Below are 111989 nucleotides of genomic sequence, written 5' to 3' on the forward strand. Positions count from 1 at the left end.
GATCAAGTGGAAAAAAGGGTCGCTGAAGACGCGAGAATGGCAGATGGCGGAGCGTTGCGGGCGTTGGTCCAGGTGTGTCGAGCACGAAGACTTTTGCGGATGGCCAGACCATTTGGTAATTCATCGGGTTTTTGACAACCACAAACTTGGTGTGGGTGGTGTCAATTCCCAGTGAGGCAAGTTGCTCACCACACCATTCATAAGTCGGATGAGTGGCAATGCCGATTTCAAGGTAGTCGCTGCGGAGAACCGCAGACGGTCCCATGGCTCCGAAGCGACCGTCCCAGATGCCACCCTGATATTGGAACTGGCCGTCGGTGAGTTTTACGATATGCCCTTTCACTTCGATGGGATCTCCCCATCGTGGGTCAATTTGATGACCAAGGTTGAGTTGGACCTCCGCTCCCCTGCCCGCTTGGTGACAAAGTTTTGCCGCGGACGGATCGACAATCGTTGCAACGCTCGAATAATTCCGGCCAAAGCTTTGTAGCGCTCGGATGGACGCGATGCTGTCGCCAGCCGCGCCACCCCCGCAGCAGTCGGCCGTTTCCACAAGTAATACTTGGCCATCGACTCGGAGTCCTGCCTGGATCGCAGCTTGCGGAGTGAGCAGGTCAGGTTCGAGTTCGAATCGCCGTTCCCAATATTCGGTAGCCAGCTGTGTGGCTAGACGAACGGCTCGATCCATGTCGCCATGGGTGATCACAATACCGCCGCCGCCCATTTCCGGAAGATCGAGATAGGGATGAACGAGAATCGCGCCTGCAGAGTACACATCGCCGTTACGCTCCCATGTTTTCGCACGATGCATGATGGATGCGAAAGGTCCTGGTTGTTCTGTGCCACCGTGAATCGCACTCACCATCACCGGGGCTTTGGCCATCGCCATGGTTGGAACGAGTTTTCCGTCAAGCATGTCGATCAGTGTCTGGGCGCCCCGTTGTCCGGTTTCAAAGGCGTCGCGGTGCGGGTAGGTCTCCCATGCGAGCAACGCATCTGCATAGGTCATCATCGTTTGAGTGATGTGAGCGTGCAGATCCAGTGTCGCGACAACAGGCGTTTCGGATCCAACGAGTTGCCGCACAGCGACCAACAGATCGCCTTCCAGATCACCAGCGTTTTCAGCGGATGCTGCGCCGTGCAACCCCAACAGCACACCCTCCACCGGAAGAGAGATTTTCAGCCGGGCAAGTAGTTGCGTCTTCAGTTCCGTATAGCAGTCAGCCGTAACCGGTCCGCTGGGACATCCACTGGCAACAAGCAGAGGCACAGTACTTCGTTCGGCCTTCTGCAAAACATTGAACATACCACCGATGACTCCATCGGTGACGTTCGTCACCTCATCGTCGAAGAGCAACTCGGAACGTCGAAAGGTGTCGAGGTCTGCCGCAGCTCCACCAAAGTGATTGCACTCAATGAAGATCGAACCCACTGCAATTGGACGTGACATGTTGATTCCGCCAACTCGTTTGTAAGAGGATTGTTTAACGGTTGGGTCCGGATTTCGTGTGCGCTTCGTGGCTTACGTTCAGGCCATGATATCGTGAGCGGCCTTGTCGTACACGTCGGTCAGTCGAAAGTCAGAATAAGGATGGAATAAGAGTCGGAGTGTCATCGAGGCACGGGGCATGATCAAGATGACATCCTGCTCGAAATCAATCACTTCAGCAGAAAACAGCTTGACATCCGCTCGAAATAGGCTTACTTTGCAATGCAAAGTGAAATGCCGGTGGGGCCCTTTGGCTGATGACGAAGATTCAATTTTGACGGATCCGAGGCACTGAAGGTCGAGATGCAATGGAAGGTCGACCTGTTTTGAAATCAATTACCAAAGTCCAATTTCCCAACGTTGAGGAGTTGAAAAAATTAGATTCATCGCTTCCACGATCACTGCACCGATTCTGTTTACCTTCGTTATTCTCACATCATTAGATGCGGTTGCTCAACCAAACTCGCCCAAAAAAGACAAACCGTTAACTTGGCAGGATTTGGGATACGGCAAAACACCCGAGGGTTTTTCGTCTGACGAGATTCCCCTCTTCAATGGGCTCAATGAATCCCGAGGCACTTGGGCTTTTAGCGGGCAAAGCAGAAATGGTGAAGCTTCAATACGGTTGGAAGGCAAGCTGCAGATCATGGGCAATCCCAAAGCCGGAATGCTTCCATTTTGGAAATTGGCCATGCGCTGGACCGCTGATGGTCAGGAGTTCATCAGCAACTACAACATCATGGCATCGCCGCAAAAAACCAAGTTTGACCTGTTACTGGTTCAAAATGGACCTGTAAAAGTTTCCGAGGTGGTGAAAACCCAACTCAAAATGAAGCCCAGGATGTTTCGGGGGACGTGGAATTTGAAAACGAGAACGATTACTTGGACGAAATCAGACTTGCCCGCAAGATTTGGCGGCCAGCCGGTGGAGAAGGACTCTTCAAAACCAAGACAAACATTCGAAATGGTTGTTGCCGCCGATGGGCAGATCGCGATTCGGAACATCAAACCCGCGTCTCAAGGGCAATGGGTAAGCGGCAAGGCAAACGACCGCATAGGCGAGGCGCCTGCGGAAGCAGACATCCTGATCGGCAAGCACAGTTTCAAGACGGTGGCAGAAATAACGGATCGTCGGATCAAGCCCTTCCTACCACCCCAAGCGACCGAAATCTCGTTGCTGAGCGGGCGAGGTGGTCATTTTGCACGCTACAAGGTATCGGAAGCAGACTTTAAAAAGTTTCTGGATCAGCAGTGGGAAGCCAAGAAAGAGAGTTCGGCTCACCAACGCGATCAGATGGCTGGCGAAGGCGAGTCGGCCAATCGGCAGCAAATGGTCAGACGATTCAAGGCAGCGGGATGGGAACCTCTCGATAACGCCATTACGTATTACAGTCCCTCCAAGCCAAGTGGTGCCATGACCACCTACTACTATGATCGGAAGGCTGGCATTGCCTATCACGACAGGGGCTACTGGTAATTTCGCCGACTCGGTTCACCAATCGGGTCGTGGCGCATCACGGTGCGACAGCCACAGCAAGAGTTACCAACCCGCTGGCCAATTCAGGAAGCACGAGGCGATGAGAAAACCTAGTGTGAATCTGTCGTGCAAGAAATGTGGGAAGACCGACATCCATGATGATGCATTCAATGTGCCTCAGGGTGGTTTCCTATGTAAGTCATGTTATCGTGCATTTCAAATCAAGTCAGCCGGCATTGGCATTCTGATTGCAGTCGTCGGGTTATTCCTGAGCATGTTGATCATTGCTGCTGTGACCCTTTGGTGGATGCTTGCCTAACCACACCAAATGACAACTCAAAGCGACCCCACGAAACGGTGTTCTTGAACGCAAACATGAACGGTGGAGAATTTGGTCTGGAGCGACTGCAGACGAGAAAACCGTGCTGGAAGCTGGGAGGAGTGGGACCGATATGCATGATCTCCCGAACTGTTCCGTGCCAACCATCCTCGACGTCGGCTGCCCGGTCCAGGCGAACTTTCCTGTTGAATTGAGGGCGAGTAACCGCTTCCAGGTCGGCGGGCTCCACAGACTATCCATGGAAGCGGGTGGTCCATGCTTGGTGGGGTTGTGTATCGCAGGATTTACAAGCTTTCGTGCAATTCGTGACGACTCAGATTGCGGGATGCAATCTGAGTGAGTGACACGATGAAAATGATGTAAAATCGGAAAGCGTTCGAAAACCGACTTTTCTCCAGTTCGATGCCGTTGGCCCCTGCAGGTGCGTATTGCGAAAAACCGCTGATAAATCTTCAGGAGCGTTCCGAAAGGAGGCTTCCTCAGATATTCAAGCTACTCGGTGGCGCCAACGGTATGGCAAGGTTCGATCTGATCGAGCAGAGCGAATGATGAGGTGGAGTCGGGCGATGGTTTGCTACCTGTTGGTATCGTTGTCTCCGCTATTCGCTTTTGGGGCTTCGCCGATTGCGGCAGGCACGGATGGTTACGATGCTCGTGTGAGGCCGTTTCTTACAGTGCACTGCATCAAGTGTCACGGCCCGGACCAGAGCAAGGGTGAGCTGACACTCCACACATTAGATGGCGATCTAATGTCGGGGCGGGGGCTTGAGCGGTGGGAGGATGTGTTGGATGCGTTGAAGTTGGGGGAAATGCCGCCGGAGGGCGAACCTCAGCTGGGGCAGGCTGAACGTCAGGCACTGATTGACTGGATTGACAATGGCCTTCGCACTTACGTCGAAAAAGCAAGCATGGAGGCGCCGGTCACGACGGCGCGACGGCTCACCAATTTTGAGTACGAGAACACCATGCGGGATCTTCTGGGCATTGACCTTCATCTCATCGGAGATCTCCCTCAAGATCCGGTTAAACCTTACCACTTCAACAACACGGCCGAGTTCATGCTGCTCGGGCCTGAACAGATCGATCGATATCTTGAGGTGGCCCGCCGCGCGATGTCGAGCGCGATCGTCGATCCGGAGAAACCTGAAACCTACAAGTCTCGACAGGAGTGGGATTCCGGTGAATTCAAAAACGGCTTCGCCAAAAATCTTCCACGCAATGAGATCGCCATCCAGAACTCGCGTCGTGGCAGTCCGGGCGCTGGCATGGTCATCAAGGAATTTCCCCGGACGGGTGAATTCCTGATCCGTTTTCAAGCTTCGGCTGTCTTTCCCAATGGATCCAGGGAGCTCCCACTCCGCTTTGTGATGGGCTACAACCTCAACATCAATAGCTCAACCCAGCAGGTCAGCCCAGTCGGTGTCGTGCACCTGCGTAACGCACCCACGAACCCGCAAATCTACGAACTGCGCGGGCGGATTGAAAATTATCCTATCCAGTTAGGGAAGGTGCACAAAGGCAAACTTCGACCGGACACGTTGACGATTACCCCCCAGAACCTTTACGACGACGGCACGCTCAACGACGACAACCGATTTCTCTACTGGCCACGTCAGCCAGAGATGCCACGTGCCGTGATCGACTGGATTGAATTTGAAGCTCCGATTACTCACGTCTGGCCTCCCGAGCATCATCAGCGCATTCTTTTCGAATCACCCTTGCGTCAAAGTGATCCCAGCAAATACGTCCGGGCAGTCCTCTCGCGTTTCATGTCGCGCGCCTACCGGCGTCCGGCTACCACCGAGGAAGTGAATCGATTCTTGAAGGTTTACGAGTTGTTGAAACCGGAGTTGGGTACCATCGAAGCCACCCTGCGCGAGACGCTCGCTATGGTGTTAGTGACACCCCAATTTCTGCTTCACACGAAAGCTGATGGCGAAGTCATCGCTCCTGAGTTCGAACGAGTCTCCGCACTCTCCTACTTTCTTTGGGGCAGCATGCCGGATCCGGAGCTATTGGAACTCGCTTCGACGGGCGAGCTCAAGGATCCCGAGTTACTCGCCAAGCAGGTGCGTCGCATGCTGGCTGATCCACGCTCGAATGATTTCGTTTCAAACTTTACGAACCAATGGCTTAGTTTGCCGAAAATGAAAACCGTCCCGATCAACCGGGACCTCTTTCCTCGATTCCTTTATTACGTGGAAGCTGGAGAACGCGCCGGCACCGAAAAACCGTATATTCCGACAATCCGCGACCACATGATTGATGAAACCGTCGGTTTCATGGCCGAGCTCATACGCCGCAATGCGAGCGTGACCAATCTCGTGGATTCCGATTTTGCCATGCTCAATCAGCCACTCGCGGCTCACTACGGCGTCGAGGGCGTGGAGGGTCATCGTATCCGACCCGTTTCGATCCAACCCGATCAGCACCTCGGCGGCCTGTTGACTCAGGGGTCCGTGCTCATTGGTAATGGCACCGGGTCCGCGCCCCATCCGATCTACCGCGCCGTTTGGTTGCGCGAAGCGATCCTTGGCGAGAAGGTAAAAGCACCGCCTGCGGAAGTTCCCGCACTCACGGACTCGGCGGGTGACTCCGCCGGCCAGGCTCTGACCATGCAGAAATTGTTGGCCAAACATCGCACTAACGAAAGTTGTAATGACTGCCACGTCCGTCTTGACCCCTGGGGCATCCCCTTCGAGCGTTACAACGCCATCGGCAAGTATCAGCCCTTTGTACCCCCAGAAGGGAGTCGTGTTCGTGGATTTGATAAAAAGCAGGACAGCGACCTGGCTGGCTATGCCCAGTACCTTGAGAGTGTCAACACGCAGGAAGTGCAAGCAGCGACTCGGGTCCCGCACGGCCCTCATGTCGATGGCCTGCCAGAGCTCAAAGCTCATCTGCTCAAGGCCCGCAAGCAGGACATCGCTGAGAATGTCATTCGTCGCTTGCTGACCTATGCCATCGGCCGCGAACTTAACTACCGAGACCGCTACGATGTCGAAAGAATTATCTCCCGATCCAAAGAAAACGATTTTCTTTTCCAGGACATGATTGTGGACATCTGCCAAAGCTCCACCTTTCGAGGCGTAACCAGCAACATCAAGAAACGCAAAAAGTAAAAATAATGAAATGCAAATCCTGGCATCTCGATCGGCGCGAACTTCTCAAGGGTGGAGGTGTCGCACTCGCTCTCCCGCTACTCAACAGCATGGGCAAGACCCGAGGTGACACGGCGGATGCAACCGGAGAGGGTGCGATGCCCAAACGGATGTTGGTGAGTTACTTTGCTTACGGTGCCTATATGCCAGACGGACCGTCGGGTGTTCCCGTCCCGCAAAAGAAAGATCCGAAACAGGAGCACCACGAGTGGAGCTGGTGGCCCTGCAAGGATGCGGGTCCACTGAGCTTTAACAAATCCTCCGTTCCTTTTGCGGCTCTCAAAAACGACATCTCTTATCTGCGTGGACTTGACCACGCCGGCGGTTGGAAGCTTGGTGGCCACAGTTCTGGCGACGTCTTTGCGACCGGCGCCGACATGACAGGGGCGGAAAAAACCAACAACATCTCGATCGACCAAGTTGCTGCCCAACAACATGGCCATAAAACTCGCTACTCATCACTCGTGCTCGGTACAGAAGGCGGCACCGGATCATATGGCGCCTGCAAAACGCTCTCACATCGAGGCCCGGGACGGCCTATTCCATCTCTGCACAAGCCCCAGGAAATCTTTAACCGACTGTTCAATCCTTACGCTGGCAAGGGGGTTGATCAAGTGCGTGCTGGACTAGCACGCGACGCCAGTATTCTCGACCTCGTACTTGAACACAGCCGCAGCTTTAAAAACCAACTCGGCAGAGAAGACCAGAGCAAGGTGGATGAATATCTGGAGTCAATCCGTGCCTTGGAACAACGTGTTGAACGCACCAGCGAGTGGACCCATCAACCTCTTCCCAACATAGACACCAAAGGGTTGAACCTGGAAGTCTCCCACAAAGAGCCAGAGGAATACATTCGCTGCATGTATGACTTGATCTACCTCGCCTTCCGGACCGACTCGACTCGCTTCGCCACGCTAATGCTCGAAAGCGAACAATCATCCAATAGCGAAATGTGGAACTATGCCACTTATGTCCTCGGCTACAAAGGTGCCACCCATGACATTGCCCACAAACGTCCGGCTGACTACTCCGGCCAGTGGGACCAATGGCGCGCGCAACAACATGCGTACTTTCTCCATCGGCTGCGAGACACGCCGGAAGGCGATGGCAACATGTTAGATTGCACCCTTGTCCTGTGGGGATCGGCTCACCCGCACGCGTCCCACAGCACCAAGAACTACCCAATTCAACTGGCCGGAGGTAACCACCTCGGATTCAAGCATGGCTATCTGCACGAGTTTGTCGGTGCGAAGAAGGTCCCGCTGACCAACCTGTTTGTCTCGATGCTGAATGCCGTAGATGTTCCCGTCAGAAAATTTGCGGATAGTACGCGATCAATGACCGAGGTGCGGGGGTGACGATTCTGAATTTGGTTTGATCAACAACGGTAAGCCAGCGGAATCAAGGAGATGTTGTAGCTGAAAGATGCGGAAAAATTGATTTCTGGCGAATTACCGAACGGGGACTTCGACGAGAAAGCGATCAAAAGGATCGATGCGACTGACGCGCCGTAATGTGGTGGCATGGTTGACTACGAACTAATCGATCTGCTTCGACGCTACCCGTCGAACTGCCGAATCATCTGATCCACCCAATGCCGCTGCTGCTTGTGTAGTGATGGCAGTGGATGGCGGTATTTCTTCGTCGTATCGGGCTCGAGCAGGCCCATGACTTTTTTCTCCCGGGGTAGCCTTGATACGCAGCGTTCAATCAACGGAGACAGCTTGTCGCTGATGCCCCAGGCCAAAACCAATGGCGTTTTTCTGCTGTTGGAAAGTTTCAGCGACAATTCATCTGCTCTGGCATCTGAGAAGATCGAGTGCGCCTCGAATTTTTCTTCCTGCTCCAAACGCTCAAATGTCTTGATGAATTCCGCACTTTTCGGGCTGCGGATATCAGAAAGGTTTAGCACTCGAACATGCTGCCATTTCCGAAAGTGCATCAATCGCATCACCTGGTACTGCGTGGTGTCAGGTCGGGTCGGGACTAGCGAAATCTGTAAATTGCGAATCCTTTTCGCACGAACTCGATGATTGACTTCGACCAGCGGTTTTGACGAACCAGGGTTCATCATGATGAAGATGGCGTCGGGTTGGAACGCCAACAATTCGGTGTGATCTACGGGTGTATGGTCGTGGCTGGCGATCTCCAAAACGCTTCGGCACTCGACGAGCTCTTTGGAAGGGAGTTCGACGGTGTAGAAGTGACCAAAGATCCCGAATTTCTGCTTCAAGTCTTTAGCAGGAATGAATGGTTGCATGGCTGATTTCTTTGCTGGCTTTTTGACGGTCTTCGTCTTCGTTGTTTTCTTTTTCGCGTTTGTAGCCGATTTCCGTCCGCTTTGGCGTCCGTTCTTGGTCATGGCGATCCTCCCGCGTCAATTCTACCGGTCACGGCCCAAGGCCGGTAGAATGAGAGCATGAGCCTCGAACAAGACTTCCAAGCCCAACGCTTCGCCAACGGCTACGAGTTGGTCGATGGCGTTGCCATGCACGCCAAAAACCCTGACAACTTCCAGATTCCGCACTCGGTTTTAAAGAAACACGTCGGTGTTGGGCATTTCGTCGAAATCCGGATCGACTCACCCAGGTTTTCAGTCCACGATGATGCCGTGGAGAAATGCTTTTGCCCGACTTGCAACGGCGAGGCTACCAAGCCGATCCTGAGCCACGATCATCCGGCTTCACTGCTGCCGTTGCCAAACCAGGACGTACCGTCTCGAGGCTGGGGCGAGGACTTTTGGGTGCAGATCACTGATCGCGACGGCGACTGGTTCAACGGTGTCGTGGATAACCCTTTGTACGAAGCCCGCCTTCACGAGCTTGCCTTGGGCGATTCGATCTGCTTCCATCAAGACCACATTCTGGCAGTCCACGGCAGTCATCGGCAAGAGATCGTGCTGGGGATGGATGCCGATGACTTAAAGACGTTGGCGCAGTGGCTCGGTGATCAGCGAAGGTGAAACCTGGGAAATCAGGGTATCACCGTCACCCCTGGAACTCCTGCCGATATTGTCGGCGAATGGTTGAATCATTGGAGGTCTCGCTGACTGTCCACATAGGGCGGTCGGTCGAAAGTGTCGGTAAGACGCGGATCGGCAGTCTCCTGAAGGACCGACATCAGACGTTTTGACAACGCCGCTTTGGTCTTTGTGTAGGAATTGTCATTTGCCACATTCTTTAGCTGTGCGCGATCGCGACGCAGGTCGTAAAGCTCTTCACTTGGTCGGAGGTTCAATGTCAGATCGAACAGTGGGCGCACCTCCAACTCGTCGCGATGCGTGATCAGCCAAGCCTTCGTGAGGCTCGCATCGAGATCGGACATTGTGATCGTCGTATGCTGCTGAAGCTGTTCGTAGGTCGGTGCGCTGTCAATATCCAGGCCTCTTGGGTCGCCCATCGGCCAACGCTGTGGCTTAAAGTTGCGGATATACAAGAAATCGGTCGTTCGTATCGCACGCATCGGGTACGGCAGATCGCCCTCTCGGGCGGAGTGGACATGCAATTCTCGACCCACAATTACGTGGTCTCGTTGCGGATCGACCCAGCCGTTGACATCGCTGGTTAACTGCTTTTTGAAGCTTCGTCCGTCCATGTTGGCAGGGACGTCGACATTTGTCAGTTCCAATAGCGTTGGCCCAATGTCCATCACGCTGACGAAGTCTTCGACATGACGACCTTTCATGATTAGTTTCGGATAACGCACCATCAAAGGCGCTCGAATTGCTAGGTCATAACAATTCGTTTTTCCGCGCGGGACACCCGGGATACCGTGATCACCGGAGACGATGATAATGGTGTTGTTGAGTTGCCCACTCGATTCGAGTTCATCGAGCATCACTCCGAGCATGGCGTCCAGTGCCTGGATTTCACCGAGGTAGTCGGAGAAATCACGACGGATGTCTGCGACATCGGGCAGAAACTTTGGAATCAATCCTTTGAGGCGATCCGGGTCGAGGTTCCAAAGATGCTTGCCTGAGTCTGGCGTGTAGGGGCGATGAGCGTTAATCGATCCATAAACAAAGAAAAATGGCTTTCCGTTCGGGCATCCTGCTAACACACGTTGCATCTCGCTGCGAGGGTGATCCAGTACCAGTTCCCGCCGTTTCAACTTTTCCGTGTCGTTGTCTGCAGTGCCGACGAAGAGACCGTATCGTTGATATTCGACTTTTGGCAGCTTGCGCGCTTTGGCGCCTAGCGGGCTCGGATCAAACGCGAACGTTTTCAAGCTTTTGCGAACGTAGTATCCGTCCTCGCGCAGCAGATTGACGAATTTGGGAAGCGTATGAAACGGGTTTTGGTATCCTTTCCAATTGCTCGCTTTGCCATTCAGGAATGCGCCGCTTCCGCAATTCCAGAAGTAACGTCCCGTCGCTAGCGATGCCCGGCATGGTCCGCATGAGGCAACCGGCACAAACGCATTTCGAAACAGAACGCCCTCGTTTGCAATCCGATCGATGTTGGGTGTCTCGAGTAAATCGTTCAAGGAAGCAATTTCGGGATCGGAGTAGACGCTCGCATAACGTCCCCAATCGTCTGCGAAAAAAAACAGGATATTGGGTCGTTCTGCAGCGCTGGTTGTTGGGGAGCCAAATAAGCGGCCAATTAATAGCGCTAAAAATATGAATTTGAAGTTTGTCATTTTGGCTTCAAAGCGTGAGGAACGTTGAGGGAATCCGTTTCCAGATCGCATAAGCTTAATTTGTCGCGTCCGTTCAAGTTTTGAAAATGATTGCGGGTTGGCAGTGCATCAGCAGCGGGCCAAGCCGTTACTTTGTTCGAAACGCTTCACTTTGAACGAGCGAGTGAACGAACTCGCTAACGGCAAATTGTTTGCTCCGCGCTGAATTGGCAATTTCGTTAGCCAAGTCCGCATCGGTGAATCCAAAGGGACGACCTAAAGCGTACTCGATCAGGTGCTGGGTGAATCCTCGTGCGAAATCTTCTTCGCGCTCTGCGATGAGTTCTCGCAATTCGTGGTAGTCGCCAAAGACGGGGCCCTGGTGGAAAGCTCCTGAGACGTCAATCTCCCAACTCTTTCCTTTTTTGGCTCTCTGCTTTTTCGCGACGGCGGGTTGGTAACTGTCGGTTGTGCGCCATTTTCCAGCAGCGTTGAAGTTTTCCAAGCCGAAACCAATCGGATCGATTTTTCGGTGGCAACTTGCGCATTGAGCTTCTGCCTGGTGGGTAAGAAGTCGCTCGCGTGTGGTGAGGAGCTGATCTTTGAGGCGTGAGAGCTGCGGGACGTTCGGCGGCGCGGGGGGGGGTGGATCGTTCAGCAGATAACGCAGCACCCAGGCTCCGCGTTCTACCGGGCTACTTACAACGCCGTCGCTGCCCATGGCATGAATGGCAGCCATGCCCAGTAAGCCACCACGAACTGAATCGGCAGGTAGCTTGATTTTTCGAAATGCGTCGCCGGTGACGCCGTCGATGCCATAGTAGTTAGCGAGCAGTCCGTTGATGAAGACGTAGTCGCTCTTCAGAAGCTTGTCGAGCCGGTTATCTTCCCCGCCGCGAAGCAGGTGGGCGAACGATTGATAAACCTCTTCCCGCGCAGCGGCGCGAACGTTTTCATCGAAATCGCGATGCAGATTTGCGTCGAACTGAAAAAAGTCCAGCCGCTCCATGTTGAGCCACTGATGCACGAAGCCGGAGACGAATTCATCCGAGCTTGAATCAGCGATCAGCCGATTCACCTGTTCGCGGAGAACTCTCGGCCGATGTAACTCATTTCGTTCCGCGAGATCCAGTAGTTGCCGATCTGGCGGAGCGCTCCAGAGGAAGTAGGCCAGACGCACGGCGAGTTCGTGGTCGTTGAGTTCGCGCCGCTCGGTTTCGTTGCCGGGTTCGTTGAGATAGAGAAAACCCGGCGAGGCGAGAATCACGCTGAGTGGCGTGCGGATGGCGACGTCGAAGGGATCGCCCGCTTTTCGCCGCACTTCAAAGATCGCCAGGAGTTTGTCGATGAAGGTTTCTTCAGGTTTTTCACCGCGAAAGGCGGCGTTGGTGAATTCGGTAAAGATAGCGCGAGCGCGTTCCGCTTCCGAACCGTCACGTGATGGATGTCTGCTGAGAATCGTCCGAAGCGGCGAAGGTGTTCCGTCTTCGGGCTGCGGACCCTCCAGTTCAATCCAGTCAATCCAGATGGCCGGGTCAGTGCCATAGCCGTTGTTTCGCTTGTCGCGATTATAAGCATTCCGAAGACTCTTTGTATTTGTCGGTTGCCGTTCCTGAATGCCAAATTCACGCTGGGTATGAGCGCTGATCTCCAGTTGAGTCTCCACGATTTCTGGTTGTCTGATCGTCCCGGTGATCTGGTGGCTGCTGAGAGGAAAACCCGCAAATCCAGCCCGCACGCCGTTGCGGCGTTGGGGGTGTCCGATCTCGATGAAGTGACGGGATGACGGGGAGCCTTCCACCACTCCGGCGCGCACCCGCATGATATAGGTTCCGGACGGAAGCTTCTTTGGCGGTGGTGAAATGTCGAAGCGGCAGACTCCCCAGGCGAGTTTCAAGTACGCGCCTCGATCGTTGTGAGGGAGTGCGGCGTAATGCTTGAAGTAGGGGTATTTTCGAAGATATCCACCCTGATGGCTGAATGCGGCTCGTTGTGCATCCCTGAAACCGAAATCCTTCGGATCGGGAGTCCCCTCCAGTAAATTTGCGTAGTAATAAAATCGAGTCGGGTTGTTGATTCGAGGGGTTGTTTTGCTTAGCTCCGCGATCTTTGCCAGATTCTCGGGAGTTGCTGCAGCCTTATCCACGCCCGCTTTCCAGCGCATAAAACGCTCGTGCTCCTCCTCCATGTTTTTTATTTGTCGTTCGTTTCCGACGTTGACGGTCTCTTCCGGCTCGAATCGAAATAGCATCGGCTTTCGTCCAGCAGTCGTTCGTCGCTCGAACACTTCATCAATCGCGATGCGTCCCAGCTTTAGGTATTTTTCGAACTGGTCGCTGGAGAGAAAGAGTGACGCACCGGTCGTATCGAACGTCCCGGAGCCACCGTCGGCGGGAAGAGATTCGACATTGACATACACGCCCAGCAGATGTCGTATCGTGTTGCGGTACTCACGCCGGTTGAGCCGTCGCATCGTGATCTTGCCGCCTGAATCTGCCAGGACCTGACGCGCGATGACCATGGTTCGAGCCAGATCATCAAGGAAATCCGTCTTCTCTGTATTGCCAGGCTGCTCGGAATCCTCCGGCGGCATTTCACCGGCATTCAGCGCGTTGAGCACCTTCTGCCAGAGTTCCGCTTGCTCGATGGTGGCGATGCGGAATGGCAGTTTTTCCAAATCGACGTTTCCTTCTCGCGTCTCGGAGTCGTGACAGTCGAGGCAGTGTGATTTGAAGAAGGCCCGGTGTTTTTCCGGAAGACGTGCTTCGGGCGGAGTAGCTCGCGCGAAGGCACAAAGGTACAAAGTTGCAATGCAAGTTGTGTAGGTAATTCGCGCCATACTGTTATTCCGTAGTTATCGTTGTAGCTGCGCCCGCCAGAGCGTGGACCGTCGTCTGGAGACGGCAGCTACATTCAACTTCTTATTCGCAGTGCTACGCCTTCAGTTCCTTCACAATGCCAGTGCTGTCGCCATGTCGTTCGGCGTTCATGCCAATTCCCTGCAGCATCGTTAGCCATACATTGCTCAGTGGCGTATCCTTTGGCAGGACCAGGTGCTGCCCCAGCTTCAGATTCGCTCCACCGCCTGTGAGGACCGTTGGGCAGTTGTCGAGGAAGTGAATCGAACGAATATTGGAGCCGTAAGCCAACGCCACATGATCGAACAGACTTGAACCGTCGACCTCTTTTGTTGCTTTGAGCCTGTCGATCAAACCGGCGACCAATTCGCTCTGAACTTCGTCGCGTTTCTTTGACGCCTCCATCCGCTGACCGGGTGAGTAGTGGCTCATATTGTGAGGAGCCACGTCGAGATCTAAACTTGTCAGCAGATTTTTGACAGGCTGGCGATAGGTCATTACCCGAGTGCTGTCAGTCTGCAGAGCGGCGACGATCAGGTCATACATGACTTTGATCTCTTCTCGCCCTTTCAATCCTGGCTCGGGTTCGTCGATCGGCGGTTTTGCCTTGGGAACTTCCAGCCATTCTTTGTCCTTACTCAGTCGCGTCTCGATATCGCGAATGCCTTGGAAATACTCGCCGAGTTTGTCCTTGTCCGTTTTCGTCAAACCACGCTGCACACGCCGAGCTTCCGTGAGAACTGCATCCAGCACACTGCGTTGTTCGGCCATCGCCGCCTGGCGTTGTTCCAGTGGCAGATTATCGGCAGAGAACAATTTATGAAACACCTCGACAGGCGTGTTGAAACCAGCCACTGGTTTTCCGTACTGATCCCAAGCCAGTGACAGCCCCGGTCCATGACCGGATGCACTCGCATCAGTGCTGCCAAGCTGCACCGACGCATAACGTGTGTGTTGGCCAAGTTGCCGAGCCGCGACCTGATCGGCGGAGATGCTGTTGGACATACTTTGCCCCGGAGCGGCAAAGCGATTTGCCCCTGTTAACCAGAACGTACTGCCCCAATGCGCTTCGTTGCTGAATTGGTTCGAGCAACCCTGCACGACGGTGATGTCTTCTTTGTGTCGTGAAAGTGGCTTGAGGCCCTCAGGCAGGTCGTAGTCGGCCCCGGTTTGTTCGAGAGCGGGAAACCAGGTTTCCTGCGTCACGCCAAACCCGAAGCCGAGAAAGACCAAGCGTTTGGGCGGTGTCGCAGTTGCAGTCTGCGCTGCCCCAGCGGAGCGACGGAATCCGATCGACTCGAGCGTTGGTAACGCAACCAGCGCTCCCGCTCCGCGAAGAAAATGACGACGATGAAGACCCTTGAATTGTGTGTTCATGGCAAAAGATCTGGAGATCATGGCTTGGCGTCTAAGCAGCCTGATTTCGTACCTTCCGGTTTACTCTGCGTAAATTAAAAATGAATCCAGTCCCTTTTTCTTTCCGATGATTGACTTGCCGTTTGAGCTCCGCAGTAGCGCCTGGGCTCGCTCAAAGTTGGTCAGAAGAGGATGGCCGTATGAGCTTTTTCACGCGCGTCGCTACTACTTGGATTGTACCTCGAAATGATGCAGCACGTTCTTGAGCAGTTTGCTCATGGATTCGTCATGATAAACGCCCCAAGAAGTCGCGATCGATCCTGTATGGAACAGGCGACCGCCTTCAGGACGTTCCCAGTAGATGATTTCAGCGATTGTTTGGTCGTTGCCAGTGCGCGGTTTATGGCCTTCCGCGTTGTAGTCAATGACCCGCCGCTCGTCGTTGCTACTAGCGACGGTGACAATTCCCTTAGGTTCGATTAGTCCTTTGATGACGGAATCTGCCGTCGCCCGTTGCAGCGTTGATAACCGAACGTCGAACTCGTGTCCCACCGCGCCCACTCCCTCCTCAATAAATCCAAATACATCACCCTTCTCGAGTCCGACCTGATGAGGCTGGTTGAAAAGGAAATGGTCTGGTTGGTCAACGTGATAAGGCTTGAACGCGCCGCCCCAACCGATGCATGTGAGTCCGATCACCTTCCAGGCAGGATAGCCGCAGAAACGCATTAAACTGCCGCGTTGGAAATCGTGACTGTGATAGAGTTCACCCACTTGGGCGAGCCGCCGCCCGCCGATTCCCGTTCCGTACTTGCGGCACTCCATGAATTCGCCCGTTTCGTCAAATGTCACCCGCCAGAACATCGTGTTGCCCGACAAGACAACCGCATCGCCACCCGCTTTGAGGTAACGGTCGAGTCCGTGATAGGCGCGGGCCGACCAGTACTCGCTGTGTCCATTGATGACAACGGCTTGATAGTCGCGCAGTACCTCGGGGTTCCGGTCCAGGTCGCGGTCGGTGATTACGTCGTAATCGTACCCGTGTTGGTCAAGCCAGAGATGCAAAAAACGCTCGCCACGCATGAGATGGCTGTAGGACTGGTTGATGTAGGTTTTGTTCGGACCAGCCGCAGGCCAAGGTAGCTTCAACCCGATCTTATAAGTGGGTTGGCCATGGCGATGATCTCGGTAGCAGCTGTAGGCGGGAGCGCCGGGATGACTGGTAGCCAGTCCTTGCGTGTCCATTTGGGTGAGGCCTGGTTGCTGATTGATCGGGAAAGGCGCCGAGTTGTAAGCGAGCCACGTGTTGGAAGAAACGAGTACCAGTAATGGCGCTTTGGGGCGAGAGACGGGGCGCCGCACGATGAAAGTTGTGAAGTAACGCATTGGTTTGCCATCGACCTCGAGATCGAAACGACCCGCATAGATTCCGGATTTGGCGTCCGTGTCGATGCCGAATTTGTGGCTGATGTCCCAACGTGCATTGTACAGTTCGTCTGATGCGAGTCGTAGTCCGTGGCCCCGTTTCGGATCTTTCGTCGGATCGTACTCGGTATCGTGTCGTCCAATGGCGGCCGCGTCAAAGCTTGGCCCACCGATCATCCATGTGCCTCGGTTGATGATCTGACCATGCCTTCCGTCGACACCCGAATCGGCGACGCGGGTGCCGCGTTCTTCGCTGAACGGCCAGCACGCAAGCACGGCATTACCTTTTGGGATGGTCGTCCCGCGATCGGCAAATCGATTTTTGATTTGATTTAGGTCAATCGCTTGGTCATAGAGGGCTACCATGGCAATATCGCCATTATAAAAATTTTCTGCAGCGCCCTTGCTGCCGTAGGCGCCGATCCTGAGCGCCGTCTTTCCAGGCCGAACGACACCATTAAATGGGAATTCGCCCGCCAGTTTTCCATCGATGAAAATACGTTTCACCTTTCCGTCCCAGGTTCCCACAACGTGATGCCAACGTTGAGGCTTGATCAGGTCTGGTTTAGTTTGATGAAGAGACGAATTATTGAGCTCACCCCCATCGTCCGTGATAAACGCGATCCGACCCTCGCTGATGAACAGTCCAATCCCGCTATGTTCAGGATAATCATGTTGAGTGATCAAGCCTTGCCAACCGCTGATCGCGAAGGGACGGATCCAACATTCCAGGGTCAGTTGGGTCAGCCGTCTATCATTGGGCAAGCCGCCTGCGACATGCACGTACGACCCAGGATGGATCGGCTGTGTCTTAGGCTCTTCGACGCGAAATGTTTTGAGCACCGGATCTTTGTCGCGGTTCTTAGGTTCGGATCCAAGTTTCACAATGCTTAACTTGTAGGGGACGCTACTGCTGACCCGGAATTCGATGTCTTCGCCCGCGGCAATGCTCTTCTGGGCATAGGCATGCAGGCCTGGCAGAGTGATCGCGTGATGGGGTGGGATGTTGTTTTTGATTGAATCCGCTTCGATTGAAGCAGGCTCCGTCGCGGGCTTCGACTCCTTGAGATAAGCCACGAGGTCGACGATTTCTTCGGGTTTCAACAGTTGGTCAATCCCGTCGGGCATCAATGAGACGCTCGAGTATCTCGCCTCTTCGATTTTCCGAAACGCGATCGGTTGCACAACTCCTGCTGCCGACGAAAGGAATATCTTGTCAACCGTTTCCTTCACGGGTAGTCCGGATAGTGTCCTTCCATCCTTCGTCAGGATGTTCACCACTTCGTGGTAACGAGCAATGGATGCGCTGGGAAAAACAATCGCTTCCAGCAGATCCATCTCATTGCGAATGGCGCCGATTCTTGTCAAGTCCGGACCCAAGCGAGTGCCCTGTTCGCCTTTGATGTGACAGATGGTGCATTTTGATTTCTCTTGATTGTTGAACAATCTTGCGCCTCGCTGTGCGTCACCTTTTGGCAAAAATGCTGCAAGCTCCTCGAGGCGTTCTTTTTGTCGTGCGACCTGATCGGGTTCAGGTTTCGGGGATTCGGCGAGTTGGATTTCAGGGAAGGCATCTGCTGTAACAGTTCGTCGATCAGTTTTCTGCATGAGCCGAACCTGTTTTCCGACGGGATGGGCTGCAGGCAGGAGTTTCGTCTGCCCAATCTCATAGATCGCATAGATCAGGGCATGTCGCAAGAATGGATCCAGCTCATTCGAATAGGAATTCAACAGTGGCTCGACGGCTTCGTTGTTACCAATCCTGCCGAGGGCCATGGCTGTCAATCGGCGAAGTTGCGGATTATCGTCCGAGAGCAACTCGATGAGTGGCTTAAACGCATCGCGATCTCGCCACAGGCCCACACTTTGGATCGCTGTTGCGCGCACGTCAGAGTTTTCATGACTCAAGAATCGTCTAACCGCTCTGCGCGCTCGCTGACTTGGGATTCGATGCAGCGACCAAATCGCCGGAATCTGAGCACTGGCTGTCGAGAGGGCATCGATATTTTTTGGTTCAGCCAGAACATCAATGGCGCGTTGAACAACGGTGGGTCGCTGATCCGAAAGCCAACTGACTTGAGGGTGATTCCAATCGAGTTCAAGACCGCGAGGGTCTGCGGACTGATGCGAACCGCTCTTCTGAATTCGATAGATTGCACCCAGAATATCGGGCTTGGCAATTTTAGAAGTTGGACAACAGATCATGTACCAACTGCCCGTGTCGGCAACCAGGAGGCTACCATCAGCATCTTCGATCACATCGGTTGGATGGAAATCGCTTTGATTGCTTTCAAGAAAGGTGCTCGATTCGGCATCGTAGGATGATCCCGACCGAGCAAGTCGGTGCCTCGATACGCGTCGCGTGTTGAATTCCGTACAGACGAGATCTCCTTTTAAACCTAATGCGTGATCTCGTGGCATCACCATGCCCGAAGGTGCCGCAGGTCCTAACTGGGTCAGTATTGGCAGCAAGTCTCCTGTGTTGGGATGCGGAGCGAGCACGCGGTCATGGTTCCTACCGTACGTTCCGCCGTACACGGCATGCAGAATGCCATCGCGTCTTCCCGGTTGGGAAAGGTCAAAGAACGTGCCGCTGAGAAATCGTTCACCCGTGTCACTGAATGCCAAGCCAACGGGGTTATTCATCCCGCCGGTAATAACCATCTCCAGTTGATTACCGTCTGGACGAGCTCGATAGATATGAGCGGCCCGTGTGCTGATCGTTTTGCCATTGCTCAGTTCGTGCTCCTGGGGTGCGAATGCTCCCTTGCACCAGTAGAAAAAACCATCGGGTCCGCGATAAGGACCGTGCATGTCATTGCCGCACCTTTCGATCGAACCGCCATCGAACCATACGGTGCGTTCATCTGCCACATGGTCGCCGTCTGAATCACGGAATTTCCAGATGTGTGGCGGTGCTCCGATGTAGACCGCACCGTCGTGAACGAGAATGCCCTCGGGGAAAGGTAACTTCTCGGCGAACACCGTTGACTCATCAAAGATCCCGTCTCCGTCGCGATCGACTAATCTTAATATCCGATGTTGCGGATCCTTGAGTTGAGCCGGTGCGCTCTCCGTGTTGCCAGAACTGTCGGTCACATAGAGAACTCCATCCACGTCGCTAAACATGTGAATGGGCCGTTGTACGAGCGGCGGTGCGGCGACACGCTGCAGTTCATATCCCTCTGGAATCGTGAACGTGTGAGGGGCGAGCGAAACGGTATCTGCACCCTCTGTAGTCCGTCCGTTACAAAAAATGGCAAGGACGACGCAAACGTAAAATCGATTGTTTCTTGGCATGTGACGCAGTCAGGTTTTGGGTGAAGGACACGAGAAGCAAACCGCTTCTTGCGGGTACTCGTCGCAATGGACGCTGGTATGTCAGGTGACTCCTCGTTATACACTGTTTACTGTAAGGACACTCATGTTTGAATCGATCGCTTATCAGATAGCTGATCAAGTCGAATATTTTGTCTTGAGTGAAGCAATTGGGCGAACCGTTTGACATCCCGTTTGACATCCCGTTTGGCATCCCGTTTGGCAGGGGTGAAGTCTTGGAAACAAGCCGTTGCTCGATCGAGTTGCAAAAGCTCGTCACTTGTTGGCTGGTGGTCCGTCAGCGAGAACGGGCGTTTTTACGGTTCTTCCGCGAAGCACGGGCGAATTCTGGAATGTCCGTGATCTTTCTCTTCATTCCTGCTCTCAGACTCGCCTTGAATTGGCTGCGACCTTGGCTGATGATTTAAGTTGCGCCAGGCCTGGATTCCGTTGCCGTGTTGAAACGTCGGCTGAATAACTTGAGCTCAGGCGTGAAACTCACATCGGTCGCGGGTCGACTTATAGGTCAATCTGATTGTGGGCAGCGAGCTGAAGAATCGATGTTCCGCACTCGGCGGGTCGATGCTTCGTGCGATAAGCGGTCGGGGCCATTTCGGTGTGGCGTTGGAAGATCGAATGCATGCTGATCTTGGTGCTGAATCCGATCTTCGCGCTAATTAATTTTTATGAGTTCGTTGCTTTTTACGACCGATCAACTTTGACCCGCGAAACGATTCGGCCTCGTCTCCAGCGTTGGCTGCCGACGTTGAAAATCGCAAAGGGCTGATTGTTAATTGTGAAGTATTGATGAAGGTCAGCAAATTGGGTTCGTGACGTTCAAGGAATGCGTTAGTAGGGTTGAAATGCCGGTTGACGATTTTGACGGCCCGACCTAAAATCATATTGACCTTGGCCGCGTTTTTTTTTGCATCAGTTCTCCTGGTTGGAACGCTGGAATGCCCTTACATCGGAATCCTGTCGGCCTTCTTGTACTCTGGGCTTTTGCCAGTGTCTCGGTACTTGGTCACGGATTGCACTTTCTTCCGACCGCCAACCATCTCGCGGCACCCTCGCACGGGTGTGATCATTGTCACGATCACGGTTCAGCGCCTGGAACGAAAGCTGATACGACGTCGGGTCACGATTGTCCAATTTGTTCCTTCCTGGCTCAGGCTCAATTTCAAACGGAATTTTTCTTTGAGCAGCCTCTCGCCTACAGCTGCGAGCTGTTCGACGATCGCCAGCCTCTGTGTTTGGCGCATCCACTCGTCGCGTTGCATCTCGCTCGCGCACCGCCCATCGCAGCCTGATGCTGCCGTGTGGTAAGTATACGGATCGTCGGCTCGTGGATTGAATTCACTTGAGCGAGTGTTCTGTCGATTGCTTCGCGTGTAGCAACCTCATTCGTATGCATACTCGATTCTAGGTGCGCTTCGCTCGTTGCGCCTCGTGCTGCGTGGCCGACCATCCACTTGGTACTCCTGCGGCGAGCTGAAGCGCGCCTGATATCGAATGCTCACCGCGGTGGAAATGTATTACGATTCTCAAGTTGAAAGACCATGAAAACTAAATTCAAAAGCCGCTGTTCTCGGGCGTTTACGCTTGTGGAGTTGCTGGTTGTTATCGCTATCATTAGCATTCTGACATTGCTGTTGCTGCCAGCTGTCAATGCAGCTCGGGAAGCGGCACGAAATACTCAATGTAAGAACAATATCCGTCAGTTGGCGCTGGCTGTTGTGAACTACGAAGGTGCGCATCGGCGTTTTCCAGTGTCGCAAACGGCCAGCGGTAAGCCAAATCCTGACGGCGAATGTCAAGGAGGCTTTTATAGTTGGCACGCCAGGATTCTCCCTTTCATTGAAGCACAGAGTGTGTTTGAGCAAATTGACTTCAGTACCGACTTGGCAGACGAGTGTAACGATGGAGATCATGGACTAATTAGTGCCTCCCATCCACACGCTCGCATTGCCACGACCAAGATTGATACGTTTCTTTGCCCGTCCGACGGCTTTAATCTGAGCCACTTCGAAATCATGGGAATCGACACGGCTCCCGACAACTACGCAGGGAATGCTGGGTGGCCTTCGCTTGCCACCGGCTACCGAGGAGAGCGAAAGACGCCGGCAAAATACAATGGCTTGATCAATATTGTGAATCCGCGTCAGAAGAGCGAATTTCAGCCGAAACGAGCTGTACGTGTCCAGCAAGTCGTTGATGGCTTGTCGAAGACTGCGTGCGTGGCCGAGCGTCTGATACAACGAGGCACGACTCAGCAAAGCGTTTTGAACGGTTCAGAAAAGACGCTGTCGTATCATTTGACCGAACGTCCTCGAAGTCTGGCCGAAATGGCCAGGCGATGTGGCCCCGAACATACGCATGCTGATCTTTCCAACTCGGCGTACCTTGGCCGAAGTTGGCTTTCCGGTTGGGCTCCGACCGGCCCGACGTACATGCACGTCAAACAGCCGAATACCAATTCTTGCCATTTTAGTCATAGTTTTAGTACTGGCGATTTTATCGTGACTCCCACGAGTAACCATTCGGGCGGTGTGAATGTTGCCTTTGCGGATGGACACGTCCGTTTCGTCGCGGACGATGTGAAGTCAAATATCTGGTGGGCGATGGGAAGTCGAAACGGAAAAGAATCGATCAATGAAGAATTTTAGAGCAGAAACACTTTGTCTATGCTATTGGCTACGACTCCTAGCAGTGACCACAGCGTTGGTTGGGGCTCTAGTGGTGACTGAGCAGGCCAACGCCCAATTCGGCCATTCCGATGTCGATTTTGGATTGGATGGTAACCGCCTAATTACAAACCAACGAGTTTACGAGTCGTTTTTTCCAACGTTCGGTATTTCCAAACATTATTCGTCAAACCCTGGTTTTGCAGCCGAGTCGGATGGGCTGGGTACGATCGGATCGCGCCAGGAAGTTGTTTATGACGTTTTGGATCGATTGTTTTTTTGGGACGGACTTCAGTTTGATTCCCCGGATGAAGAAGTTCGGATTCGTGTTGAAAACAATCCCCCGGGATCCAGTTCAACGTTCATTGATGGCGCGAGCGATGTGCAGCTTGGGTCGATTGATCCACCCATCAATCGAATTGGTGCTGCTTCGAACGGGGGTGAAGTTCATTCGCATGTAAGCTTTTTTCTCGAAGCTGGTGAGGATGATCCACCCGTTGGCGCTTATGGCTTACAAGTCGCGATTTCGACTGATAGCGAAGAGATCGTCGATTCCGAACCGATCTTCATTGTGTTTAATCTAGGTCTTGATTCTTCCGCGTTCGAAGAAAGTCTTTCCGTCTATGAGGGTATTCTTGACACACCGGGTATCGTCGGTGACTTCGATTCGAGCGGGATTCTCGATGCGGTCGATATTGATCTCCTGACTGATGCCATTCTCGGGAATTCAACCGATCTAAAATTTGACGTTAATTTCGACGGTGGTGTCGACTACGGCGACCGGCGCGAATGGGTCGAAGTCCTGCGGGGGACTTACTTCGGCGACACCAATCTTGACGGGGAATTCTCCAGTACTGACCTCGTAGCGGTATTCCAGCTGGGTGAATACGAAGATGGAATTGCCGCCAATTCGACGTGGTCCGCAGGCGACTGGAATGGAGATCGTGATGTTGACTCGGCTGATCTTGTAATCGCATTTCAGGCCGGCGGTTACGAACAGGGGCCGCGCCCTAGCCTCGCGGTACCGGAACCTACCGGGCTGCATTCGCTGCTTTTGATTGCAATGGCGATCCTCACGAATGTGCGTCACCGTCGAATTAAACGAAGCCTCTGACATTATCTCTACATCAAGCTCAGACACCGCTTTTTTGATCTGTTGACTCTTCCTCGGGCCAATGCACGATCGGAACGTGTCATGCCCGGTGTGAAGTTGGTATCCTACGCCCTTGGTTTTTTACCGTTACCAAGTGTTTTCGGGTGAGGATTCGAGCGCTATGAAGTTAATCATTGAAGCTGAGGTGACGCTGTTACAGGTCCAGATGCAGGAAAGCGAAATCGTGCTATCGTACGAAGGTGATGTGGGTAAGTACGGTCACGTGTTCTTTACTCATCACCTGATTCCATCAAATGCAGAAGAAACGAAGGGCCGTTTAACCGGATTTGCGCGAACAATTCTTGCAGACGGTGGCTCGGTTCGAGGCACCTTGTCAGGAATCTGGCGCCGCGAGGGATCGAAGTTTCGCGTGCACAGTCTGGATGATGTGATCGGCTTGCCTGATCAGAACTATGTTGATATCAGTTTTGACATCCTGACGAAGCGTGGCTCGGTGCGTTTGTTCTCTGTCCTCGATGATTGATTGACATCGATCACGGGTTCAACGTCTCAAGAAGATTCGCGACTGCCAAATGCGATCCAAGTGGAAACACGATTCGTCGTGAACGAATTGTCTTGAGTCGAAAGCGATACCTACTTGGGAACTTCCCCTCTTCATTCACGCCAAAGTGCACCTCCGACTCAAAACAAACAAGGTGCGTGAGGATAGACTGACGTTCTTCGCTTGTTTCTTACACACGCAGATCGGTTTTGTTGCTCGATACCGTGATGGAACTCGTTTGAAATCGGCGGATGCGAATACAGTGTTTTCCAGTTTAGTGTGCGCTGCCGAAGGACGTTTGCCAGCCAGCCACACCTGTAAGGCTGATGGATATTTGCCAAAGAAAAAACTGTTTCGGAGGGCAACTGTTAAAGCAGAGACTGTTAGAAGAACAGTCATCGGATTTCCTCGCCGGGCTCTTTTGGGATAGAGAGAGCAGTTTGCTATATTTTTACGATTTGAAATTGCTACGATGGCGTTGCTTTTGCTTATCCTTGCAACTTTTTACTGAACGAGTTCGGACCCAATCCATGTCACGCTTATTGCTGATGCGACTGCTCACGGTCACGGCGTTATCACCGCCAATTCTCTTCGCGGCTGAAAAAGAACCGGCGATTCAGCATGTGGTTATTGAACCGGCTACGAACGAGACACCGCGTAGTGACACCGCTTCGGTCGCCCAACTACCAGACGATCAACTCCTGGTGGTTTACCACAAGTACGAGAATGGCAAACGCAGCGGCCACGATCATGGGATCTGTCGGATCTGGTCCAAAGTGAGTGACGATGATGGCAAGACGTGGCAACAGCCCCGCATGCTTGTAGACGTGGGCAAGGGTGATATGAACGTCCAGGCGCCAGCCCTGTTGCGCACCAAGTCAGGTGGCCTGCTGTTGATCAGCTTACGAGCTCATCCAGATGGTAACAGTAGCACCATGTGTTTGTTCGAGTCCGTGAATGGTGGAAAGAGCTTTAAGCCTCGAGATCCATTGTGGACTCGATCAAACGGTCAGTTGCTCCAAGGTGGAACCAGCTGCCTTCTCGAACTTAAATCAGGCCGATTACTTTTGCCCTACCATGGCGGAGTCGGTAGCCAGTGGAAGCAAAAGAATAGCGCGTGGTGCCTTTTCAGTGACGACGGTGGTCAGACTTGGAAACGGTCGGAGCCGATTGACCTTCCCAAACGGGGCGCGATGGAAGCTTCGGTTGCCCAATTCGACGACGAGACTTTGCTGATGTCGCTGCGGACGCAGCTTGGGGGTCCTTTTCTATCGCGTTCTGCTGACGAAGGAAAAACCTGGACCCAACCCGTATTCAGTGGTCTAGAGGGAGGTGAGTCGGGTACCTGCTTGCGACGTTTACCAGGTAGTAATGACGTTGTCTTGTTTTTCAACAACAGCAAATATAACCCAGATCACCACCATTTCGGTGAACGCACACCACTTACGTGTGCGCGGTCGTCAGATCAAGGAATGACTTGGAAGATTATCGGCAACATTGCTGCAGACCCGGCCGCCGAATATACGAATCTGGATTGTTTCTTCACAGTACGCGGCGACGCCATTCTCACCTATATGTACGCCAAGCCGGCGTGGAATCGTGATAAGATTCAATTGAACGCTGCGCTGATTCCCCGACGCTGGTTCGATGGCTCTTAACGCAAGTGCTAGGATCAACGGTGACTGAAAAACAGGATCCCGTGCAGCACGCCTGACGATTCTTGAAACAGAGTCGGGCGATTGGAGTGTTGGTTGGATTGATTGTCGATCTGCGAAGTGAGTACAAAGAGAGACGTTGGGGATGGACGCCCACATTAGACGTCATCTATCTGGTTTAGATATGACTCAAGATTTGAGTACTCAGCATCGATGTGATGTCCGTTGCGGTCAGCCGGGTCCATGGGGTTCAGGCCGTGCTGTTGCTCCCAGTTGTCGGGCATTCCATCATGATCTGTATCGGTGGGGGCCGGGGCGGATTGTAAGAGTGGCCAGCCTCCCGCTTCGGTCTGTCGATCAATAATTCCTTGTTCTCCACAAGATGCCGTTCCAGCGACCACCTCTTGCAACACTCGAGTATCAATCGCATCCCGCACGGGTCGCTGGGCACCGACGTTGGCCAAAACGATTTTGTAGGCATCTGTTGCGCTGTGTGTGGTGACTGGCGCGAACGGAAACGCTTCTTGTTGCCGGTTTTTCGCTTCGTTGGTGTTGCCCTGGAAGATCACGCCACCCTTCCAGTTATTGCCAGTCAGTTCGGGATAGCTCTCGACGACATTGCCTTCAATGTGCCATCGCGGCTCGAAATTTTTGTAGCGAGCCATGTTGTCGTCGATTCTGGCAATTCGGTGTCGGACGTGCGGCCGAGTGGCGGGGCCGGGTTTGTAGTAGTTGTTGACCAAGTTAATGCTCATCGGTTTTCCATCGCAGCTACGTTTCCCCCAGTTGTAGATCACGTTGTTGCGGAAATCCATCTGCACCGTATGATCGTGATCACCGCCAGCAATGCTCGGGTTGCGCCCGGAACAATGAGCGAAGAGGTTGTGATGATAGGAGGTGCGCTGGCCGCCTAGCGACGCCCCATAGCCGTGCGGGGAGCGGTTGACGCTGCGATGAAGAGGCTCTGAAATCAGCGTCCACTGCACGGTCAAGTTTTTCGTTCCATGCCAGGTATTGATGGCCTCGTCGCTCGACCAGCTCACGCTGCAATGATCGATGATGATGTTCTCAGCATCGCGTACTTCGAGTCCGTCCATCGCTTTTCCGGCCTCATCGCCGACGCGGATGCGTAGATAGCGAACGATGATGTTGTTTGCCCCTCGAATCTCCAGCGGAAACCGGCGCAAGCAAATTCCGTCACCCGGAGCTGTTTGTCCGGCGATAGTGATGTTCGACTGTTTCACAAACAGCACAGACTTCAGCTCAATTGTGCCCGAAACTCGGAAGATCACTGTGCGATGGCCGACGCTCACTGCGTCTCGCAGCGAGCCCGGACCGTTGTCGTTGAGATTTGTGACGGCATACACCTCGCCCCCGCGACCTCCTGTGGCAAACCGTCCCCATCCCTGGGCCTCCGGAAAAGCAAGCGGCTGGGCGACAGCGCTCAGTGTCGTACAAAGCAGACCCGTCAGCAGCAACGAAACCCGCGTCGATTTCTGTAGGACGAACTGTCCCCTGGACGACAATACAGAGCGCATCACGGTCGCGGTAATTTTCAATCGAAGTTTAGCGACCTGCGCGAGTAGCTGTTTCATAATTGGTGTCCGGTCCAAGTCGAGCAGTAGCCATTGTGATTGTCGGGATCTTGGCGCCGACAGCGGAACGGTGTCCACTGCGGACGAAATCTCAGACCTGCCAGCCATCTCGGTACTCTCGACGCAGAAACTGATTGGCCGATTCATGGTTGGTGAATTCCATCTTGTCCGAATCCCAAAGCAGCTTTTTCTGCGTAAGGTCGTCTCGTAATTGAGAACGAAGAGCCACGTTGCCCAGCAACACGGTTTCGGTGAGAGGTCCTGCAAAGTCGAAGTTGGCACCCGCTTTCGGACCGCCTTTGCAAGCCTGAATCCATTCTTCGTGATGGCCTGGTGAACGAGCCAAAACTTTGGGTGGCGTTCCATATTCTTTGGCGCGATTTTCGGGGAACATTCGCCAATCGTCCCAGTCGCTTAGGATGACACCATCATCGCCAACGAGCATCACACCATTGGCACCTAATTCATCACCGTCTTTCAAAGCGTCTGGTCTTGGTGGTCGTAAACCACCGTCGTACCACACAACCTTCACCGGTGGCATCTCTCCGCGAGCCGGAAAATGATAAGTCACTACCGAACCCAGCGGGTAAGATTCCTCATTCACTCGCGTGGAGACAGCTTCCACGCTGGTCGGCGCTTTCAGCTTTAAGGCGCGAACGACTGGATCGAAGTAGTGGCAGCCCATGTCACCCAAGGCACCGGTTCCAAAGTCCCACCGACCTCGCCACTTGAACGGTGCGTAAGTCGGATGGTAGGGCCGCATGGGAGCTGGTCCGATCCACAGATCCCAACTCATCGTTTCAGGAATTGCGGGTGTATCGGTTGGACGCGAAACTCCCTGTGGCCAGTATTCGGAAAATAGACCTCGCGAAGGTCGATCGGTCCAAATATGGGATTCGCGAATCGGGCCGACTGCGTTGTCGATGACGAATTCCTGCACGATTCGTGTCTCTTTGTCCGCTTGTGCTTGATTCCCCATTTGCGTTGCTACACCCGCTTCGCGTGCCGCCTTCGTCAATTCGCGCGCTTCCCAAATCGAATGCGTCAAGGGCTTCTCGCAGTAGACATGCTTGCCAAGCTGAATCGCGGCCATGGAGGCGTGGAAGTGATGGTGGTCTGGTGTCGATACGGTGACTGCATCGATTTTCGAATCCATTTCCGACAACATGACTCGATAATCTTTATATCGTTTCGCGTTTGGTAGCTTCTTGAACGACTCGGCTGCACGTTTCCAGTCAACGTCACACAGAACAATGATATTCTGCGAGCCAGTATCCCTGACATTGAGTGCTCCTCTGCCACCAGCACCGATACAAGCAATGTTCAGCTTCTCGTTAGCGGCGTAGGTTCTTGCCGACCCGGCTTGTAGAATTGTAAAGGTGGCGGTGGACGCACCTGCGGTCTTCAGGAAGCTTCGACGATGAATGGGCAACGGCACAACAGTTACTCCGTATTGTAATGGTTCGTTCGAGATCACCTTCAATGAGTCTTAGTCTATATTTTAACGAATCTCGGCATGGTTTGCTTCTTAAACAGCAGGTTCAAACGATACTTGACGTGTAGCGTCCTGGATGTTTAGCCTAATCACCTCTTTTGCGGATTCCACACGAGCTGTGATTTTTTTGACCTCGGCGTGAAGAGCCCGTCCAAATCGTAAGAGACTCCAACGAGGGGGCTCACTTTTCGCGATTTCAGGTAAAAAGTTTAAAATTGGAGAAGGGCTTTCGATAGTGTGTCACGCAGGCCAAGTCCGTGACGCGATGCGCCTACTGAAAAATCAGTTGTTGGAAGTATGGTCAGTCAGGGGAACCAAATTGGGATGGCTTGAGCAAGATTTTGTTTGGTCGTGCGAACCGATCAGCGGTGTAACAAAAGTGCAGTAGTTAAGGCACAGGGCTTGCGCTGTGGTCGCAATGTCGACGGACCACGTTCATGGCGGAGAGGAGCTGAAAACGACGTGTGGACTCAAGCCAGCAAATCTTTTGGAGGGACGACATCGACTCAAGCCGATGCAAGATTCGACGACGTCTCAACCAGTTTGAAAAAATTGCGGGCTGGCTGGGGATCGGTGTCGGATTGTTTATTGCAAGCTGGCCGTTTCTGATGACGGCATTCTTCTACTTTGCGATGTCGGATTCCGAAACAGAGGATGGAAAATTGCTCACGAGTGTTCTGGCCGCAAGCCTGTTTTTTGGGGTCTTTTGTTTCCCGATTGCGGGCTTTGCTTTTTTGAAGGGTTTGTTGATTCTGCGTGGTCGTATGGAAATGGTGTTGGACACTAAGCGACTGCGCGTGATGAGGAGATTCGGACCGTGTTGCTCGACGCGTCGCTGCAAGTTATCTCAGTTGGGAGGGTTTCGGATTCAAGAAATTAAAAGCGAGCGAATCCGTTTTGGGGTTGGTTGTTCGAACCTGTTCGTCGTTCGGAAAAATGGTGGCGAGTTTCCTTTGTTGCGCATGTACCCCGATGAGATCATTCACCAGCTTGCAAAGGATCTACCCGAAAAGATCGAACGGCTGACGGGGCGAGCATCGCTGGTCGGTACAGACGGGATTCTGGCTGGAAATCTTAAAGCCGAAAGGACCTCGATTGATCCGCTCAAGACTCAAGATAGCACAACGAAGCCGATCGGCAGTAATCTTGAGCGAGAGGAACGAGGCGATGGATATGTCGTTCGTTTGCCTCGCCTATCGAAATTAACGAGTGTTGAGGGGAGATGGGGCCTTGCTGGTCTTTTCGCAGCTCAGCTCCTCCTGACGTTTGGTTTGGTCCCGGCTTTGATCGCGGGCAAAGTGAAAGGACAGCCGTCTGCCGGCTGGGGCATATTTTTTGTCTTCACCACGATTTCAATCTTCATTTTTTTATGCGTTATTTCTGCTGCTAACCGAAATGGATCAGTCCGTATCAACGATGGGAGGCTGACATTTCAGGCGAGTGGTCGGTTTGGAAAGCATTTTGCGAAGTGGAAGTTGGAGTCGATTGAGGCCGTTCGCGTTGCCGTTGAGCAGGACACGGAAAAGCCGTTCCATTCGACACACTTCGTTGAGGTGCGACCGGACTCGAACAAGCCAAGAAAGGGGTTGGACAACCGGGATAAGTCAGAACTCGAGTGGAACATAACTGGAATCGTTGATTATCTTGATTGCCAGCGATGTAATTAGCCAGCGATGCAATTAGGTGATGGAAGCTGCAAGGCTCTGCTTGGAACAATCGATTGCATCCGCAGCTTGATTTCTTGTTTCAAAATTTGTCTGTCACCGGGTCCGCTGCTGGGGTTGTCACGTTGGCTGCTTATGCCGAGGTAGCGCTCAGCGCGCATGCCTGGAGTGGTCAGGATTTTTGCTGCCGATTGTCTGACGTGATCAGCCTCGAGACATTTGCTTTGGGAGCTGCCGATTTGTCGCTTTTAGCTGCGGGACGAGTTAATCCGAAGATTGGGGAATACGAGTGGACTGACTACGTTTTCGATAAGCGGACGGAGCCATACCCATCACGCGATGGAAACTGCGGCTGAAATGGGCGTGGTCGTAAAAGCCACATGCCTGGGCGATTCTTGTAATGCTCTTGTTCGTTTCTTGCAGCATTGCCACGGCTTGTTCGATACGGATTCGAATGAGGTACTGTCGTGGTGAGGAACCAAAGGCGAGTCGAAACCTGCGTTCAAAGTGACTTACCGAGAGGCCAGCCATTGCAGCCAATTGCTCTGTCGAAACTTCACCAGCAAAATTCTCGTGCAGGTAGGTGATGACATCGGCCATGGCATCCGCTGTTCCTGACTGGACCCGTTCAATCTGACGTGAAAATCCAGCAATACCAATCACGCGTCCACGTTGATCACGCAGAGGGATCTTGCTGGTGGTGACTAAGCGGGGTGAGCCCTCGCCTTCCGGCGCACTCTCGATACGGTTGAGAATCGGCTCCCCCGTTTTCATCACTTGTTCGTCGTCGCTGCGGTAGTCATCGGCTCGGGTGCTGGGAAAAAAATCGTGGTCCGTTTTTCCGATCGCCTCATCCTCCGAGACGACGCCACAGTATTCACACCCTCGTCGATTGAGTTTCATGAAGTGACCTTTTCGATCTTTGACGAAGAACGAAACGCCAGGTAGGAGGTCAAACAAGGTCAGCACTTGTTGCCCAGGCTCGAGTCGGTCAAAAAACTCCCGTTGCATGGCGGTATTTTTCATGCTGCATTTTTACACCAAATTGATTCCTCCGTGCAAGACGCGACTGCTCATGCTGCACAAAATGGAAGGATTCAGACCGAAACACCTGGGAAGCCAGCGATCATGTCCAAGATCATCCGATATTGTCTCATTTCTGCATTGTTTGCAGGCCTCTTGGTCGTGCTTGGCGAGTCGGCGATGGCCACAGACAAAGCAAGCTTCACTCGCGACATCCGTCCCATCCTGGCCAAGAACTGCTTTGCTTGTCATGGCCTCGACGAGGATGCTCGCAAGGCTGATTTGCGGTTGGACGACCGGTCGGTTGCGATCGATGCGGGTGCGATCGCGCCTGGCGAGGCGGATCAGAGTGAATTAATTGCCCGCATCGAATCGGATGATCCTGATACGGTGATGCCGCCACCCGATTCGGGACACGAAATCAGCGCAGAGGAAATCAAACTGCTGCGACAGTGGATCGCCCAGGGAGCCAATTACGAAAAACACTGGTCGTTCACGCCGCCAGTAAAAGTCAATCCTCCTGCAGTTCCAGCAAGTGGTGCATCTCACCCAATCGATCGTTTCGTTTTGACTCGGCTCGAAGCTGCGGGACTTCAGCCCAGCCAACAGGCGGATCGACAGCGCTTGCTTCGTCGTCTCTCTTTGGACCTTATTGGTTTGCCACCGTCAGTCGAAGAAGCGGACGCGTTTCTTGCCGACCCATCCGCAGACGCTTACGAGAAAGTCGTCGATCGACTACTCAAGTCGGATGCCTACGGCGAACATTGGGCTAGGATGTGGCTTGATCTGGCTCGATACGCGGATACGAAGGGCTATGAGAAGGATCGTCCGCGGACAATTTGGCGCTATCGCGATTGGGTCATCGGCGCATTAAATCAGGATATGCCTTACGATCAATTCACCATCGAACAGCTTGCTGGAGATCTATTGCCAGGGGCGACGAGCGATCAGTTTTTGGCAACTGCCTTTCATCGCAATACGATGGAAAATGAGGAGGGCGGAACGGACGATGAAGAGTTTCGCGTGGCGGCTGTTAAGGATCGCGTCGATACCACCCTTCAAGTCTGGATGGGACTGACGATGGGTTGTGCCAAATGCCATTCCCACAAATACGACCCCATCAGTCAGCAGGATTATTATCGTTTCTATGCCTTTTTTAATCAGACCGAAGACGCTGACCGTGAGCAGCCAATTCTATCGACACCCACACGGCAACAACGGCGGCAGATTGAGTCGTTGGAAAACGAAGTGAAATCGCTCGAGCAACGGGTTGACCAAAAGTCAGCAGATTACGCGCAGGCTTGGAAGGAGTGGCAGAAACAGTTTGATTCTCAACCACTTTGGTCGCCGCTGTTCAAGTCGAAGTTTGAATCAAAGCAGGATGTAAAGCTTGATCAGGATAAGGAGGGGACGTTTTCAGTCGAGGGTGAATTGCCGGAAAAAGACAGTTGGAAACTGACCGTCGATTTACCCGCCGACCAACTGGTGACATCACTCAGAATTGAAACAGATCCAAAGATGGCGGGCGGTAAATGGAAGGACAAAAACGTCGCGTTACGTGAATTAGCCGTCGAATTGATTGAGCCTGGACAGGACCCTGTCAAACTGAAACTTGTCCGCCCACGAGCTGATTTTTCGCAGCAAGGTTGGGAAGTCTCGCGTGCAATCGATGGCAAGTCAGATGCTGGTTGGGCCTTCTCACCGAAGGCGAATGAACCTCATTGCGCAATTTTTGACTTCGCAGAACCGATCCAACCGCGAAGCGGTCTGCAGTTGCGACTGACGCTTGAACAAGAATATGGTCAGGGGCTGACGCTGGAAAAGTTTCGTATTTTCGTGAGTTCATATCCTGGCCAATGGCTGATAGCCGAGTTGAATCCGATGGCCTCTTTGGAAGGCGTCTTTCAGCGACGCGTCTATCCCCCGGCAGTGCAATTGGAGACGAAACGCGCGGCTTTGAAAGCGGTACAACGTGATGTGGTTTCAACCCCAGTTATGCGGGAGCTAGAGGCTGCGAAAAGGCGGGAAACGCGGATTCAAAGACGAGGTAATTTTCTTGACCCGGGCGAATTAGTATCGGCACGTGTACCCCGCACCTTCGGATCGCTGGCTGACGACGCGCCACGCAATCGGCTTGGCGTGTCGAAATGGTTGATGCAAGCCGAGAATCCCCTCACAGCGCGAGTCGCAGTGAATCGAATTTGGGCTCAATTGTTTGGCATCGGACTCGTAGAGACGGAAGAAGACTTTGGGACCCAAGGTGCGCTGCCTTCTCATCCTGATTTGCTGGACTGGCTGGCGGTGGATTTTCGCGAAAACGGCTGGTCGCTGAAGGGATTGCTCAAGATCATGGTGATGTCTCAAACTTATCGACAAAGTTCTGTGACGACAAAAATGCAGTTAGAAGTCGATCCTCGCAATCGATTGTTATCGCGAGGGCCTCGATTTCGCTTGTCAGCAGAAACGGTTCGTGACCAGTCATTGGCCGCATCTGGCCTACTGACAAAAAAAGTTGGTGGACCGTCGGTGATGCCACCCCAGCCAAGCGGCATTTGGAAATCAACTTACAGTGGCGAGAAGTGGAAAAACGCCACCGGGCCAAACCGTAATCGACGGGCCGTCTACACCTATAAAAAACGAACCAGTCCCTATCCGGCGATGATTACGTTCGACTCTGGTAGTGGTGAAGTATGCCAGATTCGGCGAGTTCGCACGAACACCCCGATACAAGCACTCGTGACGCTCAACGACGCGGCTTATTTGGAAGCGGCGGGAGCGTTGGCATTGCGAATGGAAGCGTCTGCGGAAACGACACGTGATCGGATTGCCAACGGTTTTCGGATGGTGCTCATCCGACACGCGGAACCAGCGGAACTTGATCGTTTGGTTGCACTTTACGGCTCACTCCAGGATGATCTGGCCGACGGAAACGCGCTGTTGAAATCTGCAGGTTTGAGCAAAGGTGATTCTCGACTCGTTGGTGTCGCAAATGTCCTGTTGAACCTCGACGAAACTTTGATGAAACCCTAGAGAAACCCTCGTGAAGCCATGAAATTACCCATTGCACTTCAGCAAACCCGTGCCATCTCGCGGCGACACTTTTTCGGTCAAACTGGATTGGGTGTCGGAGCGATCGCGCTCAGTTCGCTGCTCAATCGCGAGAGTCAAGCGGATCAGAAGCCATGGCAGATTCCAGCCAAAGCCAAGTCAATCATCTATTTGCATATGGCAGGATCGCCCTCGCAACTTGAGTTGTTCGACTATAAGCCGGCACTGGCCAAGCTGCACAACACCGAATGTCCGCAGGAGTACCTCGAGGGCAAACGATTTGCCTTCATACGAGGCGTACCCAAAATGTTGGGGCCGCAGTCCGAGTTCAAACAGCACGGCGAAAGTGGCCAGTGGGTGAGCAATCGGTTTCCGCATCTCAGTCGCGTGATTGACGACATCTGCGTAATTCGATCGGTTCACACGGAACAATTCAATCATTCACCCGCTCAGTTATTCATGCACACGGGCAACTCGCTGTTGGGTTATCCGTCGATGGGATCGTGGGTCACATACGGCTTAGGCAGTGAGAACGATAATCTGCCGGGTTTTGTCGTACTTTCATCCGGTGGAAAGACTCCCAGCGCCGGAAAGTCGTTGTGGGGTAGTGGCTTTCTTCCGACGGTTTATCAAGGCGTGCAATGTCGAACGGATGGAGGCGACCCGATTCTGTTTTTGTCGAATCCGGATGGTCTTTCGCGAGCGGCACGACGCAAAACACTGGATGCGATTGCGGATCTGAATCGATATCAACACCAGCAGATTGGTGACCCCGAAATCATTACGCGTATCGCTCAATATGAGCTTTCATTCCGCATGCAGATGTCGGTTCCGGAAGTGATGGATATCAGTCGAGAATCGAAGGAAACGCTCGATCGGTACGGTGCAAAACCGGGGTATGTTTCCGAAGCGGAATCGGCTGCCGATCCACGACGACTCTATAAAGGAGATGATCCAACCTTTGCCAATAATTGTCTGCTCGCACGGCGCTTAGTCGAAAATGGTGTGCGGTTTATCCAGCTTTATGATTGGGGCTGGGACCATCACGGGTCGGCACTCGGCGAATCGCTTGATGAAACCTTGCCGATTAAATGTGCGCAAAGTGACCGAGCCATTGCGGCATTGATCACGGATCTTAAGCTGCGTGGCATGCTGGATGAAACGTTGATCGTTTGGGGTGGCGAATTCGGTCGAACACCGATGATGCAGAACAACGTTAACAAAGAATTGAAGAAGGGATTTATCGGTCGCGATCACCATCCTCACGCGTTTACCATGTGGATGGCGGGCGGAGGCATTCGACCAGGTGCTTACGGTCAAACGGATGAACTCGGCTACTACATCGCAGAGAATCCGGTCAGCGTGCGCGACCTGCAGACAACGATTCTCCATCAGATTGGAATTGATCCACACCGTTTTAGCTTTCCTTATCAAGGGCTTAATCAGCGGCTAATCGGACCAACAGAAGAAGGCCAAGTACTTCGCGAAGTGATCGCGTGACCGAGTGCGCGAAGCTTCGCAGAAATGATTGTTGGAAACAGCATGGCAGCGTTTGACCAAATGCGGTTGATTGTCATGGAGGCTCTCAAGCCCTGGGAAGAGAAGCATCATGCCCGGCTGGAAAACGTTGAATGTACCGACCCGCAGTTGTGCGGGCATGAATTCAAATATGATTCGGCTGGTCAGTATCTGACAGGTGTGTATCCCTATCAGATTAGCTATTTGACGGAAGCCGGCAGTCGCCGAACTCTTGAAGTGATGGTCAAAGCCAAACCGGATCAGGTACAAATCATTTCTGTGTACCAGAGTTTACTCGATGCGGGCGGGATAGATCTTTCGGTACCGCTGAAAGTGAATTTGGAAAGATCGGACTACGCGGTACCCAATCTAAAAGAATTGGGTTTGTTTCGTGATTTCAGTGACCGTTTGCAGCCCTACTTGCCGAAGTCGATGGGATTTTTCGTTAATGCCTCGAATTCCTATACGCTGCGAATTGAAAAAAAATTGTCCCAAGGAAGTGTCATTCTAAACCCCGATGATGACACTACGAACCATTGGAAGAACGGTTTTTTTGATCTTGCGTTAATGGGCATGGCGGATCTTCACTCCCGGTTTTTTGAGAAATACCAGCCGCTTGTCGATACGAGATCGATTTTTGTCTGTGATCGCCAGTCGATGGTTCAAGGGGAACCGTTGTGGCGAGCACTGTTGCATTTCATCGCCGAACACTTTCAAGATGAGGTGACGGAAGAACGGTTAGGTCGGCATCGGGAGATCCTTGATCATCTTGCCGACTGGTTTGCCGAAGTGGATCAGCAACCGAAAACACTGCTTTACGGCGACTTCAATCCCCAAAATCTGGCTTTTGAAAAAACTGAAAACGGCTTTGAATTAAGTCTGTTCGATTGGGAGCGCGCCTTGATCGGGTTGCCACAAAGGGATTTGGCAGAGCACTTGATCTATTCATTACCCGTTGGGTTTGATGAGGAGCAGGTTTTGGCAGCGGTTACCCGCTATCGAGAAGCGCTCTCCGACGGCAGCGGCGAAACCATCGCCCCCGAAGAATTCAATCTGGGTCTCAAATGGATGTTGTATGATCTGATCCTGAACCGACTCCCCTTAATGATGCTGGTGAAACATGTAGCGAACAAGCGTCCCCATTCCAATCAGGCTTATGCCAACGCGCATCGACTGGTCAGCATTCTGGAATGAGCCGGATCTCAAAAAAGGTGTCAGGTACCTTTTTGGTTGCTTGGGTAGTTTTGACTCATTGTGCATTTGCTGGGTTTGGTAACGGGCGGCAAGTTTTAGAGAAAAAGTCGCTGACACCTTTTCAGCTTCTTTACCAAAAAAGTACCTGACACCTTTTTGAGCAGGGCCTATTGCTTGCCCAGCGTTGCCAGATATGCGACAAGATCCGCGAGCTGGTTTTGGGTCAGCAAGTCGGTCAGCCCCGACGGCATCATGGACACCGGACTTGTTTCGCGCGACTCGATCCCAGATTTTGCCACGCGCATTTCCTGACCAGCAGCGTTTCGTACGATGACGACATTCGTGTCTTCACGCACTACCATTCCCGAATAGACATGTCCATCGTCGGTGCCGATAACAGTCATACGATAGCCTTCTTTGATTTTTTTGCTGGGATTTAATAATGACTCAATCAAGTAGTCCACTGGGGCCGCCGCACCGATACTGGACAGGTCTGGACCGATGTTGCCCCCCGTTCCCTTGATGGCGTGACATTTCACGCAGGTCAGCTTCTTGTCTGCAAAAATCACGGCGCCGCGTTTGGGATCGCCGTGATCGGCGATGCGCGAAATGAGAGTTGACCGGCTGTTGGCATCAAGCGTCGAAGTGGCTTGCAGACCGCCCGCGTTTTGCAGCAAACTGATCAGGTCAGCTCGATTCGAGACACCGGACGTTTCGACCAATCGGCTTGCATAAGTTGCACTCTGTTGATTGAGGTTCGCATCTTGAAGGTCATTAGCAAATATTTGCGAGGCATTGGCCTGGGTTAGAATTGCCTCCATCAGTTCCTCGACCTCGACTTCATTGAGTTCAGTCGAGAGTAGGTCCATCGCGGACGCGACACCGATTTTCGGATTCAAACTCACCAGTGCAGCCGTCGCAGGGACGCGAGCATTCGAGTCTGCTTCACGGGTGGCGGCGATCAGTCGACTGCGGCTACCCAATCCCGCGAGTCCCCAAGCGGCAGCTTTGCGTCTTTGTTGAGATTCGCTCGACAGAAAGGCAGCCAGTTTGTCTTCAAATACTGCGCGTTTCGAATCGGGTCCCCAAACACCTATCAATCGACAGGTTGCGTTAATAACTTGTTCGTCCGAACTTTCGAGCAAAGTTTGGCAAACCAGACTCCGCAATTTTTCGTTGCCTGGCAATACGGCACGATCCGTTGCCGCTTCGAGTAATGCATTGGCAGCATCTTTGGCGGCAGGATGTGCTTTGGATGATGCGATAGCGACCACTGGCTCAAGATCCTGTGCCGAGCCGATCTTGCCGATCAAACGTACAACCGCGGGATCAGCGTCATCTGAATTCCGCTTGAGCAAGTCAACGAGCGGTGCCAACGCCTCCTGCTTTTCAATGGCTTTGAGTGCAAATGCCATTCGCGTCGCATCTCCATCAAAGTCCATTTCTTGTTGCTGAAATGCTGGGAACCAAGAGGGCTCGAGAATTCGACAGGTTCTCCACAACGCAAAATCCAGATACTGATCCATGGGATGGTTAAGCGCCTGGAGAGCCGCATTTGCTGCTTCCGGACTGGCGACCCGGCTCAGCGCGGTCACTGCCTCTCGTCGTACGCGAGGGTGTTCGTCGTGCACGGCGATTTTCAGGGTGTCTAACGCATTGGTCGATGTGGGCCAGTGATAAAGGACTCGGACTGCCGCCGCACGGACTCGGTGGTCTGGCGATTTCATCAATTCTCTTGCGAGCTTAGAGGATCGCTCTGAGGAGACGGTTTGATAGGTCCACAGGGCCTCGAGGCGATGATGCTCGTATTGTGGGTCGTTTGTATTTAATTGATTCAGCCAACTTTCAAGTTTTGCGACGACCTCCAACTCGTCGCGGTGTTTCAATGCTTGTTTTGCATTAAGTCGTATCCATTCTTCGTCCGACTTGAGCAGATCGAACAGTTCTTCAATCGACGCATTCTTGTAATCGACAATAGGTGCGAGCGGACGATTTTTGGCCGTGATTCGCCAAATGCGACCGTGGATGTGATCACGTCGCTCATCGCGAAAATCAACTTCTCCGTGTTGGATAATCGGGCTGTACCAATCGGCGACGTACAGGGCACCGTCAGGACCCATCACCATGTCGATCGGTCGGAAGGAGATGTGCTTGGATTGAATAATGTCGCTACCGAGCGTCGAAACATAGCCACCATCGCGTTCTTCTAAGTTGTACCGATCGATGTTGTTTGCGCGAAAATCAGCCGCGACCACAGCACCTTGCCATGCTTCGGGAAAGTGCTTGCCACTGATGATTTCAATGCCGCACAGCTTTGGCCGTTTGGGATTAAGGCCACGCAGAAAGCGATTTTCATGTGGTGAAGAGAGAAATACTGACTCGGGGAACGAGTAATTGATGCCGTCCCCGCCGGCACCATCGGTTTGAAAGGTCTGTCCCCAACGATCGAATCGCACGCCCCAAGGATTCGTTAAACCACGACTATAGATTTCCAAGCGACGGGTCTTTGTGTCGTAAGCCCACAGCCCACCGCCGTTCAATCGACGCGGGCCGTAGATCGTTTCAACGTGGGTGCCAATGTAGTAGCCTTGCAGCATGTAGAGCAATCCGTCAGGCCCCCAACTCAAGCGATGCAGCGTATGGTGCGTGTCCTCGCTGCCGAACCCCGATAGCACGACTTGACGATCATCTGCAATTCCGTCGCCATCGGTATCCTTCAGGTAAAGCAGTTGTTCAGCGTGTGCAACATAAGCGCCGCCTTCTTCATCCGGCAGAACCCCGCCAGGAATGAGCAGTTTGTCGGAGAAGACGGATGACTTGTCCGCTACGCCATCGCGATCGGTATCTTCGAGAATGACGATGCGGTCGGTAGGCGCTTGGTTGACGTTCAACTGCGGATAAGTTTCGCTGCTAGAAGCCCACAACCGCCCTTGGCGATCAAACGTAATTTGGGTTGGCTTGGCGAGCAGAGGGTCCGCCGCCCAAAGGTTTACTTCGAAACCGTCTGCCACTTTAAAGGCCGCCAATTCAGACGTTGGGTCGGCCTGTGGGATGTTACGAAGGTCGCGTTGTGCGACCACCGTTGATGCACACGAAAGGATGGAAGCAAAAACGAAAGCGTAAGCAAACGTGTTGAACTGTTCTGTTCGTTTCCGGCGAACTTCCCAGCGGGCGGATGTCATTGATGTTTCAGTTATCACTTTGCACCTCTGTGCTCATTCATCAGTTTGCGGATTCGTGTTTCTTGTTGACTGATGAAGGGCTCAAACTGTTCCGGTTCTTGCTGAGCGATTACTTGTTCGCTCTTCCGCTCGCCGTAAACAAACGCATCGTTGCGGGGTCGCCATCGATGATAGTAGAGTGTGTTTTTCCGCACGACCGCCGCCCGAAGTTTCTCGGATGCTTCTGAGCCAGGTTCGATTCGCGGGTTCGGCATTTCCAATTCGTCCGCGATCGTCTCCGCGAGAATCGCGTAGCCGCTTGCAATCGGATGCAGCCCGTCAAAGGTCACCGTGGAATCTCCGGCGGACATGACTTGAAAGAGATTTACGTAGGGATGCCCACCACTTTGTGCGAAATCTGCAATGACTTCACAATACCTTTCCAGCATTTTGTTGCGTGAACGGACATGTTCGATTAATTGCTGGTCGAGTTCGCGCACAACGTTCGACTCCGACGAGTGATTTTCCTGGACACGAAGCTCGATCGGAAGCGGTGAAATGAACACATAGCGAATCGATGACGGCATCTCGGATGTCAATCGTTTCAGTCCGGTGCGGAATTTTTCGATCCCGTTTTCACCGTCGAACGATTCATTGAGCCCATAGGCCACAAAAATCACGGTAGGTCGGAGAGATTTTAGATGGGCAATCATCCGCTGAAAACCCTCTTCCGGGTCACCGAACACGGCCCGTCGTCGCCCACCGGTCCGAGCGTGACCGTAAACGGTATCGCCATCCCAACCTAAGTTGCGAAATGTGATATTTTGGTCAGGCCAGCGTTGGGTGAGAGTCGTCTCGAGATAGCCAGACTCTAATGCTCGCTCAAAAAATGAGTTACCCAAAAAGACAACGCGATCTCCATCGCGCAGGGCAAACGTTTTCGCTTGTATCTGGCTGGTGAAAATCAAAAGTGAAAATGCCAGCGTGATCCCGACTCGGTTCATTTGTTTGCCTCCCCAAGGTGTGGATTGGGATTATAGATGATAACAGTAGCGATTACCAAAAAACGGTGACCTCTCCTTGGTAGCGATTCCTTCGGGATGGCTTAGATCTTTGGCGGTGGCCGGAATCGAGGACGCCATGATGGGAGTCTGTGATCGCGACGAGTTGTCATCCGCGATTACAGCTCAAGGGCGGGAATGAAGTCGATCGCCTCCAGCAGCTCGCGAAAAGGGTCTGCGATCAGGGCAGATTCTCGCTGCTCGTGACGAGCGACATTCCAGACAAGCTAGAGCAAGAAGCCGTCTGGAACCCCCGAAGAATGGAACGCTGTGTGAACGAGTCCCGTTTGCCTTACTGCTCAGTGATTGCTAATGCCGCGCCAGCGTTGAATCCTGAATCCACCCACGGCACCTATTCCAATGAATCGCTCCCAATGCACACCGATGGTGCATATCTCAAAGAGCCGCCCCGCCTGAAATTCTTAGCGACCTACGATTTTTCGGTCCGAAAGGGTGTCAACATCCCGAGGGCAGATCGACCGCTCGAACCCCCGCTATCAAGATTTGTAGATGGCTATGCCGTCTTAGCTCAATTATCAAAGAATGATTTAGAACTTCTTTTCAACCATGCAGTCACTCACGTCATTGTAGACGATCCATCGGAAGCCCCCCTGCTCTGTCGTATGCCTCTGTTGTCGATTCATAAAGACGAGTTTTTGAGCTTTCGCTGGAACGCCCACGACCGAGAGAGGAAACGCATGGAACGCGAAATGCCGCAGCTGTCGATGGACTCACTACGAGCGTCCAATCCTGATCTGGCGAAGGTCCTGCGGAAGATCGAGAAGATTGTCGAGACGGATTCTGGCTCAAACAGCTTGATGTATCGGGCGCGGTGTGCCGACGGGGTGATCGCCGTCGTGGATAACTGGCGAGTCCTGCACGGTCGGGATGCCATTTCGCCGTGGATGAGTCGAAAAAATCTCCTGGCTGATCTCGGCAACCAAGCGGTTCAAAAGCTATGGGAAAACCATGGGTAGCCGCCTGGATAAATCCATTTCCAGAATCTGCATTTCGATGATTTGGCAGTGGCGTCGCTATCCTTTTTTCGAATTGGGCTGCTACCCAGAAAAACCAGTTGGCGTACACCGATTCAAAACTACCTCATTGATCAAATCGAAAGCAGACCTCTTTTCGAGTCTGCAGAAATCGATCCGTCTTGCCCCATGGAATATGGCGATCGAACGGCGACCGGATACGAAGCAAATGTTCGGTCCGGCCAAACCGCTGCAATCAAGATCTGCACTTAACTAGTTTTTTCGTAGGTAATGAGAGAGTCCAATGATCCCAAGCAGCACAAGACACAAACTGGAGGGTTCTGGGACGGCATTGGCAGCCTGTCGCGGGCCTTGTTCGTAGCCGCCATTCGAAAATGCGGCTACGAAGTCACTGCTGTTAAACGAGGTGTCGCCATTCCAGTCTCCCTCGGCATAGGTTGCAGTAACCTCTTTTTCGTATTTCGCCGCTCCGAACACAACAACGAAATCGCTGCTGTTGAATTCACCGTCAAAATTCGAGTCTCCCAACCACGACTTCTGGATATCGCTGATCCAAAGCAGGCGGTCGTTGATGTCCGTTGTGCCGTCCTCGTTGAGGTCACCAAGAAGATTTCCGTCAGCAACATATTGTGCATGCACGTCGAGATCAGGTGCATCAATCACACCACTTGAGTCATAGTCACCGAGGAGTCCTTCGCCCTCGCTGTAGACCGTCATGTGAAACAACGAGCCGTCGCATGCGTCGCCTCGTCCTTCATCTTCACCTTCGGGCGATAGTGCGATGTCCAGCAGATCGCCGTTGCTAAGGTTGAGCGAAATCGTTTCTTCCTCAGCTACTCCAAAATTCGGTTCAAAAAGGGTTGTCAAAAGCTGGCCATTTTGAAACAGATGAAGCGCTGTTCCATTTCCGCAATTAGCGTTCTGTGCCGTTAATGCAATCTCGACACTCGCTGGCCCAAAGTGGTTCGATTCCCAGCGACGAATCGACCAATGTTCCTCGGCCATAGGATCGTCAACTTCCGTTGGAACGGCGGAGTTCGTTCCATTGGGATGTCCAAAATCGTCCGCACCGATACGTGTCCACGGTCCGGTCTGTGCCAACCCAGTCCCGACGCCTTCGCCATCGCGATAAAGACGCCACTGATTTCCGTCCCAATGGTTCTCACCCTCCGGGCCGACTTCAAAGCTGTCGTCGTTTAGAAAAGGAATGAAATCTTCGGCAGCGTATTCACCATCGTCTTCTTCGTCGAGCGTTAGATTGTAATAGCCGTACGTCCAATTGTTTTCTCCCTGTATTCCGTCGAGCGACCAGTCTTCGACAGAATCTGCAATCATGTCGGCGGGCGCCGCAGAAGAAAGTAGGATCAAGACTCCGAAAACAGTTGTCAATTTACTTGCGGACCTACACACGGCATTCTCCCAGTTAACAAAATGGAACATCAAGTATCGATGGAAAACCGAAGCGGTAACATAAACGGTTCAGTTGCCTTCGGCAACTTTTGTTTGAGAAATCTTCCGGTGAGGGGGCGACCGGCATGGTGGAGTCTCGCAAGGTACCAGGTAGCTCCAGCCACCTGCCAGGAAAGTTTAAACCAGTCAGGCGGGATCGTGACGGACGGATCGAACCATTCTGTTCCGTCGGTGTCCGGTTGAGTAGTGGAAGGTAAGTAACGGTGTTTTTCTTGGGATGGAGGTGGAGCATGCAAGCTATGAATCGCGGGCAATTCGACGAACAGCCATTTTTTCGAGACGATGAGCAAACGGCGCAGAGGATATCCCTCCGAAACGCAGGTGAAGCGTGGAGTGAGGGTTGTGCACGGCGAAAAATTGCTCGAAGAGAAGCTCGGGCGCAATGACCCCTGTCCCTGCGGATCCGGTCAGCGTTTCAAGCGGTGTTGTCTCAAGAAAGGCTGCTTTTGATGGTGTGAATCGGGACCACTACTTTTAGGGACTGAACCAACAACGCTCGTCCGATCGGCAGCCATCGGGCGGGCTTTTGATTTTTGAGAACGGCTTCTGCGTAAGCATTGAACGAAAATGCAGGGAGCCCATGTTCGACTAATTTGGCAGCTAGCTTTAATACAGTTGGAGTGTTTTATGGCCCCGAGCCGATCTTCCACGAAGGTACAGTCAAGTCGTCGCCAAAGTGATCGATAGGCCGAAATGTCGTTGTTTTCTTCGTTGGATTCTTTGCCGGAACGACGTAATTCCGATGAACAAAATCTATTTGATTGTGGCTGCTTTGGCACTACCAACGTTGTGGCTGGTAGATCAATCACGTGCCCAACACCTCACCTCGCGACAGCCCGATCAATACCCATCACCAACCGGCAAATTGCCGGCGAGCGGGCATCAATTCGATGCTGATTATTCTTGGGGTGCAAATACCTTGACCGGCGGGTGGTGGGGGATGCGGAGCGAACTGGCTCAACGTGGTATTGTGTTCGGAGCTCGTTATGTCCCGTTGCTCATGGATAACTACACGGGAGGGTTCGACAATGGTTTCTTTGGAGGTGGGCCGTTGGGGATTACCGCGACAGTCGACACGGAACGACTGGCGGGTGTCGAAGGGGGAACCTTGTTCTTCGACTGGGAATTCTTCTCCTGGTACAACGGGCGATTTTCGGCAAACCATCAGTTCGACCCGACGGGATCCTATGTCGGTGACAACACGAACCTGCCGACTGGCGACACCAAGGGCCTTAATCAGATAGCGCAACTCTATTACCAACAGGCAGTTTGGGACGAACACGTAAAAATAGTATTCGGCAAGATCGATGCGAACGTGCCCTTCCTCGCCGTGCAGGCAGCTGGCGGATTCCAGAACAGCATTGCAATGTTTTCCTCGACGCTTAATCCATTCCTACCCACTTATCAGAACGAAGCGACCGCTCTGGTGGTCTCGACCCAGCTCACGGAGTCGGTGGTTGGCAAGTTGGGTTGGTTCGACGGAACCACAGCAGCTTTCGATCCGAATTCAGGTAACAGCGGACCTGCCACGGGTCCACGGGGACCTTCTACCTTCTTTGACAATGATGGTAATTGGTTTCTGATCACCGAATGGGATGTGACGTGGCAACTGGACGATCGGCGACCCGGGTCGGCAGGCGTTGGCGCGTGGCTGCAAACTGGATTGACGGCGACTGCGGGCACGAACACGAGTGGGGTAAGGGACGTGCCCGGTTGGTATGCCCAGTGGCAACAGATTGTTTGGTCACCGAGTGCTGAGGTGGCTGCCGATGGTGGTGGGATCGCCTGCTATGGCCAATTCGGCTGGAGTGACCCGGCAAAGAATCCTGTCCACTGGTCGTTGATGACAGGATTTTCGGCGACGGGTTTGTTTCCGGATAGGCCAGCCGATGCAGTTGGAATCATGTTCGGTTATACGGATTTTACTTCCGATGCTGCGATCTATCAGTCCACCCAAAAAAACGGTGTGCCCGGACCCTCCGGCGGCCATGAATTGTCACTGGAGTCATTTTATATCTGGTATTGGACCTCCTGGTCTTACGTACAGCCAGGTGTGATGTGGATTAACGCACCGGGTGGGGGCGATCCGGCTCCGCTGAAAGATGACTTCATGAGTTATCTCCTCGTGGGATTCGAACTCTAAACCGGCTGTCAACGTGGCAATGCTGGACTTTGGGTCGGACTACGTTTAACATCGCGGTGGTGAATAGCATTGTTGCTGACATCGGCTGACGCATTAGCAAATCGAGTTGCTACGTGGACGCTTCTGACTGAATTCTTCTCTTGAAATGACACGTGAACGACTCCATGGAACCATCGAATCACCGCCTCTCTCGACGTCGCCTCCTGCAAGCAAGTGCTGGTTTACCGCTCGTTCTGTCTGCACCCGTCATGGCCGCAACCCCTGATCCGAGCAAGACGCAACTGGCTCAAACGCCCGTACCTGCTCAAGCGAAGCCGGACTATGTCTGTAATATCGAGCAGAAGTCGATTGCGCCGCTTGGTGCGATGACCCAGGCTACTTTGGTCAACGGCAAGTTGCCTGGAACGGAGATTCGTTACCGCGAAGGCGACGCGTTTCGCGTGCTGGTCAACAATCGGCTGCAAGTACCAACGACCCTGCATTGGCATGGCATGCTGGTGCCCAATTATATGGATGGCGTGCCGGAGGTGACTCAAATGCCGATCGGTGCCGGTGAATCAGTACTCTATGAGTATCCCATTCGTCAGTCAGGGACTTACTGGTATCACTCCCACTACCAATTCCAGGAACAAACCGGTTTGAGCGGGGCGCTCGTTGTTGAAGCCAATGATGAGCCCTACTCTTACGACCATGATGTGGTTGTCATGTTGTCCGACTGGCTCAATCAGGATCCTGAGGGAATCATTCCGCAAATTCGCGGCGAGCAGCCAGAGACGGCAGCCATCCAACCGCCCCCTGGCGACTATAAGTTTCCCAAGGAAAAAGCGTTCAATGTTGATATTAATTATCCTGGCTATTTGATCAATGGTCAGTCAAATAAGAGTCCGTGGACGCAAAAGGTCCGCGCTGGTGATCGCATTCGCTTGCGATTGATTAACGCTTCCACGGCCACCTTTTTCCGTGTGAAGCTCGATGAACATGCGATGCAAATAATTGCAGCCGATGGGCAGAACGTTGAGCCCATCAATGTCCATAATCTTGTTATTGCCACGGCTGAACGATATGACGTGCTGGTGACTATCACCAAACCCGGCAGCTTTTCATTGCACGCTGCTGCCTTGGGTACGAACCAACAAGTTGTCGGGGTGATCCATACGGCCGACGCCGTTCCGCGACCCAACGTGAATCCCGTCGAGTTTGCCAGCCAAGGTGGCGGGATGGCCAACTACTCGACGCTCAAGTCGCTACGTCCAACGACCTTGCCGGAGGGTCCGGTGAAACAGTTCGACATCGACTTGGGAGGCGAGATGAAAAAGTATCTTTGGTCGATGGGAGGCGAGTACTTTCCCGAACTCTTTTCGCCCGAGGGTAAGGCGAAACCACTAAAGATTCAGTACGGTGATCGGGTGCGCATTCGCTTGACGAATTCCACGATGATGTTTCATCCGATGCACCTGCATGGCCATTTCTTCCGATTGTTGCGGCAACCCGGGGCGTGGGACGATCCGTTGGCACCGCTCAAGGACACCGTTGGCGTTGGACCGAAACAGAAGATCGACATTGAGTTTACCGCCGACAACCCGGGCAGTTGGTTTTTTCATTGCCACAATCTCTATCACCTGGCGAGCGGCATGGCACGTGTCGTGCAGTACGACGCCTCATTGCCACGCACGAGCAGTTGAGAGTGGCCGGGTTGACTGTCGGCAGCTACAAAATAGGAGCAGGAAAACCATGCTGCACAGGCCGTCTTCGTGCAGGCATCGGTCAAAGAGGAAGCAACTTGCTCGTGAAGTGTACATCGTATCGAACGGACGTAACTCGCGATCTCCAAACGCAACGCTGGCGCTAGATTCGGTACCACGACGGAGGAAAGAAACTCTATAATCACAACAGGGATCAGAATGAATGAACCAACTTGACTGAATCACAGCGGCTTGCAGAATTGATCCTGGGATTGAAGGTTGTATTATCTGAGATCAACCGAAAATAGCTCGCACCATTCGACGGAAGTGTTCTCATGGCGAAAATACAATCATTCGGTTTCACCCTTGCTCTCATCATGACGATTGGCATGGTCGCCTTTCCAGTTTGTGCAGAGCAAAAACGCCGACCCAACGTGGTTGTGTTTCTGGTCGATGATTTGGGGCCGGATGAACTCGTTTGCTACGCCAGCAGATTTCACGAAACGCCGAATATCGACGCGCTGGCTGAGAACGGGATGCGATTCACTCATGCCTATTCTGGCTCCACGCTTTGCTCACCGAGCCGTGCAGCGCTGCTTACCGGTCGTTCACCAGCACGCTTGCATCTGACCGACTGGATCCCTGGTCAAGTACAGATCAATCGCAAAACCGTCACTCCGGATTGGCAAACGTACATTGATCACGAACGGATTGTGCTACCCGAAGCCATGAAGGAACAAGGGTATGCCACCGGGTTCTTTGGTAAATGGCACCTCATACCGAGGCCAAGGCCGCAAGACGTAGGCAAGGAAAAGATCCTGGAGAAAATTGCCGCCAGATATCCTGAACACATTCCAGAGAGACATGGCTTTGACGAGAACTTTGGAGGGGATCATTCGGCCAATCAGGGAAGACACTTTTTTCATCCCGCCTATCACAAGTTTCCGAACCTCGAAGGCAAAGGCAGCGCCGACGAATGCCTGACCGACGTGCTAACCAACTGCGCTGTTGACTTCATCGATCGCAGAAAGGATGAGCCCTTTCTGCTCTATCTTTCGTATTACACGGTCCATACACCAATTACTGGCAAGCCTGAGTACGTGAAAAAGTACGAGCAGAAGCTGAAGGAAAATCAAGACGCGAATTACTATATGACCGACCCCGGTAAGGCTGCGATGATCCAGAGCCTCGACGAAAGTGTCGGTCGCGTGATATCCAAGCTCGACGCGGTCAATCAGCTAGAGAATACACTGATCATCTTCACTGGCGACAACGGCAGTCAAGGCAACGAGTGTGTTGTCAACTATCGCGGCAACAAGGGGACGGCTTACGAAGGTGGCACGCGAGTGCCGTTGATTGTGGCAGGTCCGCGAATTCGAACCGGCGTCAGCGAGAGGCCAACGATCGGGATGGATCTGTACCCCACGATTCTCTCTTACATCGGCGCGCCGCAAAAACCCGGCGAGCATCTGGATGGTGTGGATATCATGCCTGTCTTGACCGAAACTGGCACGCTCGAAGACCGCCCTCTCTATTGGCACTATCCGCACTACGATGAAACGATACCCTACAGTTCAGCGTTTTTCCGCGGCTGGAAGGTGATTCGCTACCCTGACGATGGCAAGGTCGAACTCTATGACCTACGCGACGATCCGATGGAGCAGTTCGACCTGGCCGCAACAAAGCCCGAAAAGGTCGAGTCAATGATTTGCACTTTGGACAGGCTGCTTGTTTCCGCAGATGCGCAACCTGCGCTACCAAATCCGAAATACGATTCGACATCGTTTTCAGGTGGCATCCGTGACTTTCGGATTTGGGATCGAGGTCAGAAGCAACTTGATGGTGGTTTTCGTACGCATCAAATTCGATCACCCTATCAAGCAGGTAAAACGAGATTGAGGATCCTGCTGCCTGACGACTTTGACCTTCGCAAGAAATACCAAGTCTTGTACGTGTTGCCGGTTCACGAAGATGGTGTTGATAAACACGGAGACGGTTTGGTCGAGATCAAAAGATACGGATTTCACAATCAGCATCAGTTGATTTGCGTCGCGCCTGGTTACACGAGCAAGCCATGGTACGCCGATCATGATTTGAATCCGCAGAAGCAAGATGAAAGTCACCTCTTAAAAACGGTGATTCCATTTATGGAAAAACGTTTCCCGGTGCGAACCGATGCCAAAGGCCGTTTGTTAATCGGTTTCAGTAAATCGGGCTGGGGCGCGCTTGCACTGCTGTTGCGTAACCCCGACACGTTCCATCGTGCGGCCGCCTGGGATACGGGAATACGCGTCGACACGGGACCGATCGAAAAGTCGGAACGGGTTGAGCGAATTGGCCGTGAATGGGGATCCGTCGAAAACTTCGAAGCCAATCGACTCTCGAATCTGATCAAAACAAGGGGTAAGGAATTGGGCGACAAAGCACGGCTGTTCTATTTCAACACCGAGGGCAAGCGAGCAGCCGGTGGCGTGGAAATTCATCGCCTCTTGGTGGAAAATGAGATTCCACATCGGTACGTCATGGAGCCTTATCGCACACACGCTTGGGATAGTGGTTGGATTCCTCAGGCGATGGCCTTTTTGACAGGCGACTAAACGAACTCGCAAAACGAGATTTGAGCCCAGTAACGGAGGCTTTCGAGCCTGATATGCGTTGTCTAGATTGTCCAAGCGACAGCCGTTGCATCGACCGCTGCGGTGAACACGGCATCAGCAGGAGCTGGGCACGACCGTCTGACAAGGACTGAGACTACCTTAATCTTTCTGGCCAACATATCATCGAGGAGTCCGAACAAGAAATGGTGAGCAGTCATCTCATCGGTTGCCATTGGCTCTTGCCGATCTCATCTTTGGCTGACCCAAAAGCAAGGTTCGAAGTGAATGAGGATTAGCGATACCGTTTGTCATCCTTGGTTCGCGGCTGGTCTGGTGGCGGCTCAACTCCTTTCGCGCGCATGACGTTTTCAATTGCGGCGATGGTTTTCGGAGAAGGCCGGAAGTTACCCGGCCGGTGACCGCGCGCGATCATCAAGGGAGTCCAGCCGAACTTGTTCTGGCGGTTCCAGATGCTGATATCGGCTCCGTTGTCGATCAGAAATTGGACAAGCGCGGGACGTTCGTGGTAAGCGGCACCGTGCATGGCGGTCTCTCCATGGTCAGCGACTGCGTTAATGTTGGCACCGAGTTTTAGAAACAGTCGAACCGTGGCAATCACTTGCTCTTCTGTACCCGGAAGTTCATCACCACTGCCAAGTGCTCCAACACCCGCGGCAATTAACAACGCAGAGCAGTTGTCTCCGTTTTCGATCTTCCAATTTGCGCCGGAATCCAACAAGAGTCTCAAAAGCTGTAGATCTGAATTACGAGCCGCCATCAGCAGCGCGGTGGCACCCGATTTTCCGAATTGAGCCTTTCCACCTGAATATCGGTTGCTCTTGCCAGAGGTGCGACCATAGCGATGATCGATATCGGCTCCGGACTTTATGAGGCGACGCACGAAATTCAGGCTGTTCATGTCTCCGGAACCGACGGGTGGCGGATCGGTGTCGCCACGCAGCGGCCTGCGGACCCGATTGATGGCGTGCAATGCGGTGAATCCGGCGGGTGCAGCATTTGGATCTGCACCGGCTTCCAGCAGGTAAGCTGCCGTTTCAAAATGACCATTTTCGACGGCTAGGATCAAGGCGTTGGTTCGCCGGTTGCGACTTCCGTTTTGGGGACGCAGTTCTTCATTCACGTCCGCGCCTGCCGCCAGCAGCTTTGTGATGACTTCCGACTGCCCTTCCCGCACAGCGAAGAACAGCGGAGTGAATCCGGACTCCAGCGAAGCGCGGAAGTCAGCCTTTGCGTCAATTAAGGCTTGGACCACCTCGCCATGTCCCTCCGCGGCTGCCCACATAATGGCAGTTTGGTTGCTGTCGTCACTTCCGTTGACTTCGGCGCCCGCTTCAATCAGCACGCGTACGGGGCCGACCATACCTGTTCGAGCGGCTGTCATCAGAACCGATTCGCCGCCGTGCAGCCTTGCATTTGGGTCCGCGCCTGCATCCAGCAGTAGTTTGACGATTGGCAGGCTACCATTTTTACAAGCGAGTGAGAGCGGAGGAACGCCGTAGCGATTCTGCGCGTTTACGTCGGCCTTGATTGCCACAAGCTGCTTTGTCGTGGATAGATTGTCATAGTAGACGGCCCAATGCAGTGCCGTCATACCATCAACTTGAGCGGCATTTGGGTCGACATCTTTGGCGAGCAACTCGCGAATCTTTGTTGTGTTTTGCTGTTCGATCGCATCTGCCAACGGCGCCTCGATATCAGTCGAGCGAGCCACGCGACTCGACAGAACGAAAGCGATGGTGATGCAGCTAAGTTGCAGAAGTAAAGTTCGCAAGTGCGGCCATAAAGGGGCTGAATTCGACAGGTGCTGATCCATTTTCGATTCCTCGTCTTGCGAGACTTGCAGGTCTCTACATATTGAGAGGAGCAAACAGTTCGTCAACGGTTCCATTGCTGTCGGCGAACGAGTCCAGTTTGACACCCACTTTGTCGAGTAGCGTCAGATGCAGGTTAGCCAAGGGAGTTGGTTTGTCGTAGCGAATGTGCCGCCCCCCACGCATCTTGCCAGCAGCACCACCCGCGACAAGGATGGGTAGGTTGACGTGGTCATGAACGTTGGGGTTGCCCATGCCGCTGCCGTACAAGTACAGGACGTGATCCAGCAGTGAGCCGTTCGCTTCGGGTGTTCCTTGGAGTTGTTCGAGGAAGTTTGCAAACAGTGAAATGTGAAATTGATTGATCTTCGCGACCTTCGCAATTTTGTCCGGGTCGTTGCCATGGTGCGTGAGCGGATGATGTCCCTCGGAAATGCCGATCTCTGGATAGGAACGATTACTGGTCTCTCGCGCCAGTTGGAAACTGATGACACGGGTGATGTCGCCTTGCAGTGCGAGTCGTTGAAGATCGAACATCAGTCGTGCATGGTCCGCGTAGGAAGCGGGGACACCCTTGGGACGATCTAAATCCGGGAGCGGATTTTCTATCGAGCTGTCCTCGGACTGTTGGATTCGTCGTTCCACCTCGCGGACTGCGTCCAAGTATTCTCTGACGCGATTGCGATCGTTCGGTCCCAAGGTAAGTTCAAGTCGACGGATTTCTTTGGTGATTGAATCGAGCAAACTTGCTCGTTTTCGAATAGCCGCTTGGCGCTCAGCACTGCTTCCCCCTTCTCCAAACATCATTTCAAAGACGAGTCGTGGGTGTGCTTCACTCGGCAGCGGGGTTGTGGGCGATGACCAGGAAAGATTGTTTTGATACACACAGGCGTAACCGTTGTCACATTGACCGACCATCGACACCAAGTCCATCGCCAGTTCCAGCGATGGAAGCTGCGTTTGTTGACCGATCTGTTGTGCGGCAATCTGGTCGACCGTCGTCCCCAGGTGATAGTCGGTGCTCTCGGTACGTTTCGCCGTTGCCGCGCTGAGAAACGCTGCGTTGGATGTCGCGTGGGTACCGGGATAGGCATTCCTCAATTCTAGATTCGTGACCGCAGACACTTGCTGCCGAACATTTTCCAGCGGACTCAGCGTGGGACTGAGTTCCTCTAAGGTGTCACCTGAAAGCGTCCAGCGAGAGTGATCGCAGCCCATCGGCATGTAAACGAAACCGAGCCGCCTGAGTCGGGTTGGGCTGGCTGGCGTATCGGCCATCGCCGTCATCGACGGGATCATCGCGTCCAAGAGGGGGAGTGCGACGGATGCGCCCACTCCACGAAGAAAAGTTCTGCGCGGCAGTGCTTTTTTGGTCACCATCATTGCGACATTCTCATACGAAAAGGTGTGCTGTTTGCGATACCAACAATCAACGACGAGAACTTGTATCGGTCCGCTTCTGCGCTCTGCAGGATCCTGCGGATAGCCGGCGAATCACCGGGTTCGACTGCACGTCCCAGTGCGTAAGTCAGCAACTTCTCCACTAGCGTACCAACAAAAATCTTCGGCCGCTTTAGCAATCCCTGTTCAAGTCCCTCAACACCGTCAAATTGACTGCCATCTGGGAGCCCACCCGATGCGTCGACTACGACTCCGGCTTCGAAATCTCGCCAGCGACCTACTGCGTCAAAATTCTCCAACGCGAAACCGATCGGGTCGATCAAATTGTGACAGCTTGCGCAGGCAGCGTCAGCACGGTGTTCGCTGAGTCGTTCACGGATTGGCAAATGGGAAGCGACCGTGTTGTCCGCTAGCGACGGCACTTCATCGGGGGGGGGTGGGGGCGGCGAACCGAGCAAATTTTCGAGAATCCATTTTCCGCGAATCACGGGTGAGGTCCGTGTCGCATAGGAAGTTGCCATGAGAATACTTCCCTGACGGAGAAGACCGCCGCGTGGCTCGTTCTGCCTGAGTGACACGCGACGAAAGCGACTGCCGTAGACATGTGGGATGTCGTAGTGTTTGGCCAGTCGTTCGTTCAAGAATGTGTAGTCGGCATCGATCAAGTCCAGTACGCTGCGGTCTTCACGGAGGATACTTTCAAAGAACAACTCGGTTTCCTTCTGGAATGCTTGTCTCAAATTATCATCGAAGTCAGGGAAGGTCCGCAGGTCTGGAGTCAAGGCGTCTAAGTTTTTCAGGTAGAGCCACTGGTTGGCGAAGTTTGTGATCAGTGAATCTGACTTGTCGTCACGCAGCATGCGACGTACTTGTGTTTCTAGCACGTTCGGGTCCGCTAACTTGTTTCGTACCGCCAAATCGATCAGTTCGTCATCCGGCAGACTGCTCCAGAGAAAAAATGATAATCGCGACGCGAGCTCAAGTTGGCTGACGACGTAAGGTGTCTGCGGCGGAATGTCGGGCGGGTCGCGCTCGACTCGAAAGAGAAAGTGTGGGTTGGTTAGAATCGCGGTCAACGCAGCCTGGATTCCATCCTCGAAATCGCCATCAACTCGAGCCGTTCGATAAAACTCGAGTGGCTGCTGAAAGTCGTCATCGGTGACGGGTCGGCGGAAGGCTCGTCGCAACAATACATGAAGGATCTTTTGTGCACATCTCTCCTCCTCTTCGGAAGCGACAGGCCGACAGAAGAAGATACGGTCACGGCTAGGTGTGTTGCCCGGACCGTTGGACTCGTGGGGCCCGGTGATTGACAGCTCATAAATAGCTGGCGACAAGCGGGGATGTCGATAGAAGTTGAAATGTGCCTGGTAGGGCTGGCGTTTCGACTCGAGCAACGAGGATGTTTGATTGAAGAACGTCGCTCCCACAGCGTGCGGTCCCGCTGGTACAGGAAGGCGAACCTGAAGATGTCCGTCAGCATTCGCATGATCGGCATTGGATTTCGGTGGGCGCAGTGTGAACGATTTCACCTTTTTTCGATCAAGTAGGACCTCCAACTGATGCTTGCGAGTCAACCCTTCGACGTGTTCGTTGCGATCTCTCATCAGGCGGATTTGAAATTCGTAGATTCCATCGCGCGGGAACGTATAATCAAATGTAAGTCCACCGCGAGTTCCGATCGGAAGCCCCTCCACATGTTCTTCTTGTGTGATGTCCGGTCGCATCCGAATTGTGTAACCGCTCGGCGATTGCATCGCGCCGCCCACCGCCAACTTGCTGATCTTTTCTGCGGCAATGATGTACCGATTAAGTAATGTTGGCGAAAGATTGCCAACCGTCACATTGTCAAAGCCGTGGCTCGCTTCATCAGCGGGTAGCAGGGTTGAAACATCGATCTGGAGTGAGAGTAGGTCCCGAATCGCATTGCCGTACTCCGTACGAGTCATGCGGCGAAACGTGTCGGTGCGGCCCGGCTTAAGATGGGACTCTGCTCTGCGATTGAGACGCCGCTTCAACTCGGCGACAACCGCATCGTAGTCGTCTTCCTTGGGACGCGGCACGTCAAGCGGCGGCATCTCCCGTCGTTCCACTCGTCGAAGAACACGTTCCCAGATGTCGGGGGATTGCGAAAGGTTTGCAAAATCGAGTTGTTGCAGAGAAAGATTTGCCGTTGTTGTGAGATCGTCGTGGCAATCGAGGCAATGAGATTCGAGGAAATTTTGAAGTGCGGGGGCCGATTCCTCCGCAGCACGACAAACTTCGGCCAAGAGTAAAAAAGCGACCAACGTCGTCAATGCCAGCTTGGTCATTGGAGCCCTTTGGAGTGAAATGCTGGTTGCTTCTAGCTTGGTAAACATCTCGATTTATTCATAACGAATGTTTGCCGTTCGCGACACCGAATGATTGCCAGCATACCAACTCCGATTAGAAAAATGCTGCTGGGCTCGGGAACGACAGCCGTGGCAACTCGCGGACCTGTCTCATACCCTCCCCCTGAAAAGGCGGCTACGAAATCGCTGGAGTTGAACAGACCGTCGGCATTCCAATCGCCTTGGCGCCAGCCGGCGTCGGTATTTGACTCGTAGAGGCCGGCGGAGAAAACAAACACCAAATCGCCGCTGTTGAACTCCCCGTCAAGATTCGCATCGCCAAACCAGGTATTCGCGATGTGTTTGCTTTCGATCCACGTCTTGTGGTCGGCCGCGTTTACGGTGCCCTCACCGGTCAGATCGAAAATACTGCTGTTGGTTTTCGCTTGAATTTCGGCCGACAGCAGGTCGATGTCGACAGCGGTGAGAGATCCGTCCGCATCGAAATCCCCCAAAACCGCAGGGGCAACTAACGTCAGAACGTGCCAATCGGTTGGAACCTGAATTGTATTGGCCCCAGGGTTCTCACCTTCGCCGCAACAGTCTTCTCCGGCGTCCCAGACCAAACTCGGCCCTTCAGCGGTGCCATCTTCGAAGTCGTCGACGTCAAGGATCAAATAGCTGTACCCGTGTTGGTCACCAACTTTCGGTGAGTAGTTGGGGTCGATGTCCATGGCGATGGACCAGGGAATTGCTGCTTCCAACATGTAACCGGAGAGATTGTTGTTGTCGTCAAACGTTTGTTGGCCTTGGATGGTCCATATTGGGCCGCCCGCATCCTCAAGGTCGGGAGTTGTGATCACGTCACCATGTCGATAGATGTCCGGACCAAATTCATCCTGAGTATCGAGCACCAGATCGTAAATCGCTGCGGGGCCGATCTCCATCGTGTCCACGAAGGGCTCGACCACGAAATTGTTTTTTGGGTCGTTGTTCGGATTGAAGGCAAATTGAAGTGTATCTTGTCCGTTATAAGGTCCGGGCGAAACGAACCGTTGATGACCACCAACTGTGTCTGCTACGACGGCGGAAACGTACAAATTTGTCGCATCCCACGACGTATAAATGTCAGCCGAAATGTCCAACTCAATCCCTGCCGCAGCAATCACTGCCGAACCGCCAGTCTCAAGTACCTCCGGCCAGCTGAGGAGACTTTGAAATTGGCCGGCCATTTCCGCTTCCGAGATCGTACCGTCAATGGTAGGTGTGAAAAGCGGCGCTTCGTAGTTTACTTGAGCCCTCAAGCCGACGTTGAACAAGCTGATTGTCAGCGAGACCGCGATTACAAGTTTCGTAATTCTCATCGGACAAGGTTCCTGTGAGTTTCGACATGTGCAGTTCGGGGGATGTTGGACACGCGCGGTTCGTAATTGTCAACTCTCGGTAAAACAGATGCAACCATTTGATATCAAATTCTCCGGATTTCGATCGGGACCGAATAAAAAGAGCTTCGACATCGGTGCGGTATTTCCCACGCGTCCGGGTAAATTCGATGTGTTCTCCTTTGCAAGATGCTTAAGAGCGTTGCCCTGCGCCCTGGGCGAATTTTTATCTTCGTTTTTGCGACCTTCCGGACAATGAATCGAGCCCATGACGAAGGTTCATTGATTAGAAACGGTGCGTCGCTTGCCTTCGTTCTTGGACGTATATCAGTCGCTATCTTTGCTGCGCAAGCAAAGATATACGTGTTTGCTTTGAGAGAAAGTGTTGAAATGAAATGCGGTTGTCACCAATTAGGTGCAGCGTGGCTACTTTGGTAGATACATCCGACCAGGCGTTTCCATCGGCCGACGACAGTTCCAGATTCCGCGACCGTGCGTAAGGTTTGGAAAGGTAGGTCTGAAAAGGTGTCAGATACCTTTTTGGGAAAAATTCTTAATCCGCATCAGAAACAGTATGTACATAAGGTTCCAAAACAATCGAATTCACTAAACAGGTACCTGCTCTCTTTTTTGTTCTCATGTAGACTGATCGCCATGTATTATGGTGGCTGCGCGCCACGGGCGCTTTTGCCAGTACGCAACCGATTCGACAGTCTGATGAGAAATTTGGAAATCGTGATCTACGGCGTACCCGTTGAGTCATTGTTAATAGCTTGTACCAGGTAATCCTATGAAGACATCAGGCCGAAATGGGTTCAATATGGTTGAAGTTGGAGCTCTGACTTTGCTCCTATTGTTTCCAGCATTCTTTGTTGAAGCTGCCCCCAACCAGAAACCTAATATCGTTTTCTTCCTTGTCGACGATTTAGGGCAGAGGGATCTTGGTTGCTACGGTAGTCAATTTTACGAGACGCCGTCGATTGATTTGCTGGCGAAGGAAAGCCTGCTGTTTGATAACGCGTACTCGACTTGTCATGTTTGTTCGCCGAGTCGAGCGAGTATTCATACGGGAAAGTACCCTGGCAGGACAAACCTGACGGAATGGCTGGGCGGACGTCCCGAGAGAGAATACGAGAAGCTGCATAGTGCCGAAAAGCTTTTGGCATTACCGGAGAACGAACTCACCTTAGCGGAAACCTTCCAGGATCACGGCTATCGTACCGCCTTTTTTGGGAAGGCTCATTTGGGCAGGCATCCCCGGGAATGGGGTTTTGATGAGTCGACGTTCGGATGGTACGGTTCCTATCACTATCCTTTCAAAGTCAGAGGTGGCAACGGGCCGGACGGCAAACAGGGAGACTATCTGACAGATCGATTCACCGACCTTGCTGTTGAATTCATCGAGCGAAACCAGGACCGGCCGTTCTATCTGCACATGGCTCATTTTGCCGTTCACGATCCGATCCATGGTCGCAAGGATCTGGTTAAAAAATACGAAAAGAAGATCGCTTCGATGCCAAAACAGGATAGGCCGGATTACATTTTGGAAGCCAATCCGGATGGAAGAGAGCTTTCCGGTGAGGAACTCAAAGCGTTGGAAGAAGACGACACGTTGAAGTCCCACCAGGCAAAGCGCGTGTGGTGGGTAAAGCAGAAGCAAGACAATGTTGAGTTTGCCGGCATGGTTGAGGCGATGGACGAAAGCCTTGGCAGAATTCGGTCGAAGCTCAAGGAGCTTGGATTAGCCGATCAGACCATCATCATTTTTACGGCCGATAATGGGGGGATGGCAGCGTCGAACCAGTATCGAGGAGTTCGCCAACCGCGCGCCGCGCTGGACTCGCGATTCGCTTCGTCGAACCTCCCGTTACGTGGGGCCAAAGGTTGGAACTATGAAGGCGGCATCCGCGTACCCTTAATCGTTCACTGGCCGGGTCAAACCGAGGCGAATACGACTTCCCAGGCTGTGGTGACAGGAACGGATTACTATCCCACCTTGCTGGAAATGATTGGACTTCCTTCCCAGCCAGAGCAACACATGGATGGTAAGAGTTTTGTTCCCGCGCTGCAGGGGAAAGCTTATGATCGGGGTGCGATCTACTGGCACTTTCCTCATTACAGCAATCACGGATATCAGAGTCCGGGTGGCGCCATTCGTTTCGGAAAATACAAGCTACTTGAGTACTATGAAAACGGAACGGTACAGCTCTTTGATTTACAAAATGACATCGGCGAGCAGCACGATATCTCAAAAGAAAATCCTGAAACGACGCAGAAACTACTGAAGATGTTGCGCGACTGGCGCGAAGAGGTGGACGCCAAAATGCCGAAAGTGAAGAGACCTTCCTCTATATAAAGATGTGCCTAGCGACTTTTTAAGGGAAACAAGACGTTTAGGAATAACTTTTCGTTGGTGACAATACTTCTGCTCCTTGCCGACTGCATTCCCGCGCCCCCAGCGTACGACCATGCGATGTTGCGGGAGTACTTCGGAAGATCGCCGATGGAAATAACAGCCTTCTTGGGAGAGCCTGCTTCCATCAAGGAAGCTACGGGCCAGTCCGCGTCAGAGAATGGTACAGCAGAAGCGGAAGAGAAAGTTAAACCGGTTACAGAGCGCATGAGTTATATCTACTCAACGCCCGATGGAGACCTAATCTTTCACTTCAACCTGAACAACCAGGTGTTTGCAATCACGGATGCTGGCAACACGGTGTCTCCCCCCGAAGAATAGCTGGAACGAAACAGGTGTCAGGTAGCTTTTCGTCATCCAACGAGTTGCTCCTGTTGGTGCGCCGGTAGTTCAGCTTGCTAGATGACCATCACTGATGGTTACCTGGATCAGTGCGTTCTCCGTAGATGCCGGGACTTCAGTAGGTGCCGCATCGGGTCATCGTTCCGCAGGTCGACAGTATCTTGAGCGCCGAATTTTCCGCTATGGTACTGTGGCGGAGTTGTCAGCGTATGAATGATGACGAAATCTTCGCATCGGGATCGAAAAGATAGTTATGAAGCTGTCTGGTAGTTAGGCTAGACAGGCCACAAGACCCTGGTTGTGAGATTAGGTTGGTCACCGGTAGGGTGTGTGAGTTGCTTGTCGAATAAACGATTATGGAACCGCGGAGTTAAGACGTTGATACGTAAAACGGGTGAAGCGCGGAAGTGTTTCCGTTGGTCAGATCGGATGCGGTATGGACTCGATCAGGTAGCTCAGCATCTACTCGGAACGGAACGCTTGAACCGTTGTTTGAAGTCGCGTGAAGCGCGTCGTCGTCAGCTTATCGATCGCATGTACGGCAGCATTGAATGCGAGGAACCGCTGGTGAGTCGGCCGGTGGATCGAGTGAAAGACATCTCGATTGCAGAATTTCGTCGTCGCTACCAAAAGCCTGGAATTCCTGTGGTGTTTGAAGGTGCGGCCTCGGATTGGGCCTGTTGCCAGAAATGGAGTCTCCCGTTTCTCGCCGAACAATACGGTGACGATTTAGTTTTAGGGAGGCTGGGTTTTGCAAAGTTGGAAACGAGTCTGGCCAAAATCAGTCGAGGTGCGGGTGACTATCTTCGTTTTTATGCTTTGCTGCAGAGGCACCCGGAGCGACTACACGATATTGACCTGCGTTGGTTGCGTGCCAGGAGAAATCCTGGTCCGATGAATATCGATCAAGGTTTCCAAACGTTCATTGGTAATTCGGCGTCTCCTAGAACGCATCTTCACAATGCAAACGATGCCAATCTATTTATTCAGGTGGTCGGCTCCAAGCATTGGGTTTTCTATCCGAGTCGTTATACGCCGGCGATTGATCCTCCGGCAATTCGTAGCGAATACCGAACGCATCGTGAAGATGTTCCTTTTTTTGATCCCTTTGTTCCGGACTACGAAGCCTTTCCTGTGTTTCAATACGTTCCCAGTTGGGAGGTGATTCTAAACGCAGGGGACGTGCTTTGGAATCCACCGTACGTCTGGCATGCCGTTCGCAATTTGACGGATCCGACGATTGGTGTTGGTTATCGCTGGGTCTGTCCGAGCGACTGTTTTCGACGAGAACCTCTTTACGCCCTGCTTGATTGTCTCGCCAACAACCCACCGATCTGGCAATCGATTCGAGATGCTGACAAAAGCTTTTTGCTGGTAATGTTAGAGCAATATGAAGGCCAACGTTTGCCCAAATACGATCAATTTGAAAAGCAAGTCAACGCGTCTTACCAGCAATATTGCACGCTGAAGAAACAGCTTGCCCAAGGGTGAGTTAAAAAGGTGTCAGCTCCCTTTTTAGTCGATTGAGTAGCGCGGGGATCGACCCTCCCCTGCTGTTTCTTGCGGGCATTCGGTACCATAATCAGAATGCCACTGGGCTCCTTTATCGTCTTCAATAAACACAGGTAACCATGTGAGGTGCGAACAATGGGTGCGAAAGTAATTCTAATTACGGGCGCTTCGAAACGAGATGGCGTCGGTTACCAGTTGTGTAAGCAGTTGATTGCCGAAGGGCATCGCATTATTGCGACTTCACGCACGCCAGAAGATTCGGATTTAACGAAAGACAAGCTTGCTTCAGAGGATCAGTTGTCCATCCGATCTCTGGATCTGTGTTGCCAAGACTCGATGGATGCTTTTGTGGCAGGTGTCCTCAACGACTATGGCAGCATTGATGGGCTGGTCAACAATGCGGCCCAAGTAGTGATCGGTCCCGCGGAAGCAGCCAGTGCTTCCGATATTACAACCACGTTTCAGAGTAAGGTGTTCGGTCCTTTAGCGCTCATGCGGGCATTTCTTCCGGGAATGAAGGAAAAGAAATCGGGAGTGATCACCACAACCGGCAGCATATTCTGCACCATGCCAGTCATCATGCCGGGCATTTCCATTTATCTTGCTGCGATAAACGCTCTTGAACGAATTCAGGAATCAATGGCCATTGAATGCGCGCCATGGAATATCAAACTGTTTAACTTTCATGCAGGGCCCATAAAAACCAGGCTAACCATCATGCAACCGGAGAACCAAGCATTAATCGAATCCGACTACAAGAACTTCACGGAGCATGCTTTCACTTGGTTTAGTAAACATGTCGAATGGCAAACGGCAGAGGAAGTTGCGATCCCCTATGCAAAGGCCATCCTGAGTTCGGATCCTGACTTTCACGTTTACAGTAGCGAATCCGGTGCTCGCTTCGCTGCAGAATACAATAAAGACATCAGCGCTAACTCATATCGAAACGGTTTGCTCGACTATTTTCAACAACTGAGCTACGAGCCAAGCGACTGGAACCCAAACGCCGACAGCGGGCTGTAGGAAGGTGGCGCGACGTATTTCTCTCAGTGTCTCGGCGTAACTTTAAGAAGTAACAATTGTCCATTCGCTCGAACTTGCCTGGCCGATTGAAAAGGTACCTGGTGTTTTTTTCGGATCTTCTGGGGATCGTTGTTAATCGGAGTGTTGCATTATGGTGGAAATACGGGTGAAAGCCGCTCTGGCGAACTTGCGGCGGCCCGATTTCAGATAGGGTGATTGGGAAGCTTTGGTGTTGGTTGGCCAATCCGTGTCGATTTTCACTCAAAACCCCCTTAGACTATTGGGGTAAGGAAAAATCTCATAGCTCGTTGAGAGTGGATGTGCCATGATTGAATTAGGTAGGTTCCGTAGTCAGTCGTGTGATGGTATCAGTCGTAGATCCTTTGTGAGGGCCGCTGCTGCGTTACCATGGGCGTGGCAACTCAAGCAGTCACACGCGGCTACGAATCGTTCCTCTCCACGAAGTAAAGCGAAGTCAGTTTTAATGATCTGGCTCTGGGGCGGACCGTCTCATTTGGATACATTCGATCCAAAGCCAGATGCGGCAAGTTCGATTCGATCACCATTCAAAACGATCTCGACCAAAACGCCCGGCATTCATCTCACCGAGCTACTTCCAAAATTGGCTCAGCGAACCGATAAGGTGACACTCGTCCGGTCATGTCGATTTTCTGGCAATCATGACATGCTTTGCCTCACAGGATCACGCGGCAGAGGTTCCTCAGCAGAACCGAATTTTGGATCGGTGATTGCGCAACGGTTTCCTGGAGCTGGTTTGCCTCCGTTCATTTCGGTTGCGCCGAAGACAACATTGACCCATGGGTTTCCTTGCACAACGGTTCCCGGTTCTAGTGCGGGACGCCTTGGCGCGGCCTTTAATCCCTTTTTTGTGAAGTGTGCGTCCAATGCAGATATTGAGATACCAAGCCTTGCCTTGGCCAATGGACTAACCCCACAACGACTCACGGATCGAAAGTTACTGCTGGAACAGATTGACCTGTTGAAACGAGCCAGCGATAGCGAGACGATTGATGCACTCGATAAACATCATTCGAATGCATATTCGCTACTTACGTCAGGAGATGCTTTTCGGGCCTTCGACCTGAGCAAGGAATCGCCCAAAACACACGATGCTTATGGGCAAACGGCTTTTGGGAAGAGTTTGTTGCTGGGGCGACGCTTAGTCGAAGTTGGCGTTCCTTATGTTCAGGTCAACTGGAGCTTAGGAGTCGATGGATTAGAAGAGGGGCCTCTGATGGGTTGGGATACTCACCGGAATGGCTTTGGTCAACTGATGACCTACCATGGTCCAATTTTCGATCGTGCATTTGCAGCATTGTTAGACGACCTCGAAGATCGCGGCCTTTTGAATGACACGCTTGTTTGTGCGTTCGGTGAAATGGGGCGATCGCCGAAGATCAATGAGATTGGTGGGCGTGAACATTGGGCCACTTGCTCAACCCTTTGGGCGGGAGCTGGGATCGAAGGCGGGCGTGTGATTGGAAAGACGGATCGAATCGGTGCTGAACCGGTGACGACCCCGATAACGCCGCTCATGGTCGGAACGTCAATCGCCGAATCGATGGGAATCGATTCTGAGGCGCGAGCGAAAATGCGAGTGCTTAGCGGAGGTAATGCGATCGAAGGCCTGTTTTAAGTTCAGTGTCTCCCTAGCGCGGAATGATTCTTTGTGTTAGCACGTAAACCTCACCGTTCCAATTTTGCAGCCATGAGTCCGATTCGTTCACCGCTCGTCCGCATTTCGCTGCTACTGGTTGGCTGTTTGCCGCAATTAGGCTCGGCGGAAACGTTGCCGGGTAAGTGGATTACCACCGATGGATTCCAAAAGCGTGACTTAGTATTCTTGGCCGGTTCGCGAGATTTAGTCTATACCCAGGAATCGTCCGTCACAGGCGGAATGCAGATTATGCGGATGAATTTAGAGAGTGGTCAAGTTGTCCGTTATTTTGAAAAAGATCCACCGGGAAATCGAGAATTCAGTATTTCCAAAGATGGCAACGTCTTTGCTTACAACGTTGTTCAAGGATTGAGTTCAAGAATTCATGTCGTATCATCTGCTGTCGAGGCCACCATTCCTAAACTAGGCAAACATCCTTGGGCCAACTGGCCTGCTGTTTCGCCGGATGGTAAACAAGTGACGTTCGTGCAAGGTGCACGCGTGATCTACCAGTTTGACGTCATTGAAACACCAGGACGTCAACGAATTCGTCGTCTTTCGATTGAGGGTGCCGAACATAGCGACTATTGGCCCCGTTATTCTCCCGATGGTAAGCAGATCGTGTTTGCGTCGAACCGTGATGGCGATTTCGAAATCTACCTGATGGATTCCGACGGTTTGAACCAGCGCCGTCTGACAGAATCCCAAGGCATCGACATGCATCCTGCGTTTTCTCCGGATGGAGAGTCGATAACCTTTACGTCGAATCGGGATGGGAACTATGAAATCTATCGGATGCGATTGTCAGATCGAACAACAAGTCGAATTACGTTTAATCCGGAACGTGACGACTATGCTCGTTGGCACCCATCCGATGGATCGCTTTGGTTTGTTTCCGAACATGGTGGCCGCTTCGACGTGCGCAAGGTAGAAGCGACCTGGGAATGATCTTTTCAGTTTCGAACTGATCGAGGATTTGTCTCCGCCAGCACTGAAGCGCTTGCTCAAAAAGGGGCATTGGCAAAGACGGATGTTATTTCTCTTTTGATGGTGGGCGTATTAGCCCGCGGTGCGAATCGCATTGCTTGGCGAGTTGTTTTTTTGTGTCGCGACTGACTCATCCGTTTGATTCTTTTCGTCGTGAGAGAGTGTAGGATGATCCCGTCGCAGAGCTCTTTTCGTGATCCGCCCAAGAGCGACGATTCCTGATTGATCAAGCCGCTCGAAAGCCTCCCAGGGAGTTGAAAACCTGTGTCAGCAGCTGAAAAAGTTGCTGGCTTTGTTTTTGTTTCCTGACCGACCTTCTAACGCGTTGGGAAATGGTACAATTAGCCGTGCAGGTCGCATGTTTTTTGCTTGCTGAGATTGGTCCTGATCCAAATCATCCAAGTCAGCGTCAATAAGATTACGGAGCTATCAATGAAAGCCAAGAACCGACGTGACTTTTTGCAGACTTCAGTGGCCGCAGTCGCTGCAATCGCCGCGCCTACCATTGTGCCCTCATCGGCTCTGGGGTTGGGCGGCGCGATTGCGCCTAGCAATCGAATTGTATTGGGTGGTCTGGGGGTTGGGCGGCGAGGTACCACGGACCTCAAATGTTTTCTCGCTAATCCGGATGTTCAATTTGTCGCCATTGCTGATTTACAAAAAACGCGACGCGAAGCAGTCAAGACGCTCGCCGATAACACCTATGGAAACAAAGATTGTGTTCTCTATCAGGATATGGATGACGTTTTGGCGCGAGATGACATTGATGCGTTGCTGATTGCGACCGGTGATCGTTGGCACACGATGGCCTCTATTCTCGCTGCCAAAGCTGGCAAGGACGTCTATTGTGAGAAACCGTGTTCGCTGACCATTGCCGAGAGCCGTGCCTTAGCCGACGCGTATCGAAAGTATAACCGCGTCTATCAAGCGGGAACTCAACGACGCACCATTGGCAACTTTGAATTTGCCAAAAATTTGGTTCAAGGCGGCAAGCTTGGCAAGCTACATACCATTCATGCCAACACGCGACCGCCGGCCACCAGTCATCATTGGTTGCCCGCCGAACCGGAACCGGCGAAAGACGTTTGCGACTGGAATCGATGGCTGGGTCCATGTCCGTGGCGGCCCTATAACTCACAGTATGTCGCGGGTCGCTGGCGGGGACATTTTGATTTCCATGGCGGTGGGATTCTTGAATGGGGATCCCATACGGTCGATCTTTGCCAATGGGCAGCCGGCAGAGACGACACGGCGCCAGTCGAGTACATCCCCAATGCCGATGGGGTCGACTGTTTTTACGCCGACGGACTAAAGCTGGTCATGCGCAGCGAAGGTTGGATGGGGATGGGCACCTGTAGCGTGCGTTACGAAGGGGAGGATGGCTGGATCGAAACGGGAGATTCGGGAAATTTCATTCTCGAACCGGAATCGCTGCGGACTCAGCAATCGGTCTTTAACCGTGCCGGAACCGATCCGACTACCCATATCCGTAACTTCCTGGATTGCGTCAAGACACGAGGTTTAACCAACGCCAACGCTGCCGTAGTGGCGCAGTCGCATGTCGTGTGCCACGCAGCCTACATTGCCTGGCAACTCGGTCGCAAACTGACATTTGATCCAGTGAAGGAAGAGTTCGCGGGCGACGAAGAAGCGAACCGTATGCGTTCTCGAGCGATGCGTGAACCGTGGCACGTTTGATTTCACATCTGCAGGCAATCGTTCCACGAAACTCAATTTTACGATCACCGTTTCCAGGCTTTATTTCCCTGGGAGGACAGCCCTGATGACGATCTCTCGTTACCCATTTTCTATCGTCGCGCTCCTGCTGTTGTTCGTGTTGCCAAATGCGGCATTAGGGCAACAGCCGCTTCCAGCTGCGGGCGACGAGTCCGAACTGTTGGCCCTGCTGGATTCGAATGCTGAACTATTTGACAAGGCCAAGGCATGTCAGCGGCTAGCGGTTATTGGCACCGCAAAGTCAGTACCGGTAGTGTCAAAGTTGCTGGCCGATCCTGAATTGTCGCACTACGCGCGAACTGCTTTGGAATCGAATCCCAGTACGGAGGTCGATCAGGCATTGCGAAACGCGTTGAGTGAGCTGAAGGGTGCCCAACTTGTGGGTGTGATCAATTCCATTGCCGCTCGTAATGATACGCAAGCCGTCGGCGCGTTGATCGATCTAGCGGCGGGCGATGACCAGCAGGTTGCGGCAGCGGCTATTTCAGCCCTGGGTTTGCTCGTCACCCCTGAATCCATCTCCGCACTGCAGCAAGTGCTGACGGGTGATGCAGCGCTTCGTGTCACGGCGGCCGATGCCTGTCTGGCCATTGCGGACAGTTTGCTGGCAGACGGGAGGAATGCCGATGCGCTGGGCCTTCTTCAGGCGCTACGCTCGGCTGAGTTGCCGCAGCACATCAACGTTGCGGCACGCTTCGGTGAGATTCGTGCAGGTTCCCAAAATGCGAATGAGCTGATGAACTCCTATCTAAATGATGAGGACCCTGCCCTGTTTCGGATTGGCTTGGAACTTGCGCACAATTTGACCGGCGCGGAGACAACGGATCAACTGGTGCAACAGCTCGAGTCGCTTTCGCCAGACCGGAAAATTCTAGTCATGCATGTGCTGGGTGATCGGGGGGATGCCTCGGCGCTCCAGACAGTGGTTGATGCCGCAGGCTCCCAGGATGCCCACATGAGGATCGCGGCCGTTCGGGTTCTAGGTCGGTTGGGAGATCGCAGTGTCGTACCGGTCCTGCTGAAGGCGGCGATTACTGATGATGAAGCATTGGCTACAACCGCACGTGACAGCCTTGCTGTGCTAACAGGCGACGATGTCGATGAGCAATTAGCAAGTCGGCTGGAAAGTAGTGAAGGGCGAGCACGTTTGGTTCTGGTGGACGTAGCCGGTCGGCGCGGGATTGATCGCGTGATCCCGTTACTGCTGAAATACGTGTCCTCCGATGATCCAGAATTGCGGGACTCAGCCATCGATGGCCTGGGCATGACGGTTGGACTCAAGGACTTTCCCCAGCTGGTCGATCAAATGCTGGCGATGGGATCATCCGCATCCGCCTTGCCCATGAAGGAGGCCTTGCGCAGGGCCTGTCAACGCATGGGCGACCGCGATGCGGCGGCGAAAGTGCTGCTGGATCGAACGATTGACGCATCGGCTGCGGACCAAACAGAATTGATGAATCTGCTCATCTACGTGGGAGGGCAGCATGCACTGGCCGGCGCGCGGGCCGCCGCAAAAAGCGATGACAAATCAGCTGCCAATGCTGCCACACAGTCGCTTGGGAAATGGTTGACGCCAGATGCCGCTCCTGTTCTTTTGGAGTTGTCGAAGTCGGGCGATCCGGCCTACCGCGTCCGTTGTCTTCGCGGTTACATCCGCATTATTCGACAGTTTGGTTTGAGACCTGGACAGCGTTTGCAGATGAGTAAGAAAGCTTTTGCCGCGGCGAGTCGAGATGAAGAGCGGAAGCTGGTGTTTGATACGATTACCCGATTCCCTTCCGCACAAGGTCTGAAAATGATCGTGCCCCACTTGGAGAACTCGTCCCTGAGCGAAGCTGCGGGCAAGGCGGCCGTGACGATTGGGGAAAAAATTGTCGACAACGATCCGAGTTCGGTTGCTGATGTGATGGCGAAAGTCATTGCGGTTACCAAGGACGAGGAGACGGCCAATCGAGCGAAAGTTTTGATTGGGCGGTCGCAGTAAGCAGAAGAGAGCGGTGTTGTTCTTGGGAAACCGAATCGCTGTACGACTTCGTGCAGGATTTGTATTGATCGGTGGGGACGTTAATACGAAGAGCTGGTTTAAAATCGCTCCCCGCTATTGAGGTCCAGAATTGGAAGACACGCTTACCGCTCACTCGTCTCTGCTGGGCAAAAGCCGTGGTTGTTATCACCTTTGTTGATCTTGTTGTTGTTTCAAAAGCTGGATCTTCACCTCATCGCCTGCTGGGGAAAAATCGAATTCATTGAATTTTGAACTATTGCCGTTTATGCTTGTCCGGCGAAATCGATTGTCATCATCGTCTGCAAATAAAGAATCGATGGCGGCTGCTGAGATGTTATTCTTTTCTGCCGCGACCGTGTAATTACCGCTCTGAAACGCCAACACTAAATCACTGGAATCGAATTTGCGATCGTGGTTCCAGTCACCTTCGTTAAATGTGGTGTTGCGAGAGAAACGATCCTCATATTTGCCAGCGATGAAAACTGCGACAATGTCGGAGGAGTCGAAAATGCCATCGCGGTTGACATCGCCAACGATTCGAGTTGAAGGAACGACTTCCGTTGTCACCACGTCGCCGTTCACGCCGCTTAGCGTCAACGTTTCGCCGGTGGTCAGTTCCCCTTCCCATCCGCCTACAATAAACCGCCCCTGATTTCCGGTGGGCCCATTTGATCGATTTCGAAAATGACTTTTGTCTGCCGTGACGAGGAGCGTCCACCCAGATGGAATTACGGTTCCTGCCGGAAATGTAAAGTCCACACCTGCTGTAAAACGCCATCCCGAAATATCGACAGCCATTTGATGCGGATTCTGCAATTCGATGAATTCTTCCGCTGAGTTTCCGCTTGTTGGTTCTGCCTCGATCAATCCAAATTTCAGTGCTGGATTTCCGATTTGTTGCGGGGGAAGTTGAGGTAATCCATAGAGGAAATCACGGCGTTGATTTAGATAATCATCCTTTATCCTTTGTGTGTGTTCGCGCATTGTTTCTCCCCGATCACCATGCAAGCGAGAACCATTCGCATGATGCCATGAACCCCAAGTGTTGTAATCCAGATCTGCATCATCAGTCCCTTGTACGACCCCGAATCGTGCTTCGGGCCATTGGGGAGGATTGGGTGTTGGATCAAATGGATCGTCGTTTGGATCAATCAAATTGAGATAGTCATCGATGCGATTCTCGAGGTAGCGATCTTGGTAAGGTGTATCGCTTGGCTGTAAGAACTCGTCCATCAGGGTTCGCAATCGCCGAAGATACATTTCGTTGAAGCCCGGCGTATCTCGGCTGGAATAGAGTTTTCGAAGCAATGAATTATTGGTGCCACGACTTGAGAAGAGAGGATTGTCCCAATCCATTGCGTCATCAAAGTAGCCTGAGTCTCCCTTGAAATCGTGTCCGAAAGCCAAGTCCGGGTCCCAGATAAACATTTGCCATTCGTCTGTGATGTGCGTATCACGATACAGGTAATAATTCTTGTGGCAGCATCCCTTGTTGTTTTGTAGATCGAATAGTGGCAGGAAGTTTACAAAACCGGGGATGTCGAGATTGTCGAATGCATAGTTTCGCCATTCCTCGTCGCGCAATCGAGTTCCAGCGCGAAGTGCTTCGAGATCTGATTTGTCTTCCCAGCGACGGGTCTTTTTTTCCCACGCACCTCGTGACAGAAGCGAGTCATACATTTTATAAAGCGAGCCATCTGGATTGAGCCCTAATCGCTCCAGTGTACGATCGTCGGCATCTTCGATTAAATCAGCAACGCTGAAGAAAACGCCATTGCGCTGAACGCGAACCGGAAATGCAAAGAACGCGGGTGACTTGGCGTCGCGATACATGTCATACGCCAGCGCGTGACGGAACTTGGCTTTGTCAGCCCAATTGGTAATCAGATTAATGTCTCGTACACCACGTTCATCGGCTCGCCATTCGAATCGATTTCCCGGATTGAAGTCGAGGTCGTAACTTTTCTTGGGGAAAGTGCGCGTTGACTGTCCATGGGCGTCGGCGCCCACGTTATCGTAGAACTGATTGCCATAAAAAATCGCACCGCGTCCACTCGCCGCCGTACCAGCACCTTGGAAATTCGCGTCGTCGATGAACCAGTGAAGAACAGGTAAGTTGCTAACCACCTGAGGATCTTGAATCATCGTTCCAAAATACTGGTCTGAGTTTTCTGGGTCAGCAAACAAGGGCCAATGCATGGCGTTGCCATTGACATCCGCCGTGGTAACTCGCCAGCGTATCATCTGTCCTGCATGTGAAGCCGACTGCGGGATGGTGGCGGAATAAATTCCGTCACCTGCAAGGGTATCACCTTGCGTTCCATTATCCACCATGTCGACCAAGACTTCATCCTCGAACATGATGCGATAGTGCAAAGAGACATGGTCGATATCTGCGTTGGCTTTTTGAACGGCAGCGGTGACGATCAGGGCCTGGTCATCGTGAAGTGCCCCGGGGTTTTTCGTAACATCACGAATTCGTGGTCCGGAAAACGAATCTACAAAAACGTTGTGACTGCCTGGGGTGGGTGTCAAGAGATAGCCGGCATTGGAGTCTGCCAGTGGTTTGTCAGCTGAAAATACGACTCCCAGTAACATATCGCTTGTGTCGGACGAATGGTTGAGGAGATGGATTGCCAGGACATTTTTGCCACTCTGGATCGCCGTAGTGTGATTTGACAAGTCAAAGGCCGCAAAAGCCAACGCTGATGAATCACGACGCGATGTACTGGTGGCCTCAGAAGACCAGTTCGCATTGTCGGGCGCATTGTCGCGAGCAACCTCGACACCATTGATGTAGGCGATAAACCCGTTGTCGTATTGCAGTTGCAATAATAGTTTCGAGAAATCGGATGTATCAGCCACGTCGAATTCTGCGCGAACATAAGCGGCGAGCGTATCCACAGGCAGTCGGGTCTCGAATTGACCTTCAAAGTTTCTTCGGTCATCGGGTCGCGTTTCGTATCCCAGCGATGCCAGGCCGGCGGAAAAACCGTGCGAATGCGCGTCAAAACTTGTCGAGACCCAATCCATGCCAAGCGCACCATCCTTTGGGATAAGATAGCTCACTTCTGACTGAGGGCTAATGAGGGATGTGGTCTGTGAGAATCCAAATGAAACATCGGAAGCCTGTGGTGGAAAAACGGCGTTCCCGGTTGAGAACTCTGACAAGACCGTCTTCTGATCGGGTGCTACCAGGGCGATGTATTCACCACGGCTACGAAGTCCGAAATTTGTATGCAGGTTTCCCTGGTCATCAAACGGGTTGTCGTTGCTTCCATTTCCAGATGCAAAAACCAACAGATAAGAATCGGGTTCCACTTTGACACTCGGGAACCGCCATTGAGTCAAGTCTTCCCGATCGTCTGTCAAATAATAATTTTTCAGATCGATCGACTGGTCACCACCATTGTAAATCTCAATCCAATCAGGCGAACTGCCGTCACCCAAGGGGTCTGCCTTGCCAAAATCCCGTTCTATTTCACCGAGACCAATATTGTCATCATTGTCAGCCATGAATTCCGTGATGATCGGATTTACGGCAAGTAATTGTCGTGCTTCGAGACTTTCGATATCCAGAATCAATCGTCGTGTACCCTTGCAACGATTCACAAAAGGTCGAGCCATGTTCTTAGTCCAAGCGATGAGTTGTTGTTAATGGTGTAAGCCAACATCATGTGAATTGTCGAACAGCGTAGCTGATTCTCGCACGCTTAAGTCAAACTGTCAGTCGCTCTGCCTATCAATGTTTACTGTTAAGCAAAACAATTTCGCATCTGCGCTATGATTTAGGTAGCATGATGTAGCCTGCCCTAAGATAGCGAGAAATTGTATTGCATGTCAGCAAATAATTATCGACCTGAAATAGACGGATTGCGAGCAGTCGCAGTGGTGGCGGTCATCCTGTTCCATGCAGAGCTGGGATGCCCGGGCGGATTCGTTGGTGTCGATGTGTTTTTTGTTATCTCAGGATTCTTGATTACTGGGATCATTCAACGTGGGATCGAAACAGACTCTTTTTCGCTTCTGGAGTTTTGGGAACGGCGAATTAGCAGAATTTTTCCCGCCCTTTTTGTGATGGTTGCCGCCACGCTGGCTGCCGGATACTGGTTTCTTTTGCCGAGTGAACTAAAGGACTTGGGCGAATCCTCGCTGGCTCAATCCTTGCTGTTGGCAAATGTTTATTTTTGGAAAGACACGGGCTATTTTGGTGGTTCGGCTCAACACAAGCCGCTGCTTCACACTTGGTCCCTAGCACTGGAAGAACAGTTCTACATCCTGTTACCTTTGGCATTGTGTTTTGTTAGACGGATCAGTCGCAAAAAACTTTTTGCATTGTTAAGTGTGGTGGCGCTACTGTCTTTTGCTGCCGGCGTCTACGGGACCATGTACTATCCTCGTGCAACATTTTACCTACTGCCAACGCGAGCATGGGAATTGTTGATCGGCTGCTTGTTGGCGATTTTTCCCTGGAGGCTTTCGGCATCAGAGATTCGCGATCGTTTGATTGCTTTCATGGGGATGCTGGCAATTGCCTTGCCGATTTTCGTGTATGACCCCAAGACACCGTTCCCCGGTCTGGCCGCTGTACCTCCCGTGGTGGGCACAGCGGCAGTGATCTTCTCGGCCGCGAGTACGCCAAACATGTGGATTTGCAAAGTACTTGCTTGGCGGCCCGTCGTGTTTGTCGGACTCATTTCTTACTCACTCTACTTGTGGCACTGGCCGCTCTTTGTTTACATGCGGCTGCATTTTGGGGTTTTGAGTTGGGCGCAAACAGTTTTTGCATGCCTTTTGGCTTTCTTACTTGCTGTCTTGTCGTGGAAATTCATTGAACGGCCCTTTCGGAATCGCATCTTTCTCCAACGACGACGTCGATTGTTTGGGACTGCCTTTGCGCTCAGCGGAGTCGCAATCCTTGCCAGTGTCTTTCTCATTCAGACGGATGGAATGAGTGGACGGCTGTCGGAATCTTTTAGCGATATTGCCCAGGATGTGAAATGGAAAGGCAGTGATATCAAGTTAAAGGCAAAAAACAGCGATGCGGATTTAGTTATTTTTGGAGACAGTCATGCGATGGCCTTGAGCCATACAATCAATCGTATTGCTAAACAGCGCGGCGCGTCTGTCGACGGAATCTTTTACCATGGTGTTCTTGCCTTGCCAAACGTTTCGCGAGTTGGTCGGGAAATCGGTGCGATTGATGTTTTGTCTCGGATCAATGAAAAGAATCCAACTCATGTTGCCTTGATATTTAGATGGTCACTTTACACGGTGGGCTCTTCAGATCTGGATGACAAAGCAGCTAAGGTCAAGTTGGTCGACGAAGAGGCGAGTGGAAATGCAGACGGAGCCAACGCTGAAATTATCCAAGCGGGCATTCAACGGTTGGTGGATCTTTGTGCCGCGAGGTGCATCACGCTTTGGATTATGAAGGAGGTACCAGAAACGGGTGAGCATTCACCAGCTCGGCAGTGGTGTTTGTACATGTGCGATCGAATTGCCAAGCCGTCGAATAGAAGACGCAGTCATGTTTTTTATCAAGAACGGACGGCGGAAATTGAGAAGGTGTTCCGATCAATAGCCCCCGGCGCAGTGCGTTTTCTCGATCCGGCTCCAATGCTTTTCGATGACGAGCAAATGACAATCAATTATGACGGTCAGCGGGCGTTGTATCGCGATAACGACCATCTCACTCGTTGGGGAGCACGCAGGCTGGAGCCGCTGATCGAGGAAATCTTCGGAGAAATTTCAGCCGAAACGAATTCGAGCGGGCATTAAGTCCATCTTTCTCGCCAGGCTATCGAAAGAGCTCAACCGCAAATCGTTGTTAAATTCGACGTCATTTCGCGAGGGATTGTAGGTAAACAACCAGTATTCCCCGCTTCTGGGAGGTCCGAGGAAGCGCCAAGCAAGCGAGTCGGAAGGAATTCCAACATTCTTCTAGGGTGAAACGGCTCCTTTTGTCGCACTAGTCCGTTGTAGCAGGCATTTCAGGTCTTTCGATGATTCGCTTGCGTGCAATCCACCGCATTCCGCAAGCTCGTTTTTGTGCGGATTTACTCTTGCCCGGTCTCGCAGCAAAGGGCGAGTGGTTAAAAGTCTTCTGTCCTTTTAAGACGTTGGGTCGATTGTTGACGAACCGTCTTGGGCATCTACGATCTTGCCTGATCCGACTGCACGAAACACAGCAAGACCTTGTGAGGCAAATTCAATGGTTTGTTTCTTCAAGCTTCATTTACCTGAGAGGGAGTATTAAGTCTGATGAAAAACTCGATGATGAATTGCAACGTGTTGGGGCGTTGTTGTTTTGCCAGTATTGTGGGACTCGTGGTTCTTGGTTTCTCATCCGTGTTGCAAGCGGAAACGACATCTGAAAAACTTCTTTCTGAATGTCAGGGGACCTGGGTCGGCATTAAGGATGAAGATGGCTCTAGGACAGTGACGCTCAAGGTAATCGACGGTAAGGATGAAACCGTTACCTATTTTCGCGATGGCGAAATGACCAGTGCCCACAAAGTTGTAATCAAGGTAGCGTCGACGGAACACATCAGCCTCTTCAGTTTCAAAAACGGTGAAGTCGTCGCCGGACCGAACAAGGGGGACAAGTTTCCTGGGGGTTCTTACGCCTTTAAGATCGAAGGCGATACTTGGTACGAGGTGTTCCGTCTTATCGAGGGCGGGACCGGCAAACCGAATGTGCAACAGTACAAGCGCATGACGCCGGATGCAGCGAAAGCAGAAATCGCGAAGTCCAGCACCAGTGGGAAAAACGATCAATCTGCTTTTACAAAAAGTGGCCCGGATGTGCAGCTGTTAAAGAACGTGATTCACAGTTTTGCAAAAGGTGACATTGACGCGTGGCAAAGTTGTTTTGATGATAAAGCGACTTATGGCCACAACAGCTGGAGTGAACAAAAGCCAATTGCCGAACTTGCTGATGTGCATCGCAAATTTCATTCTCAACTTGTAGGTGAGATCAAGATTCTCAAAGAAATCTACGAAGTGGTAACCGTCAAGGGTGGTGGCAAGCACGGCCATGTATGGTTTAACGGCGAGCAAAACTTCAAGACTGGCGAAAAGGTAGAGCTCGCAGTCTTCGTCGCCTTTGGGATCAACAAAGAGGGGAAAATCGGTTACGAATGGGCCTTCTTCGATACGGCTGTTATGCCGGAGCAAGCTCCTTACAAAGCGGCTTCGAAGGCCACGCCGTAGGGCAAAGACTTGTTGTGCTGTAGGCGTTGCTAGACTGTTTTGCTGACGAAAAACGATCGATGAGATCGATTCCGGTTCAAAGCTGGTGGCACAGCCGATCGTAATACGAATCGCCATGAGTATGGTCTCATGGCGATTTTTTGTTTCCTGCTTCGCAACGAAATCCGAATGAATTGTCGCGATGAATCGAAACAAAATTGTCCGGGGTGGAAGTTAAAACCAATTCAGCCCCCGGTGGATCTGCCCAGTCACCGATATACATCTTCGGTATTGGAAAGATAGTCCTCGTTGCGACATCAATAGCAAAGATAACAATCATCGTCGAAAACCCGGTGGGGCACAATTTGGCGAGCGTCTGGCGGGAGGCCAACACAGCGGAAAATGAAATCAACCGTCCCGTAGCGGCGGTGGCGACTTGCACGAAACCGACACCGTTGTAACTGCCAGTCAGCATGTCAGCCAACAGGCGCCACCGATCATACGGCACCAGCACAAAACATCGACGCCCGCATCGCGAATTCCCGGCGGCGATGATCGTGACTGGATTCGACTGCCATGACGTCGTCACCAAAAAGCGTTGTAGACTACAGGAGTCCACAGGACGTGAAAGAAAATATCGTCGTCGAGCTTGTCTGGCTGGTGCAACGATCTGGCTATCAAATGAACAGGCTTGCTGCCGAGTCCTGGCACAACTTGAATGGGGCGATGTTCGCTGTCAGGATCGTTGGATGGATTCAAGTGTTTCGCGAGGAGAATTGTTGAATCTAATTCAGTCTAATAAGAGTGGCCTGATCATTTAGGCAGAAAGATGTCAGATTCGTTGTTGCGATGTTCCAATTGGCCTGGCTTGTCTCTGGGGCGAATCGGGCCCACCTCGGTTTGTACGATTCCCGTCGATGATATCGGGCAGATGCCAAAGCGGTTAGACAACTGCTGTTCTAAATCCGAATCTGTTTTTTCTGCGATTATTCCGGCTTAGCCAGTTATTATTCGTAGGAGTGGTGATGATTCCTGAGTGGGGTTGTTATTTACAATCGCTTTCGGAACATTGTAAAACGGAGGGCCGCGTACATGGATGCGGCCGTGTTCTTCCATCTGATCACGGCTGCTGCCGGCAGATTGGGTTGATGCGGCGACGACATGCAAAGCCGTAAATGCGAAAGTAGCAATGATGAAAAGCATTCTTTTTGGCGCAATATTGGTTGGCTCGTTTATGGTCCTGGATTTCTTTGGGACGTTTCACGTCGATACCGCGTTGACGAACAGGCTGTTGGCATCTGAATCCCAAGATGTGAAGGCCTCGCAAAAAGATTCTGATTCACAGAAGAAATCTCTAAAAAGAAAAAGGCGCATGCCAAGGAAGGCCTCCGAATACGCCAAGATGTGTGAGTCCGAATTGGGTGTTCCTCCAAAAATTAATCTCGACGAATGTGTTGAAATCCCACTCTACATGGATGGCGTTCGGAAGCATGGTGTGATTCCGAGCGAAGAAGCTGACAACCCAAATCTGCAAGGGAAAGATTTCACCTCCTCTGGATCGGTTGTGCAGCGGTACCAGGGTAGAACAGTTGACGGCAAACCTTTGCCGGATGTCATCTGGATTTCCTTTGGTCGGAATGAAGATTGGGATGGTGAGCCTAGCAATTTTGTCGGATCAGTCCAAATGATTGGCTACAACAAGAAAAGCGGTGCGACTGCTTTTTTTGAATCCAAATTCCAGAACTTGGATCGTTGGGTCAGCCAGGACAAGGGAACACTTCGCATGCGGGGTCAGCTGCCGTGGATCGACAATCCCAAGGAATTCAATCAGGCCTATGTTCCGGCGCCCATGCAATGCGTTTCGTGTCATCAGGCGGATCCATTTATCACCAATCCATTCATCAAAGCTGCAAAAATACCTGGTACTGACGAAACCGTTGTGCCCATCCTCGACGGGGATTCGCCCTATTACGTGATTGGCGGCGAGGACTGGGACATGCGGACGATTCACATCGAAGGCAACGCTTGCTTCGAATGTCATCGTGTAGGCATGAACACAGTGGATTTGTTTGCGAGCGCTGGTTGGGAACTCAGCGAACACATGCCACCGCACGATCCTGGCAGCTTGGCTCAAGATTATCGCGAGTTGGTAGCCGCTTGGAAAAAAGGCCCGGAAAATGTCGAGGGTGCCGAATGGATCATTCCCCCGGCTCGCGGCAATGATCGCCAGGTGGTGGGAGCCGACTATCCCTACAAGTCAGGAGGCAATGAAGCAGAGGCAAGCCCGTTGGGCTTCTTCGGCGATGTACTCTCATCTCTGTTTGGAGAAGACTCTACTCAACCCGACGGGGATCAAGCTCTTTGGGATGCAGCAAAAACAGGCAACATCGACGAGATCAAAGCGTACCTTGCCAATGGAACACAGGTGAACGCCAAAAACGAGATGGGTCTGACACCTCTGATGATGGCGGCGTTCACTGGGCAAACTGAGACGATGAAGTTCCTGATAAAAAAGGGGGCAAATGTCAATTTCAAAGACAGTCGGAAGGGGACCGCCCTGCATGGAGCTAGTTTCTTTGGCCAAACGAAAGCGGTTCGAATTCTTGTCGAGAACGGTGCTGATGTAAATGCACGGAACGAAGACGGGGAGACGTCTTGGGAGTTGGCTGCTAGGCCATGGAGCGAGGAAATAAATGCTGCTTTTCAGTTCGTCACTGGAATCCTGGAGATCAAAGTCGATCCGGAAAAAGCCAAGGCCGGTCGACCGAAAGTGGCTGCGTATTTCCGTCATCAGAAAGCCACAAGCCAACCCCAGCAGAGTCGTGAAGTCGAACAGTTGCTCAAGCAGCTTCGCGACCCCGAAGTAAGGCAAGCCTTTGAAGACTGGATCCAGAAGTATGGTGTCAGCGAAGACACATTGGAAAAGCTCCGCTCGATGGCAAAGGGAGACAAGTAGAACGTGGTGATGGGCGGACAACATCGCCTTGGAAGCTCATTGGCATTGTCTTGAACGGAAATGAGTCGGCACGGCGATTAATGAAAGGGGGTCAGAGAAGGTACGTCCAGTTTGGGTTTCAACACAGCGAAAGAAGTCCTTTCCATTGATCTTGAGCAAGCAAGAAAGCTCTCCACCCATCAACTCAACCATCAGCGACTTCATAGTTCCGACGGGATTCGATCGTAAGATCCTCATAAATTGGCATCATCGATGCTCGGGTTGTCAGCACCGAAACAGCATTCATTCGCGATACGGTTGTTGGTTTTCGTAGAGAGTTTTTCTGGCCTTTAGCTTCTTGATCAGCCGTTGCAGCGCGTTCGTGGGCGGAGATTCTCTAACGATCGCCAGCGCATCTTCCATGAGTTTAGGCGCCCGAGCATAGTGTCCGGTCTCCGCCAGGGCCGCCGCATACGTGTCCAACGCTTGAGGCTGTTGATAATTGAATGCTTGACAGAGTTTTTCGGCAAGCCGCACTGCGGTTTCTCCGTCGCGTAGACCGGGGTCCGAGCTGGTCGCAAGAATCCACGCTAAGTTGTGAGCAGCAGGATGCCAATTCGAGTCAATTTGCAAGGCGTCTCTAAAATGGGGAATCGCCTCCGCCAAGCGATCCTGATCCTTGCGAATTACTCCGAGTTTGTTGTGGTAATCCGCGTCGTTCGGTTGCACCTGTACCGCGCGGAGCAGAAATCGGTGAGCTTCTTCGAGCTTACCCGCGGAACGTAGCAACAAGGTGGTTTCGGTCAGGGCTCCCAGGTGAGTTGAGTGGAACTTCAAGGCACGCTGCATTTGTCTAAGTGATGCCCGTGCGTTGCCCATCCGTCTTTCGATTACTCCCCATTGGTGATGCACCCCTGCCAATCGATACCGCTGCCGAACAGCCTCGTCGTCCATGCGGTCATCCGGTGGCGGCGGGTGTTTGTCGACGTACTTCGCGAGGTAATCCCGCGCTTCGTCTAAGTACCCTTGTTCGATTTGTACGTTGGTGACGGCGATAGGATGGGTGACAAAAACCTTGTCGCCCCAGCGGCCGGCAAAGGGAACGGCTAGATTCCGTGCATTGTCTTTTGTCCGCAGCCGTACGTCGGTGGCTAGTTCGCCCATCTGGATTTTCCCCGTGTAGACGACTCGCAGACGACGGTGTTGATCCAAGAACACGCTGAAGGGCAAGGGCAAACCGCTCGGTCGGTAAACGGCCTGTTGATGTAATTTGTTCAGACGGGAAACCAACTGCTCAGTGGCCAAGCCCGAATCGCCCAAAAAACCGGTCTTGCGTAGCGCAGCCCGTAATTCGTCCAAGTTGGAATGCGTGTCATCCAATCGTTCGACGTTAAGCGCCAATAGTTTTGGCGCCGCGTCGCCCAAGTCCGCCAGTCTCGACTGCAACTCGTGTAATTCTGTCAGGCAGGGTTGGCACCAGCTGGCCCAAAAGATCAACAACAGCGGCTTATCCCAGGCCGCAGAAAGTATTACTTCATCGCCTTCCCAACTCTCGTAGCGAATCTCCTCAATCACAGGCGGTGCACTCATTCGTAGTGGCGTGTGTTGGCGTAAAGGTGACGGAAGAAGAGTCGATGGCGTCAACGTCACGTCGCGAGCAGATGCAACGCCTTCGGCCGCGTGTGCCGATAATCGCCCCGTGCCCTGTCGTAACACATACCGCTTGCCGGGCTGCAGACCCTCGAACGCTTCAGGATTTTTCGTTCCAGGCCAACGCACGGCTAGACTCGTAACCGTTTGCTTGTTGGGAACAGCAACGTGTATCCACTTGGACGACTGAGTTAAGAATCCGTCGCCGGCATACAGAGTTTGCGCCCTTTGGGACGTTTGCCCAATGTTCATCCGTCACGGTTATCATAACTCGGGCCCCAATCGCGTCGCGTGAACTGCCAAGTTTGGGCGAGCCCACCAATCGAATCGCGATCGATGCGCCCGACTGAGGCATATCGTTGCGGAGAAAACGTATACGTGGCCCGGTTCGATTTGCAACCCATAAATCGAGATCTCCGTCGTGGTCCCAATCGACAACGGCGACCGCCCGGGAGTCATCAATATGGTCAAGCCCGATGGCGGACGAGACGTCGGCGAACCGGCCCGATCGCGTATTCAGGAAACAACAATTGCGCTCGCGGCCACTAAATGGCTGACCCTCTTGAATGGCTTGGGCGAGCTGATCCCAGGCATCCAAATAGGATTGGTTTGGATCACGCTCGCCATCCGTGGGCGACTGCGACACGACCTGTCGCCAAAAGAAGCTTCATAAGTCTTTGGAATCGCCTTGCGTAATAAAACCATTCGCGACGACCAAGTCTTGCCACCCATCGCCATTCAAATCCGCAAATCGTGCCCCCCAAGCCCAACGACCAAGAACAACCTTGGCTTCCTCGCTAACATCGCGAAACGTTCCGTCGCCGACGTTTTTGAAAAGCGTGTTGCCTCGCGCGTGCCGTTGAAGCGTCGCACGCGTCTCGGGGCGAGCCGACGGGTGAAACCGATCTTGGAAGGAGATTCGGTTGCCAGCCGAGGAAAACATGTTGCTGACATACAAGTCGACGAAACCGTCGTTGTTGTAGTCTCCCCAACACGCCGACATACCTGCCGCGATATCCTCGACCCCCAGTTGCTCTGCGATGTCGACAAAATGTCCTGAATCATTGCGAAACAGATTATTGCGACCGAAATCATTGGCGACGTACAGGTCGAGGTCGCCATCGTCGTCATAGTCTTCCCCAGCAGACGCATAGCTGAAACGACGATTGTTCACGTCCAAACCGACCTGTTTTGTCACATAACTGAAATACCAGGCCTTTGCATTGTGGGGTGGGACGTCACTGCGCGGCGTGATGTCATTGCGCAATAGGACATTACGTCCACCGTTGTTTGCATCGTGATACGGTACGGGTCTGCCAAATACGATATGCTGGTTGATGTTCGCGCGTCGCTCGTAGCAACAGATGTAGATATCCAGATCGCCGTCGGCGTCATAGTCGGCAGCCGATAATGAGTAGGGCAACGCTGCGGGTAAGATCTTTTCGGCGCGGACCGTAAATCGTGCTTGGCCGTCATTTGCCAAAATCAGCACGCCATCGTCCAAACCCACGACGGCATCTTGATCGCCGTCATTGTCCAAGTCCACGAACAGCGCGCTATGGGAGACGTCTAACCAGTCCAAGCCGGCTGCCGCTGAATGATCGAAACACGTGCCGTCCGGCCGTTGCAAATACAACCGGTTTGGTAGTCCACCGGGCTGGCAACAGTACAAATCATCCAGCCCATCACCGTTCACGTCGGCGACCGCCAGTCCCTGCCATCCACCGATATCCATTCCAAGGCGACGGTCGATTGTTCCCAACCAATGATCAACGCCTGGCAACAATTGCTGACGAAACGTTGAATTGGCCATAATCGCTTCGGTGCAATCGGCAAACATCGGGCCACCGGCCGTTACTTCTTCGTAATCCAAAACGGTCAGCGTGGCTAAACGTGGACTGTCCGATTTGGCTCGCTCCCCAAGGCACCGCCAGGTTGTGTTGATCTGGAACGTCCCGTCATCGCACAATCCCCAGACGTGGACATAGGATAAGGACTGGGCTACCTCCCTGTCCTTGGCGTTCACAACCTTTTCGCTTGCACGAAAGACTTTCACTTTGCTATGAACCTCGCGCGGCGATTTAACGCCGGACAGCAAATGTTTAAGGCTGCCAGCTAAGTCGCTGCCGAAGGATTCGCCGGCAACGCGGTTCATTCGACGAACAGTGACTGCTGGAGTTTCATAGATAATTTCCAAATCAGATGGCCGTAACGCGTTGCAGGCAAACGAATCGGATGTTAGCGAATCCAAATCAGATCACTGTGGCTCGGCGTGGCCAGGCAAGCACTGCAAAAGTGCATTGAGACGATCACCAACCTTCACAGAAAACATTTCGCTCTGCCAGTCATTTTCGGCCGTGTCGCCGAGCGTGTTCGAAGTGACGGTTCCCGAGACGACAGGTGGGAGCGCTGCGGACGGACGTCCAGCCGTGTCATCGCCCATGGTAGGAGTGCCGTCGGACGGAGGCGGTGGCGCCCAGTCCGTCTTTGTACCGACGTCCGCCGCTGGAGGTTTTGTCTTTCGTTGCCCGTCCCGACAGCCAAAGAGGGGACACAGCAACAAGACCGTCAAGAATATGGGCAAGGATAAGTTGTAGTGATTCACCGCCATCACTCGAAGATGGTATAAATGTTTCTGTATAAGGTTCACGTGCTCTGCCGATGCGAGCGAGCAGCGAGATTTTAGCTAGAAGTATAAGAGGGGAATGATTGCGATGAAATGACAACGATTGAAAACACTGGCTGCCTCGCTGGGCGCGGTGATTGCCTTGCTCTGTGCTTCCCCCGTTGATGCGCAGGATTTCGAGCCAGAGGTATTCTTAAGGAGCTACCCGAACGCGAGCATCACGGTCGACGGTGACACCAGCGATTGGAATCTGGACCAGTTCGGAACTTTTGTTGACGGGGGTGTGGCGGCCGAAGGTGACGAATTCGAATGGGATCGGACTGGGGGCACGGGCGACATCGCTCGTATGGGTTGGGATGACGCTGGAGAAAATGTGTACTACGGTGCCAAGTGGACGGCCACTCCAGTACCGGACGATCGGGTGGACAACTCAGTCAAAATCTATGCCAGAGATAATGCGACTCATCAGTACTTCCTGGCAGATATTGTTGACGACGAACTCAATTTTTCGGATGAGGCTGCTTGGGCGAACGACTCCGTTGAGTTTTACTTCGACCCGGGCAATGAACGTTTAGATGAACAAACACCCCAGGGTTAATGGGATCCGAATGTGCAGTTGGTGATCGATGCGGGCAACCAGGTGCAGGCATGGATGACCCCCGATGATTACGGAGCGGAGATCGAAGCAGGCGTCGAATCGGCCGTCACGCTTACCGACACGGGATGGTTGCTCGAAGTCGGGATCGACAAGAGTGTATTCTCTACACCCATTCCGGCTGTTCTAGGGCCGGCCAACGACCCGGCAGGAAATAATTGGGGCATTGACTTCAGCTACCGTGACAACGACGACGGTGACCCTGATGAAGAAACTAGAAACGGTCTCACTGAACTTTCGACCAATTATGTCTGGGCAGATCCAGAGCCCGTACCCGCGTTCCCGACCAAGATCCCAAGCCATTGGGGGCAAATGATCGCTGGCGAGCCGTCCGATCCGACCATTCGCTTGGACGATGGTTCGTTGACTGATGCAACGGAACGTGCGAACTACGTACATGAGGTTCTCGGCACCTGGATCGGCGACTCCAATTTAGACGGCGAGTTCAATTCGACCGACTTCGTCGTTGTCTTTACGGCCGGCGAATACGAAGACGAGCTCGCTGACAACTCGATTTGGGCCACCGGCGACTGGAATGGTGACAGCGAATTCAACTCCAGTGACTTCGTGGCGGCTTTTTCTGACGGTGGCTATGAAAGAGGGGCGATCGCTGTTGCTGCCGTTCCGGAGCCAGTTTCCGGCGCTATGTTGTTGTCCGCACTGGTCTGTTTGCTGCCGTTGCGGCGGTTGCGACGTTAGGCGGTTGGGCGGCTCGTCATGATGTCCGTCGCAACGTCGTTGTTGGATGCCACAACCTCGATGTTCTGTCGGGCTGGACGACGCCACGAATCGCGACGTCTATCGGAAATCAGCTCGTGCGATTGTTCATCCGAATCGGATCAGGTCGTTGAAAGAATTGAGCATTCAGCAGACAAAAACATCTGCAGAAGGTTTTGCGCGAAGAAAAAGTACTTTGCGACCTACAAGATCACGAATGGATGCGGGGACGAGTCCGCTGTCCGACGAGCATGATGCATTCATTTTAGATGTTAGTCGCAACGCTCCCGAGCGCGGATAGTCGGATCAATTTCGAGTGATTCCGCTGGCTCTCTGCGGCGATTCCGGAAAGGAAGAGTTCTACCACAACCTGTCCCTTGCATCGCGGGCCGCAAGTGGCAGGCTGCGGTTTTCCATTTGGATCGATTTCGAGTTTGCCGAATGTCCTGCTGGATTGTATTTTGCTCGAGCCTTGCTGCTCCAGCTCCTTTTCAATTGCTTGCGCAGTGGCGCGGTCATCGGCTTGCCGTAACAAGACCGCGAGCAGACCTGTGCCCAGGTTGTAGGGGACATCCGAGGCAGTATTTCCTGTTGAGATTGCCAGCTACAACTCCTTGACCGCGGGTTTTTGATGCGCAGCTTTCAGATGGCGTAACCCGCGGCTACCTTCAACACGGGCCGTGAAGTCACTAACGCGTTCGTAACGTTTCCAACGCTTTCAATTCGGTCAAATCGTTAGAGACAGCCGTTTGTGGAAACCGACATTTGTCCTGCCTGAGACAACAAAGGCAGCTACATGTGGGGATAAGGTTTTTCTATTCTTAACCCGAACAGCGACTGCGCGCTATTACCAGAACCAGCTACCGCGACGCGCCGTAAGCCGTTTTATGATTGTTTCTTTCGTCGCTGAAGTCCGATCACTCCTTGATCACACCTTCGTCCATGAGCGCGAACAGCGTTAGATTGCAACCGATTGTTTCGCCGATGTAAACGGTGCCGTGACCGTTCATGTTATCCCATTGCCACTCGAATCCCTCACTGGCGCCTCCGTGGAACCGGTAGTCATAAGGACAGTTGTGCTGCATGTATGTCTGCCAGACAAGGTAGGCGATTGCGCTGTCGAGATATGCCTTGTCTTTTGTCACTGTCCACGCCAGATACTGGGCATAGCACTCCTCGGGTCGGTTCCAGAGCAGTTGGCCGTAACCCTCGTCCATGACGCCTTGCGTAAAGCCGCCCGTGCTGCGGGCATCTCTGCCTCGCCAGTAAGCCTTCTGTTGATAGAAACCGATGTGTGTATCCAGGCGCGACTGAAGCAGCATGTGCCAATTCGCGCTCCAACGTACGGCATCAAGCGCCGGCGGGTAGTTCGTGGCACGGTACAGAATCGCAAAGCCCCACGTCGCATATGCCGCCGATGACGACGAGATGTTCCCGGGCGCGTCCCACTCTCCTCCGTACATCTTCCACTGTTTCCCGTTCAGCCAGTGACGCATCGTATAGTCTGCGCAGGAGATTGCTGCCGCACGATAGCGCTCGTCCTGCGTGATCTCATAAAGACGGGACCACAACATGATAGCGCATGAGTTCGTCGCAAGATTAGCGGGATACGTAGGCCTACCGCCAACATGAATCCGCCCTGCGATGAGATTGCCGTCGTCCTGCTGGATCCTGAGCAGAAACTCGGCAGCTCGGGTTGCCATGTCCAGTAGTTGTCTGTCCTTCGTGTCTTCGAACAGGTCGCAAAGCAGCGTGGCGATCTTGCCTGTTTGAGCGACCCAGATGTCGGACGTGGTGCGAATATGCCCACCTTTTTCGCCTGTTGGCTTGGCATTTCGCAGTTTGTCATACTCCTCGGGGCTTCGTGGGCGGAACATCCAGAACGCCCCGTCGCAGACAGTCGTGGAGTCGTTTACCTGCCACATTTCCTGTTTGATGCCGTTGATCAGCTTGCCTGACCTCTCGAGCGCCCACGCGTTCTGGTAACTCTGCCCGTACCTGCGCATTGCGATTGCCATCCACAGGTCCCAGTTTCCGCCCCAGTCGAGCGACTGGCGGTTTCTCTGGATGTGGACCTTGTCCGGATCGAATCCTTGGTACCAGCCGAGCTCGTAGTGGCCCCAGTCACCATGGTCCTCGAACAGGCCGGGTACGTTCTTTGCTCCCTCCATCTGCAGGTCCATGAATTTTTTCCACCCATACCGCGGCGCCAGTTTCTCGGCCGGCTGAATCCGATCCAGATAACTTAATGCCTTCGTGTCGAACAGGTGGCCAGGGCGCATTACGAGGTTATGTTCCAGGACATAGTGGTCGAAATTGCGCGTGTTGATCCAGCCGTCGCGTTGTAGCACGTGTGGCGCACGATGAAATGCGTAGTATCTGGCGTCAGCAGTCGGTGTATGGAAGCCGGCCTGATCGCTAATGAACTCTTTGTCACTGGTCATTCGCACGATCCCGCCTCCCCCTCGGCCGCCGTCCCAGCCGTCGCTGCGCGTGACCACGATCAAAAACGAGGCGTCCCCGACGCGCCAGCCGGTGTGCGTTACCGTATGGGCCACCCATTCGTAGAAGTCTTTCGAAACGTTCTGGGCTTCGAATCCTCGCTGATAGCGCACCTGTGTGGAGACCTTAGGCGGCGCTTGGAACTTTACCTTCTCGTGGACGTGATAGTCCCCCCGGTGAATTGTGTAGGTACTGGTCACTGGCCAATGCCGACCCTGGTCGTCGGTGATCTCGCACGACCACTGGATCGCAATCTTTCTTGAACTGTTCGCCAAAACCGTTGGGCCGGTGGTAGGGAGCCCGCTAAACTCCCTGCCCCAAAGGTTGGCCCGAACTCGGCTGTTCTTCGGTGTCTCGCCTGCCAGCACAACGCCGTAGGCCGCATCGTTTTTCACGTCGTCCCACGCAACGGTTTGCCATTGTTCGCCGACTCTACACTGATATTCGGCGCTCCAGCCAGCCGGGGTCTGTTTCCACGCAATCTGGCAAATGCCGTTACTGAGAACCACCGAATCAGTTTGCGTGTCCAGGCTACAGACGGACTGGCCGCCGGCAACGGCCGCACCACTGGTCAGCGCAAACGCCACGATCATATAAGCCGCCGTCGTACTGGTAGCTTGCTGCATTGAACGTTTCATTTCTGATCTTCCTTCCTCAACATTGTGTTCCATCAACGGACGGCAGAGACACGCGAGCGGTTGACAGTGTAGACACAACCGCTATTCTCGTCACAAAATCAACAAGGCGTCAATCGTGCATTGCGTCAAATGGAATTAGTAATTGCGACTGGATTTTGTGTTGCCGCCACTGAATTGCGGGAGGGATTACCATCAGGTAGTCTCGCGTAAAGCGAGAACTTAGCAACAGGATAATCTGGGTCGCAAGATCTGGCAGTCCTGCTGTCCAACTGAATAACATCTGGCAGAATAAGGCGCTGAATAGATGATCCGAGACATTGGCTTGGCAGTCGTCCTGTTGTCCTGGACCGTCGGTGCCGCTTCTGCTGAGACACTTATCGAGAATCAAAGCATTCGAGTCTGCTCAGTTAAGCACGGCAACTCGGTTGGCCTCCGATTTGAAGTCCTGGACGGGGCGCGGTGGCGAACCGTGTTGTCGAATCTGGCCATTGCCAAAAAAGCACCCTGGGAGAAGGCGCAACAAACACATCTCGAATCGTTGGACATCGAGACTATCGACGGTGGGAATCCCCAGTCGAACGCGGCCGTATTTACGGCGATCAAAAAGGTAAGTCACGACCATGTGATATTAATGGGCAGCCACGGTGATCGTGCAATTCAAATGTCGGTTCAACTGACAGGCCCCGATCAAGTATCCGTTCGCGTGTCGGCTTCCGCTCGACGCGGCGGCGGCGAAGTCCAGCTTAGTCACATGTGGTCGCACTACTACTTCGTACCCGATGACCGAGCGATGGGGTATGCGTTGCCGCTCGATTTTGCCTGGCTTCCGAACCTGCATAAGAACGCAGAGGATGTTTGCGGAGACCACTTTTTCCGCTCGCCTGCGGTCATCACGCAGGGACGTGGGCTGTACGCTGCCATGGTTCCAGATCTCGATGTCATGCGACGCAATCGCATCGTTCCCCATTCGTTGGATTTGCGAGATTTCGAACACCCAGCGGCTCATCCCTATGGCGTGCCACGGCTTTCCTATGGACTTTGCCCTTGGACAGCGAAGCCCCACGTGTTCACTGCCAAGGGCGATCCGGTTGCGGTCAAGAATGATCAGAAGTTGGAATTTGAGTATGACCTATTCCTCGGTTCGGCGGTTGACTCGAGCGAGATCGTCGGGCGAGTCACCAATTACCTCTGGAACGAGTACGGTCATCGTTATTTCGGCGAAGCGGGTCCGCAAGTTCTACCGTTTGAAGAATACGGAAAACGTTACGCCTACAAGCATGAACTTGTTCGCTGGGCGACCAAAACCGTGCTACCGACCGGTGACGGCTATGGGATCAACAATGAATTTCGCCGCGGAGCCAACTACCATGCTTGGGAAAACGACATGCACATGGGGTTCGGTATTTGGCATTATGGCCAAGCTTGGCAGGAAGAACGCCTGAAGCAGATTGGACGAGGCATTTTGAATCTCAATCTATCGGCTCCCCAATTGTCAGGTGCATTTCCATGTGTCTTTAACTTCGAGAGCCACCAATGGGAAGGCTCGCTCTACTGGACATCCTGGCCGGCTCATCCTACCCAAGGTTTTGATTCGCAAGCCATGGGTGTCACGGCGTGGTGGCGACTCTATTGGGCCGAAAACTTCGCCGCGTTTGCCAGTCATAAAGAACGCATCGCCGCGTCCGTCATCCGCTATGCCAATTTCTTGTCTAGCAAGCAACTCGATTCTGGAGCGATCCCCACTTATTACGATGAAAACGGTGACGCTGTCCCTCAGTTGCGTGAGTCGGCTACTACGGCAATCTCCGGCGCAGTGCTTGCCAAAGCGGCCATGCTTTCACAAAGCGACAGCTTGAAAAAAGCGGCTGTCAAGGCAGGTGAATACATGGCGCGGGAAATTCTGCCTACGACGCGTTTCCAAGACTTCGAAGTCTTTTATTCTTGTAGTCCGAAAGCCCTTCATTGGGTCGATCCGGTTAACGGCATTCCACCGATCAACAATCTGGCCGTTCAATGGGCCGCCGACCAGTTCTTGGCGCTTTACCAGTTGACGAGTGACGAGCGTTGGCTGAAGCATGGCGAGTACTCGCTTGGGATTCTTTCCCTGTTCCAGCAAGTTTGGGATCCACCGTTTTACAACGTCCATCTTTATGGCGGATTTGGCGTGATGAATACTGACGGGGAATGGAACGACGGACGGCAGTCACGATTTGTACCCACGTATGCCGACTACTACTTGGCAACTGGTAAGACCGAATACTTGGAAAGGGCGGTCGCTGCTTGCCGATCGAGTTTCGCGTTGATGGATATGGCAGAGAATCACCGCAATCGAATTAATGGGATTGTTCGTCCTGAAGGAGCCGGATTGGGCTTCTCGTCGGAGAATATTTTTCACAACGGACCGCAAGATGCACGCGGTGGCTGGACGGGCTACAACTGGGGCCCGGGCGGCGGTTTGGGAGCAAGTGCCTACTTGGATCGAAAGTTTGGTACGGTGTACTTGGATGGCAGAATGAACAAAGCCGTGCCGATTGACGGTGTCAAAGCGGAGGTTGTCCGATGGACCGGAGACCAGGTGGAATTAAGTGTGAAATCGGCGCTGGCAGATCTGCCCTATCCCTATCGCGAGAAACGATTGATCCGGGTCAAGTTCCGAGACGTTCAAGCTGCCACGTTAAAGATCAACGGACGTGACCTCGGCCCGCTTTCTAGCGATGGCGAAACCGGGACGATCAACTACGAACTAGAGTGACATTCTGGGACAGTTTACTTTTTATTTCGTGTTCGACATCGCCCTAGCTACGTTCGCTAGAACATCTTGCATTGTGGGGTCGACTTTTATGTGCTGAGTCGCATCGTCGCGAATCGCAGCGTTGTCTTTGGCATTTGAAAATCGGGCTATTCAAGTCGATGTCGCGCCCTTCCATCTCCACCAGATTCGTTCCGTGGTTGAAAAGCGTGTCAGCAAGCACAGGATCGGACTTGGCGTCGAACTGTTCTTGCACGTCATCCGGAGACGCCGACAACTTCGGTTTTTCATCGATCGACGATTGTCGGCACGAATATTCGTGCCGTCGCAGGCCAGCTTAGTCGGCCTCACAATGCCAGCACAACAGGCGACAAGCACAATTTGCAGGAACGAGTCCTTCCGCCGATCGGCCTGGTCACGGCGGAAGCAGCAGAGGGTCATGTCGTCGATGGAGCTTCCTTTCGCCTGCGAGCGAAAGTCCGTAATGTGGCGGTCGCAAGGCTGACGCATCCGTCGATGCTTAGGGACGATGGATCTCCGCTTGGCTGTTGATGCGCTATGCCAACACCTGTTTGATGGATTGACCCATGCCATCCTTGGTGACATAGAACGGACGTCCTTCCGTTACGTAATGATGATCGGCTGGAATTCCCAACGCTGCAAAGACCGTAGCGTGGACGTCGATCAGGCTAACCGGGTTCTCGGTCGGCAACATGGGATGTCGGTCGGCCGTTTTGCCGAAGACCGTTCCTCCCCGAATCCCTGCCCCGAAGAGGACCGCGGTATGATTCGTGCTGAAGTGACCGTGGAGGCCGTACATCTTTTGATTCTCAATGACAACGTCTGATCCGTCATGTGTTTCGGTCGCTCCGATGGGTTCCGAACCGGCGAGACCGGTCGCGTTTTTTGCCGGAGCGGATTGGATGGTGCGACCGAACTCGGACTCGATGCAGACTAACGTCTCGTCCAGCAAGCCCCGCTGCTCGAGGTCGCGGATCAGCTGAGCGATTGGGCCGTCGATTTGGCGTTTCATCTCAACCATGCGTTGGCCACCGAAATCATGCATGTCGAATCCGCGGAACGCGTCGTAGGACATCTCGACCTGCACGAATCGGGAACCGGATTCGATCAGCCGCCGAGCAAGTAGCAAACCATATCCGAAGTGATTGCCGTAGAAATAGTTTTTATCTAATAATTCATCCCGCTGAATCTTCGGACGGTAGGCGGCCAACGTTTCCGCTGGCTCGTCCTTTAGGAAATCGAACGCCTTCTTAATTGGCGAGTCCATCATCGCGCGGGCGTCATCGATCGTTTTCATATACTTGGCTGCTGCATCATCAGCGTTTACGCCGGCCAACGCTGTCGTCCTGCGTAACAGCTCTAGTCGACGGTCGAGTCGACGCTGCGACATCCCCGCCAATCGATTCAGCGTCGCGAGCCCTTGACGAGGATCGGGCACTCGAAATGGAGCATATCGCGAACCGTAAAAACCAGGACCCGTAAACTCGAGTGCCTTCTGTTTGTCCAGGTTGTTTGCCGACTCGATTTCGCGGCCAATGTAAATGTAGGAGGGCACATTGGGTGCACGAGGGCCCAACGAACGGGCGACAATCGAACCGATGCTGGGCGGTTTCAAGCCGACCGGCTCGAGGTAACCCGTCAAAGTGTAAAACTGAGCCTTGACGTGCGAGGCACCAAATCTCGCCTCGTTATTGAGTGATCGAATCAATGCCGCATGGTGCATCACACTAGCGACGTTCTCCAGGCCCGCGCCAACTCGCATGCCATCTGCTGATGTCGCGATCGATGGACAAGTCGCCAAAACCTGGTCGCCGCGCATGCCTTGTTCGAAGGGTGTGTACTGCTTTGGGTCCCATGTATCTTGTTGCGCGACCCCGCCTGGCAAGTAAATCATGATCATCGCTTGCGCCCGGCCAGAGTTCAGCGCCGGTTCAGCAGCTGCGCCTGGTTTCGACCGCCCGATAACACCGTTAAGCCCGAGGCCAGCCGCGAGTGAGGCCTTGATAGATTCGCGTCGATTGAGTTGAGATGACATCGGACGGTACTTGTATGCCTTGTCACGTCTAGTAGATGTACTGAAACATTGGACTCGTCACTAACACCCAAAACAGGTCAACGATTGGTTCACTGGTCACATTCGAGTTTTCGCCCACCGCTTCCTCGTCGACCGTCTGCCCATAACCATTGTCCTGCAGATACTCCTTGAAATGTGCGACTTCACGAGCGGATGCGGAACGGGTAAGTGTTAGACGGTACAAGTGCTCCGCGATCTTTTCCGCTTTGACTCGTCGCTGATAAAGGGCTAATAACGTTGTCGCATCTCGTGGTTCAGCGATGGATTCCACGATTCGATTCAGGCTGTTGCCGATTTGTGGACTCGATGTGGCTTGAATCGGAATTCCCAAATCCGCCGCGGTCTGCCCTGTCCCGATATCTTCGAACGCGATCGTGTGCCCTGGATTTGATCGTAAGGAAAAACTGTCTTGACTCAACTCTAGTTGGCCAGGGGAAGGCTTGTCAGAAGACTCCTTGAGGACTTCGTTGACACGCGTCATCACGTCAGCCAGCGTGACAACACCGGTTAGGTCAATGTCGTGCGTCGTACCGTCGGCCTGAACGCGAATCATACCGAGCCTCACACCTTGCTGCTGCGCGCCGGATAGCTGGTCCACACGTGTGGATTCCGTTACTGGTCGCTGCACGCAGAATTGATTCAGCCGCTGGTAAGTGCTGCCATTAATCAGCTCCAGAGCCTGAATGATGGCCGTTTCGTCGGTACGAAAGGTGCTGACCTCGCCGCGCGTCGCAGCCCGGCCCAGTGCTTGCGTCAGATCATCGGATTTGCCGTGGTGCGTGCGAAACAGACGGCGATCCAACTGGTGCTCCTGGGTCGCGGCGACGGCGATGCTGTCGATCAATTGTTCCGCAGTCAATCGGCGGAGGTTGGGTGATCGAAAATATCGGGGTGCGCTACGGTCATCCAATTCAAACCGATCTGCCAGTTCAGCTCGGTAGGCCTGCTGGTACGTTTGGCTGTTGAGAATACGTCGAATTGCGTGTTTGATGTCGAACCGATGTCGCACGAAATCATCTGCCAACCATGCGAGCAACTCGGGATGGCTGGCCGCAACATTCGAGCGGTAATCATCCGCTGGCTCGTATAAACCAGTGCCGAGGAAACGTTTCCACAAACGATTGACCATCGTTTCGGAGAATCGCCGATTCAATGGGTCGGTAAGCAACTGAGCCGCAAGTGCTAGACGCTCGGAATAGATTTCAGGCACCGGCGTGTTCGCTAGATCGTGGTCGATTGGCCAACGCGTCTTGGCGACCTCACCCAGGTGCTCTTCGCAGCGAATCACCGCCAGATCGCCAGGCGAAAAATAGCCAGCAAAGCCCAGGAAACGCAACTGCGGCCATTCTTGATTCTCGAAATGATCGTGACAACTGGCACACTTCATTCCTGTGCCGAGGAAGACCTGACCTACGTCGGCGGCGGACTGCAGAATTTCTTTGTGACTCCGGTCTCGCAGGAACCCGACGTTGTATTTGACACCCAGGATGTCGATCTCGTTCGGCTTTCGATAGCCGGGCAAACCCGGGTCGATCAATTCTGCAACCATCACGTCGTACGGTTCGTTCTTCGTGAGGTTCTCGACAATCCAAGGTTGGTAGTTTCCTCGCGTTAAGACACCACCGAACGTGTCAGAGTTAGCGCTGGCTAAAGCGTCTTCCCACCATGACGTGTAGTGAGCAGCGTAGCTGTCGTCGCGCGACAACAGGTTGTCGATCAGCTTTTCCCGCTTGTCGGGTCGTGTACTCTGTTCGAATTCGCTTAACTCGTCTACGGTTGGGATTTCGCCGATGACGTCCAGGAAAACTCGGCGAGCAAAAGTTGCATCACTGCACCGCTTCGGTTCGTTCGGCGCGCCGTTTTCTTGTGGCCATGACGACCAAATAAATCTGTCGACAGGGTGCAGATCGGACGAAGCGGTTCCTGGTAACGCCGGGGCGGGTAGCAACTTCTCGAGACGATTGTCGCGACGTGCGATAAACGTGGCTTCCCGGTTGACCGTCGGTTGTGGTTGCTCGATCGATTCTTCTGGCGTGGCAACGTCGGGTGCTGGAGATCCTGAAATGGTGGATTCTGCGAACGCGAATGCGAGGCCACATGCCGCGAGTGAAACAATGGTTCGGTGGTCCATACGATGTCCTTACTTCGGTTATTATAATCCCGTCGTTGGTCGATCGACAGTCTGTCGCAATACTGGAGGGATTTTGACGCAAAAATTGATCACCTCTTTCCTGAGTGCCCGGTGAATGCGCGGGAGAGATCGCTTGTGCCTGCCCCATCACGGGTCATGGTTGACTACAATAGTCAGGGCTTTAGCTCCATGAATGACAAAACAAAAGTCTGCCCTGGCATGGATGATCTCCAGCCCCCACAATTGTTCCTACCACCGTTTTGTTTCACTCGGGCCACCGTTTTGTTTCACTCGGGACTGACACCGGCCGTTTTCAATGCCCGACTTGAAACAAGGCGAATAAGGTGGCGAATAAGGTGGCGAATAAGGTGTCGTGCCGAAGGGCACGAGAGATCGAGCGAAACGGACGTTGAATGCCTGCTTTCCTACGAGCCGAGAACATCGTTAAACGGTACGGTGGTGTCCATGCACTGAGCGAGGTCAGCGTTTCTTTCAACCACGGCGAAGTACACGCGCTGCTGGGTGAGAATGGAGCTGGAAAAAGCACGCTTGGAAAAATCCTTGCCGGCGCGATTGTCGCCGATGGCGGACGAATTCTATTAGACGATCGCCCAGTGGTGATTGCCAATCCGCTAGACTTACAGTGATTGGCAAGATCCTACGGTCAAGAAAACGTACATTTTTTCCACGCGGTTTCGCTCGTATGTTAGAATCCGTTGCGGGGTTGCCTGCCGTTCGCGGACCCTGTGTGATAGCCCTCCCTTCACAAACGCTTAACCCAATTGACTGCTCTGAGGATGATCGGAATGCGATGTAATCTGAGACGCCAATGCCGAAATGATGCGCGGGGGCGTAGTGTAGCCGGTTTGGCTTGTTTGGCGAGTTTTTTTCTGTTTGGACTTTTTGCATCGAACGGATGGTCGGCAGAGCCCGAGGTGTTAGCAGAGCCCGAGCTGTCGGCAGCTGAGCGAGAGTTTTTTGAGGAACAGGTGCGCCCTATCCTGGTACGGCGCTGTCACGAATGCCACAGCGAAGCCTCGGACGAAATCGCGAGCGAACTTTTGTTGGACAGCCGGACAGGGTGGGGACGGGGCGGTGCGCGTGGTCCAGCAATTGTGCCGGGCGATCCGGCAAAAAGCTTGCTGATTCAAGCAGTCGGTTATGAGGACGAAGAGTTACAGATGCCGCCGGAGCGCAAGCTGCCCGAGAGAGAGATCAAAGTCCTTCATCAGTGGATTGCGCGTGGCGCTCCAGATCCACGTATCGAAACGGTCGGCGCCCACGTCAATCGCGATGAATTTGACCTCAAGCAGAGAATGGAATCTCATTGGGCATGGCGCCCGGTCCAGCGGCCTGAAGTGCCCGACGTAAACGACGCAGCGTGGGTGCGTGATCCGATCGACGCGTTTGTCCTTCGGCGTCTCGATTCGAAGGAGCTCACGCCGGCGCCCGAGACGGATCGATTGAGTTGGTACCGGCGCGTGGCGTTCGATCTAACCGGTCTTCCGCCGACACGATCGGAGCTGACAGCATTTCTAGGAGACCATCGATCTGACGCATACGAGCGGGTGGTCGACGAATTGGTTGACCGTTCCTCATTCGGTGAAACGTGGGCGCAGCATTGGCTTGATCTCGTTCGTTTTGCAGAGACGAAAGGTCACGAAGGGGACTATCCGCTACCTGATGCTTGGCGATACCGGGACTACCTGATCCGCGCGTTCAATCAGGATGTGGCCTATGACGATCTAGTACGTGAGCATGTTGCTGGAGATCTGATTCAACCGCCTCGAATCGATCCGGTTAGCAAGACGAACCAGTCGATTCAAGGGACTGGTTTTTGGTACCTGGGCGAAGCAACCCATAGTCCGGTTGACATCCGCGGTGAAGAAGCGGACCGGGTTGCTAATCAGCTTGACGTCTTTGGCAAAACATTCTTGGGATTAACGATTGCCTGCGCGCGGTGCCATGACCACAAGTTCGACGCAATATCCACCGCGGACTACTACGCGTTGGCGGGTGTCTTGCAGAGCAGCGGCTTCCAACGTGCCAATATTGCAGACCCGGCGGCAATCGTGGATGCTCAGCAACGGCTTTCACAGTTGAACGATTCGTCGACGGACTTGCTATGGGAGTCTTACCGTGACTGGACCATCCATCGTCTTAAACATTTTGACCGACAACTGTTAGAGGCGGTTGATCGAATCGAGAAGGGTTTACCAGAACCTATCAAGGACAAGCAGACGGACGCCGACACCGCGCCTCCTGATCCGGTCATCCAGTTGGCCAGGGAGCTGTTAATCGCTAAACAACAGGTGACGCATCCTCTGCATTGTTTGGCCGCAATCGCCTTGCCAGGTAACGACGATACGCAGACGGAAGATTTCTCCAAACGCGTCAACGATCTGCTTGAGGCGCAACGTCAACACGCGGATCAATTGAATGATGCGAGGAAAAGCGAAACTGTGCTCACGACTCGTCGTGAAGGTGAATTGAATCGGATTCCGACACGAGCGGCCTATGATGCGAGGCAGCATAGTATTGTCGATTTCACCGGGGATGTGGATGCGCGAGAGCCGGAGCGATGGCTGACGAGTGGCATCCGCTTTGGCGCGGGACCTGTGCAGCACGGCAGTCTCTTACTGACCGGCAATCCGTCGAAACCGATCCACATGATTCTGCCGCGACGCGCTGCGATCGACCAACATGCTAGTGCTCGTCTGACCGGCCTATTCCGAACAAAGACATTTGAAGTGACCGGCGACACTCTTTGGTATCGATTCCGGGGAAAGGCCACCGTGTTTCTGGCCGTCGATTCACATCGGACTGTATTCGGTCCCTTGCATGCTGTCGTTCAACAGACGATCAATTCTCCCAACAAAGATGCGTGGTTTGGCCACCGCGTTGACGATTACCTTGGCCACCGCGTACACGTCGAATTCGTACCGCAGAGTGAATTTGCGTTGTACGAGGTCCGCTTTGGCGAACAGAAACCTACAGCAGAATGGCAGCCGAATAGGCACTTGGTTGATTCAATCAAGCAGCAGGCACCGTCACGTGTTGCAGATGTGGCCCAGGCGGTTGTCGTTGCTTTTCAAAAGTCCCTTGGTACCGTCCAGGGAAAGTCAGGTATGCCTCCGTCTTCTGATTCCATCGCGTTGGTGAATTGGTTGCTGACACATGACAACTTGTTGCCCGCGCTGGCAGATGAATCGAGCAACAGTTACCGCCAAGCTACCGCAGCTTACATGGCAGCTCGGCAGCAGATCGAATCAGGAATTCCCGAACCAGTTTGGGCGATCGCCGTGCTGGACGGGAGTGACGAAGACGAACGCATCCACCTTCGAGGTAGCCATCGCCGTCTGGCGGACGAAACAACACCGCGTGGACTGTTGACGGCTCTGGGTGGCCCGGTGAACGAGGCGAATGGCAGTGGACGTGGCATCTTGGCAGACCGATTGGTGGATGAATCAAATCCGTTAACTGCACGAGTTGCCGTCAACCGTATCTGGCAACATCTGTTTGGCGACGGCCTGGTTGCGTCGGCCGATAATTTTGGTGTGTTGGGAACGCCACCAACGCATCCAGAACTCCTTGATTATCTGTCGGCTGAGTTTGTGGCGGATGGTTGGAACGTCAAACGGCTGATTCGCCGGCTTGTGTTGTCCAACACGTATCGGATGAGCAGTCAACCGTCGGCAGAGGCCCTGGCGTTGGATCCCACCAACCGATTGCTGCATTCGTCGCGCGTACGTCGCTTAACCGCCGAGAAGATCCGTGACTCGATCCTGGCCGTTGGTGGTGAATTGAAGCAGCATCAGTACGGAGCGAGTACACCCATTCATATCACGGAATTCATGCGGCATAATCGCAGTCCGGGCGGGAGCGGGCCGATGGATGGTGATGCGCGTCGAAGCATCTACGTGGAAGTTCGCCGAAATGCGCCGAGCCACTTTTTTAGTGCGTTCGACAAGCCGGTAGCATTTACAACGGTGGGAAAGCGTGCGACAAGTAACTCGGCCGCACAAGCATTGATCTTGTTGAATGATCCCCTGGTGTTTGATCAGGCATCAAAATGGGCAGCGCGGCTTGTCGGGGAGTTTGACACGACCCAGCCGGCGGTTGTGGAAGCGTTTTGGCAGGCCTTTGGACGCCCGCCTACTGAACGTGAACGTCAGCGAGTTGTCGCGTACCTTAATCAACGATTGGGCTCCGATCCGGATCAAGAGAGCCGAAGGCAAGCATGGACGGAAGTCTGTCGCACGTTGTACAACATTAAAGAATTTATCTTCCTTCCCTAACGAGAATTGGTGCCATGCACTGTCGACGATTCATGCCGTCTCCGATTTCCCGCCGCAGTTGGCTCAAACAAACTGCCAGTGGTTTTGGTTCGGTGGCGCTCGCTGCGCTCATGTCGAATGACCGCAGCGCACTTGCCAATCCGATTCGTGATACATTGCATCATCAGCCAACGGCGCGAAATATCATCTTTCTTTACATGGATGGCGGTGTCTCCCAGGTCGATTCGTTCGACCCCAAACCGATCCTAAACGAGCGACACGGCCAGCCGTTTGCGGCGCGGATTGCACCCACTCAGTTCAACAACATTGGCACAACGTTTGGCTGCCCGTGGAAGTTTCATCAGTACGGCGAAGCCGGGCATTGGGTCAGCGATCTCTTTCCGCATGTCGCACGGTGTGCCGATAAACTGGCGATTGTGCGAAGCATGACCAGTGAATTCTCCGAACACAATGCTGCCAACTATTTCTTGCATACAGGATTGGGACAGGCTGGATGGCCGAGCATGGGTGCGTGGCTCAGTTATGGTTTAGGCAGTGAGTGTGACAATTTGCCGAGTTTTGCGGTGATCAACGGGGGACTGATCCCCAGCGGCGGTATGGATAACTTTGCGTCTGGATTCTTGCCAGCCGTTCATGAGGGAACGCTGTTCAAACCACAGAAATTGCCGATCGCCAACCTCTCACCGGCGGCCAACCTGAATGGGTCCGCGGTCGATCAGGAAACGCAGCGCGATCTCACGCGTGATTTAGACGGTTTTGTCAGCGATCGGCTCGGTCGGCCCGATGCGATTGAAAGCGCGATCAAGAACTACGAGCTTGCCTATCGGATGCAGCGGGCTGTTCCGGAAGTTGCCAACCTAGACAACGAGCCCGAGCACATTCATCAGCTCTACGGTATGAAGGCTGAATTTGAACCCACTCAGGTATTTGGACGCGAATGTTTGCTTGCCCGTAGAATGGTCGAGCGCGGCGTACGATTCATTGAGCTGACGTGTCCACGCGTCAATGGCAATGACCGCTGGGACGCTCATGGCAATCTTCTTAAGAATCATGGCGAAAACTCTCGCGCTGTCGACCAACCAATCGCCGGGTTGCTTACCGACTTGGAACAGCGAGGCATGCTAGAGGAGACGCTGGTCGTTTGGGCGGGCGAGTTTGGACGCACACCCTTTGCGCAGGGAAGTGATGGCCGAGATCACAATCCGTTCGGATTTACGATCTGGTTGGCCGGTGGTGGAATTCGCGGCGGAGCTGTTTACGGTGCAACCGATGAATTCGGCTACCGTGTCGTCGAAGGGAAACTAACAATCCACGACTTGCATGCGACGATGTTGCATGTCTTGGGCGTCGACCACACGCGATTGACATTCCGTTTTGGTGGACGAGATATGCGGTTAACCGATGTCCACGGAAACGTCGTGCAAGACATTCTGGCCTAACGCAATCGCCTTTTCTTTAAGCACATTCGTCATGCCAAGATGGTCCTGGATGGATCGTACGCAGATCGGCGGCTCACTTGTATCAACCGCCACGCGTTAGAGATTGACGAGCTTCGGACCTTAGTTCTGGCAGCGCGTTCAAAGTGCTTTGTCGTGATCCTTGAGATGGCTTGTCGCGAACCGGAACTTGGCCGCAAGGATTGCATTGCAATCGCTTGCTAAAACTGCAGAATTCGAAAATGCATTTAGCGCTACCAGCGTTTTTCGGCTGGACGCTATCGCAAGCCGCCGATGTGCCTTCGCTGTTTAATTTGTAATTCTTAAATCGCGATGAAAACGTGAGCTGTCCCCTAACAGGAACCTCGTCCGCTTTAAACTGCACTGACGCGCCTTAATTCTTGGCGATTGCTCCCTGCGACTATAATACGCCCTCTATCATAACGAGGGTCGATTGATGTCTAACATCGGTTCAGTGTCGAGCGATTGAGCCGATAATTTGCGCTGGCTCCGGCTGCCATGCTCGGAGACAACCGTCATGCGGGTATAGGGAGTGTGTGACGTTGCCACGAGGCCGGTCAAATCGTCGTGGATTCCGCACTGGCTCATTGTTTGCAGCCTTTCTAGAAACTGCAAATTGTAAGCTTGCTCGGGTGACGGATGTTTTTGCCAGGGACAGCTTTTTCAGCAATATTTCCGCTTTCCCGAAAGTGCTGGTTCAATCACATTTTGTCTCAACGATCTTTTTGTCGGAATTTAGATATCCTGCCGTGGGCGATTCGTTCCCCGATCGTTGTCGCGTGTGAGGAAAAGCCGGTAATCGAGCCCAATCTCTCAATAGTTTCTGTTAAACTAAGGCAATAATTAGCCGCTCGTTCTACCAGTTTGGAGACCCGATCAGTGCTAAAGGTAGAGAGTCGATTGAAACACCGAATGACCGATTCCTGTGAATTGAAACGGGTTAGGAGTCATCTTTTCGGGGGACTGGTCCTTGTCAGCGGACTGGTATTGTTACTGTTTGATACTACCGGTCACGCGGACGAATTCGAAGCGGTGTCACTGTTTGATGGCAAGACACTCGAAAACTGGGACGGCGATCCAAGATTCTGGCAGGTAGAGAATAATGCGATCACCGGGACGACAACCGCGGATAAGGCACTGTCACGCAGCACGTATTTGATTTGGCGCGGCAAGGCCTTTGATGATTTCAAGATGACCTTCGAATATCGCATCATCGGCGGCAACAGCGGTGTTCATTTTCGCAGTCGAGAAGTCTCGAAATGGCAGGCCGAAGGTTATCAAGCTGATATCTCCGATTGGGAAGACTACACAGGGGTGTTTTATGCAAGCCATCGGGCCCAATTGGCTTTTCGCGGTGAAAGTGTTGCCATCGATGAAGACGGCACCAAGAACGTGACAAAATTTGGCGATCACGATGATTTGCGGAAGCATATCAAAGAAAAAGAATGGAATCGCTACACGGCAATTGCCAAAGGATCTCACATCATGCTTTTGGTGAACGGTGTCATGATGTCGCAGGGATTCGATCGTGACCGGGAGCATGCGACCCGCAAGGGAATCATCGCGATTCAATTGCACGATGGGCCTCCGATGAAAATCCAGATTCGAAATATTATTCTACAGCAACTCTGAACGAGTCGATAGTCATGACCGTCCGATGGCCTTCTTCACTGTTGTTGGCATTTTTTTTGGGGTGGGGGATCACGTGTAGCGCTCAGGAGCCCCGTGAACAGCGCGACGATACTGCGCTCGTGCGACCGCTGGCCAAGTCGCCGTTTGGCCATCCGCCGTTTGAGGATCGGTTCGCAGTCCGTTCGCCAGATCAGACGATTGTATTCTTAGGCGGGACTTCGACTGTCGATCGCCAAACGCATGGGTATCTCGAAACGCTATTATCACTTTCGTATGCCGATCGTTCACTCCGATTCCGCAATCTTGGATGGGAAGCGGACACGGTTTTTCGACAACAGCGTCCTCGCTTTTTCTATACGACGGAACGATTTGAACGGGGCGTCAAGGATCAGCGACCGCTGGTGCCGGCGGACATCGTCTTTCTTGAGTTTGGGCAGATTGAGTCACTGGACGGTCTGCAGCGACTCGACGAATTTCAGGCAGCCTATGCGCGGATTATCGAGGAAGTCAAAGCGCGAACCGCACAAGTGGTGATCGTGTCGCCGGCTCCATTCCTGCCGATCGGGCCAGCAGCCCAGATGGCTGTCCGTCGAAATCAAGTCTTAGCTGCCTATGCCCAGCGCATTCGTCAATTGGCGGAGCGTTTTGATTGTCTGCTAGTCGATCAATTTAGTGAGTTTGTATCGGTCGACGCGACCGACGCTCAGAAGCTGAGTTCGACAGGAATCAGGTGGACGTCCTATGGACAGTGGATGTCCGCCCTCTATATTACCCGCCAGCTAAGTGCGACCTCACGACTAGCGACCGGATTCGACGTTGTTCAGCAGCGGTTTGACAATGAGTTGGCGGAAGTGATTCGCCGCGAAGTCCTGGCGAAAAATCGATTGTGGTTCCAACAATTTCGTCCCACCAACTGGGCTTTCCTCTACGGCAACCGTCAGGACACCGAAAGTTCCTGGGACATCGGCAAAAAGAATCGGTGGTTTCCTGGCGAGGTCGAACAGTTACCGGAGATGATCGAGCGAGCGGAGCTGCGTATTCGGTCGCTCGTTGTAGGTGATAATTCGGTCGAAGCCGAACAGGCTGGCTTCCGGCTCGCTCGGCATAATTAGCGAGCACTCCCGGCGTGTCGAAATCAGGATCGACGCTGATGCTAACCAACTGAATGTCATCACGAGACGGATGGGTGGACAACTCCTCTTGCAGCAGTGCAAGCTCATTCGTTTGTGTCGGGCAGGTCAGCGGACAGCGTGTAAAAATAAAGGTGGCAACCCACACTTTTCCGTTCAACTGCTCGAATCCATATCTTTCACCATTCTCAGTCGTCAGCGTGAATGTCGGCACGGTAGATAAGACGCGTGCTGATTCTGACGGCTTCAATTTCTGAGCCTGTGGAGTTGTCGAATTCAATTCAGACGGCGACTCATCCTGACTACAGCTTCCTAAGAGCAGGAGGGCCAAGCCGCACACAACTTGAAGTTGTCGAGGCCGGAGTGATTGCATGTTACCTATCCCTCGTTGTAACTCGTTTGAACGACACCATAAGGGCGTTGTCGTTCGCAACGCGAGTATCCCGTCTCGTCTCACTTAAAAACTCGTAAGCGTTTGTTTGAAAGAAATAGTGACGCAGACTGCGATCATAACTCTCTCTGGCTATTATCGCTACTTTCATCTCGGCAAAAGAACGAATCGAGCTTCCTGAAGGCCTGTCTTTGCCAAAAAAATTCCTGCCAAAACCTGATGGTGCTGCAAAACTGGCTCGTGGCATAACCAGTAAGTTCACTGATCTGTATAGAATACACTGTAGGATCCTGAACGGGATCCTGAACGGGATCCGACCGCTACCGATTGCAAGGCGTCGTTACGAAAGCTGGCCGGTGATCGATTAAAACGATGCAGAGCGGTGGTGGGCCGCGCGGGGGTCGTTTCGTAACCGCTTTGCCCTTGATCGACTACCATAAGGGTCAAATCAGTACGGCGCGCCGCGTACCAAAATCAAAGCTCAGCTCAGTCGATGCGTGATGATACAGATAGTTGGAAATTCGAAATATTTATGTTTTCAGGTGGGTTGCTCCCCGTCGCCTTGATGCTCACCTTATTGTCTGCTGGGGCGCGGGCCGCCGAGGAAACCTGGTGGCATTTTTGTGGGTCGAACGGTAACGGGTACACGACGGAAAAAAGTCTGCCGCTCGACTGGAATGGGTCCCAAAATGTGGTCTGGAAAACGGCGATACATGACCGTGGATGGTCATCACCGGTCATTGGGAGTAATCAAATTTGGCTGACGACAAGCACGAGAGATGGACAGCGGATTTTTGCCATTTGCGTCAACAAAGATAGTGGAAAAATCGTTTGGAAACACCGGCTTCCCCGCAAGTATTCGGCGTCACCAGTTTAAGCAGAGAATCGTATCCATCTGTTCAACGAAGACGCAACAACAACCGTGATCCGCCCCGAAAGAAAGCTGAACATCGTCGCCACCAATGAATTTGCCAATCAGCGCCTTTTTGCCACTCCAGCTGTGGACGGCGATGCATGGGGTATTCGCACGGAAAACGGTCTGTACCGAATTGAGAATGGTGCAAACCTATGGAAGAAATTCGGGAATAACGACGCACCTGCTCGGACTCACCGCAGATTCAACGACTGAGCATTCGGGTTCGAGTTGCGCGCCAAGAGGCGACAAGATCATGACTTGCCGAGACGATGTGCGTAGCTTCACTCAGTTCAATAGATTCGATCCATCAGAGAAGACTTAAGGCACGATGATCAACACTCCAGTCGAGTCCAGGCAACGAAATGAAACGAATTCAGCCGATACTCGTGTGTGTTCTTGCTGTCTGTATAGTTTCCGCAAGAACAAAGCGAATTAAGAAGGAGGAGGTAGGCAAGCGATGCAATTGGTGAAACTCGCCCTGATTCTAAATCTGCTAGGTCCCTCGCTCTATACGGAAGAGAGCTTGACACCCTATCAACATGCGGACGAAGTTCCGCAAACGGTGAGTGAGCTTTGGAAGGACTACGATGCGCGGAAGGAAGGGCTCGACATCAAGGTTATCAAAGAGTGGAAGACCGCTGGAGTTGTCACCCGTTACCTGACTTTCAAGGTTGGAACGTTTCGGGGAGCCGATGCACGGATCGCCGCCTACTACTGCTTTCCTGACAATGGCCGGAAGAACGCAGCGTTTGTCTGGAGCCATGGCGGCGGCCAGCGAGCGGAGCGGGGACGTGGGATTTATTTCGCGAAGCAGGGCTTTGCGACGATTGACATCAATTGGCTTGGCAGGCCCATGGAGCTTGGAATCGATGTGAACACCAACTGGGGAAAGGTTGATCCGACGCAAGGCCCGCGCTTTTACTCTAAAGCCTTGAGGAAAGGCTGGAAACCGAACCTTCAACCCGATGAGTGCTCCATTGACCCAGTCCCCAGCCCGCGCAATTCCAACTGGTTCCTGTTGACCGTCGCGGCCAGACGAGCCATCACTTTTCTAGAACAGCAGCCGGAAGTCGACCCGGAACGGATCGGTTGTGCTGGCTACTCAATGGGCGGCATGATTACGGCGCTGACAGCCATTGATTCACGGATCCGGGCGGTGGTTCCCTTTGTGGGTGGCTCGGGATTCAAGTATGTGGACTTCCCGGGAGGAATCACAGGGAGCAGCATTCGGCAGCACTTTCAAGATTTGGAGCTGTACAAAAAAACCATCGACGCTAGCGCATATTGGCCGCTCGTGCAATGTCCCGTGCTCTTTATTAGTTCGTCCAATGATTTTCATTCGGCGTTCGAGCGGATTTATCAATCGATGGATTTGTTGAAACATCGAGATTGGCGCGTCAGTACGAACATTCATCAGAACCACGGACCTGGACCTGAACAGTGGGTATTGTTGAATCTTTGGTTCAATCAATATCTGAAGGGCATTGAGCAGAACTTACCCGTTACACCGCCTTCGACGTTCAGCGTGGATGCCGACCGGGCTACGTTTACTGTTACTCCAGCTGATCCATCCCGTTTGGTTAGCACGGAGATCTATTTCAGTTACGACCCGAATGCGAGAACTCGGTTTTGGGGGAGAGCCGAGGCAGAGCGGGAAGGTCAAAGCTGGTCGGTAGGGTTGCCGGTCTATGCGGATCTACCAATCTATGTATTTGCCCTATGTCGATATCGTCTTCCGCATCTGGTACAGCTTGAACATGGGGAGACTTCAACGTTCGTATTGAATTCTGCCGAACATTCGATTGTTCCGGATCAAGTTAATCTGAAATCACTGGCAACATTACCAAAAACTCATGTGTTTGAGGACTTTCGGAATGGTATGCAAGACTGGTCCTCAAGAGATCAAAGAAGCATCAGGACTTATAAGTTTCAGAGTCCTGATCTTGATCGGTCGAACCACAAGAAGCTTGCTTTCACGATTGATCCCCAAGGAAAACGACTTTTGCTTCGACTGACGGCCGAAAGTCGTTTCCTGGCCAGGGCCGATAATCTTGGAGACTTTACGCTGGTTAAAACGATCGAAGGTGACGGACCGCAGCAACTCATTATCGGTACAGATGATTTCAAGAGCGTCAACGGAAAGCCTCTCGAATGGTCGAAGATCGCGACATTTCAAATCGCAATCGTTGATGAACAAAGTAAACAGAAAATCGACCTCACCTCCAAACAAGGCCATGCCGTCTTGCAGTTGATCGAATTAGTTGACTGAGAGCGGAGCAGAGGACGTCGCTTGAGCCCTCATCTGGCGGGATACCCTTTTGGCTGCTGTTGCGTGGGTGCCCTGGAAACGACCGCTTTGCTATCTCATGGTCCACTTCTGATGGAGGGTTAATTGAGTTGTTCTCTTCGTGTTGTTAGCGAGAGATTGACAAAGGTTTTTCGCTGTGACAAAAGATCCATGTGCATGGCGTCAGCGTCGTGATTCGGTTCGAATTCCTGCTGTTTACATGAGTGAAAAAAAATGTTATTCCACGGTTCGTTTCTAGCCACCTGAGGGGTCGTGTCATTACTACTCACCAATCCATCAGCGAAGATGCCACAGAGCAGCCGCCAAAGCCAAGGTTGCGAGTCGGCGTATTGGTGGATGAGCTAACGCAGCCTCGATGGAAATACGAGATTCTCTTAGGCATTCTGAAGTCTGAATACGCTGATATCGTTGTGCTGGCCTGCGAACAATCAGGGGCTCTTATTCCTGACCCTCTCTCGCAGCTCTGGCGAAATCGTCGTGAACTGTTTTACTCGCTTTACCGAAAAGTGGACGATCTTCTTTTTCGAGCGACCCCCGATGCTTTCGAAGCAAAGGATCTCAATCAACTAGAGCTCGACTGTCCAATCATTGAGATGGACACAAGACAGGCAGGTGCTGCAAAATATTTTGCGGCGAAGGATATCGATCGCCTTGTCGATTCTAAGCTGGACGTGTTGTTGCAGTTGAGTAGTTCTGGCTTGCAAGGTGATATCTTACAAGTCGCCCGTCACGGTGTTTGGTCGTATCATTTTGGTGAGAGCCCATCCAGCCGAACTGAGTTGGCTTGTTTTTGGGAAGTGATGACCGGTAGTCTAATGACCCGTTCGGTGTTACAGCAGATCAAGGAAAAACCGGAAGACAGTCACATTCTATATCGCTCGTATGCGAGTACCGACAAAAAGTCAGTGCGGCGCAATTGCAATAACGTGTTTTGGAAGTCGTCGGAGTTTGTTGCACGCTGCTTGCGGGATCTGCACGCGTCCGGGAAAGTTCCGAGCGTTTCGAATTCGGGTGGGTGTCGTCCTGATAGCGATCGGTCTCCTGAGGTGCCAACCAATTCGGTGATGGTGCGCATGACGAGTCGAATCGCGGCTAAGTATTTACGCGAAAAATGTTGTGATCTACAGAGTCAGGGTCATTGGACTCTGTTCTATCAAATCGAGAAAGCAAACTCCGCTGAATTGGCCCCCCAACTAGATCGCTTTGAACGGTTAGTGTCGCCCAAGGATCGCTTTTGGGCTGATCCGTTTGTTTGGTACCGGGATGGTAAGCATTATATTTTCTTCGAAGAGTTGATCTATCAAACAAACAAAGGGCATATTTCCGTTCTCGTAATCGATTCGGACGGAAAAGTTAGCCCGTCGCAACCGGTGCTTGTCACCGACTATCACCTTTCCTACCCTTTTCTTTTCGAGTGGGAAGGTGAGCTTTACATGATTCCGGAAACTCGGTCAAACAAGACGATTGAGATACACAAATGTTTGGAGTTTCCGCACAAGTGGGAACTTCATGAAACCGTGTTTGACAATGTTGAAGCTGTAGATGCGACGCTTTACGACGACGGAAGACGCTGGTGGATGTTTGTTGGCATGGCGGTGTCGGGTGCATCAAGCTGGGATGAATTGCATCTGTATTACGCCGATAGTCCGTTCGGCCCATGGACACCCCATCCACGTAATCCCGTTAAATCAGACGTGCGTTCGGCGCGACCGGCAGGCAACCTGTTTCGCTGGAATGGACAGCTTATCCGACCAGCGCAAGACTGTGGCCCGCTTTACGGCTATGCGATCAGTTTCAATAAGATTCTCCAGCTTGATCCAGAGACCTATGAGGAAGAATCGATTGGCCGAATTCTTCCCAGTTGGGACGAGTCTCTGCTTGGAACTCACACCATCAATCGCGCGAAAGGACTCACCGTGGTCGACGGATTCTTGCGTCGATCCAAGTGGCGGTAGGCTGGCACTGAGCCTGATGGCTCGGGCAGTGCTTTTCAGACCGCAGCCGAAGGATCCCCTTGAGCTGCTGGATTTTCATAACCCATGCGTCGCCACGCCGATTTCAGGTAATCACTTGATGGGTTGTGCTTTCGGGAATTGCCAACTGCCGTCCAGGATTTCTTTTCGAGGTTGGTACATCCGCACAACGTAATTCCAACCGGGTGTTATCGGCAGGTTGTTGATGGCGTCGGGACCGGATCCGAAGTTGATGGTTACGCTGCCGTCCGCGTTTTTATCGGCGGTTACATTGTTGTAGGAATAGACGTCTTGATCGTTCTGTTCCATGAAGCCGTCCTTGTTGTAGACGGTGATCGACCAGAAACCATCGACCGGTACGTCCTTGACGGTTATCGAGTGAGCCGTCTTACCATCATTCTTGGCCGGAACCACGTTGTCGTAGGCGGCCGCTTCGTCAGGATTTCCGCCCCAACCGTAAGCGGTACCGCACAGGTGAAGGATCGGGTTGAGCTTTGCCTTGTCACCGAACATTCCCTTGGCATTGGGTAATGTGCTCGCCAGCACATTGATGGCTTCTCGGACTCTTTTCAGCGATGCCTCATCCCAAGCGGGAATCTCAAAGTTTCCAGGACTCTTTTGCGTTGTTTTGATCTTGTCTTGTGCAGCGTTGGCCGCTTTTACATCTGCCGGATCGTTCGCATCGACAAACGTCCGAAACAGGACGAGCACGTAACGGGTGCCGATCTTTTCTTGGGTGAGTGTGAAGTTGCCGGAACCGTGCTCGACGGGAAGTATCGAATGATCTTGATTGATGATTTCCATGGATTGGAAACGATCACCACAGTCCGGTTTTTCGATGGTGACTGGTTCAGTGAGATCGAAGAGTCCGAAAGAATAGAGCGTGTCACGATTCATTCGGATAATGTCTTGTTCGTCGATCCGTGTGGGTTCGCGCAGGTGAAGAAATTTTCCGAAGGCTCCCGACTTCCTGTACCGATCGAGTGTCATGTCGGTCTCTGCACGGCAAAAATTCAACACGGTCACGGTTTCCGCCGCATTGAGGCTGTTGATCATTAGGGCAAAGAAAAATCCTGCGAAAATGGCGCTGGGTCGAATGGGGGTGGTCATGATGGGCTTCGCTCTGCGTTGGATTTGCGTACCGGACTGGTGGGTTTTAGGCTTTCTAGGGGGAAAGCCTCAGGCCTTGGTGAATCTTCGAATGGTGTTGATGAATGCTGTTTGCGAATCATGCTCATGGACTGTCGAGTGCTTCATCCGAAAAATTATGTAACAAACTCGCGAAGATTACGAGAGGTGGATGGCAGGTAGAAGAAATGAATTCCAGCGCATGCGATGAAGTTCATGAATCGGTTGATCTTACCGGTTCCATTTTCGCTGAAGGCTTGAGTCGTGAACGGGTAAATCACCCGCGCAGGGTGGCCATCGTGAGGTGCAATCTCGCTGAATGGCGGTAGTTCTTTTGGCAATTTGACGCTTTTTGACGCCTGTCTCGATCGTCCTACCGGTGCCACAGATGGCGATCTGCATGTGATTTTCACTCGCTGGTCTAGATTGATTTCAGCTGATGAGCTTCCAGCGTTACCAATGTTGCGCTGCCACCCATTGCCTTGATCGACACTTTATTCGCATCAACCTTGTTCGGCCCGCGTTGGCTAATAAAGACTCTGCCATCGTTACCGACAACGTGGGTTAATGATCGGTCGGCCAACATTTGAATGCTGATCCGGCCGTTGATCGGTTTGAGCGGAGCCTCATTTAGTTTTTCATCCGTCGCGTCATACTTGACCGTGCGGCCTGGTAACTTCAGTTGGATCGCTGCGACAGATCCGATTTCCACAGTACATCGAATATCTAGTAGATCACTATTTACTGGTAGCTCGACTGATTGGTCAGCTGTGAGTGGTTGGGGTTTTACCTTTGCTGGTTGCATGCCCCAAGTCATGTTGCCCAATAGGTGCGGATTCGGGAGATCAATAACCCGCGAGGCCTACAATAGAAGGCTCAAAATGACGTTTTGAAGGTGGGGAGTCGAAACGATCGTTTCAGGTACCATCTCAGGGGAGGTGTACTTGAAGGCCCTAACAGACGATTAGCTGGACAAGATTCCGCCAAGATGATGCACTAAGATGCGTTAGAGGCACACTTCGCCCTCGCCCGCCTTCTTCGCCAACACAAACCGATTCCACCTAGCACGGCCCAAACGGCTAGCGAGCCGGGCTCTGGCACACTGGCGGGAGAGGAAAGACTTGCGACTCGAAAACCGTCGATTTTGCTCTCGTTCGCCGGCTCGACATAATCCCGGTACGACGACGACAAGAGGGATGAGTAGTAGCTATCCCAGCTGCCGCCGCGGCTCCCGCGATACGACGAATCTATGATTGCCTCGTTCCACTCCCAGACGTTGCCCGACTGGTCCCACGTTCCGTACGGACTCAGCGCACTGGTATACGCACCGACTGCGGTCGTGTCTTGGACCGCGTGATAACGGTAGTTAGCTGAGTTGATTCCGCCCGCAGGTAACTCTGCAGTAGGCGCTACGTCGCTGCGGGTCGCAAAGTCAAAGTAGCCGCCTGCATTAGAATTTAACGTGGGGTCGTAGTACGCCGCCTTGTACCACTCATCTTCGTTGGGAAGAAACCAAGTCGCACCGGGGTTACGAGTGATGCTGTTGTTCGTAATTC

At 52.8% G+C, this 111989-nt stretch carries 68 protein-coding genes; 41 read left to right on the forward strand and 27 right to left on the reverse strand.

Annotated features, from left to right (window positions below; all coding sequences use genetic code 11):
- Together P8N76_05400 and P8N76_05405 are read right to left on the reverse strand one after the other, a co-directional pair.
- Window positions 1-1450 (reverse strand): M81 family metallopeptidase (locus P8N76_05400; GenBank protein MDG2381088.1); only part of this gene is annotated, 1450 nt, incomplete at its 3' end.
- A 78-nt stretch (window positions 1451-1528) separates the two neighbouring features.
- A complete protein-coding gene (locus tag P8N76_05405) occupies window positions 1529-1717 on the reverse strand; it encodes a hypothetical protein (protein ID MDG2381089.1) in 189 nt (62 codons plus the stop codon).
- Between the two features lie 463 nt (window positions 1718-2180).
- Between P8N76_05405 and P8N76_05410 the strand changes: the two genes are divergently transcribed.
- The 4 genes from P8N76_05410 to P8N76_05425 all read left to right on the forward strand — a co-directional run bounded on the left by P8N76_05410 (window position 2181) and on the right by P8N76_05425 (window position 7825).
- A complete protein-coding gene (locus P8N76_05410; protein ID MDG2381090.1) occupies window positions 2181-2966 on the forward strand; it encodes a hypothetical protein in 786 nt (261 codons plus the stop codon).
- Between the two features lie 100 nt (window positions 2967-3066).
- The gene (locus P8N76_05415) at window positions 3067-3285 is read left to right on the forward strand and encodes a hypothetical protein (protein MDG2381091.1); all 219 of its coding nucleotides are present in this window, start codon (window positions 3067-3069) and stop codon (window positions 3283-3285) included.
- A gap of 587 nt (window positions 3286-3872) precedes the next feature.
- Window positions 3873-6428, forward strand: a complete 2556-nt coding sequence (locus P8N76_05420) for a DUF1592 domain-containing protein (GenBank protein MDG2381092.1) — start codon at window positions 3873-3875, stop codon at window positions 6426-6428.
- Between the two features lie 5 nt (window positions 6429-6433).
- Window positions 6434-7825 carry a DUF1552 domain-containing protein gene (locus P8N76_05425; GenBank protein ID MDG2381093.1) on the forward strand — a complete coding sequence of 464 codons (1392 nt, stop codon included), beginning with the start codon at window positions 6434-6436 and terminating at the stop codon, window positions 7823-7825.
- Between the two features lie 200 nt (window positions 7826-8025).
- Here P8N76_05425 and P8N76_05430 read toward each other — a convergent pair whose 3' ends face one another.
- The gene (locus P8N76_05430; protein ID MDG2381094.1) at window positions 8026-8829 is read right to left on the reverse strand and encodes a DUF1643 domain-containing protein; all 804 of its coding nucleotides are present in this window, start codon (window positions 8827-8829) and stop codon (window positions 8026-8028) included.
- Between the two features lie 57 nt (window positions 8830-8886).
- Between P8N76_05430 and P8N76_05435 the strand changes: the two genes are divergently transcribed.
- Window positions 8887-9429, forward strand: a complete 543-nt coding sequence (locus P8N76_05435; protein ID MDG2381095.1) for a hypothetical protein — start codon at window positions 8887-8889, stop codon at window positions 9427-9429.
- Between the two features lie 68 nt (window positions 9430-9497).
- Here P8N76_05435 and P8N76_05440 read toward each other — a convergent pair whose 3' ends face one another.
- The 4 genes from P8N76_05440 to P8N76_05455 all read right to left on the reverse strand — a co-directional run bounded on the left by P8N76_05440 (window position 9498) and on the right by P8N76_05455 (window position 20026).
- Window positions 9498-11108: a sulfatase gene (locus P8N76_05440; protein ID MDG2381096.1), complete on the reverse strand. Its 1611-nt coding sequence runs from the start codon at window positions 11106-11108 to the stop codon at window positions 9498-9500.
- Between the two features lie 127 nt (window positions 11109-11235).
- Entirely contained in the window at window positions 11236-13926 is a 2691-nt protein-coding gene (locus P8N76_05445) for a DUF1592 domain-containing protein (GenBank protein ID MDG2381097.1), read from the reverse strand.
- 94 nt (window positions 13927-14020) lie between these two features.
- Window positions 14021-15322: a DUF1552 domain-containing protein gene (locus P8N76_05450; protein ID MDG2381098.1), complete on the reverse strand. Its 1302-nt coding sequence runs from the start codon at window positions 15320-15322 to the stop codon at window positions 14021-14023.
- A gap of 204 nt (window positions 15323-15526) precedes the next feature.
- The gene (locus tag P8N76_05455) at window positions 15527-20026 is read right to left on the reverse strand and encodes a HEAT repeat domain-containing protein (protein MDG2381099.1); all 4500 of its coding nucleotides are present in this window, start codon (window positions 20024-20026) and stop codon (window positions 15527-15529) included.
- A gap of 1577 nt (window positions 20027-21603) precedes the next feature.
- On the opposite strand from P8N76_05455, the gene P8N76_05460 reads away from it, so the two are divergent.
- From P8N76_05460 to P8N76_05475, 4 genes are all read left to right on the forward strand, one after another.
- On the forward strand, window positions 21604-22710 hold the full coding sequence (locus tag P8N76_05460) for a DUF1559 domain-containing protein (protein ID MDG2381100.1): 1107 nt from the start codon (window positions 21604-21606) through the stop codon (window positions 22708-22710).
- Entirely contained in the window at window positions 22697-23842 is a 1146-nt protein-coding gene (locus tag P8N76_05465; GenBank protein ID MDG2381101.1) for a hypothetical protein, read from the forward strand. The genes P8N76_05460 and P8N76_05465 overlap by 14 nt, the downstream gene beginning before the upstream one ends.
- A 160-nt stretch (window positions 23843-24002) precedes the next feature.
- Window positions 24003-24365, forward strand: a complete 363-nt coding sequence (locus P8N76_05470; protein ID MDG2381102.1) for a hypothetical protein — start codon at window positions 24003-24005, stop codon at window positions 24363-24365.
- A 548-nt stretch (window positions 24366-24913) separates the two neighbouring features.
- Window positions 24914-26041 (forward strand): sialidase family protein, encoded by a 1128-nt coding sequence (locus P8N76_05475; GenBank protein MDG2381103.1) that lies wholly within the window; start codon window positions 24914-24916, stop codon window positions 26039-26041.
- A 155-nt stretch (window positions 26042-26196) separates the two neighbouring features.
- On the opposite strand, the gene P8N76_05480 is transcribed toward P8N76_05475, so the two are convergent.
- On the reverse strand, window positions 26197-27633 hold the full coding sequence (locus P8N76_05480; GenBank protein MDG2381104.1) for a pectate lyase: 1437 nt from the start codon (window positions 27631-27633) through the stop codon (window positions 26197-26199).
- A gap of 91 nt (window positions 27634-27724) precedes the next feature.
- Window positions 27725-29071, reverse strand: coding sequence for a Gfo/Idh/MocA family oxidoreductase (locus P8N76_05485; GenBank protein MDG2381105.1), 1347 nt, complete (start codon window positions 29069-29071; stop codon window positions 27725-27727).
- A gap of 521 nt (window positions 29072-29592) precedes the next feature.
- On the opposite strand from P8N76_05485, the gene P8N76_05490 reads away from it, so the two are divergent.
- On the forward strand, window positions 29593-30795 hold the full coding sequence (locus P8N76_05490) for a hypothetical protein (protein ID MDG2381106.1): 1203 nt from the start codon (window positions 29593-29595) through the stop codon (window positions 30793-30795).
- 261 nt (window positions 30796-31056) lie between these two features.
- Here P8N76_05490 and P8N76_05495 read toward each other — a convergent pair whose 3' ends face one another.
- Window positions 31057-31818 (reverse strand): AraC family transcriptional regulator, encoded by a 762-nt coding sequence (locus P8N76_05495; protein ID MDG2381107.1) that lies wholly within the window; start codon window positions 31816-31818, stop codon window positions 31057-31059.
- A gap of 102 nt (window positions 31819-31920) precedes the next feature.
- On the opposite strand from P8N76_05495, the gene P8N76_05500 reads away from it, so the two are divergent.
- From P8N76_05500 to P8N76_05510, 3 genes are read left to right on the forward strand one after another with little or no spacing between them, the layout of a single operon-like run.
- Window positions 31921-34845 (forward strand): PSD1 and planctomycete cytochrome C domain-containing protein, encoded by a 2925-nt coding sequence (locus P8N76_05500; protein ID MDG2381108.1) that lies wholly within the window; start codon window positions 31921-31923, stop codon window positions 34843-34845.
- A gap of 18 nt (window positions 34846-34863) precedes the next feature.
- Window positions 34864-36363, forward strand: a complete 1500-nt coding sequence (locus P8N76_05505; protein ID MDG2381109.1) for a DUF1501 domain-containing protein — start codon at window positions 34864-34866, stop codon at window positions 36361-36363.
- A 42-nt stretch (window positions 36364-36405) separates the two neighbouring features.
- Window positions 36406-37575: an aminoglycoside phosphotransferase family protein gene (locus tag P8N76_05510; GenBank protein ID MDG2381110.1), complete on the forward strand. Its 1170-nt coding sequence runs from the start codon at window positions 36406-36408 to the stop codon at window positions 37573-37575.
- Window positions 37576-37742: 167 nt separating this feature from the next.
- Here the strand turns inward: P8N76_05510 and P8N76_05515 are convergent, their stop codons facing one another.
- Together P8N76_05515 and P8N76_05520 are read right to left on the reverse strand one after the other, a co-directional pair.
- On the reverse strand, window positions 37743-40757 hold the full coding sequence (locus P8N76_05515) for a HEAT repeat domain-containing protein (GenBank protein ID MDG2381111.1): 3015 nt from the start codon (window positions 40755-40757) through the stop codon (window positions 37743-37745).
- 14 nt (window positions 40758-40771) lie between these two features.
- Entirely contained in the window at window positions 40772-41740 is a 969-nt protein-coding gene (locus P8N76_05520; protein ID MDG2381112.1) for an SGNH/GDSL hydrolase family protein, read from the reverse strand.
- A 317-nt stretch (window positions 41741-42057) separates the two neighbouring features.
- Here P8N76_05520 and P8N76_05525 point away from each other — a divergent pair, with 317 nt between their 5' ends.
- Window positions 42058-42774: a TauD/TfdA family dioxygenase gene (locus P8N76_05525; protein ID MDG2381113.1), complete on the forward strand. Its 717-nt coding sequence runs from the start codon at window positions 42058-42060 to the stop codon at window positions 42772-42774.
- A gap of 270 nt (window positions 42775-43044) precedes the next feature.
- Here the strand turns inward: P8N76_05525 and P8N76_05530 are convergent, their stop codons facing one another.
- Window positions 43045-44202, reverse strand: a complete 1158-nt coding sequence (locus P8N76_05530; protein ID MDG2381114.1) for a hypothetical protein — start codon at window positions 44200-44202, stop codon at window positions 43045-43047.
- A gap of 342 nt (window positions 44203-44544) precedes the next feature.
- On the opposite strand from P8N76_05530, the gene P8N76_05535 reads away from it, so the two are divergent.
- From P8N76_05535 to P8N76_05550, 4 genes are all read left to right on the forward strand, one after another.
- Window positions 44545-44712: an SEC-C metal-binding domain-containing protein gene (locus P8N76_05535; protein MDG2381115.1), complete on the forward strand. Its 168-nt coding sequence runs from the start codon at window positions 44545-44547 to the stop codon at window positions 44710-44712.
- A 292-nt stretch (window positions 44713-45004) separates the two neighbouring features.
- A complete protein-coding gene (locus P8N76_05540; protein ID MDG2381116.1) occupies window positions 45005-46405 on the forward strand; it encodes a carbohydrate porin in 1401 nt (466 codons plus the stop codon).
- Between the two features lie 164 nt (window positions 46406-46569).
- Complete coding sequence (locus P8N76_05545; protein MDG2381117.1) at window positions 46570-48087, forward strand: multicopper oxidase domain-containing protein; 1518 nt, start codon at window positions 46570-46572, stop codon at window positions 48085-48087.
- Window positions 48088-48422: 335 nt separating this feature from the next.
- Entirely contained in the window at window positions 48423-50684 is a 2262-nt protein-coding gene (locus P8N76_05550; protein MDG2381118.1) for a sulfatase-like hydrolase/transferase, read from the forward strand.
- 292 nt (window positions 50685-50976) lie between these two features.
- Here P8N76_05550 and P8N76_05555 read toward each other — a convergent pair whose 3' ends face one another.
- Genes P8N76_05555 through P8N76_05570 form a run of 4 tightly spaced genes read right to left on the reverse strand, consistent with a single transcriptional unit; the run spans window position 50977 to window position 57593 of the window.
- Complete coding sequence (locus tag P8N76_05555) at window positions 50977-52518, reverse strand: ankyrin repeat domain-containing protein (GenBank protein MDG2381119.1); 1542 nt, start codon at window positions 52516-52518, stop codon at window positions 50977-50979.
- Window positions 52519-52552: 34 nt separating this feature from the next.
- Window positions 52553-53899, reverse strand: coding sequence for a DUF1552 domain-containing protein (locus tag P8N76_05560; GenBank protein MDG2381120.1), 1347 nt, complete (start codon window positions 53897-53899; stop codon window positions 52553-52555).
- Window positions 53896-56277, reverse strand: a complete 2382-nt coding sequence (locus P8N76_05565) for a DUF1592 domain-containing protein (protein ID MDG2381121.1) — start codon at window positions 56275-56277, stop codon at window positions 53896-53898. Before P8N76_05565 ends, P8N76_05560 begins: the two co-directional genes overlap by 4 nt.
- Complete coding sequence (locus P8N76_05570; GenBank protein MDG2381122.1) at window positions 56262-57593, reverse strand: sugar-binding protein; 1332 nt, start codon at window positions 57591-57593, stop codon at window positions 56262-56264. The genes P8N76_05565 and P8N76_05570 overlap by 16 nt, the downstream gene beginning before the upstream one ends.
- 808 nt (window positions 57594-58401) lie before the next feature.
- Between P8N76_05570 and P8N76_05575 the strand changes: the two genes are divergently transcribed.
- The 8 genes from P8N76_05575 (at window position 58402) to P8N76_05610 (ending at window position 69287) form a co-directional block, all read left to right on the forward strand.
- On the forward strand, window positions 58402-59967 hold the full coding sequence (locus P8N76_05575) for a sulfatase (protein ID MDG2381123.1): 1566 nt from the start codon (window positions 58402-58404) through the stop codon (window positions 59965-59967).
- Between the two features lie 57 nt (window positions 59968-60024).
- On the forward strand, window positions 60025-60345 hold the full coding sequence (locus P8N76_05580) for a hypothetical protein (GenBank protein MDG2381124.1): 321 nt from the start codon (window positions 60025-60027) through the stop codon (window positions 60343-60345).
- Between the two features lie 399 nt (window positions 60346-60744).
- Window positions 60745-61857, forward strand: coding sequence for a cupin-like domain-containing protein (locus tag P8N76_05585; protein ID MDG2381125.1), 1113 nt, complete (start codon window positions 60745-60747; stop codon window positions 61855-61857).
- A gap of 156 nt (window positions 61858-62013) precedes the next feature.
- On the forward strand, window positions 62014-62901 hold the full coding sequence (locus tag P8N76_05590) for an SDR family NAD(P)-dependent oxidoreductase (GenBank protein ID MDG2381126.1): 888 nt from the start codon (window positions 62014-62016) through the stop codon (window positions 62899-62901).
- A gap of 325 nt (window positions 62902-63226) precedes the next feature.
- The gene (locus P8N76_05595) at window positions 63227-64558 is read left to right on the forward strand and encodes a DUF1501 domain-containing protein (protein ID MDG2381127.1); all 1332 of its coding nucleotides are present in this window, start codon (window positions 63227-63229) and stop codon (window positions 64556-64558) included.
- 33 nt (window positions 64559-64591) lie between these two features.
- Window positions 64592-65527: a hypothetical protein gene (locus P8N76_05600; protein ID MDG2381128.1), complete on the forward strand. Its 936-nt coding sequence runs from the start codon at window positions 64592-64594 to the stop codon at window positions 65525-65527.
- Between the two features lie 471 nt (window positions 65528-65998).
- Window positions 65999-67264: a Gfo/Idh/MocA family oxidoreductase gene (locus tag P8N76_05605; protein MDG2381129.1), complete on the forward strand. Its 1266-nt coding sequence runs from the start codon at window positions 65999-66001 to the stop codon at window positions 67262-67264.
- An 85-nt stretch (window positions 67265-67349) separates the two neighbouring features.
- Window positions 67350-69287 carry a HEAT repeat domain-containing protein gene (locus P8N76_05610; protein MDG2381130.1) on the forward strand — a complete coding sequence of 646 codons (1938 nt, stop codon included), beginning with the start codon at window positions 67350-67352 and terminating at the stop codon, window positions 69285-69287.
- Window positions 69288-69473: 186 nt separating this feature from the next.
- On the opposite strand, the gene P8N76_05615 is transcribed toward P8N76_05610, so the two are convergent.
- On the reverse strand, window positions 69474-72935 hold the full coding sequence (locus tag P8N76_05615; protein ID MDG2381131.1) for a CotH kinase family protein: 3462 nt from the start codon (window positions 72933-72935) through the stop codon (window positions 69474-69476).
- A 210-nt stretch (window positions 72936-73145) separates the two neighbouring features.
- On the opposite strand from P8N76_05615, the gene P8N76_05620 reads away from it, so the two are divergent.
- The 3 genes from P8N76_05620 to P8N76_05630 all read left to right on the forward strand — a co-directional run bounded on the left by P8N76_05620 (window position 73146) and on the right by P8N76_05630 (window position 79458).
- Window positions 73146-75089 carry an acyltransferase family protein gene (locus P8N76_05620; protein ID MDG2381132.1) on the forward strand — a complete coding sequence of 648 codons (1944 nt, stop codon included), beginning with the start codon at window positions 73146-73148 and terminating at the stop codon, window positions 75087-75089.
- Between the two features lie 570 nt (window positions 75090-75659).
- Window positions 75660-76523, forward strand: coding sequence for a hypothetical protein (locus P8N76_05625; protein MDG2381133.1), 864 nt, complete (start codon window positions 75660-75662; stop codon window positions 76521-76523).
- A 1351-nt stretch (window positions 76524-77874) separates the two neighbouring features.
- Window positions 77875-79458, forward strand: a complete 1584-nt coding sequence (locus P8N76_05630) for an ankyrin repeat domain-containing protein (protein MDG2381134.1) — start codon at window positions 77875-77877, stop codon at window positions 79456-79458.
- Between the two features lie 282 nt (window positions 79459-79740).
- Here the strand turns inward: P8N76_05630 and P8N76_05635 are convergent, their stop codons facing one another.
- A complete protein-coding gene (locus P8N76_05635) occupies window positions 79741-81339 on the reverse strand; it encodes a redoxin domain-containing protein (protein MDG2381135.1) in 1599 nt (532 codons plus the stop codon).
- Window positions 81340-81508: 169 nt separating this feature from the next.
- On the opposite strand from P8N76_05635, the gene P8N76_05640 reads away from it, so the two are divergent.
- Window positions 81509-81760: a hypothetical protein gene (locus tag P8N76_05640; protein MDG2381136.1), complete on the forward strand. Its 252-nt coding sequence runs from the start codon at window positions 81509-81511 to the stop codon at window positions 81758-81760.
- Here P8N76_05640 and P8N76_05645 read toward each other — a convergent pair.
- Together P8N76_05645 and P8N76_05650 are read right to left on the reverse strand one after the other, a co-directional pair.
- Window positions 81755-83242 carry a VCBS repeat-containing protein gene (locus P8N76_05645; GenBank protein ID MDG2381137.1) on the reverse strand — a complete coding sequence of 496 codons (1488 nt, stop codon included), beginning with the start codon at window positions 83240-83242 and terminating at the stop codon, window positions 81755-81757. The genes P8N76_05640 and P8N76_05645 overlap by 6 nt on opposite strands.
- 102 nt (window positions 83243-83344) lie before the next feature.
- The gene (locus P8N76_05650) at window positions 83345-83692 is read right to left on the reverse strand and encodes a hypothetical protein (protein ID MDG2381138.1); all 348 of its coding nucleotides are present in this window, start codon (window positions 83690-83692) and stop codon (window positions 83345-83347) included.
- Between the two features lie 124 nt (window positions 83693-83816).
- Between P8N76_05650 and P8N76_05655 the strand changes: the two genes are divergently transcribed.
- On the forward strand, window positions 83817-84311 hold the full coding sequence (locus tag P8N76_05655; protein MDG2381139.1) for a hypothetical protein: 495 nt from the start codon (window positions 83817-83819) through the stop codon (window positions 84309-84311).
- 12 nt (window positions 84312-84323) lie between these two features.
- Window positions 84324-85067 (forward strand): hypothetical protein, encoded by a 744-nt coding sequence (locus P8N76_05660; protein ID MDG2381140.1) that lies wholly within the window; start codon window positions 84324-84326, stop codon window positions 85065-85067.
- Between the two features lie 935 nt (window positions 85068-86002).
- On the opposite strand, the gene P8N76_05665 is transcribed toward P8N76_05660, so the two are convergent.
- On the reverse strand, window positions 86003-88225 hold the full coding sequence (locus P8N76_05665) for a hypothetical protein (GenBank protein ID MDG2381141.1): 2223 nt from the start codon (window positions 88223-88225) through the stop codon (window positions 86003-86005).
- A 304-nt stretch (window positions 88226-88529) separates the two neighbouring features.
- Between P8N76_05665 and P8N76_05670 the strand changes: the two genes are divergently transcribed.
- Window positions 88530-90977 (forward strand): hypothetical protein, encoded by a 2448-nt coding sequence (locus tag P8N76_05670; GenBank protein ID MDG2381142.1) that lies wholly within the window; start codon window positions 88530-88532, stop codon window positions 90975-90977.
- 553 nt (window positions 90978-91530) lie between these two features.
- Here the strand turns inward: P8N76_05670 and P8N76_05675 are convergent.
- Together P8N76_05675 and P8N76_05680 are read right to left on the reverse strand one after the other, a co-directional pair.
- Entirely contained in the window at window positions 91531-93030 is a 1500-nt protein-coding gene (locus P8N76_05675; protein ID MDG2381143.1) for a DUF1501 domain-containing protein, read from the reverse strand.
- A gap of 28 nt (window positions 93031-93058) precedes the next feature.
- Window positions 93059-95200, reverse strand: coding sequence for a DUF1553 domain-containing protein (locus P8N76_05680; GenBank protein MDG2381144.1), 2142 nt, complete (start codon window positions 95198-95200; stop codon window positions 93059-93061).
- 413 nt (window positions 95201-95613) lie between these two features.
- Between P8N76_05680 and P8N76_05685 the strand changes: the two genes are divergently transcribed.
- The 8 genes from P8N76_05685 (at window position 95614) to P8N76_05720 (ending at window position 109287) form a co-directional block, all read left to right on the forward strand.
- Window positions 95614-95847 carry an ATP-binding cassette domain-containing protein gene (locus P8N76_05685; GenBank protein MDG2381145.1) on the forward strand — a complete coding sequence of 78 codons (234 nt, stop codon included), beginning with the start codon at window positions 95614-95616 and terminating at the stop codon, window positions 95845-95847.
- Window positions 95848-96006: 159 nt separating this feature from the next.
- Window positions 96007-99498 carry a PSD1 and planctomycete cytochrome C domain-containing protein gene (locus tag P8N76_05690; protein MDG2381146.1) on the forward strand — a complete coding sequence of 1164 codons (3492 nt, stop codon included), beginning with the start codon at window positions 96007-96009 and terminating at the stop codon, window positions 99496-99498.
- A 14-nt stretch (window positions 99499-99512) separates the two neighbouring features.
- Window positions 99513-100937: a DUF1501 domain-containing protein gene (locus P8N76_05695; protein MDG2381147.1), complete on the forward strand. Its 1425-nt coding sequence runs from the start codon at window positions 99513-99515 to the stop codon at window positions 100935-100937.
- Between the two features lie 930 nt (window positions 100938-101867).
- The gene (locus tag P8N76_05700) at window positions 101868-102587 is read left to right on the forward strand and encodes a DUF1080 domain-containing protein (GenBank protein MDG2381148.1); all 720 of its coding nucleotides are present in this window, start codon (window positions 101868-101870) and stop codon (window positions 102585-102587) included.
- Between the two features lie 14 nt (window positions 102588-102601).
- Window positions 102602-103699 carry a GDSL-type esterase/lipase family protein gene (locus tag P8N76_05705; GenBank protein ID MDG2381149.1) on the forward strand — a complete coding sequence of 366 codons (1098 nt, stop codon included), beginning with the start codon at window positions 102602-102604 and terminating at the stop codon, window positions 103697-103699.
- Between the two features lie 902 nt (window positions 103700-104601).
- Window positions 104602-104985, forward strand: coding sequence for a hypothetical protein (locus P8N76_05710; protein MDG2381150.1), 384 nt, complete (start codon window positions 104602-104604; stop codon window positions 104983-104985).
- Between the two features lie 496 nt (window positions 104986-105481).
- The gene (locus P8N76_05715; GenBank protein ID MDG2381151.1) at window positions 105482-107293 is read left to right on the forward strand and encodes a dienelactone hydrolase family protein; all 1812 of its coding nucleotides are present in this window, start codon (window positions 105482-105484) and stop codon (window positions 107291-107293) included.
- Window positions 107294-107664: 371 nt separating this feature from the next.
- Complete coding sequence (locus P8N76_05720) at window positions 107665-109287, forward strand: hypothetical protein (GenBank protein MDG2381152.1); 1623 nt, start codon at window positions 107665-107667, stop codon at window positions 109285-109287.
- A gap of 111 nt (window positions 109288-109398) precedes the next feature.
- Here the strand turns inward: P8N76_05720 and P8N76_05725 are convergent, their stop codons facing one another.
- The 3 genes from P8N76_05725 to P8N76_05735 all read right to left on the reverse strand — a co-directional run.
- Window positions 109399-110415, reverse strand: coding sequence for a DUF1214 domain-containing protein (locus P8N76_05725; GenBank protein ID MDG2381153.1), 1017 nt, complete (start codon window positions 110413-110415; stop codon window positions 109399-109401).
- A gap of 439 nt (window positions 110416-110854) precedes the next feature.
- The gene (locus P8N76_05730; GenBank protein ID MDG2381154.1) at window positions 110855-111238 is read right to left on the reverse strand and encodes a GH32 C-terminal domain-containing protein; all 384 of its coding nucleotides are present in this window, start codon (window positions 111236-111238) and stop codon (window positions 110855-110857) included.
- A 191-nt stretch (window positions 111239-111429) separates the two neighbouring features.
- Window positions 111430-111989 (reverse strand): SUMF1/EgtB/PvdO family nonheme iron enzyme (locus tag P8N76_05735; GenBank protein MDG2381155.1); only part of this gene is annotated, 560 nt, incomplete at its 5' end.

The organism is Pirellulaceae bacterium (assembly GCA_029243025.1).
GTDB lineage: Bacteria > Planctomycetota > Planctomycetia > Pirellulales > Pirellulaceae.

What these genes read in the sequence shown, in the direction of transcription:
- P8N76_05410 (MDG2381090.1), top strand. Translation starts at nt 2,181, where the DNA reads ATGCGCTGGACCGCTGATGGTCAGGAGTTCATCAGCAACTACAACATC.
- P8N76_05415 (MDG2381091.1), top strand. Translation starts at nt 3,067, where the DNA reads ATGAGAAAACCTAGTGTGAATCTGTCGTGCAAGAAATGTGGGAAGACC.
- P8N76_05420 (MDG2381092.1), top strand. Translation starts at nt 3,873, where the DNA reads ATGGTTTGCTACCTGTTGGTATCGTTGTCTCCGCTATTCGCTTTTGGG.
- P8N76_05425 (MDG2381093.1), top strand. Translation starts at nt 6,434, where the DNA reads ATGAAATGCAAATCCTGGCATCTCGATCGGCGCGAACTTCTCAAGGGT.
- P8N76_05430 (MDG2381094.1), bottom strand. Translation starts at nt 8,829, where the DNA reads ATGACCAAGAACGGACGCCAAAGCGGACGGAAATCGGCTACAAACGCG.
- P8N76_05435 (MDG2381095.1), top strand. Translation starts at nt 8,887, where the DNA reads ATGAGCCTCGAACAAGACTTCCAAGCCCAACGCTTCGCCAACGGCTAC.
- P8N76_05440 (MDG2381096.1), bottom strand. Translation starts at nt 11,108, where the DNA reads ATGACAAACTTCAAATTCATATTTTTAGCGCTATTAATTGGCCGCTTA.
- P8N76_05445 (MDG2381097.1), bottom strand. Translation starts at nt 13,926, where the DNA reads ATGGCGCGAATTACCTACACAACTTGCATTGCAACTTTGTACCTTTGT.
- P8N76_05450 (MDG2381098.1), bottom strand. Translation starts at nt 15,322, where the DNA reads ATGAACACACAATTCAAGGGTCTTCATCGTCGTCATTTTCTTCGCGGA.
- P8N76_05455 (MDG2381099.1), bottom strand. Translation starts at nt 20,026, where the DNA reads ATGCCAAGAAACAATCGATTTTACGTTTGCGTCGTCCTTGCCATTTTT.
- P8N76_05460 (MDG2381100.1), top strand. Translation starts at nt 21,604, where the DNA reads ATGAAAACTAAATTCAAAAGCCGCTGTTCTCGGGCGTTTACGCTTGTG.
- P8N76_05465 (MDG2381101.1), top strand. Translation starts at nt 22,697, where the DNA reads ATGAAGAATTTTAGAGCAGAAACACTTTGTCTATGCTATTGGCTACGA.
- P8N76_05470 (MDG2381102.1), top strand. Translation starts at nt 24,003, where the DNA reads ATGAAGTTAATCATTGAAGCTGAGGTGACGCTGTTACAGGTCCAGATG.
- P8N76_05475 (MDG2381103.1), top strand. Translation starts at nt 24,914, where the DNA reads ATGTCACGCTTATTGCTGATGCGACTGCTCACGGTCACGGCGTTATCA.
- P8N76_05480 (MDG2381104.1), bottom strand. Translation starts at nt 27,633, where the DNA reads ATGAAACAGCTACTCGCGCAGGTCGCTAAACTTCGATTGAAAATTACC.
- P8N76_05495 (MDG2381107.1), bottom strand. Translation starts at nt 31,818, where the DNA reads ATGAAAAATACCGCCATGCAACGGGAGTTTTTTGACCGACTCGAGCCT.
- P8N76_05500 (MDG2381108.1), top strand. Translation starts at nt 31,921, where the DNA reads ATGTCCAAGATCATCCGATATTGTCTCATTTCTGCATTGTTTGCAGGC.
- P8N76_05505 (MDG2381109.1), top strand. Translation starts at nt 34,864, where the DNA reads ATGAAATTACCCATTGCACTTCAGCAAACCCGTGCCATCTCGCGGCGA.
- P8N76_05510 (MDG2381110.1), top strand. Translation starts at nt 36,406, where the DNA reads ATGGCAGCGTTTGACCAAATGCGGTTGATTGTCATGGAGGCTCTCAAG.
- P8N76_05515 (MDG2381111.1), bottom strand. Translation starts at nt 40,757, where the DNA reads ATGACATCCGCCCGCTGGGAAGTTCGCCGGAAACGAACAGAACAGTTC.
- P8N76_05520 (MDG2381112.1), bottom strand. Translation starts at nt 41,740, where the DNA reads ATGAACCGAGTCGGGATCACGCTGGCATTTTCACTTTTGATTTTCACC.
- P8N76_05525 (MDG2381113.1), top strand. Translation starts at nt 42,058, where the DNA reads ATGGAACGCTGTGTGAACGAGTCCCGTTTGCCTTACTGCTCAGTGATT.
- P8N76_05535 (MDG2381115.1), top strand. Translation starts at nt 44,545, where the DNA reads ATGAGCAAACGGCGCAGAGGATATCCCTCCGAAACGCAGGTGAAGCGT.
- P8N76_05540 (MDG2381116.1), top strand. Translation starts at nt 45,005, where the DNA reads ATGAACAAAATCTATTTGATTGTGGCTGCTTTGGCACTACCAACGTTG.
- P8N76_05545 (MDG2381117.1), top strand. Translation starts at nt 46,570, where the DNA reads ATGGAACCATCGAATCACCGCCTCTCTCGACGTCGCCTCCTGCAAGCA.
- P8N76_05550 (MDG2381118.1), top strand. Translation starts at nt 48,423, where the DNA reads ATGGCGAAAATACAATCATTCGGTTTCACCCTTGCTCTCATCATGACG.
- P8N76_05555 (MDG2381119.1), bottom strand. Translation starts at nt 52,518, where the DNA reads ATGGATCAGCACCTGTCGAATTCAGCCCCTTTATGGCCGCACTTGCGA.
- P8N76_05560 (MDG2381120.1), bottom strand. Translation starts at nt 53,899, where the DNA reads ATGATGGTGACCAAAAAAGCACTGCCGCGCAGAACTTTTCTTCGTGGA.
- P8N76_05565 (MDG2381121.1), bottom strand. Translation starts at nt 56,277, where the DNA reads ATGTTTACCAAGCTAGAAGCAACCAGCATTTCACTCCAAAGGGCTCCA.
- P8N76_05570 (MDG2381122.1), bottom strand. Translation starts at nt 57,593, where the DNA reads ATGAGAATTACGAAACTTGTAATCGCGGTCTCGCTGACAATCAGCTTG.
- P8N76_05575 (MDG2381123.1), top strand. Translation starts at nt 58,402, where the DNA reads ATGAAGACATCAGGCCGAAATGGGTTCAATATGGTTGAAGTTGGAGCT.
- P8N76_05590 (MDG2381126.1), top strand. Translation starts at nt 62,014, where the DNA reads ATGGGTGCGAAAGTAATTCTAATTACGGGCGCTTCGAAACGAGATGGC.
- P8N76_05595 (MDG2381127.1), top strand. Translation starts at nt 63,227, where the DNA reads ATGATTGAATTAGGTAGGTTCCGTAGTCAGTCGTGTGATGGTATCAGT.
- P8N76_05605 (MDG2381129.1), top strand. Translation starts at nt 65,999, where the DNA reads ATGAAAGCCAAGAACCGACGTGACTTTTTGCAGACTTCAGTGGCCGCA.
- P8N76_05610 (MDG2381130.1), top strand. Translation starts at nt 67,350, where the DNA reads ATGACGATCTCTCGTTACCCATTTTCTATCGTCGCGCTCCTGCTGTTG.
- P8N76_05615 (MDG2381131.1), bottom strand. Translation starts at nt 72,935, where the DNA reads ATGGCTCGACCTTTTGTGAATCGTTGCAAGGGTACACGACGATTGATT.
- P8N76_05620 (MDG2381132.1), top strand. Translation starts at nt 73,146, where the DNA reads ATGTCAGCAAATAATTATCGACCTGAAATAGACGGATTGCGAGCAGTC.
- P8N76_05630 (MDG2381134.1), top strand. Translation starts at nt 77,875, where the DNA reads ATGCCAAGGAAGGCCTCCGAATACGCCAAGATGTGTGAGTCCGAATTG.
- P8N76_05635 (MDG2381135.1), bottom strand. Translation starts at nt 81,339, where the DNA reads ATGAACATTGGGCAAACGTCCCAAAGGGCGCAAACTCTGTATGCCGGC.
- P8N76_05645 (MDG2381137.1), bottom strand. Translation starts at nt 83,242, where the DNA reads ATGAACCGCGTTGCCGGCGAATCCTTCGGCAGCGACTTAGCTGGCAGC.
- P8N76_05665 (MDG2381141.1), bottom strand. Translation starts at nt 88,225, where the DNA reads ATGAAACGTTCAATGCAGCAAGCTACCAGTACGACGGCGGCTTATATG.
- P8N76_05670 (MDG2381142.1), top strand. Translation starts at nt 88,530, where the DNA reads ATGATCCGAGACATTGGCTTGGCAGTCGTCCTGTTGTCCTGGACCGTC.
- P8N76_05675 (MDG2381143.1), bottom strand. Translation starts at nt 93,030, where the DNA reads ATGTCATCTCAACTCAATCGACGCGAATCTATCAAGGCCTCACTCGCG.
- P8N76_05680 (MDG2381144.1), bottom strand. Translation starts at nt 95,200, where the DNA reads ATGGACCACCGAACCATTGTTTCACTCGCGGCATGTGGCCTCGCATTC.
- P8N76_05685 (MDG2381145.1), top strand. Translation starts at nt 95,614, where the DNA reads ATGCCTGCTTTCCTACGAGCCGAGAACATCGTTAAACGGTACGGTGGT.
- P8N76_05690 (MDG2381146.1), top strand. Translation starts at nt 96,007, where the DNA reads ATGCGATGTAATCTGAGACGCCAATGCCGAAATGATGCGCGGGGGCGT.
- P8N76_05695 (MDG2381147.1), top strand. Translation starts at nt 99,513, where the DNA reads ATGCACTGTCGACGATTCATGCCGTCTCCGATTTCCCGCCGCAGTTGG.
- P8N76_05700 (MDG2381148.1), top strand. Translation starts at nt 101,868, where the DNA reads ATGACCGATTCCTGTGAATTGAAACGGGTTAGGAGTCATCTTTTCGGG.
- P8N76_05705 (MDG2381149.1), top strand. Translation starts at nt 102,602, where the DNA reads ATGACCGTCCGATGGCCTTCTTCACTGTTGTTGGCATTTTTTTTGGGG.
- P8N76_05710 (MDG2381150.1), top strand. Translation starts at nt 104,602, where the DNA reads ATGCGTGATGATACAGATAGTTGGAAATTCGAAATATTTATGTTTTCA.
- P8N76_05715 (MDG2381151.1), top strand. Translation starts at nt 105,482, where the DNA reads ATGCAATTGGTGAAACTCGCCCTGATTCTAAATCTGCTAGGTCCCTCG.
- P8N76_05725 (MDG2381153.1), bottom strand. Translation starts at nt 110,415, where the DNA reads ATGACCACCCCCATTCGACCCAGCGCCATTTTCGCAGGATTTTTCTTT.
- P8N76_05730 (MDG2381154.1), bottom strand. Translation starts at nt 111,238, where the DNA reads ATGCAACCAGCAAAGGTAAAACCCCAACCACTCACAGCTGACCAATCA.